At 64.0% G+C, this 113,996-nt stretch carries 110 protein-coding genes and 1 pseudogene (2 of these 111 cut by a window edge); 57 read left to right on the plus strand and 54 right to left on the minus strand.

The genetic code is table 11. The annotated features are described in order from the left end of the window. The 6 genes in view from pobA to pcaD are tightly spaced (at most 8 nt apart) and all read right to left on the minus strand, a layout consistent with a single transcriptional unit that may run on beyond the window. Positions 1–847, minus strand: partial view of a 4-hydroxybenzoate 3-monooxygenase gene (gene pobA / locus D3242_RS02220; protein WP_064983301.1) — the 5' portion only. Its footprint begins 329 nt before the window's first position; only the first 847 of its 1,176 coding nucleotides appear in the window; the start codon lies at positions 845–847; its stop codon lies beyond the left edge, outside the window. Then, entirely contained in the window at positions 847–1,899 is a 1,053-nt protein-coding gene (locus D3242_RS02225) for a 3-carboxy-cis,cis-muconate cycloisomerase (RefSeq protein WP_019856763.1), read from the minus strand. The genes pobA and D3242_RS02225 overlap by 1 nt, the downstream gene beginning before the upstream one ends. 8 nt (positions 1,900–1,907) lie before the next feature. Continuing rightward, positions 1,908–2,522 carry a protocatechuate 3,4-dioxygenase subunit alpha gene (gene pcaG, locus D3242_RS02230; RefSeq protein WP_019856762.1) on the minus strand — a complete coding sequence of 205 codons (615 nt, stop codon included), beginning with the start codon at positions 2,520–2,522 and terminating at the stop codon, positions 1,908–1,910. Further along, positions 2,522–3,277 (minus strand): protocatechuate 3,4-dioxygenase subunit beta, encoded by a 756-nt coding sequence (gene pcaH / locus D3242_RS02235; protein ID WP_019856761.1) that lies wholly within the window; start codon positions 3,275–3,277, stop codon positions 2,522–2,524. The genes pcaG and pcaH overlap by 1 nt, the downstream gene beginning before the upstream one ends. Further along, the gene (pcaC, locus tag D3242_RS02240) at positions 3,267–3,674 is read right to left on the minus strand and encodes a 4-carboxymuconolactone decarboxylase (RefSeq protein WP_064983303.1); all 408 of its coding nucleotides are present in this window, start codon (positions 3,672–3,674) and stop codon (positions 3,267–3,269) included. The genes pcaH and pcaC overlap by 11 nt, the downstream gene beginning before the upstream one ends. Next, positions 3,667–4,476 carry a 3-oxoadipate enol-lactonase gene (gene pcaD / locus D3242_RS02245; protein WP_064983305.1) on the minus strand — a complete coding sequence of 270 codons (810 nt, stop codon included), beginning with the start codon at positions 4,474–4,476 and terminating at the stop codon, positions 3,667–3,669. The genes pcaC and pcaD overlap by 8 nt, the downstream gene beginning before the upstream one ends. A 94-nt stretch (positions 4,477–4,570) precedes the next feature. Here pcaD and pcaQ point away from each other — a divergent pair, with 94 nt between their 5' ends. The 8 genes from pcaQ (at position 4,571) to D3242_RS02285 (ending at position 12,651) form a co-directional block, all read left to right on the plus strand. Further along, positions 4,571–5,488, plus strand: coding sequence for a pca operon transcription factor PcaQ (pcaQ, locus tag D3242_RS02250; RefSeq protein WP_010914665.1), 918 nt, complete (start codon positions 4,571–4,573; stop codon positions 5,486–5,488). Between the two features lie 141 nt (positions 5,489–5,629). Next, on the plus strand, positions 5,630–6,946 hold the full coding sequence (locus D3242_RS02255; RefSeq protein WP_064983307.1) for an ABC transporter substrate-binding protein: 1,317 nt from the start codon (positions 5,630–5,632) through the stop codon (positions 6,944–6,946). A gap of 21 nt (positions 6,947–6,967) precedes the next feature. Then, on the plus strand, positions 6,968–7,711 hold the full coding sequence (locus D3242_RS02260; RefSeq protein WP_064983308.1) for an ABC transporter ATP-binding protein: 744 nt from the start codon (positions 6,968–6,970) through the stop codon (positions 7,709–7,711). Next, the gene (locus D3242_RS02265) at positions 7,708–8,436 is read left to right on the plus strand and encodes an ABC transporter ATP-binding protein (RefSeq protein WP_019856756.1); all 729 of its coding nucleotides are present in this window, start codon (positions 7,708–7,710) and stop codon (positions 8,434–8,436) included. The genes D3242_RS02260 and D3242_RS02265 overlap by 4 nt, the downstream gene beginning before the upstream one ends. Further along, on the plus strand, positions 8,433–9,329 hold the full coding sequence (locus D3242_RS02270; protein ID WP_019856755.1) for a branched-chain amino acid ABC transporter permease: 897 nt from the start codon (positions 8,433–8,435) through the stop codon (positions 9,327–9,329). The genes D3242_RS02265 and D3242_RS02270 overlap by 4 nt, the downstream gene beginning before the upstream one ends. Beyond that, positions 9,326–10,384, plus strand: coding sequence for a branched-chain amino acid ABC transporter permease (locus tag D3242_RS02275; RefSeq protein WP_064983310.1), 1,059 nt, complete (start codon positions 9,326–9,328; stop codon positions 10,382–10,384). Before D3242_RS02270 ends, D3242_RS02275 begins: the two co-directional genes overlap by 4 nt. Before the next feature lie 2 nt (positions 10,385–10,386). Next, entirely contained in the window at positions 10,387–11,172 is a 786-nt protein-coding gene (locus D3242_RS02280) for a coniferyl-alcohol dehydrogenase (protein ID WP_064983585.1), read from the plus strand. 33 nt (positions 11,173–11,205) lie between these two features. Beyond that, positions 11,206–12,651 carry an aldehyde dehydrogenase gene (locus D3242_RS02285; protein ID WP_064983312.1) on the plus strand — a complete coding sequence of 482 codons (1,446 nt, stop codon included), beginning with the start codon at positions 11,206–11,208 and terminating at the stop codon, positions 12,649–12,651. A gap of 30 nt (positions 12,652–12,681) precedes the next feature. Here D3242_RS02285 and D3242_RS02290 read toward each other — a convergent pair whose 3' ends face one another. Then, complete coding sequence (locus D3242_RS02290) at positions 12,682–13,608, minus strand: aldose 1-epimerase (protein ID WP_064983314.1); 927 nt, start codon at positions 13,606–13,608, stop codon at positions 12,682–12,684. A 109-nt stretch (positions 13,609–13,717) separates the two neighbouring features. Between D3242_RS02290 and D3242_RS02295 the strand changes: the two genes are divergently transcribed. The 8 genes from D3242_RS02295 (at position 13,718) to D3242_RS02330 (ending at position 21,928) form a co-directional block, all read left to right on the plus strand. Beyond that, the gene (locus D3242_RS02295) at positions 13,718–14,461 is read left to right on the plus strand and encodes a FadR/GntR family transcriptional regulator (protein WP_081296033.1); all 744 of its coding nucleotides are present in this window, start codon (positions 13,718–13,720) and stop codon (positions 14,459–14,461) included. Further along, positions 14,458–16,185 (plus strand): IlvD/Edd family dehydratase, encoded by a 1,728-nt coding sequence (locus tag D3242_RS02300; RefSeq protein WP_064983318.1) that lies wholly within the window; start codon positions 14,458–14,460, stop codon positions 16,183–16,185. The genes D3242_RS02295 and D3242_RS02300 overlap by 4 nt, the downstream gene beginning before the upstream one ends. An 11-nt stretch (positions 16,186–16,196) precedes the next feature. Continuing rightward, on the plus strand, positions 16,197–16,973 hold the full coding sequence (locus D3242_RS02305) for an SDR family NAD(P)-dependent oxidoreductase (protein ID WP_064983320.1): 777 nt from the start codon (positions 16,197–16,199) through the stop codon (positions 16,971–16,973). A gap of 32 nt (positions 16,974–17,005) precedes the next feature. Beyond that, positions 17,006–18,004: an AraD1 family protein gene (gene araD1, locus D3242_RS02310; protein WP_064983321.1), complete on the plus strand. Its 999-nt coding sequence runs from the start codon at positions 17,006–17,008 to the stop codon at positions 18,002–18,004. Positions 18,005–18,055: 51 nt separating this feature from the next. Next, on the plus strand, positions 18,056–19,081 hold the full coding sequence (locus D3242_RS02315) for an ABC transporter substrate-binding protein (RefSeq protein ID WP_038645143.1): 1,026 nt from the start codon (positions 18,056–18,058) through the stop codon (positions 19,079–19,081). Positions 19,082–19,158: 77 nt separating this feature from the next. Beyond that, complete coding sequence (locus tag D3242_RS02320) at positions 19,159–20,262, plus strand: ABC transporter ATP-binding protein (protein ID WP_064983323.1); 1,104 nt, start codon at positions 19,159–19,161, stop codon at positions 20,260–20,262. After that, positions 20,259–21,131: an ABC transporter permease gene (locus D3242_RS02325; RefSeq protein ID WP_019856744.1), complete on the plus strand. Its 873-nt coding sequence runs from the start codon at positions 20,259–20,261 to the stop codon at positions 21,129–21,131. The genes D3242_RS02320 and D3242_RS02325 overlap by 4 nt, the downstream gene beginning before the upstream one ends. Then, a complete protein-coding gene (locus D3242_RS02330; RefSeq protein WP_019856743.1) occupies positions 21,128–21,928 on the plus strand; it encodes an ABC transporter permease in 801 nt (266 codons plus the stop codon). The genes D3242_RS02325 and D3242_RS02330 overlap by 4 nt, the downstream gene beginning before the upstream one ends. A gap of 15 nt (positions 21,929–21,943) precedes the next feature. On the opposite strand, the gene D3242_RS02335 is transcribed toward D3242_RS02330, so the two are convergent. The 7 genes from D3242_RS02335 to D3242_RS02365 form a co-directional block, all read right to left on the minus strand. Next, the gene (locus D3242_RS02335) at positions 21,944–23,347 is read right to left on the minus strand and encodes an FAD-binding oxidoreductase (protein WP_064983325.1); all 1,404 of its coding nucleotides are present in this window, start codon (positions 23,345–23,347) and stop codon (positions 21,944–21,946) included. Positions 23,348–23,560: 213 nt separating this feature from the next. Beyond that, the gene (locus tag D3242_RS02340) at positions 23,561–24,820 is read right to left on the minus strand and encodes an ABC transporter substrate-binding protein (protein ID WP_064983327.1); all 1,260 of its coding nucleotides are present in this window, start codon (positions 24,818–24,820) and stop codon (positions 23,561–23,563) included. A 49-nt stretch (positions 24,821–24,869) separates the two neighbouring features. Beyond that, complete coding sequence (locus tag D3242_RS02345; RefSeq protein ID WP_064983328.1) at positions 24,870–25,301, minus strand: hypothetical protein; 432 nt, start codon at positions 25,299–25,301, stop codon at positions 24,870–24,872. Continuing rightward, a complete protein-coding gene (locus D3242_RS02350; RefSeq protein ID WP_064983330.1) occupies positions 25,298–26,353 on the minus strand; it encodes an aldo/keto reductase in 1,056 nt (351 codons plus the stop codon). Before D3242_RS02350 ends, D3242_RS02345 begins: the two co-directional genes overlap by 4 nt. Continuing rightward, positions 26,350–26,703 carry a TIGR04076 family protein gene (locus D3242_RS02355; RefSeq protein ID WP_064983332.1) on the minus strand — a complete coding sequence of 118 codons (354 nt, stop codon included), beginning with the start codon at positions 26,701–26,703 and terminating at the stop codon, positions 26,350–26,352. The genes D3242_RS02350 and D3242_RS02355 overlap by 4 nt, the downstream gene beginning before the upstream one ends. Position 26,704: 1 nt before the next feature. After that, positions 26,705–27,193, minus strand: coding sequence for a DUF3830 family protein (locus tag D3242_RS02360; RefSeq protein WP_064983333.1), 489 nt, complete (start codon positions 27,191–27,193; stop codon positions 26,705–26,707). Beyond that, the gene (locus D3242_RS02365) at positions 27,190–27,924 is read right to left on the minus strand and encodes a GntR family transcriptional regulator (protein ID WP_064983335.1); all 735 of its coding nucleotides are present in this window, start codon (positions 27,922–27,924) and stop codon (positions 27,190–27,192) included. The genes D3242_RS02360 and D3242_RS02365 overlap by 4 nt, the downstream gene beginning before the upstream one ends. A gap of 123 nt (positions 27,925–28,047) precedes the next feature. Between D3242_RS02365 and D3242_RS02370 the strand changes: the two genes are divergently transcribed. From D3242_RS02370 to D3242_RS02390, 5 genes are read left to right on the plus strand one after another with little or no spacing between them, the layout of a single operon-like run. After that, positions 28,048–28,848: an ABC transporter ATP-binding protein gene (locus D3242_RS02370; RefSeq protein ID WP_064983337.1), complete on the plus strand. Its 801-nt coding sequence runs from the start codon at positions 28,048–28,050 to the stop codon at positions 28,846–28,848. After that, positions 28,845–29,594, plus strand: coding sequence for an ABC transporter ATP-binding protein (locus tag D3242_RS02375; protein WP_019856734.1), 750 nt, complete (start codon positions 28,845–28,847; stop codon positions 29,592–29,594). Before D3242_RS02370 ends, D3242_RS02375 begins: the two co-directional genes overlap by 4 nt. Continuing rightward, positions 29,591–30,499: a branched-chain amino acid ABC transporter permease gene (locus D3242_RS02380; RefSeq protein WP_064983339.1), complete on the plus strand. Its 909-nt coding sequence runs from the start codon at positions 29,591–29,593 to the stop codon at positions 30,497–30,499. Before D3242_RS02375 ends, D3242_RS02380 begins: the two co-directional genes overlap by 4 nt. Then, complete coding sequence (locus tag D3242_RS02385; RefSeq protein ID WP_064983341.1) at positions 30,496–31,479, plus strand: branched-chain amino acid ABC transporter permease; 984 nt, start codon at positions 30,496–30,498, stop codon at positions 31,477–31,479. Before D3242_RS02380 ends, D3242_RS02385 begins: the two co-directional genes overlap by 4 nt. Further along, positions 31,476–32,780: an NAD(P)/FAD-dependent oxidoreductase gene (locus D3242_RS02390; protein WP_064983343.1), complete on the plus strand. Its 1,305-nt coding sequence runs from the start codon at positions 31,476–31,478 to the stop codon at positions 32,778–32,780. The genes D3242_RS02385 and D3242_RS02390 overlap by 4 nt, the downstream gene beginning before the upstream one ends. 23 nt (positions 32,781–32,803) lie before the next feature. Here the strand turns inward: D3242_RS02390 and D3242_RS02395 are convergent, their stop codons facing one another. The 4 genes from D3242_RS02395 to D3242_RS02410 are packed head-to-tail and all read right to left on the minus strand — an operon-like array spanning position 32,804 to position 37,137. Further along, positions 32,804–33,460, minus strand: coding sequence for a GntR family transcriptional regulator (locus tag D3242_RS02395; protein ID WP_064983344.1), 657 nt, complete (start codon positions 33,458–33,460; stop codon positions 32,804–32,806). A 9-nt stretch (positions 33,461–33,469) separates the two neighbouring features. Then, the gene (locus D3242_RS02400) at positions 33,470–34,780 is read right to left on the minus strand and encodes an aspartate aminotransferase family protein (protein ID WP_019856729.1); all 1,311 of its coding nucleotides are present in this window, start codon (positions 34,778–34,780) and stop codon (positions 33,470–33,472) included. Then, positions 34,781–35,839, minus strand: coding sequence for a phosphotransferase (locus tag D3242_RS02405; RefSeq protein ID WP_027046575.1), 1,059 nt, complete (start codon positions 35,837–35,839; stop codon positions 34,781–34,783). It lies immediately after the preceding gene. Then, entirely contained in the window at positions 35,836–37,137 is a 1,302-nt protein-coding gene (locus tag D3242_RS02410) for an ArgE/DapE family deacylase (protein ID WP_064983346.1), read from the minus strand. Before D3242_RS02410 ends, D3242_RS02405 begins: the two co-directional genes overlap by 4 nt. Positions 37,138–37,314: 177 nt before the next feature. Here D3242_RS02410 and D3242_RS02415 point away from each other — a divergent pair, with 177 nt between their 5' ends. The 8 genes from D3242_RS02415 to D3242_RS02450 all read left to right on the plus strand — a co-directional run bounded on the left by D3242_RS02415 (position 37,315) and on the right by D3242_RS02450 (position 46,379). Next, positions 37,315–37,962 (plus strand): GNAT family N-acetyltransferase, encoded by a 648-nt coding sequence (locus D3242_RS02415; protein WP_223217772.1) that lies wholly within the window; start codon positions 37,315–37,317, stop codon positions 37,960–37,962. Beyond that, positions 37,959–40,673, plus strand: coding sequence for a winged helix-turn-helix domain-containing protein (locus tag D3242_RS02420; protein WP_064983587.1), 2,715 nt, complete (start codon positions 37,959–37,961; stop codon positions 40,671–40,673). Before D3242_RS02415 ends, D3242_RS02420 begins: the two co-directional genes overlap by 4 nt. An 84-nt stretch (positions 40,674–40,757) precedes the next feature. Then, complete coding sequence (locus D3242_RS02425) at positions 40,758–41,879, plus strand: class II histone deacetylase (RefSeq protein ID WP_064983350.1); 1,122 nt, start codon at positions 40,758–40,760, stop codon at positions 41,877–41,879. Next, positions 41,824–42,741 (plus strand): urea ABC transporter permease subunit UrtB, encoded by a 918-nt coding sequence (gene urtB, locus D3242_RS02430; RefSeq protein WP_019856724.1) that lies wholly within the window; start codon positions 41,824–41,826, stop codon positions 42,739–42,741. The genes D3242_RS02425 and urtB overlap by 56 nt, the downstream gene beginning before the upstream one ends. Further along, positions 42,738–43,724: a branched-chain amino acid ABC transporter permease gene (locus tag D3242_RS02435; protein WP_064983352.1), complete on the plus strand. Its 987-nt coding sequence runs from the start codon at positions 42,738–42,740 to the stop codon at positions 43,722–43,724. Before urtB ends, D3242_RS02435 begins: the two co-directional genes overlap by 4 nt. Then, positions 43,721–44,425 carry an ATP-binding cassette domain-containing protein gene (locus D3242_RS02440; protein ID WP_019856722.1) on the plus strand — a complete coding sequence of 235 codons (705 nt, stop codon included), beginning with the start codon at positions 43,721–43,723 and terminating at the stop codon, positions 44,423–44,425. The genes D3242_RS02435 and D3242_RS02440 overlap by 4 nt, the downstream gene beginning before the upstream one ends. 2 nt (positions 44,426–44,427) lie before the next feature. Continuing rightward, positions 44,428–45,129 (plus strand): ABC transporter ATP-binding protein, encoded by a 702-nt coding sequence (locus tag D3242_RS02445; RefSeq protein ID WP_019856721.1) that lies wholly within the window; start codon positions 44,428–44,430, stop codon positions 45,127–45,129. A gap of 80 nt (positions 45,130–45,209) precedes the next feature. Beyond that, the gene (locus D3242_RS02450; RefSeq protein WP_019856720.1) at positions 45,210–46,379 is read left to right on the plus strand and encodes a substrate-binding protein; all 1,170 of its coding nucleotides are present in this window, start codon (positions 45,210–45,212) and stop codon (positions 46,377–46,379) included. A gap of 44 nt (positions 46,380–46,423) precedes the next feature. Here D3242_RS02450 and D3242_RS02455 read toward each other — a convergent pair whose 3' ends face one another. Both D3242_RS02455 and D3242_RS02460 read right to left on the minus strand, forming a co-directional pair. Then, complete coding sequence (locus D3242_RS02455) at positions 46,424–48,070, minus strand: acetolactate synthase large subunit (protein WP_019856719.1); 1,647 nt, start codon at positions 48,068–48,070, stop codon at positions 46,424–46,426. Positions 48,071–48,157: 87 nt separating this feature from the next. Continuing rightward, positions 48,158–49,060, minus strand: coding sequence for a LysR family transcriptional regulator (locus D3242_RS02460; protein ID WP_038645109.1), 903 nt, complete (start codon positions 49,058–49,060; stop codon positions 48,158–48,160). A 102-nt stretch (positions 49,061–49,162) separates the two neighbouring features. On the opposite strand from D3242_RS02460, the gene D3242_RS02465 reads away from it, so the two are divergent. From D3242_RS02465 to D3242_RS02490, 6 genes are all read left to right on the plus strand, one after another. Beyond that, positions 49,163–50,152 carry a zinc-dependent alcohol dehydrogenase family protein gene (locus D3242_RS02465; RefSeq protein ID WP_038645107.1) on the plus strand — a complete coding sequence of 330 codons (990 nt, stop codon included), beginning with the start codon at positions 49,163–49,165 and terminating at the stop codon, positions 50,150–50,152. Between the two features lie 193 nt (positions 50,153–50,345). Beyond that, positions 50,346–50,639, plus strand: a complete 294-nt coding sequence (locus D3242_RS02470; protein ID WP_019856716.1) for a TFIIB-type zinc ribbon-containing protein — start codon at positions 50,346–50,348, stop codon at positions 50,637–50,639. A 62-nt stretch (positions 50,640–50,701) separates the two neighbouring features. Beyond that, positions 50,702–51,685 (plus strand): Tim44 domain-containing protein, encoded by a 984-nt coding sequence (locus tag D3242_RS02475; RefSeq protein WP_064983354.1) that lies wholly within the window; start codon positions 50,702–50,704, stop codon positions 51,683–51,685. 364 nt (positions 51,686–52,049) lie between these two features. Beyond that, the gene (locus D3242_RS02480; protein ID WP_038645105.1) at positions 52,050–52,601 is read left to right on the plus strand and encodes a MaoC family dehydratase; all 552 of its coding nucleotides are present in this window, start codon (positions 52,050–52,052) and stop codon (positions 52,599–52,601) included. 2 nt (positions 52,602–52,603) lie between these two features. After that, a complete protein-coding gene (locus D3242_RS02485) occupies positions 52,604–53,764 on the plus strand; it encodes a CaiB/BaiF CoA transferase family protein (protein ID WP_064983589.1) in 1,161 nt (386 codons plus the stop codon). 14 nt (positions 53,765–53,778) lie between these two features. Continuing rightward, positions 53,779–54,924: an extracellular solute-binding protein gene (locus D3242_RS02490; protein ID WP_064983591.1), complete on the plus strand. Its 1,146-nt coding sequence runs from the start codon at positions 53,779–53,781 to the stop codon at positions 54,922–54,924. A gap of 63 nt (positions 54,925–54,987) precedes the next feature. Here D3242_RS02490 and D3242_RS02495 read toward each other — a convergent pair whose 3' ends face one another. After that, entirely contained in the window at positions 54,988–55,827 is an 840-nt protein-coding gene (locus tag D3242_RS02495) for an amidohydrolase family protein (RefSeq protein ID WP_064983356.1), read from the minus strand. Positions 55,828–55,892: 65 nt separating this feature from the next. Next, positions 55,893–56,678 carry an IclR family transcriptional regulator gene (locus D3242_RS02500; RefSeq protein WP_019856711.1) on the minus strand — a complete coding sequence of 262 codons (786 nt, stop codon included), beginning with the start codon at positions 56,676–56,678 and terminating at the stop codon, positions 55,893–55,895. A 170-nt stretch (positions 56,679–56,848) separates the two neighbouring features. Here D3242_RS02500 and D3242_RS02505 point away from each other — a divergent pair, with 170 nt between their 5' ends. From D3242_RS02505 to D3242_RS02540, 8 genes are all read left to right on the plus strand, one after another. Continuing rightward, positions 56,849–58,168, plus strand: coding sequence for an ABC transporter substrate-binding protein (locus D3242_RS02505; protein WP_019856710.1), 1,320 nt, complete (start codon positions 56,849–56,851; stop codon positions 58,166–58,168). A gap of 127 nt (positions 58,169–58,295) precedes the next feature. Then, a complete protein-coding gene (locus tag D3242_RS02510) occupies positions 58,296–59,192 on the plus strand; it encodes a carbohydrate ABC transporter permease (RefSeq protein WP_120145483.1) in 897 nt (298 codons plus the stop codon). Then, positions 59,192–60,058 carry a carbohydrate ABC transporter permease gene (locus D3242_RS02515; protein WP_019856708.1) on the plus strand — a complete coding sequence of 289 codons (867 nt, stop codon included), beginning with the start codon at positions 59,192–59,194 and terminating at the stop codon, positions 60,056–60,058. Before D3242_RS02510 ends, D3242_RS02515 begins: the two co-directional genes overlap by 1 nt. A gap of 4 nt (positions 60,059–60,062) precedes the next feature. Further along, positions 60,063–61,160 carry an ABC transporter ATP-binding protein gene (locus tag D3242_RS02520; RefSeq protein ID WP_064983358.1) on the plus strand — a complete coding sequence of 366 codons (1,098 nt, stop codon included), beginning with the start codon at positions 60,063–60,065 and terminating at the stop codon, positions 61,158–61,160. Between the two features lie 3 nt (positions 61,161–61,163). After that, on the plus strand, positions 61,164–62,276 hold the full coding sequence (locus D3242_RS02525) for a mandelate racemase/muconate lactonizing enzyme family protein (protein ID WP_064983359.1): 1,113 nt from the start codon (positions 61,164–61,166) through the stop codon (positions 62,274–62,276). Between the two features lie 9 nt (positions 62,277–62,285). Further along, positions 62,286–62,615: an L-rhamnose mutarotase gene (locus tag D3242_RS02530; RefSeq protein WP_019856705.1), complete on the plus strand. Its 330-nt coding sequence runs from the start codon at positions 62,286–62,288 to the stop codon at positions 62,613–62,615. Beyond that, positions 62,608–63,684 carry a Gfo/Idh/MocA family protein gene (locus tag D3242_RS02535; RefSeq protein WP_064983361.1) on the plus strand — a complete coding sequence of 359 codons (1,077 nt, stop codon included), beginning with the start codon at positions 62,608–62,610 and terminating at the stop codon, positions 63,682–63,684. The genes D3242_RS02530 and D3242_RS02535 overlap by 8 nt, the downstream gene beginning before the upstream one ends. Then, positions 63,681–64,136: a MaoC/PaaZ C-terminal domain-containing protein gene (locus D3242_RS02540; protein WP_027046569.1), complete on the plus strand. Its 456-nt coding sequence runs from the start codon at positions 63,681–63,683 to the stop codon at positions 64,134–64,136. The genes D3242_RS02535 and D3242_RS02540 overlap by 4 nt, the downstream gene beginning before the upstream one ends. Before the next feature lie 71 nt (positions 64,137–64,207). Here D3242_RS02540 and D3242_RS02545 read toward each other — a convergent pair whose 3' ends face one another. The 12 genes from D3242_RS02545 to ehuR form a co-directional block, all read right to left on the minus strand. Then, positions 64,208–64,348, minus strand: coding sequence for a hypothetical protein (locus tag D3242_RS02545; protein ID WP_223217773.1), 141 nt, complete (start codon positions 64,346–64,348; stop codon positions 64,208–64,210). Positions 64,349–64,529: 181 nt separating this feature from the next. Next, positions 64,530–65,651 (minus strand): acyltransferase family protein, encoded by a 1,122-nt coding sequence (locus D3242_RS02550; RefSeq protein ID WP_064983362.1) that lies wholly within the window; start codon positions 65,649–65,651, stop codon positions 64,530–64,532. A gap of 213 nt (positions 65,652–65,864) precedes the next feature. Next, positions 65,865–66,866, minus strand: coding sequence for a N(2)-acetyl-L-2,4-diaminobutanoate deacetylase DoeB (doeB, locus tag D3242_RS02555; RefSeq protein ID WP_027046568.1), 1,002 nt, complete (start codon positions 66,864–66,866; stop codon positions 65,865–65,867). A gap of 5 nt (positions 66,867–66,871) precedes the next feature. Beyond that, the gene (doeA, locus tag D3242_RS02560) at positions 66,872–68,050 is read right to left on the minus strand and encodes an ectoine hydrolase DoeA (RefSeq protein ID WP_064983364.1); all 1,179 of its coding nucleotides are present in this window, start codon (positions 68,048–68,050) and stop codon (positions 66,872–66,874) included. 134 nt (positions 68,051–68,184) lie between these two features. After that, on the minus strand, positions 68,185–69,177 hold the full coding sequence (locus tag D3242_RS02565; RefSeq protein ID WP_064983366.1) for a cyclodeaminase: 993 nt from the start codon (positions 69,175–69,177) through the stop codon (positions 68,185–68,187). Next, the gene (gene eutB, locus D3242_RS02570) at positions 69,174–70,160 is read right to left on the minus strand and encodes a hydroxyectoine utilization dehydratase EutB (protein WP_064983593.1); all 987 of its coding nucleotides are present in this window, start codon (positions 70,158–70,160) and stop codon (positions 69,174–69,176) included. The genes D3242_RS02565 and eutB overlap by 4 nt, the downstream gene beginning before the upstream one ends. Positions 70,161–70,165: 5 nt before the next feature. After that, positions 70,166–70,945, minus strand: a complete 780-nt coding sequence (gene eutA / locus D3242_RS02575) for an ectoine utilization protein EutA (protein ID WP_064983368.1) — start codon at positions 70,943–70,945, stop codon at positions 70,166–70,168. Between the two features lie 3 nt (positions 70,946–70,948). Continuing rightward, positions 70,949–71,608 (minus strand): ectoine/hydroxyectoine ABC transporter permease subunit EhuD, encoded by a 660-nt coding sequence (gene ehuD / locus D3242_RS02580; protein ID WP_038645094.1) that lies wholly within the window; start codon positions 71,606–71,608, stop codon positions 70,949–70,951. After that, a complete protein-coding gene (gene ehuC, locus D3242_RS02585) occupies positions 71,608–72,267 on the minus strand; it encodes an ectoine/hydroxyectoine ABC transporter permease subunit EhuC (protein WP_032929174.1) in 660 nt (219 codons plus the stop codon). The genes ehuD and ehuC overlap by 1 nt, the downstream gene beginning before the upstream one ends. A gap of 220 nt (positions 72,268–72,487) precedes the next feature. Continuing rightward, positions 72,488–73,339, minus strand: coding sequence for an ectoine/hydroxyectoine ABC transporter substrate-binding protein EhuB (gene ehuB / locus D3242_RS02590; protein WP_064983370.1), 852 nt, complete (start codon positions 73,337–73,339; stop codon positions 72,488–72,490). Positions 73,340–73,425: 86 nt separating this feature from the next. After that, complete coding sequence (gene ehuA, locus D3242_RS02595) at positions 73,426–74,211, minus strand: ectoine/hydroxyectoine ABC transporter ATP-binding protein EhuA (protein WP_019856693.1); 786 nt, start codon at positions 74,209–74,211, stop codon at positions 73,426–73,428. A gap of 143 nt (positions 74,212–74,354) precedes the next feature. Further along, positions 74,355–75,740 carry a MocR-like ectoine utilization transcription factor EhuR gene (gene ehuR / locus D3242_RS02600; protein WP_019856692.1) on the minus strand — a complete coding sequence of 462 codons (1,386 nt, stop codon included), beginning with the start codon at positions 75,738–75,740 and terminating at the stop codon, positions 74,355–74,357. Positions 75,741–75,823: 83 nt separating this feature from the next. On the opposite strand from ehuR, the gene D3242_RS02605 reads away from it, so the two are divergent. The 6 genes from D3242_RS02605 (at position 75,824) to D3242_RS02630 (ending at position 83,573) form a co-directional block, all read left to right on the plus strand. Beyond that, the gene (locus tag D3242_RS02605; RefSeq protein ID WP_064983372.1) at positions 75,824–76,315 is read left to right on the plus strand and encodes an Lrp/AsnC family transcriptional regulator; all 492 of its coding nucleotides are present in this window, start codon (positions 75,824–75,826) and stop codon (positions 76,313–76,315) included. Positions 76,316–76,445: 130 nt separating this feature from the next. Next, positions 76,446–77,939 (plus strand): NAD-dependent succinate-semialdehyde dehydrogenase, encoded by a 1,494-nt coding sequence (locus D3242_RS02610; RefSeq protein ID WP_064983374.1) that lies wholly within the window; start codon positions 76,446–76,448, stop codon positions 77,937–77,939. 31 nt (positions 77,940–77,970) lie between these two features. Then, positions 77,971–79,350: an aspartate aminotransferase family protein gene (locus tag D3242_RS02615; protein ID WP_064983376.1), complete on the plus strand. Its 1,380-nt coding sequence runs from the start codon at positions 77,971–77,973 to the stop codon at positions 79,348–79,350. A gap of 8 nt (positions 79,351–79,358) precedes the next feature. Then, positions 79,359–80,462, plus strand: a complete 1,104-nt coding sequence (locus D3242_RS02620) for an alcohol dehydrogenase family protein (protein ID WP_064983378.1) — start codon at positions 79,359–79,361, stop codon at positions 80,460–80,462. Positions 80,463–80,601: 139 nt separating this feature from the next. Further along, complete coding sequence (locus D3242_RS02625) at positions 80,602–82,098, plus strand: HAL/PAL/TAL family ammonia-lyase (RefSeq protein ID WP_019856687.1); 1,497 nt, start codon at positions 80,602–80,604, stop codon at positions 82,096–82,098. Between the two features lie 404 nt (positions 82,099–82,502). Next, entirely contained in the window at positions 82,503–83,573 is a 1,071-nt protein-coding gene (locus D3242_RS02630; RefSeq protein WP_064983380.1) for an alpha/beta hydrolase, read from the plus strand. 70 nt (positions 83,574–83,643) lie between these two features. Here D3242_RS02630 and D3242_RS02635 read toward each other — a convergent pair whose 3' ends face one another. Beyond that, the gene (locus tag D3242_RS02635; RefSeq protein WP_064983381.1) at positions 83,644–85,083 is read right to left on the minus strand and encodes an NAD(P)-dependent oxidoreductase; all 1,440 of its coding nucleotides are present in this window, start codon (positions 85,081–85,083) and stop codon (positions 83,644–83,646) included. A gap of 219 nt (positions 85,084–85,302) precedes the next feature. Further along, entirely contained in the window at positions 85,303–86,649 is a 1,347-nt protein-coding gene (locus D3242_RS02645) for an NAD(P)/FAD-dependent oxidoreductase (protein ID WP_064983383.1), read from the minus strand. A gap of 348 nt (positions 86,650–86,997) precedes the next feature. Here D3242_RS02645 and D3242_RS02650 point away from each other — a divergent pair, with 348 nt between their 5' ends. Together D3242_RS02650 and D3242_RS02655 are read left to right on the plus strand one after the other, a co-directional pair. Then, complete coding sequence (locus D3242_RS02650) at positions 86,998–88,854, plus strand: ABC transporter ATP-binding protein (RefSeq protein WP_064983385.1); 1,857 nt, start codon at positions 86,998–87,000, stop codon at positions 88,852–88,854. Further along, a complete protein-coding gene (locus tag D3242_RS02655; RefSeq protein ID WP_081296035.1) occupies positions 88,854–90,746 on the plus strand; it encodes an ABC transporter ATP-binding protein in 1,893 nt (630 codons plus the stop codon). The genes D3242_RS02650 and D3242_RS02655 overlap by 1 nt, the downstream gene beginning before the upstream one ends. 44 nt (positions 90,747–90,790) lie before the next feature. Here the strand turns inward: D3242_RS02655 and D3242_RS02660 are convergent, their stop codons facing one another. After that, the gene (locus D3242_RS02660) at positions 90,791–92,236 is read right to left on the minus strand and encodes a DHA2 family efflux MFS transporter permease subunit (protein WP_064983389.1); all 1,446 of its coding nucleotides are present in this window, start codon (positions 92,234–92,236) and stop codon (positions 90,791–90,793) included. A gap of 157 nt (positions 92,237–92,393) precedes the next feature. Between D3242_RS02660 and D3242_RS02665 the strand changes: the two genes are divergently transcribed. After that, positions 92,394–92,894, plus strand: coding sequence for a hypothetical protein (locus D3242_RS02665; protein WP_064983390.1), 501 nt, complete (start codon positions 92,394–92,396; stop codon positions 92,892–92,894). 111 nt (positions 92,895–93,005) lie between these two features. Next, positions 93,006–93,323 (plus strand): hypothetical protein, encoded by a 318-nt coding sequence (locus D3242_RS02670; RefSeq protein ID WP_064983392.1) that lies wholly within the window; start codon positions 93,006–93,008, stop codon positions 93,321–93,323. A gap of 37 nt (positions 93,324–93,360) precedes the next feature. On the opposite strand, the gene D3242_RS02675 is transcribed toward D3242_RS02670, so the two are convergent. The 8 genes from D3242_RS02675 to D3242_RS02710 form a co-directional block, all read right to left on the minus strand. After that, positions 93,361–94,143, minus strand: coding sequence for an ABC transporter ATP-binding protein (locus D3242_RS02675; protein ID WP_064983595.1), 783 nt, complete (start codon positions 94,141–94,143; stop codon positions 93,361–93,363). Positions 94,144–94,153: 10 nt separating this feature from the next. Continuing rightward, positions 94,154–95,017 (minus strand): ABC transporter permease, encoded by an 864-nt coding sequence (locus D3242_RS02680; protein WP_019856678.1) that lies wholly within the window; start codon positions 95,015–95,017, stop codon positions 94,154–94,156. A 28-nt stretch (positions 95,018–95,045) separates the two neighbouring features. Further along, on the minus strand, positions 95,046–96,053 hold the full coding sequence (locus tag D3242_RS02685; RefSeq protein ID WP_027046561.1) for an ABC transporter substrate-binding protein: 1,008 nt from the start codon (positions 96,051–96,053) through the stop codon (positions 95,046–95,048). A 215-nt stretch (positions 96,054–96,268) separates the two neighbouring features. After that, a complete protein-coding gene (locus D3242_RS02690) occupies positions 96,269–97,573 on the minus strand; it encodes a hypothetical protein (RefSeq protein WP_064983393.1) in 1,305 nt (434 codons plus the stop codon). 108 nt (positions 97,574–97,681) lie between these two features. After that, on the minus strand, positions 97,682–98,413 hold the full coding sequence (gene hutC / locus D3242_RS02695) for a histidine utilization transcriptional repressor HutC (RefSeq protein WP_019856675.1): 732 nt from the start codon (positions 98,411–98,413) through the stop codon (positions 97,682–97,684). 31 nt (positions 98,414–98,444) lie between these two features. After that, positions 98,445–99,470, minus strand: coding sequence for a zinc-dependent alcohol dehydrogenase (locus tag D3242_RS02700; protein ID WP_064983395.1), 1,026 nt, complete (start codon positions 99,468–99,470; stop codon positions 98,445–98,447). A 15-nt stretch (positions 99,471–99,485) separates the two neighbouring features. Beyond that, entirely contained in the window at positions 99,486–100,808 is a 1,323-nt protein-coding gene (gene hisD / locus D3242_RS02705; RefSeq protein ID WP_064983397.1) for a histidinol dehydrogenase, read from the minus strand. Between the two features lie 80 nt (positions 100,809–100,888). Next, entirely contained in the window at positions 100,889–101,662 is a 774-nt protein-coding gene (locus tag D3242_RS02710; protein WP_064983398.1) for an SDR family NAD(P)-dependent oxidoreductase, read from the minus strand. 195 nt (positions 101,663–101,857) lie between these two features. Between D3242_RS02710 and D3242_RS02715 the strand changes: the two genes are divergently transcribed. Then, positions 101,858–103,000, plus strand: a complete 1,143-nt coding sequence (locus D3242_RS02715) for a histidinol-phosphate transaminase (RefSeq protein ID WP_171880422.1) — start codon at positions 101,858–101,860, stop codon at positions 102,998–103,000. 167 nt (positions 103,001–103,167) lie between these two features. After that, on the plus strand, positions 103,168–104,451 hold the full coding sequence (locus D3242_RS02720; RefSeq protein ID WP_064983399.1) for an NAD(P)/FAD-dependent oxidoreductase: 1,284 nt from the start codon (positions 103,168–103,170) through the stop codon (positions 104,449–104,451). 54 nt (positions 104,452–104,505) lie between these two features. Here D3242_RS02720 and D3242_RS02725 read toward each other — a convergent pair. Next, positions 104,506–104,703 (minus strand): annotated as a pseudogene (locus D3242_RS02725) (SDR family oxidoreductase); the annotation flags it as partial. On the opposite strand from D3242_RS02725, the gene D3242_RS02730 reads away from it, so the two are divergent. After that, on the plus strand, positions 104,689–104,865 hold the full coding sequence (locus D3242_RS02730; protein WP_223217961.1) for a hypothetical protein: 177 nt from the start codon (positions 104,689–104,691) through the stop codon (positions 104,863–104,865). The pseudogene D3242_RS02725 and the gene D3242_RS02730 overlap by 15 nt on opposite strands. 24 nt (positions 104,866–104,889) lie before the next feature. On the opposite strand, the gene fghA is transcribed toward D3242_RS02730, so the two are convergent. The 8 genes from fghA to D3242_RS02765 form a co-directional block, all read right to left on the minus strand. Continuing rightward, positions 104,890–105,762: an S-formylglutathione hydrolase gene (gene fghA, locus D3242_RS02735; protein WP_064983401.1), complete on the minus strand. Its 873-nt coding sequence runs from the start codon at positions 105,760–105,762 to the stop codon at positions 104,890–104,892. A 106-nt stretch (positions 105,763–105,868) separates the two neighbouring features. Next, complete coding sequence (locus D3242_RS34240) at positions 105,869–105,994, minus strand: hypothetical protein (protein ID WP_019856667.1); 126 nt, start codon at positions 105,992–105,994, stop codon at positions 105,869–105,871. A gap of 20 nt (positions 105,995–106,014) precedes the next feature. Continuing rightward, positions 106,015–107,631: a GMC family oxidoreductase gene (locus tag D3242_RS02740; RefSeq protein WP_064983402.1), complete on the minus strand. Its 1,617-nt coding sequence runs from the start codon at positions 107,629–107,631 to the stop codon at positions 106,015–106,017. Between the two features lie 223 nt (positions 107,632–107,854). Further along, positions 107,855–108,934: an ABC transporter ATP-binding protein gene (locus D3242_RS02745; protein ID WP_064983403.1), complete on the minus strand. Its 1,080-nt coding sequence runs from the start codon at positions 108,932–108,934 to the stop codon at positions 107,855–107,857. Between the two features lie 10 nt (positions 108,935–108,944). Beyond that, a complete protein-coding gene (locus tag D3242_RS02750) occupies positions 108,945–109,790 on the minus strand; it encodes a carbohydrate ABC transporter permease (RefSeq protein ID WP_064983405.1) in 846 nt (281 codons plus the stop codon). Further along, entirely contained in the window at positions 109,783–110,685 is a 903-nt protein-coding gene (locus tag D3242_RS02755; RefSeq protein ID WP_223217774.1) for a carbohydrate ABC transporter permease, read from the minus strand. Before D3242_RS02755 ends, D3242_RS02750 begins: the two co-directional genes overlap by 8 nt. A gap of 107 nt (positions 110,686–110,792) precedes the next feature. Continuing rightward, on the minus strand, positions 110,793–112,031 hold the full coding sequence (locus tag D3242_RS02760; protein ID WP_064983407.1) for an ABC transporter substrate-binding protein: 1,239 nt from the start codon (positions 112,029–112,031) through the stop codon (positions 110,793–110,795). 126 nt (positions 112,032–112,157) lie between these two features. Next, positions 112,158–112,793 (minus strand): GntR family transcriptional regulator, encoded by a 636-nt coding sequence (locus D3242_RS02765; protein WP_223217775.1) that lies wholly within the window; start codon positions 112,791–112,793, stop codon positions 112,158–112,160. Between the two features lie 133 nt (positions 112,794–112,926). Between D3242_RS02765 and D3242_RS02770 the strand changes: the two genes are divergently transcribed. After that, positions 112,927–113,996, plus strand: the 5' portion of a protein-coding gene (locus D3242_RS02770) for a mandelate racemase/muconate lactonizing enzyme family protein (RefSeq protein ID WP_027046557.1). The gene runs 73 nt beyond the window's last position; only the first 1,070 of its 1,143 coding nucleotides appear in the window; the start codon lies at positions 112,927–112,929; its stop codon lies beyond the right edge, outside the window.

A 113,996-nucleotide genomic window follows, 5' to 3' on the forward strand; every position in this document is an offset into this window, starting at 1 on the left:
ACAGCCGGCCGAAACGCATCGGCTCGGCAACGAAGGAGCGCAACGGCGCGATCGACTTTTCGAAGGATGGCCCGGTGGTGACGCTTGCCGCCGTCCGTTCCGGCAAGCGGCGGCGCAGCTCGTCCCAGAAGCGGTCGTCGGACCAGGCCTCGACGCGGTCGTCCTGCGGGCACTGCACATAGTAGCGGCTGCGATGCGTCGAACGCATCGAGCACAATGCAAAGCCCCGCTCGTGATTGGCATAGACCAGTTCGTGATCGGCTGGCGGCACTTCGGCCAGCACGCCGAGCCAGCCGAACGGATATTGCCGCTCGAAGGTCTTCAGCGCGCGCTCCGGCACCGATTTGCGGCTGACGCCGTGATAGCCATCGCAGCCGGCGATGAAGTCGCAATCAATCCGGTGAGAGACGCCATCCTTGTCGTCGTAGGTAACGAACGGCGCAGCGCCATCGAAATCATGCAGCGCGACATTAGCGGCCTCATAGACAGTGACGAGGCCAGCCGCCTCGCGCTTGTCCATCAGATCATGCGTCACTTCGGTCTGGCCATAGACGGTGACATGCTTGCCGCCGGTGAGCGCCGCGAGATCAATGCGGTGCAGGCGCCCGTCGAAAGCCAGCGAAATGCCGGAATGCGGCAGGCCTTCGGCATGCAGCCTTGCAGCAACACCGGCCTCTTCCAGCAACTCGACCGTGCCTTGTTCGAGCACCCCTGCCCGCACGCGGCCAACCACATGTTCGCGGCTCGAGCGTTCAAGAATGATGGTCTCGACGCCGATGCCGGCGAGAAGCTGCCCAAGCAGCAGGCCGGAGGGTCCGGAGCCGACAATGGCGACCTGCGTGCGCATCAGTGACCGAGGCTTTCGATCTGTCCGGCCAGTTCGGCGGCAAGGCGCAGCGACGCGGCGGTGGCGACGACCATCTGCGGCAGCAACAGCCATTCCAGCGTCCAGGCCGCACCCGAGCGCTCCTGTTCATGCACCAGTGCCTGATGCATGCCGGAAAGCTGCGTGGCGTTGAAGCGGGCGAGCGCCACCAGCGCCTCGGCCTTCACCGGGTTCTGCTTGTGCGGCATGGCCGACGAGCTGCCGCCGCCGGAAAGCGCGATGTCAGTTCCGCCCTGCGCCATCAGCGCGATGTCCTGGCCGAACTTCCCGAGGCTGCCGGTCAGCAGCGACAGCCAGCCGGCGAAGTCGGCGAGCGTGTCGCGCTGGCTCTGCCATTGGGGCGCATCGGCAAGGCCGAGTTTTGCGGCAAGCGCGGCGCGCACCGGCGGCCCCTTATCGCCGAGCCTTTCCAGCGTGCCGGCAGCGCCGCCGAATTGCACCACCAGCAGGCGCCTCGCCTGGTCCGACAATCTTTCCTGATGCCGCTGCAACGGCCCACGCCACGCCGTGATGCGATCCGTCACTTGGATAGGGATCGCTGGTTGCATGCGGGTCATGCCGGTCAGCGCCCTGCCGCCGAAGCGCTCCTCAAGCGAGGTGAGGCGCAAAACGGTTTCGGTCAGCAGCAGGCCGATATGCTCGACGATCGCTTTCAGCCGAAGCATAAGGCTCGTATCGATGACGTCCTGGCTGGTCGCTCCGAAATGCACCTTGTCACCATGCGGTTCACCGACCGCAGCCCTGATCTGGCGCACCAGTTCCGGCACCATGACGCCGTCCTTGGCGACGCCTGCTCTCAGCAAAGCGGTATCCGGCCGGAATGATGCCAGTGCCGTCACGATCGCTGCCGCGGCATCCCTGGCGATGATCCCGTTTTCAGCCTCCGCTTCGGCCAATGCGCACTCGAACGCTAGCGCCGCCTCGATTTCCGCCTCGACGGAAAAATGCCGCGATGCTTCCTCGTCGCCGAGGAGTGCGGATAGCAACGGATGGTCGAAGGGCGATACGGTCATGAGATCTCCTAGCTGTCGAAGAAGACCGTTTCCTTCTCCCCCTGGAGATGGATGTCGAAGACGTAGGTGCCGCCCTGGCGCTCGGCGATCAAAGTCGGCACGCGGACGCGATGCTCGATGCGCGCCAGGATCGGATCCTCGCCATTGGCCTTTTCCTCGTCGGAAAAATAGAGCCGCGTGTGCAGGCCGAGATTGATGCCGCGCGCGACGATCCATAGCGTGATGTGCGGCGCCATCAGCCTTCCATCCCGGAACGGCACGCGGCCCGGCTTGATCGTCTCGAATGCACAGACGCCTGTGTCCATGTCGGTCGGGCAGCGGCCCCAGCCGAAGAAGTTCGGATCGGCCGCGCCGCGCAATTCGGCCGGCGAATTGTGGAGCCCGTCCGCATCCGCCTGCCAGATCTCGATCAGCGCGTCCTTGAGCGGCGTGCCTGTGCCGTCGAGTACCCTAATTTTGAGACCGATGCGCTCGCCCCTGGTCTTGTCGTTGACCATGGTCGCGCCGAGATCGGTCGCATAGACGCCACCGATGCCGCAGAAGTTCGGCGTCAGCCCGATATGGACGTAGGGTCCCGCGGTCTGCGAGGGGCTTTCCCTGAGGCGGTCGAGCGATTGGCGCATCAATTGCCCTCCAGCCGATTTTCGAACAGCGACGAGCGGCGGCCGCGCAGCACGATGTCGAACTTGTAGGCGAGCGCGTCCATCGGGACCGTCGCCTGCTTGTCGAGGATGGCCGTCAGCGCCTCGATGGCCGCCTTGTCGGCGATGCCGCGCACGATCGGGCATTTCCAGATCAGCGGATCGCCCTCGAAATACATCTGCGTGATCAGCCGCTGCGCGAAGCCGTGGCCGAAAACCGAGAAATGGATGTGCGCCGGGCGCCAGTCATTGGGACCGTTGGGCCACGGGTAAGGCCCGGGCTTGACAGTGCGGAAGGCATAGCCACCATCCTCACCTGTGATGGTGCGGCCGCAGCCACCGAAATTCGGGTCGAGCGGCGCCAGATAGCCGTCCTTCTTGTGGCGGTAGCGGCCGCCGGCATTGGCCTGCCAGAATTCGATGAGCACGCCGGGAACGCCAACACCGCGTTCGTCGAGCACACGCCCATGGACGATGATGCGCTCGCCGATGGCGCTCTCGCCCGGCCTGGCGAAATTATGGATCAGGTCGTTGTCGAGTTCACCGAGCATGGCATGGCCGAAGACTGGTCCGGCTATTTCCGACAGCGTGTTGTCGAAGGACAAAAGCGCCTTTTGCGGCGAGCGCAGCACCGAACTCTTATAGCCCGGCGTCAGCGCCGGCGGATGCCATGTCCGGTCGCGCTGGAAGAAGGCGCCGGACTCAGGTCTCCGGTTCGAGCCGGACTCAGAGGGCATTGTCGGCTCCGTCCATTTCCGAAAACACGTCCTTGGCTATTCTGAAGGCACGGTTGGCGGCCGGCACGCCGGCATAAATGGCGACATGCAGGAACGCCTCGCAGATATCGTCGCGCGTCGCACCGGTGTTGGCGGTGGCGCGCACATGCAGGGCGACCTCCTCATCATGGCCGAGTGCCGCCAGCAGCGCCAGCGTGACGATCGAGCGCTCGCGCTTGCTGAGGCCCGGCCGGGCCCACACAGTCCCCCAGGCTGCCTCGGTGATCAGTTCCTGGAACGGTTGATCGAAATCGGTGGCGGCGACCTCAGCCCGATCGACATGCCGATCGCCGAGCACCGCGCGCCGCACCAAGAGGCCAGTGCGATATCGGGCTGCGTTGCCGGGGACTTCATCCATGGTTTTCTGCTCCAGGGGCAAGCGATGCGACAAAATCGCGGATCAGCGCGGTGAGCGCTTCAGGCTGTTCGACGCAGGGAATATGTCCGGCGTCACGGATGATCTCGAAACGCGAACCGGGGATCAGAGCGGCCAGCGAGCGGACGAGAGCGGGAGGCGTCGAGCCGTCCTGGTCACCGACGACACAGAGTGTCGGCACCTCGATGCGGCGTGCCGCGTCAGTAAAATCGGCGTTGCGGATAGCAACGCAGGTTCCCACGTAGCCGGCAAGTGCTTGCCGGGTCATCATGTTCCAATAGCCATCCAGTTCGGCCACCCGTGAGGTGTGGAAGGCGGGAGTGAACCACACTTTGAGCACGCCATCGGCAATGGCCTGGATGCCCTTGCGTTCGACGACCGCGATGCGGGTGTTCCAGCTCTCATTTGTGCCGATCTTGTGGGCCGTGTCGCACAGGATCATGGCCTCGACGATCCCCGGGCGCCTGGCGTAGAGCCCTTGCGCGATCATGCCGCCGACCGAAAGGCCGCACAGCACGACCTTCTTCAAGCCGAAATGATCGACGAGCCCCGAGAGATCGTCGACATGATCGTCGATCGACTTGATCTCGCCTATGTCGGACAGCCCGTGGCCGCGCTTGTCATAGACCAGCAAGGACATTTCCCCATCGAGCGCCGAGACAATGTCGTCCCAGATGCGGAAGTCGGTGCCCAGCGAATTGATGAATATGATCGCGCGCGCATTGCCGGTCGCCTTGAGGTGGCGATGGTGCAGCGTGATGCCGCCGATGGTGACGAATGACACGATTTCGATCCTCCACCTCCCACATTGCACAAGGCATTTGGTTCGGTAAAATGATATTTTGCGCCATTTCATTAACTCAGGGGTTATTAAATCCATGGCCGAGAGCCGCATCCGCTTCCGTCACCTGCAGGCCTTCCTGGAGGTTGCGCGGCAGGGCAGCGTGGCCCGCGCCGCCGATTTCCTGCATGTCAGCGCGCCGGCGGTGACCAAGACGTTGCGTGAACTGGAAGAGGCGCTCGGTGTCGCCGTTGTCGAGCGTGACGGGCGCGGTATCCGGGTCACAAGGCTTGGTGAGATCTTCCTCAGCCATGCCGGTTCTGCGATCACCGCGTTGAAGCGCGGCGTCGATTCCGTTCGCCAGGACGGCGCAATCAACCGCCATCCGATCCGCATCGGCGCTCTGCCGACCGTGTCGGCAAAGGTCATGCCCAAGGCCATGAGCCTGTTCCTCGGAGAAAACACCGGCGCGGCGATCAAGATCGTCACTGGCGAGAACGCGGTGCTGCTCGAGCAATTGCGTACCGGCGCGCTCGATCTTGTCGTCGGACGGCTGGCAGCGCCCGAAAACATGACCGGCTTCTTCTTCGAGCATCTTTATTCCGAACAGGTGCTGTTCGTGGTGCGCGCCGGGCATCCACTGCTGGAACCGGGAGCGGATATCTTCGCCAGGCTCGACGAATTCCCGGTGCTGATGCCGACCCGGGAATCCGTCATCCGCCCCTTCGTCGATCGCCTGTTCATCACCAACGGCATGACCGCGCCGGCGACCGAGATCGAAACCGTCTCGGATTCGTTTGGCCGCTCCTTCATGCGGCAGAGCAATGCGGTGTGGATCATTTCGGCCGGCGTGGTTGCCAACGAGATCGCCAGCGGCGCCTTCGTCGCCCTGCCGGTCGACACCGAGGAAACCAAGGGACCGGTCGGCCTGACGATGCGCACCGATACGGCGCCATCGCCGGCCTTCACCATCCTGCTGCAGACCATTCGCGAGGCGGCAAGGCCGGGCAAGTGAGGCGTCGGACCGTTCGGACCGATCCCCGCGTTCTTCGGAAATCCCCTAACCCCAGGGTTAATGAAACACCGCAAAATATCATTTTACCGAACCAAAACGCTGGTGCACTGTGCCGATGGAGGAGCACAAAGGGAGGAATGCATGACCTACGCTAACGGTAGCAGATCCAGTATTCGTGGCGTGTCGCGGCGCCGGTTCATTGCCACCTCGATCGCCGGCGGCGCGGCGCTCGCGCTCGGTGGCGGCAAGGCCTTCGCCCAGGCGGCCGGCACGCTCAAGGTCGGCTTCGTCAGCCCGCGCACAGGGCCGCTGGCCGGCTTCGGCCAGACCGACGGTTATGTGCTCGACCTCGCCCGCAAGGCGCTGGCCGGCGGCCTCGATATCGGCGGCAAGAAATACAGCGTCGAAATCCTGGACCAGGACACGCAGTCGGACCCGTCACGCGCGGGCCAGCTCGCCAAGGACCTGATCAACAACCAGGCCATCGACCTGATGCTGGCGGTGTCGACGCCCGAGGTGATCAACCCGGTCGCCGACGCCTGCGAGGCCGCGGGGGTGCCCTGCCTGTCGACCGTCATGCCGTGGGAGGCCTGGTATTTCGGCCGCGGCGCCAAGCCCGGCGCGCCCTCGCCGTTCAAATGGACCTATCATTTCGGCTTCGGCGTCGGCGAGTTCTTCAAGACCTACATCTCGCAATGGAACCTGATCGAGACCAACAAGAAGGTCGGCGTCATGTATCCCAACGACGCCGACGGCAACGCCATCCGCGCCAATCTGGCGCCGCTGCTGGCCAAGCAAGGCTTCACCATCGTCGATCCCGGCGCCTACGAGACCGGCACCACCGACTATTCCTCGCAGATCGCGCTGTTCAAGCAGGAAGGCGTCGAGATCTTCAATTCCTTCCCGATCCCGCCGGACTTTGCCGCCTTCTGGCGCCAGGCGGCACAGCAGGGGCTGATCAAGCAGATCAAGATCGCCCAGGTCGCCAAGACCGGCCTGTTCCCGTCTGACATCGAGGCGCTCGGCGACCTCGGCATGAAGATTTCGAGCGCCGCCTACTGGCACAAGGCTTTCCCCTACAAGTCGCCGCTTACCGGCGTTTCGGGCACCGAGCTCGCCGACGGCTATGAGGCGGCGAGCGGCAAGCAGTGGACGCAGCAGCTCGGCGCCTCGATGTCGCTGCTCGACGCCGGCTTCGAAGCGCTGAAGGCCAGCTCCGACGCCAAGGACAAGGCGGCGGTGGCCAAGGCGCTGAGCACGCTGAAGACCGAGACCATGATCGGCAAGGTCGATTTCACCAGCGGCCCTGTCGCCAATGTCTCGCCCGGTCCGATCATCGGCACGCAGTGGGTGGCTGCCAAGGAAGGCAGCAAATTCCCGCTCGACTATGTCGTGACCGAGAACGCCACCGATCCGAAGGTGCCCGTCGAAGCCAAGCTTCAGCCTTACAACGGCTGATGGACCGCTGACGAGGATCGCCTGGTGACCCATCCGCAACAACAGGCTGTTCTGACCGCTGCCGGCATCCATAAGCGCTTCGGCGCGCTTGTGGTGCTGGATGCGGTCGACTTCGCCATGGCGGCCGACGAGGCGGTGGGTATTGTCGGCCCGAACGGCGCCGGCAAAACGACACTGCTCAGCGTGCTTTCCGGCGCCTTTCCACCGAGTGCGGGCACGGTCAGCTTCAAGGGCGGCGACGTGACGCCGCTGTCGGCGACGCAGCGTTGCCGGCTCGGCCTGGTGCGCACGCACCAGGTGCCCAAACCATTCAGCGGCATGACCACCTTCGAGAATGTCTTCGTCGCGGCCTCGCACGGCGCCGGCCTCGGCCGCGACGAGGCCTATGAGGAAGCCCTCGGTTCGCTGAAACTGTGCGGCATGCTGGGTGTTGCCAACCGTCGCGCCGAGACGCTCGGACTGCTCGACCGCAAGCGGCTGGAACTGGCGCGCGCGCTGGCGGCAAGGCCGACGTTGCTGCTGCTCGACGAGATCGGCGGCGGCCTGACCGACGGCGAAGCCGGTGAGCTCGTCGATACGATCAAGGAATTGCGGCGGCGCAAGATCGGCATCGTCTGGATCGAGCACATCGTCCACATCCTGCTGCAAGTGGCCGAACGGCTGATCTGCATGGATGCGGGAAAAATCATCGCCGACGGTGAGCCGCAAGCCGTCATGGCCGATCCGGAGGTCGTGCGCGCCTATCTCGGCGGAGGCCCGAAATGAGCCTGCTGTCGGTTGAGGATCTCGTTGTCCGCCACGGCCTGCTGCAGGCGGTGCGCGGCGTCAGCTTCAGCATCGAACGCGGCGAGACGCTGGCGTTGGTCGGCGCTAACGGCGCCGGCAAGACGACGCTGCTCAGGGCAATTGCCGGCGCGCACCAGCCGGCGGCCGGCCGCGTGCTGCTGGACGGCGCCGATCTTACCAACGTGCCGTCGCACAGGCGCGTCGGCATGGGCATCGCGCTGGTGCCGGAAGGGCGAAAGCTCTTCGTGCAGATGACGGTCGAGGAGAACCTTCTGCTCGGCAGAACCGCCGGCCGGCCGGGCGAGTGGAGCGTCGACAGAGTGCTCGACATGTTCCCCAATCTGAAGCCCCGCCGCCATGCCAAGACGGGCCATCTCTCAGGCGGCGAGCAGCAGGCGACGGCGATCGGCCGGGCGCTGATGAGCAATCCGGAAGTGCTTTTGCTCGACGAGGTTTCGCTTGGCCTGTCGCCGCTGATTGTCGACCGTGTCTACGCGGCCCTCCAGGGGCTGATCGCTTCCGGCACGACCATCATCCTGGTCGAGCAGGACCTCAACCGCGCGCTCGCTGTCTCCGACAGGGTGATCTGCATGCTCGAAGGGCGTGTGGCGCTGGAAGGGCCGAGCAAGGCGGTTTCGCGCGACCAGGTGACGAAAGCCTATTTCGGCCTGCACCGGAAAAGTCCCGGGAGCGTTCCGGCATGAGCAACCAGATCATTCAGGGCATCCTGCTCGGCGGCTACTACGCGCTAATCGCCTGCGGCCTGTCCTTCATGTTCTCGGTGATGCGCATCATCAACCTCGCCCATGGCAGCCTTGCCGTGTTCGCGGCTTTTGCGCTGTGGTGGCTGGCCTCGCGGTTCCATATCCCGCCGTTTGTCGGCCTGCTGATCGTGCTGCCGCTGATGGCGGCGATCGGCTGGGCGCTGCAGCGTTTCCTGCTCGAACGCAGCGCGCGTGGCGGTGCGCTGCTGCCGATCCTGACCACGTTTGGCCTGGCCATTGTCATCGACAACATGCTGTTCGAGCAGTTCGGCGCCGACACGCGTTCGCTGGCACCCTATATCGGCAGCCTGTCCTATGATTCCTGGGAGTGGCCGGGCAGCATCTATGTCGGCAAGCTGGCCGTGATCATGTTCGCCACCGCCGTGATCCTGCTGGGAGGGCTGCAGCTGTTCCTCACCCGCACAAGGCTTGGCCGCTCGATCCGCGCCACTTCGGAAGACCCTGATACGGCCGGCCTGGTCGGCGTCGATGCGCGTCGCGCCAATGCCATCGCCGCTTCCATCGCCATGGTCACGGTTGGTCTTGCCGGCGCCTTTCTCGGTATGCGCGCCACCTTCGATCCCTATGCCGGCGCGCCACAACTGCTGTTCGCTTTCGAAGCCGCTGTGATCGGCGGTGCCGGTTCGCTGTGGGGAACGCTGGTCGGCGGCATCGTGCTGGCGCTTGCGCAGACACTCGGCGCGCAAGTGCACCCGCAAGGCTTTCTGATCGGCGGCCATGCCGTGTTCCTCGTCGTGCTGTTCGTGCGGCTGTCTACATCCGGCCTCGGCCTGCGCGGCCTGCTGCGCCTGCCTTCCCGGAGCGCATCATGAGTACGGTTTCGTCCTCGCCGGTCATCGAGCGCGGCACGGCGACGTCGCGGATCGCGGCGATTGCGGTCGCCGTCATCATCGCGCTGCTCGCTATTGCGCCGCAGTTCCTCTCGGCGGGCGCGGTCGACCGCATGACGGCATTGTTCATCTATGTGATCCTGGCGGCGATGTGGAACGCTCTGGCCGGCTTCGGCGGCCTGGTTTCGGTCGGCCAGCAGGTGTTCTTCGGGCTCGGCGCCTATTTCGCCATCCGGCTGGCCGATGCCGGCCTCAACCCTTTCGCCTCGCTTTTCGTTTCAGCGATCGTTGTCGGCGTTCTCTCCTGGCCGCTCTCGTTGTTCATGCTGCGGCTGCGGAACGGCGAGTTCGCCATCGGCATGTGGGTGATCGCGGCGCTGACGCATCTCCTGGTCAATCTCGACCGGCTGGTGCAAGGCGAAACCGGCACGTCGCTGATCTCGCTCAACGTCTACGATGCCGGTACAAGGCGGGTGGCGATCTACTGGCTGGCGCTGGCCTCGATGACCGCGCTGCTCGCCACCCTGTTCGGCCTGCTGCGCGGCAGCACGGGTGCGGCAATCCGCGCCATCCGCGACAATGAGGATGCCGCAGCCTCGGTCGGTGTGCGCGTCACCGGCACCAAGCGGCTTTTGTTTGTGCTTGCCGCCTTCGGCATCGGCGTTGCCGGGGCGCTGTGGCTGGCGACCTCCATCACCTTCCAGCCGAAAACCTACTTCAACGTCCAGTGGACCGCCTACATGATCTTCATGGTGCTGGTCGGCGGCATCGGCACGTTCGAGGGCGCCATCCTCGGCGCGCTGGTGTTCTTCCTCATCGAGACCTGGTTCGGCGGCACCGGCGTCTGGTACCTCGTCGGCCTCGGCGCCACGGCCGTGCTGTTCTCGCTGTTCCTGCCGCGCGGCCTGTGGGGAACGATCGAGGAGCGTTTTGGGCTGCGCCTGCTGCCGGTTGGCTACCGCGTCAGGCTTCCGGCAACCGCTGTCGACGGCGACGCGACGCCACAACAATCCACGATATCTCGGGAGAAGGCATGACCATGCTTTTCGGCAAGACGATCCTCATCACCGGCGTCGCCTCCGGCATCGGCGCGCGCACAGCCGAACTTGCCGGCCAGCTTGGCGCGGACGTGATCGGCGTTGATGTGCGCGAGCCGGCGGCAGCGGTGGGCAGTTTCGTCAAGGCCGACATATCATCGAAGACAGGCGTCGACGAACTGGTCGCGCGACTGCCGCAGCGCATCGACGCGCTATGCAATGTCGCCGGCCTCTCCGGCAACACCGGCGCGGCAGCAACCCTGGCCGTCAACTTCTTTGGCCTGCGCGCACTGTCCGAAGCCGTCGCGCCAAAAATTCGCGAAGGCGGCGCCATCGTCAACGTCGCCTCGATCGCCGGCTATGGCTGGCGCGCCAACCTCAACCGCGCCGCTTCGATGGTCAGCATCGAAGGCTTTCCCGATGTCGCCGAGGTGGTCCGCGACCACGCCGTCAGGAACGAGGAAGGCTACCCCGTCTCGAAGGAGTTGCTCCTGCTGTGGACCTTTCGCGCGGCGCATCAGGATCTGTTCAAGAGCCGTGGCATCCGCGTCAATGCGGTGAGTCCCGGACCGGTCGAGACGCCTATCCTGAAACAATTCCGCACCGTACTTGGCGATGCCCGCGTCGACAGCGACATTGCCCGGGTCGGACGGGCCGGCACATCGGGCGATATAGCGCCTGTCGTGCTGTTCCTGTGTTCGGACGGCGCGCGCTGGGTCAACGGCGCCAATGTGCCGGTCGACGGCGGCCTCGAAGCATCGATCAACGCCGAAGTGCTCGGCTTTTAATCGCGAAGCTCCACCGGAGCGAGGGAGACAATCATGGATATCGGACTTCTGATCGACGGCGACAAAAGGGATGCGTCCGGCGCGGCCGCCTACGAGCGCATGGACCCGTTCACCGGCAAGCTGGCGACGCGCGCCGCAGCAGCCAGCGTTGCCGACGCCAACGCGGCTGTGGAAGCCGCGGCCGCTGCCTTTACGACCTGGTCGAAGACCGGGCCTGGCGAGCGCCGCGCCTTGCTGTCCAGGGCGGCCGACGTGATGGCCTCCAAGGTCGGCGAATTCACCCGGCTGATGATGGAAGAGACCGGCGCCACCGGTCCCTGGGCCGGCTTCAATGTCATGCTGGCGGCCAACATGCTGCGCGAGGCGGCGGCGATGACGACGCAGATTTCTGGCGAGATCATTCCTTCCGACAAGCCGGGGACGCTCGCCATGGCGATCCGCCAGCCGGCCGGCGTGTGTCTCGGCATCGCGCCATGGAATGCGCCGGTCATTCTCGGCACCCGCGCCATCGCCATGCCGCTCGCCTGCGGCAACACGGTGGTGCTGAAGGCCTCGGAAATGTGCCCCGGCACACACCGGTTGATCGGTCAGGTTCTGGTCGAGGCCGGCCTGCCCAAGGGCGTCATCAATGTCGTCACCAACGACCCCAGGGATGCCGCTGCAATCGTCGAGGCGCTGGTCGCGCATCCCTCGGTCAAGCGCGTCAACTTCACCGGCTCGACCAAGGTCGGGCGCATCATCGCCGAGCTTGCCGGGCGGCATCTGAAGCCGGCGCTGCTCGAACTCGGCGGCAAGGCACCGCTGCTGGTTCTGGACGACGCCGACATCGACGCAGCGGTCAATGCGGCGACCTTCGGCGCCTTCATGCATCAGGGCCAGATCTGCATGTCGACCGAGCGGCTGATCGTCGACGAGAGGATCGCCGACGAATTCGTTTCCAAGCTCGCCGTCCGCGCGTCGGGCCTGCCGGCCGGCGATCCGCGCGGCCATGTCGTGCTGGGCTCGCTGATCAGCAGCCAGGCGGCCGACAAGATGGAGGAGCTTGTCGCTGACGCCGTCGCCAAGGGCGCCAAGCTTGTCGCCGGTGGCAAGCGCACCGGCACGGTTGTCCAGGCAACGCTGCTCGACCATGTCACCCCGGCGATGCGCGTCTATGCCGAAGAATCCTTCGGGCCGGTCAAGCCGGTCATCCGGGTGAAGGGCGAGGACGAGGCGGTGCGTGTCGCCAACGACACCGAGTATGGCCTGTCGTCAGCCGTGTTCAGCCGCGACATCAAGCGCGCCATGGCGGTCGCCGCGCGCATCGAAGCCGGCATCTGCCACATCAACGGCCCGACCGTCGGTGACGAGGCGCAGATGCCGTTCGGCGGCGTCAAGGGCTCGGGCTATGGCCGCTTCGGCGGCAAGGCCTCGATCGCCGAGTTCACCGATCTGCGCTGGGTGACGATCGAGGATCCCGGCCAGCACTATCCGTTCTAGCCGGCCTTGTCTCGCGTTCGGCAATGAAGATCAGCCGGCCAGGGACGGCGTGAAGCGAACGCTGGCGGATCGTATCAGACCGGGCGCTAGTACGATGCAGCCAGTGTCGATGCGGCCGCCCGTGCGGTTGAAGGCATCGGTGATATTGCTGACCGGCTCCGCGCAAAAGAACGGCTCGCCGGGCGGCGTGTAGAGGACAAGGAAATCGAGCGGCGCCTCGGCCTCGATGTCCAGTCGCCGTCCGTGTTCGGGCCAGGAGATCCGGGCGCGGCGCGCCCATCCTGTGAAAACCGTGTCGAAGTCCACTTCCGATACGTCAAAACCGATGGACGGGTCGGCTCCTACCGGCGGCAGGACATGCCGGACGGGCAGGACCTCCGTGTCCGTCTCCCACATGCCGGACACCGGCGCCTGGACATGCGCCCACGGCGTCGACGGGAAATAGGGATGGAGGCCGAAGCCAGCCGGCATCGGTGCGTCCGACAGGTTGCGTACCTTGATGGTCACGCAAAGCCTGCCGTCAGCCAGCGTTATCTCTTGCTCGGCTTCATAGCTCCATGGCCAGGAATCGGCGGCGTGGCGATAGCGCAGGACGATCGTGCCGGCTTCATGCCTGACGACCACCCAAGGCCGGCGCCAGCCATGGCCATGTTCATGATGAGGATCGTCGGCAGTCGTCGGAAGCCGGATGGTGCGTCCCGCGAACTCGAACCGGCCGCCCCTTATGCGATTGGAATAGGGAACGAGCGGGAAGCAGGCCATGGCGCCGGCATCGCGGCTACTGATCGCGGCCGGATCTGCCGGGCGCAGCCAATCCACCACGGCGCCATCTTGCCACCATCGATACGACGCCAGCGCACCGCCGGCGGCCGGAGCAATGTCAACCGTCGCGATGCCATCGCTGATCGAGACCAGTTCCGTGTGCTGCGCGGCAACCGCAGCGAAATTCTTTGTCATCGGCGCTCCCCCGTCCATTGACTCCGATCGCCATGGCGATAAGACATATCATATGAATAGTATGAAGAATAAGAAATCTTTTAGCACGGCACGGACGTCGCGGGTTGCCGTGGCGGTTTCCAGCGGCTCCACCGCACTGCACGCGACCGTTGTCGAGCAGATCGGCCTGCGCATCGTGCAGGGCGACTTCCTGCCCGGCGAGGCGCTGCCCAATGCCGACGATTCCAGCGAGATGCTGGGGGTCAGCCGCACGGTGCTGCGCGAGGCGATCAAGGTGCTGGCCGGCAAGGGGCTGGTCGAATCGCGGCCGAAGACCGGCACACGGGTGCGCCCACGCTCCGACTGGAATTTCCTTGATCCGGACGTCCTGTCATGGCGCTACGCCGGCGGTGTCAGCGCCGACGATGTGCGGGCGCTGTTCGAGCTGCGCCGTGCCATCGAGCCAATGTCGGCAGCACTTGCGGCCCAGCGCGCCACGCCTGCCCAGATCGCCGAGATCCATGCGGCACTGGCCGAGATGGAAGCGGTGAGCGACGATGGCGACCGCTTCGCCAAGCCCGATCTGGTGTTCCACCAGACCATCCTGCGCATGACCGGCAACGAGCTGATCGGCTCGCTGGCGGCACTCGTCGAAACCGCACTGGTGATGAGCTTTCGCCTCTCCAACGACAATCCGGAAGGCCAGCGCCATTCCTTGCCGCTGCATCGCGAGGTGGCCGAGAAGATCGCCGCCGGTGACGCCGCCGGCGCGCAAACGGCACTGCTGGTGCTCATCGACAATGCCGAGGATGACGTGCGCCGCAGCGTCGAGAACCGCAACAGACGCCGCAAGGATCGAGGCCAGCAATCGTGACCGACACCAAACGCAAACTGCGGTCCGAAGCCTGGTTCGGCGGTGAAGGCAAGAACGCCTTCATGCACCGCAGCTGGATGAAGAACCAGGGCATCCCGGCCGATGCTTTCGACGGCCGCCCGGTGATCGGCATCTGCAACACCTGGTCGGAGCTGACGCCGTGCAATGCGCATCTGCGGGCGCTGGCCGATCACGTCAAGCGCGGCGTCTACGAGGCCGGCGGCCTGCCGCTCGAATTCCCTGTCATGTCGCTCGGCGAGAGCAACATGCGCCCCACTGCCATGCTGTTTCGCAATCTGGTCAGCATGGATGTCGAGGAATCCATCCGTGGTAACCCCATCGACGGCGTCATCCTGCTGGTGGGCTGCGACAAGACAACGCCAGCGCTCTTGATGGGGGCCGCCTCTTGCAATTTGCCGACCATCACCGTTTCCGGCGGGCCAATGCTCAACGGCAAGTTTCGTGGGCAGGATATCGGCTCGGGTACGCATGTCTGGAAATTCGCCGAGGAAGTGAAGGCCGGCCGCATGCCGGTCGCCGACTTCCTCGCCGCGGAACAGGGTCAGAGCCGGTCGGCCGGCAGTTGCATGACCATGGGCACGGCCTCGACCATGGCCAGCATGGTGGAAGCGCTCGGCATCGGCATGCCGGACAACGCAGCGATCCCGGCCGTGGATTCGCGCCGTGGCGTGCTCGCCCAGATGGCTGGGCGCCAGATCGTCGACCTAGTCCGCAGGGACGTGAAAATTTCGGACATTCTTACAAGGCAAGCGTTCGAGAACGCCATTCGCGTCAATGGCGCGATCGGCGGCTCGACCAATGCGGTGCTGCATCTGATCGCCATCGCCAACCGGGTCGGTGTCGATCTCAGCCTCGAAGACTGGGACCGCCTTGGCCGCGACGTTCCAACCATTGTCGACCTGATGCCGTCGGGCCGGTTCCTGATGGAAGATTTCTACTATGCCGGGGGGCTGGCTGCGGTCATGGCGTCGCTTGATGAAGTGGGGCTTCTTCATCGCGACGTCATGACCGTCAGCGACAAGACGATCGGCGAGTTGATCGACGGCGCGCCCAACTACAACCGCGAGGTCATCAGGCCGCTGAGCGAACCGTTGACCGACCAAGGCGGCATCTCGATCCTGCGCGGCAATCTGGCGCCCAATGGCGCGGTCATCAAGCCGTCGGCGGCAACGCCCGAACTAATGCAGCATCGCGGCAAGGCGGTCGTCTTCGAGAACATCGAGCATTACTACGCCCGCATCGACGATCCGGAGCTGGATATCGACGCCTCCTCGGTGATGGTGTTGAAGAATTGCGGGCCGCGCGGCTACCCCGGCATGGCCGAGGTCGGCAACATGCCGCTGCCGGCGAAGCTGCTCAAGCAGGGCGTCTCCGACATGGTGCGCATCTCGGATGCACGCATGAGCGGCACGGCCTATGGCACGGTGGTGCTGCATGTCGCGCCGGAGGCCGCGGCCGGTGGCGCGCTGGCCTTGGTACGCGACGGCGATCTCATCGAGATCGATGTCGCCGGCCGCCGGTTGGAACTGCTGGTATCGGACGAGGAGCTGGCGATCCGCCGCCGCGACTGGAAGCCGCCGGCGCCGCCTGAAGGCGGCTATCAGAGCCTCTATGTCGAACGCGTGCTGCAGGCCGACAAGGGCTGCGATTTCGACTTTCTCGTCGGCCGGCGCGATGCCGGCATCCCCCGGCATTCCCATTAGAGAGGCGCGCGATGACGGATGAAATCGGCTACGCCATCTACCCGAGCCTCAAGGGCCGCAGTGTCTTCATAACCGGCGGCGGCAGCGGCATCGGCGAAAGCCTGGTGCGCCATTTCTGCGCGCAAGGCAGCCGCGTCGCCTTCGTCGATCTGGCGGAAGAGCCTTCCAGGCACCTGGTCGAGGCGATCGCGGCCGAAGGACACCCAGCGCCGCTGTTTATTCCGTGCGATCTGCGCGATGTCGAGCAGCTGCAAGCGGCAACCGCGCAGGCAATGCAGCACAATGGCCCGATCCAGGTGCTGTGCAACAATGCCGGCAACGATGACCGCCATCAGACCAAGGACGTGACGGTCGCCTACTGGGACGACCGCATGGCGGTCAATCTGCGCCACCAGTTCTTCGCCGCGCAGGCGGTGCGACCGCAGATGAGCGCGCAGGGTGGTGGCTCGATCATCAATTTCGGCTCCATCACCTGGATGGTCGGCGATCCCGACTGTCCGGCCTATGTCACCGCGAAAGCCGCTGTCTACGGAATGACGCGGGCGCTGGCCCGCGAACTCGGCCCCGAGCGCATCCGCGTCAACTGCATGGTGCCGGGCTGGGTGATGACCGAGCGCCAGATGCGCCTGTGGCTCAATCCGGCTGGTGAACGCCAGATCGCGGAAAGGCAGTGCCTGCCCGACCGGCTGCAGCCCGCCGACATCGCGCGCATGGCGCTGTTCCTCGCCGCCGACGACAGCCGCATGTGCACGAGCCAGCAGTTCATCGTCGATGCGGGCTGGGTGTGACCGATACGGCCCCAAGGGAAGAAGGGTATTTCATGCGTCTTGTTCAGTACAGAATGCCGGATGGCAGCAGGCGGGTCGGCCGCGTCTCCGAAGACGGCAGTCGCTTGCACCCGCTCGACAAGACTGGCAGCGTTCTGGAACTCGCCGAAGCGGCGATCGCCGAGGACATGTCCATCGCGTCGCTGGTCGAGAAGCGCACGGGCACCACGACGGTCGACTACAACGAGCTGTTGCGCGATGGCCGCGTGCTGGCTCCCGTCGATCATCCGGAACCGGCGCGCTTCCTGGTTACCGGAACCGGCCTGACCCATACCGGAAGTGCCGCCGCGCGCAACCAGATGCATGTTCTGACCCATGGCGACGGTGCCGAGGAATCCGATTCCTTGAAAATCTTCCGTATGGGGCTGGAGGGCGGCAAGCCTGGCGCTGGCAAGATCGGCATCCAGCCCGAGTGGTTCTTCAAAGGCGTCGGCACCTGCGTTGTGTCGCCAGGTGCTGAGCTGCCGATGCCGGCATTCGCGAAAGCCGGGGCAGAGGAAGCCGAGATCGTCGGGCTTTATCTCAACGGCCCGGACGGCCATCCCTATCGCATCGGCTATGCGCTCGGAAACGAATATTCCGACCATGTGACGGAGGGCGAGAACTACCTCTACCTCGCCCATTCCAAGCTGCGCTCCTGTTCGATCGGACCCGAGCTGCTGATCGGCGACCTGCCCGAAGAAGTTCGGGGCCATTCCCGCATCCTGCGCGACGGCACTGTCATCTGGGAGCAGGAGTTCCTGTCGGGCGAAGCGCACATGTCACACTCGATCGCCAATCTCGAACATTTCCATTTCCGCTACCCGATGCACCGACGGGCGGGCGATCTGCACGCCTATTTCTTCGGCGCGGCGGTGATGAGCTACGCCTCCGGCATCAAGACGGCTTCCGGCGACGAGTATGAAATCCAGGCACAGGCATTCGGCAAGCCACTGCGCAACCGGATGGTGTCGGTGCCGGACGAGGGACTGGTCACCGTCACCCAGCTGTGACGGCAGAGGTCCGAAATCACGGTCCACCAGAACGACAATGGGAGATTAAAAATGGGACTGAAGAAAGCGTTTCTAAAACTAGCGACAATCGGGCTCGGCATCGGCCTGATGACATCGGCGGCCTTGGCCGCGAACCTTCGAGTACTGGCCTGGGACGGCTATGCCGACCCGGATTGGGTGAAGGATTTCACCGCGGCAACCGGCATCGGCGTCGATGTCGTCTTCATCGGCAGCGATGACGAGATCTGGGCCAAGATCAAGGGCAGCGAAGGCCAGGATTTCGATGTCTTCGCCGTCAACACCGCCCAGCTGCAGCGCTACATCAAGGCCGATCTGGTGTCGCCGATCGACATCACCAAGCTGTCGAACCAGAAGGAGGTGCTGCCGCGCTTCCGCGATCTATCGCAGGTCAGCGGCGACACCAAGGACGGCAAGGTCTACGGCATTCCGTTCTGCTTCGATTCCATCGGGCTGATCTACGACACGGACAAGGTCAAGCCGGCGCCGACCTCGATGTCGGTGCTGTGGGATCCGGCCTACAAGGGCAAGGTCCTGGCCTACGACAATGGCGAGCACAATTTCTCGTTCACCGCTCTGACGCTTGGCTACAAGGATCCGTTCAATCTCGACGCGGAGCAGATGGCGGCGGTCAAGGCCAAGCTGGTTGAGCTCAAGCGCAATGTGCTGAGTTTCTACACCACCGCCGACGAGGCGCAGCAGATCTACCAGAACAATGACGTTGCCCTGATCTGGGCCAATTATGGCCAGCAGCAGGTCAAGGCGCTGCAGAAGATCGGCGCCCATGTCGCCTACGTCAATCCGAGTGAAGGCGCTCTGGCCTGGCTCGACAATTGGGTGATCTCCAAGGGCGTGCGCGACAATGCGGCGGCCGAGCAATGGATCGACTTCATGCTGACGAAGAAGGTCAGCGGCGAGCTTTCCGAGCGCACCGGCTTCGGCAACACCGTGGTCGAGTCGAGCAGTGCCGGCAGCAACGACAAGCTGGTCTGGCTGAACAATGTCGAGGACCCGCTGAAGCGGTCGGACATGTGGAACGAGATCAAGGCGACGCCCTGATCCTTTCCGCAGCCCGACCTAGAAGGACCCGGCGGTCCGGACGTTCCGGACCGCCGCAGCGTATGCGAGAATAGTCTATGAGCCAGAACACCGACCTGCTGACGCTGCGGTCCGTCTCGAAATCCTACGGCACGGTTCCCGTGCTGCACGACATCGACCTGTCTGTCCGGGACGGTGAGTTCCTGACCGTTCTTGGACCGTCGGGCTCGGGCAAAACCACGGTCTTGCGGCTGATCGGCGGGCTGGAGCCACTGACCGCGGGCGAGATCCGCCTCGACGGCCAGGACATCAGCCGCATGCCGATCAACAAGCGGCCGTTCAACACCGTGTTCCAGGACTATGCGTTGTTCCCGCATATGACCGTTTCCGGCAATGTGGGCTATGGTCTCTCGGTGCGCCATGTCCAGCGCAAGGAGATTGCGCGCCGTGTCGCGGAAGCCCTGGAGCTGGTGCAACTCGGGCGCTTCGCCGACCGCTTTCCGGCACAGCTTTCCGGCGGCCAGCGCCAGCGCGTCGCGCTCGCCCGAGCGCTGATCTGCCAGCCGCGCCTGATCCTGCTTGACGAGCCGCTCGCCGCGCTCGACCTCGAACTGCGCCGGCAGATGCAGGAGTTCCTGAAATCCATCCAGCGCGAGATCAAGACCACCTTCCTTTTCGTCACCCATGACCAGGAAGAAGCGATCGGCATGGCCGACCGGATCTGCGTCATGCAGGCTGGCCATATCCGCCAGCTCGGCACGCCGCACGAGCTTTACTACAAGCCGAATTGCGAGTTCGTGGCGCGCTTCTTCGGCGAGAACAATCTGGTGGCCGGAAAGCTCGGCCCCGTCCAGGGCGAGCAGCGGCCGATCGAGACCGCACTTGGGCGACTGATCTGTTCGATCAGCGGCCAGCCGCATTTGAAGGCCGCGCCAGACGGCGCGAGCGCCTTCGCGGCGTTCCGGCCCGAGGCCTTGCATCTCGCGGACTCCACAGACGGCGACAACCGCTTTTCCGGCACCATCGCCGATCTGGCCTTTGCCGGCTCGTCGACCGTCGCCACGATCACGGCGGGTGCGGACACTGCCGCGCAGCGGCTGCGGCTGCGAACCCCAAGCCGGATCGACGGCAGCGCGCTGAGATCCGGCGAGACGGTTTCGCTTTCGTTTGCGCCGCATGAAGGCCATCTGGTGCTGGCATGAGCGCGGGCGTCACGACACAGCCCGCGGAAAGGCGTTTGTCGCTGCTGGTGACCGTGCTGGCTTTCGCCCTGCCGGTGATCTTCGTCCTGGTGCCGCTGGCGATCTTCCTGGTCTACAGTTTCTTCAGCGTCGACCAGGGCACGATCGTCTACGCGCCGACGCTCGGCAACTATGTCCGGTTCTTCACCGATCCGATCTTCCTGCCGGTGTTTTGGAACACCATCGTGCTGTGCGTGTCGGTCGCCGTCATCTGCATCCTGCTTGCCTATCCCGCTGCCTATTTCCTGACGACGCTGAGAGGGCGGTGGCGCTATGCCTTGCTGATGCTGCTTCTGGTGCCGCTGCTGATGAGCTACGTCATCAAGATCTACGCGATCCGCAGCATCCTCGGCCTCAACGGCTTCCTCAACAAGGCGCTGGTGGCAATTGGCATCCTGCAGCAGCCGTCGACGCTTTTCGTGTTCAACATGAACGCCATCCTGTTGACGCTGAGCCTGCTTTTGATCCCCTTCGCGATCCTGCCGATCTTCCTGTCGCTGGAGCGGATACCGCAGACCTTGCTGCGTGCCTCCGACGATCTTGGCGCGAGCGGCTTGCAGACGTTCCTGCGTATCACCTTGCCGCTCAGCCTGCCCGGCGTCGCCTCGGCGGCGAGCTTCGTCTTCGTGCTGGCGATCGGCGATTTCCTGACGCCGCAGATGGTCGGCGGGATCAGCGGCTTCACCTTCGGCCGCATCCTCTACAGCCAGTTCGGCACGGCCTATAATTGGCCATTCGGCGCGGCACTGTCGGTGGCGCTGGCGATCGTGGTGATCTGCGCCATCCTCATCGGCGAACGGTTCGGGCGCAGCCGGGGGACGTCGGTATGAACGCCCTGCCCCGACCCTCCACCATCTTCCTGGCCGTGATCACAACGCTGGTCGCGGTGCTGCTCTACAGCCCACTGTTCGTGCCGATCGTGTCGTCGTTCTTCACCATCTCGCACGGCGATGTCGACTGGTCGTCACCAACCCTCTCGACCTACCGAGCCCTGGCCGAAAACCACGACATCCTGGCAGCCTTGCGCACCACGCTGATCGTCGGCCTGTGCACCGTCGTGCTCTCGGTGGTCAGCGGCACGCTGCTGGCGCTCTATTATCACGGGCGCCGCTCGGGGCGCTCGATCCTGCAGTTCATCATCTTCCTGCCGTTCCTGATGCCGCCGATCATCAGCGGCCTCGCGCTGCTGATCTTCTTCCGCGAGATCGGCCTCGAACGTTCTCTGCTGACGGTCGTCATCGGCCATACGGTCTTCGTGCTGGCGATCGTCTATCGCACCGTGCTGATGCGGCTGCAGTCGATGAGCCGTACACTGGTCGAAGCGTCCTACGATCTCGGCGCCACCGGCTGGCAGACCTTCTGGCGCATCATCCTGCCGAATCTGTCGAGCGCCATGGTCGGCGGCGCAATCCTGGCCTTCGCGCTGTCGTTCGACGAGACGATGATCACCATCCTGGTCACCGGCACGCAAAGCACCCTGCCGGTCAGGCTGTGGGCGATGATGCGGCTTGGCTTCTCGCCCGACATCAATGCGCTGGTCGCCTTGATCCTGATGTTCACCGTGCTGCTCTGCGTGCTCGCCGCCCGTTTCCTGATCCCCAGGCAGATGGCGACGGAGCGGAGCTGAATTATCGAACACCCGTCATCGTGCGAAGGCAGCTGGATCGAGGTCGAAGACACGCCCCCGATTGAGGATGTGCTTCGGGTCGAGCGCCGTCTTCAGCCGCCGCATCGTGGCGATCTCGGCGTCGCTGCGCACCAGATGCAACCACTGCTTCTTGTCGAGACCGATGCCATGCTCGGCCGAAACGCCGCCGCCCGCCACCGCCACGCCGCTATAGACGATGCCGTAGGCCGCCGCCGGATCCACAGTGCGCACCTGGTAGTGCAGATTGCCATCGCCGAGATGGCCGAAGACATAGATGTCGGCGTCGGGGTCAAAGGCGCGGATCGCGGTCTCCGCTTCTTGCAGGAACGCCCCCATCCGTGCCAGCGGAATGCTGATGTCGACGCCGATCAGGCCTTTCATCGAAAACAGGACGCGATTGGCGTCTTCCCGCACATCCCAGAGCGCGCGGAATTCACGCGGCGATTGCGAGACGACGACATCGTCGACCACGCCGTCCTCGACCGCCTGCATCAGGACTTCGGCGAAGCGCTCGCTGTCGCGCTCAGGCTCGCTGCCCTGGATTTCGGCCAGCACATAGACGGGCGAGCCCGCCGGCAATGGCGCCGGCATGGCCATGCTGGCAGCCATTACGTCATAGAGCGGCGCGAAGTTGACCTCATAGGCGGATAACAATGGCCCGAGCTTTTGCCGAAGCAGCCCGAGCAGGGCGATCGCCGCATCGAGCGAAGCGAGCGCGCAGAAGGCGTTCACCTCGGAGGCCGGCTTCGGATGCAGCCGGAGCGCGGCGCGGGTGACGACGCCGAGCGTCCCTTCCGCGCCGATGAAGAGCTGGCCGAGGTCGTAGCCGGAATTGTCCTTCGGCAGGCCCTTCATCGAGGACAGCACGCTGCCATCGGCCAGCACGGCCTCCAGCCCCAGCACCTGCGCCCGGTACATGCCATAACGCAGCACGCGGATACCGCCGGCGTTGGTGGCGATGTTGCCGCCGACCGTGGCCGAGCCGCGCGCGCCGATATCGACACCGAACATCAGCCCGGCACCGTCGGCCGCCTCCTGCACCGCTTGCAGCGTCGCGCCGGCTTCGGCGACGATACTGGAGGCTTGAGTGTCCGGCGCGGCGAGGCCGCTCATGCGCTCCAGCGACAGCACGATCTCCCCGGGCTGGACGCGCGTGCCACCGGCCAGCCCGGTGCGTCCGCCCTGGACGACGACCGGCTGGCCAAGAGCGTTGCAGCCAGCGAGCGCCGCCGCGACACCGATAGTATCGCGCGGACGCAGCACCACTTCGGGCAGCACGCCAAGCTTGCCGTCGGGATCGTCGCGATAGCGCTGGTCGACATCGGAGCCTGCAAGCACGCCGCCCACGCCCAGCCGATCGCCAAGGGCGGAGAGAAGCCGTTGCGTTTCAGGCGACATCGGACTCAGACGCCGGCGTGGCGAAGCGCGTCGTCTGCGTCCCGCGACCGCATGGGCCGATGAGTATTTCGTCCGCCACGCTCGCCATCCTTCAATTGCAGCCGGCCGATCCTATTCGGGATCGCCTGTCGTGCAAGCGATATCGGCTGCCCTGAGCGACACCGGCATCAATCACGGTAAGACGCGATTGATGCCGGCGGCCATTGTGTCTGCTTACTGAAGCTTGGCCTGTAGCGCGTTGACGTCATCGGTGGTCATTTCGCCATCGGTGGTCACCTTGCCATCGATGATCTTCCACAGCCGGAACGGGCCGGTGATGTCGCCGAATTTATCGAAGGCCACCGGACCGATGACGCCTTCGTAGCGGATCGGCTTGCCGTCCTTAATCAGGCCGAGCGCCTTGGCGAACTCCTCCTTACCGGCGAAGATCGGCGTGCCTGCCGGATCGACTGCCTTGTACATGGCATCCCTGATCTTGGCCGGATCCTCGGAGCCGGCAATGGCGATGGCCAGCCCGACGATGGCGCCGGCATCATAGGAACGATCGGCCGCCGGGTTGGAGGGTTCGATGCCGGAGAATGCCTTGTAGTTCTTGGTGAAATACTCGGTCGATGCGGTCGGGCTGGTTCCCGACGACGTGCCATAGGCGTCCTTCAGATAGTCGGCACCGACGGACTCGATGAAGTCAGGGCTGTTCATGCCGTCATTGAGCAGGAATTTCTGCACGCCGCCTTGCGAAATCCAGGTGCGGGCAACGGTCGCGCCGTCGACCGGCGTGCTGACCAGATAGAGGCCGTCCGGCTCGCCGGCCATCGCCGCCGTGACTTCCGAGGCATAGCTCGACTGCTTCTCGTTGTAGGGCGTGTCCGAAACGATGGTGCCCCCGAGCGCTTTGTAGGCACGCGAGAATTCGGCCACCATGTTGACCCCGAAATCGTTGTTGACGTGGATGATCGACAGCTTCTTGAAGCCCTTGTCTATGGCGTATTTGGCGGCGGCCACACCTTGCAGCGCATCGGACGTGATGGTGCGGAAGAAGATGCCGTTGGTCTTGCCGTCGCGGCCGAGCGCGGTCAGCGTCGGCGAGGAGGACGCCGGCGAGACCTGGACGATCTTGGCAGGTGCCGTGACAGAGGTCAGGATCGGAATCGACACCGACGAGATGATGCCGCCGATGATGACCGGCACCTTCTTGACCTGCACCAGCTGGGTCGCGGCGTCGACGGCGATGTTGCCCTGGCTCTGGCTGTCGCGCGTGTCGGTCACCAGCTCGCAGCCGCGCACGCCGCCGGCTTCGTTGATGTCGCGAAAAGCCATTTCGACCGACTTGGCGCCGGCCTGGCCGTATTCGCCGGCCGGACCGGTCAGTTCCATGACGAGGCCGACGGTGATCTTGCAGTCGGCGGCCTGCGCGGCGCCCGCCAGCGTGACGAGAGCAAGCGCGGTGGTGAGGTGGAGTATCGTCTTTCTCATTGTTGTTCCCCTTTCGTTACTCGACACTAATTTGATCTCTGGAGCCTGTTCAGCGTTCCGGCACCTGCAGCCAGGTTTCATGCAGGTGTCGCCATTCGACGCCGTTGGGCGCCGATGAACTGATGGTGAAGACAGCGCTCGACTGACGGCGACTGTGCTTGCCGCCGCGCAACTGCGCCTCGACGTAAAGGACGACGATGGAGTCCTCGGTTTGCCAACCGGGCCTGATATCCTCGATCGAAATGGCAAACCCGTCGTCGCATGTGGCGCGGCTTGAGCGGACATGATCAATCACAGCGTCACGGCCGAGGATCTGGCCGCTCGGTGCGATCATGGTCAAGCCTTCGCCCATGACGCCTTCGAAGCGCGTGAAGTCCACCGTGTCGGCTCGCGCGGCGACGAACCAGTCGACGAAGAAGCGATGCAGGCCGATAACCTCGGCGCTGGCCTGCGAAAACAGCGTCGGGTTGCTGGCGCTCATGTGCGGCCTGCGTTCAAATTGTAGTGCATGATCGAGCCGTGGCGGCCGTGACGGTCGCGCTCCAGCGTGTAGACGTCGCCGAGGGGACCTTGGCTTTGCGCGATAACAGTCGCTATTTTCGCCCGGTCATCGGCGTCGAGCGCGACATCCATAATGCCAGCATTGGCGAGCGCATGCGCCTGGTTACGGGCGCCGACGATGACGGCGGCGACTCGCGGCTGTTCCAGCACCCAGGCGCTGGCGATGGTGGCGATGTCGACGCAGTGGCGGTCGCCGACAGCCTTCAGTGCCTGGAGCAGCTGCTGGAACAGGTCCCAGCCGCCGAAATCATCGATGATCAGCTTGTATTTGACCAGTGAGCGGTTTTCGAGCGGCGTGGCGGGTTCGGACACGCCGAGCCATTTGTCGCTGAGGAAGCCGCCGGCTACCGAACCATAGCAGAGGAAGCTGACACCGTTTTTCGCGGCAAGCTCGGCGAGGCTGTGTGTCGGCCGCTGATCGAGCACCGAATATTGCAACTGCTGGCTGACCAGCGGAATGCCGGCGGCGAGGATTTCGGCCAGCCGCGGCGTGTCGAAATTGGTGGTGCCGAGATTGCGCACCTTGCCCTCGCGCCGAAGCTCGTCCAGCCAGCTCATCGCCTCGACATAGCGAGGCTGGTCATAGTCCCACCAGTGGAACTGCACGAGATCGAGCCGCTCGGTCTTCAGCCTGCGCAGCGACTGCTCGACGATGCCCCTGATATAGTCGCGGCTGATCGTGGCCAGCCGTTCCAGGTCGGGCACCAGCTTGGTGTGCACCTTCATTCTTGCGGCAACGTCGAGGCCGCGCTCGCTGGCCAGCCGCAGGCGCGCGGCGCCGATCAGTTCCTCGACGCCGGTGTAGATGTCGGCGCAATCATAGGTCCAGATGCCGGCATCAAAAGTTGCGATCAGGTCGCTCACCGCTTGATTGCGGTCGATGGCGCCATGGCCGCCGGCAAGCTGCCAGCCGCCGCGAATGACGCGCGAGATGGTGTAGCCGGGGCCGAGTTCGAAAGTCTTGGCGGTCATCCCTTGTCATTCTCCTTCGGCAGCGGCACGGCCGTGGCCTGCGCATGGCTGAACCGCCGTTTGCCGGTCCTGACGATCCGGAGCCGGCTGGCGCAATTGGGATCGGGACAGGCGATCTCGGCGTCCGAGGTCATCCAGTCATTGGCGTCGGTCGGGCGCTGCTTTGCCGCCAGCAGCGGCAACACGGCGGCGAGCGAATAGATCGAAAAGCCCTGCCCCGCCGGCAGGGACAGCATCTCGCCCTTGAGTTCGAAATAATCGCCCGCCTTGGCGCCGCAATAGATCGGCTTGCCCTCGGGGATGACCGCCTCGACGCGAAGGTCGAAGAGCTCGAAACTGTCGTCGGCCATGTCAGCCCTCCACCAGGCTGAAGGTGACGTCGCAGGCGCCGTTGCGGCGGATGACGCCACATGAGGCGGCGAATTGGTCGCGCTCTTCAGCGCGTACCTGCGCCACGACGCTGCCGGCCAGCCAGCCGATCGGGAACAGAAGCCGTGCGCCCTGCCCGTAGTAGAGGCCGATGTCGAAAATGGCATTGGGATTGCCGCCCCACATGCGCGGCGGCACATAGGACAGCACAATATCGCCGGGCTGCGGCGTCAGCGTTGCGTTCTCCGCCGGCAAGGGCCTGGCATAGGCCTGGCCATCGAGATCAGCTGATGGAATCGGGCAGGAGATTTCCGGTCCCGTCCACATCGCATGGATGCCGGGGACGACACGTGGCATGGCGAGGTACGCCTGGAGAAAGGCAGCGTTTTCCGGCGCCTTTTCGGGCAGCAGCAGCGCCGTCACGGAAAGCTTCGAGCGCGGTTCGGTGATCTTGAAGGCCGGCTTGTTCATGTCTGGTCTTTCGCGGCGGCGGATTGAAGCTTGTCGCGCAAGAAGGCAAAAGGCCGGCTGATATCGGCCACCAGCGCCTCGCGCGCCGCTTGCGCATCCTGCTTGGCGAGCGCCGCGACGATGCGGCGGTGATAGTGCGCGGTGTCGACCTCGCCGGCGTCGGAAAAGGCATAGATGGCGACGCGGATGCAGGGGCCCGATTGCAGCCAAAGGCTTTCGATCATCGGGATCAGCACGGCCGAGCCGCAGCAGCGGTAGATCTCGAAATGGAAGCTCTGGTTGAGCGTCGCTTCGCGGTCGATATCCTTCTTGTGCTTCAGCGCCCGCATCTCATCCCACTCGCCGAGCATGGCTTCAATCGAAGCGATCTGGCGCGGGCTCATGCGCGTGGCGGCAAGCGCGATCGCTTCGCCTTCGATGAGTGAGCGGGCACGCAAAAGATCGTCGATACGTTCCAGCGTGATCGGCGGCACGCGCACCGAGCGGTTGGGCAGCGCCTCCAGCGCCTTTTCCGTGATCAGCCGGCCGAGCGCTTCGCGCACCGGCATGGTCGAGGTGACCAGCGCATCGGCAAGGCCGCGGATGGTCAGCACCTGGTTCGGTTCGAAAAGGCCGCCGATCAAGGCGCGGCGCAATTCGGAATAGACGCGATCCTGCACGGTCTCGCGGCCGACCGGCGTAAGCTGGGCTGCGATTGTTTCGTTATTTCGCTCGATGGCAGCCTTCTGCATTCCGGCTTTTGCCCCGTTTTCGGCTTGCGGATGAAATTAAAGCCGAATAGCGTGATCAAAGCAAGTGTGATCACAAATCAATAATCAGGAGATGGCGATGACCGTCTTCGGCCAGAGGGTTTGATGAGCGAGGCAACCGAACGGCAGGGGAAGGAGACCCGTGCGCTGGCTCTGACGGCGAGGCATATCGTCAGGCGGTTCGGCGGCCTTGTCGCCGTCAACGATGTCTCGTTTGACGTCAAAGCCGGCGAAATCCTTGGCCTGATCGGACCGAATGGCGCCGGCAAGACGACCATGTTCGACCTGCTGGCCGGCAGTATTCTGCCTTCCAGCGGCGATATCCTGCTCAACGGTGCGCGCGTCTCCGGCGAAGCCGCGCATCTGCGTATCGGCCGTGGCCTTGGCCGTACCTTCCAGATCCCCCGCCCGCTGCCCAATCTGACGCTGATCGAAAACATCATGCTGGCGGCACAGGGCCAGGCCGGCGAAAAGCTGCTGGCCAACTTCGTCACGCCATGGCGGGTGGCGGCACAGGAAAAAGCGGCCAGGGCAAAGGCGCTCGACCTTTTGGAACTGGTGACCCTCGCGCATCTGGCGCATGAGCCGGCGCGCGTGCTGTCCGGCGGCCAGCGCAAATTGCTCGAACTCGCCCGTGTCATGATGGCCGACCCGGCAATCATCCTGCTCGACGAGCCGGCGGCCGGCGTCAACGCGACGCTGCTGGAAGTCATCATCGACCGCATCCGCGACATCAATGCGCGCGGCATCACCTTCCTGCTGATCGAGCACAATATCGACATGGTGACGCAGCTCTGTCACCGCGTGCTGGTCATGGCGAGCGGGCAACTGCTCAGCGAAGGCACGGCGGAAGAGGTCGCCCGCGACCCGCGCGTCATCGAGGCCTATCTCGGGGGCACCGCATGAGCGAAGCCGTCCTCGATGTCCGCGATCTCGAAGCCGGCTACGAGCCTGGCGTGCCGATCGTGCGCGGCGCCTCGATCACTGTCAGAAAAGGCGAGATCGTCGTCGTCCTCGGCCCCAACGGCGCCGGCAAATCGAGCTTCATCAAGGCGATCTCCGGCCTCGTCCCGATCACCGGCGGCACGGTGTTCTTGGACGGCAAGGACATCACCGCAGCACCGGCCCATACCATGGTGCGGCTTGGCCTGGCCTTCGTGCCGCAGACAGAGAATATCTTTCCCCTGATGTCGGTCGAGGACAATCTCAGAGTCGCCTGCGGCATCCTCGAGCGGCGTGAAATCCCAGCGCGTATGGACGAGATGTACGCGGCCTTCCCGGATCTCGTGCGCCAGCGCCGCACCGCCGCCGGCAATCTGTCGGGCGGACAACGACAAATGCTTGCGGTCGCCCGCGCCCTGATCGTGCATCCCAAGGTGCTGGTCCTCGACGAACCGTCGGCCGGCCTGTCGCCGAAATTCGTGTCGATGGTGTTCGAGATGCTGGCCGGCATCCGCAAGTCCGGCGTCACCATCCTCCTGGTCGAACAAAATGCCAAGGCAGCACTGGCGATCGGCGACCGCGCCTATGTGCTGGTCGAGGGCAAGGATCGGCACGAGGGCGTCGCTTCCGAACTGTGGAACGATCCTGTCGTCGCCGAACTCTATCTCGGTCAGCGCCCCTCTCGCGCCAGCAAGGGAGGCGCGGCATGAGCCTGCAATTTGTCGTCGATGGATTGCTGACGGGTTCGATGATCGGCCTTGGCGCCATCGGCGTGACGCTGACCTATTCGATCCTGCGCTTCTCCAATTTTGCTCATGGCGACTTCATGGCCTGGGGCACCTATGCGACCTTGGCCGTCGTCAGTGCCATTGGCGCCACCTTCGGCAAGGTAGCACCCATCGCGCCGCTGTCCTTCGGCTGGCCGCTCCTGGTTGCGCTGGTCGTCGGCATGGCCTTCACCGCCTTGCTGGCGCTGCTACTCGACAGAGTGCTGTTCTCGCGGCTGCGCTCGCAGGGCCAGGCGATCATCGTGGTGATGGCGAGCTTCGGCGCCTCGATGGCGCTGAGGAGCCTGCTCGAATTCACCTTCAGCTCACGTCCGACCTATTTCAGCAGGGCGATCCAGATCGCCATGCCGGTCGGCTTCGGCATCCGCATCACGCCCGATCAGATCGCACTTCTGCTGCTGACCGCGGTGCTGGTGCTCGGCGTGCATCTTTTGATGACGCGCACGCAGACCGGCCGCGCCATGCAGGCGCTCAGCCAGAATGCGGCGCTTGCCCGCATCGTCGGCATCGACGTCGCCAGCGTCGTGCGCGTCACCTGGATCATCGGCGGCGCGCTTGCCTGCGTCGCCGGCGTGATGATCGGCATCCTGGTGCAGATCCGACCGTTCATGGGTTTCGACATGCTGCTGCCGATGTTCGCCGCCGCCATTCTCGGCGGCATCGGCAGCATTCCGGGCGCGGTGCTCGGCGGCCTGATCATCGGGCTCGCCGAAGCCGGCGCGGTGCAGCTGATCGGCGCCGAATGGCGCGCCGCCGTCTCCTTCATCATCCTGATGGCGGTGCTGTTCGTGCGGCCGATCGGCCTTTTCGGAGTTCGGGAAAGATGATCGATCTTATCGGCTACGGCGCCTTCTTCCTGACCACCGCGCTGATCTTTTCGCTGGTCACGCTCGGGCTCAATCTGCAGTGGGGGCTGACCGGCCTGTTCAATGTCGGCCTCGCCGGTTTCGTCGCCATTGGTGCCTACACTTCGGCCTTGCTGACCACGCCGGACGATGCTGCGCGACTTGGTGGCTTCGGCCTGCCGATCCTTGTCGGCTGGGCGGGTGCCATGGTCGTCGGCGGCATTGCCGCTGCACTGACCGGCATGGCGACACTGCGGCTGAGATCCGACTATCTGGCGATCACCACATTCGGCGTCGCCGTCGTCGTGCAACTGGTCGCGCTCAATGCGCAGAAGCTGACCGGCGGGCCGTTTGGCATCGGCTTCATTCCGCGTCCCTTCGGCAGCCTTGCGGAGACGCCGCTGCTGTTCAACCTGTCCAACCTCGCCGTCGTCGGCGCGGTCACGCTGATCGCCTATCTCGCTCTGGAGCATCTGTCGCGCAGCCCCTGGGGACGCGTGCTGAAGGCCTTGCGCGAGGATGAGCGGGCGGCGATCTCGCTGGGCAAGAGCGCGCGCTTCTACCGCGTCCAGGCCTTTGCCGTCGGCGGCGCGATCATGGCGCTGGCCGGCGCGTTGCAGGCGCATTTCACCGGCTTCATCGCACCGGACAATTATTTGCCGATCCTGACCTTCCAGGTCTGGGTGATGCTGATCGTCGGCGGCTCGGGCAGCAATCTCGGCGCCGTCATCGGCAGCATCCTTGTCTGGGGGATATGGGCGGGGTCGGGCACATTGACCAGCGTTCTGTTCGCGCCCGAGCAGCAGGCGCGTGCGGCCTCGCTGCAGATCGTCGCCATCGGCGTCATGCTCTGCGTCATCCTGCTGATCCGGCCGAACGGTCTGTTCGGCGACAGGCCGCGTCGCCCACGCTTCGGCAAGCGAGAAAAAGCGGCGGCGATCAAGAGCAGTTCCGGATCATGACCGCTGCGATCGGGCAGGAAGCGCGTGGCGCTTCGCTCTGGCATGCCGTCAGCGGCAACCGCCGGGAACGGCCGGCGCTGCAAGGCGGGCTGGATGTCGATCTGGCCATCGTCGGCGGTGGATTTGCCGGCCTGTCGACCGCGCTGCACGCCGCTGAAAAAGGCATCTCGGTCGCTGTTCTCGAAGCCGAAATCATCGCCTGGGGCGCGACCGGGAGGAATGCCGGTTTCGTCGTGCCGAACTTCGCCAAGATGGACCCTGACAGCATCGTCGCGCATCTCGGCCCGGAGCGCGGCGAGCGCCTGATCGACTTTGCCGCCGGCAGTGCCGACCTGGTCTTCGGCCTGATCAAACGGCACGGCATCGACTGCGACGCCGTGCAGAACGGATGGATCCAACCTGCACATTCGCCTGCCGCCCTCGAGAAGGTCAAATCGCGCGCCGGGCAATGGGCGTGGCGTGACCGACCGGCTGTCACGTTGGATCGGCAAGACGTCGAGGCGCTGACGGGCGCACGCGGCTATGTCGGCGGCTGGATGGACCGTTCGGGCGGCGTGCTCAATCCGGTCGCCTACGCGAATGGACTGGCCGGTGCGGCGCAGAAGGCTGGCGCCAAGATCTTCGAGCGCACGCCGGTTACCTCGGTCGATCGCGTGGTCGATGGCTGGTCGCTGAAAACGCCATCGGGTTCGGCGCGTGCCGGCAAGGTGCTGATCGCCACCAACGCCTATGGCGGATCGCTCAATCCGCTGCTGCAACGAAGCTATTTTCCGCTGAAGATTTTCCAGATCGCGACAGAGCCTTTGCCGCGCGACGTGCGGACGCGTTTGCTTCCCGGCGGGCAGGGCGTGGGCGACACCAGGCGCAATCTCTTCACCTTCCGCTTCGATGCCGACAATCGGCTGATCAGCGGCGGCATGCATATTCTGAGCGCCGGCGCCGACACACGCGTGCCGCACACGATCTGGCGGCGGCTGGCCAGCCATCTCGACCTGCCGGACCTGCCACCGCTTGCCTATGGCTGGTCAGGAATGGCCGCGGTCGAGCCGGATTTCCTGCCGCACCTCCTGGATCTGGGGCCAGGGCTGATCGCCGGCCGCGCCTGCAACGGGCGCGGCATCGCCATGACGACGGCGATGGGCAAAGTGCTGGCCGACTGGGCCGCCGGAACCGAGGTGCGTGATTTGCCGCTGCCGTTCGCACCGCCGGCGCCGATCCCCTTCCACGCGCTGCTGCGGCACGCGCCCAACATGCTGCTTGGCTGGAGCATGCTGCGCGACCGGCTGGACGACACCGCATAGGCCCCGACCCAGCCTGCCGTCGATCAGGCCGTCATGCGAAGATTTTCGGAGAGAACCGCGGCCGCCACGGCGATGTCCTGCTCGAGGGAGACCCGGACAGCAGGGCCATCGCGCTGCTCCAGCGCGGCAACAATCCTGCGATGCGCGTCGTTCGACTGCGGAATATAGCGATCGGCCTGCATCAGCAGCTTCAGATAGGGCCCGACGCGGCCCCAGAGATCGCGGATCATGTTCAACAGGATCGGCGCGCCGGCATGCTGGTAGATGGCGAAGTGAAACGCCTCGTTCAGCGCGAGATAGCCTCTGGCGTCGCCGGCCTCGATCGCGCGCTGCATGCCGGCGAGCGTCGCCTGTATCTCGACCAGCCCGCTTTCGCTCATCCGCGTGGCGGCCATCTCACCCGCCAGCCCTTCGACGGCAATGCGGATATGGGTCAATTCCTCGAAGGCCGGGGCCGACAGCAAGGGCACGATAACAGAGCGGTTGTTCTGCATCTCGAGCAGCCGCTCGGCGACCAGCCTTTGCAGCGCCTCACGGATCGGCGTCGTCGAGATGCCGAAGGTCTCGGCAAGCTTGCGGATGACCAGCGTCTGGCCTGGGCTGAAACCGCCTGAAATCAATTCCTGCTTGAGCGCGCCATAGGCGCGGTCGTTGAGGGTTTGATGTTCGAGCTTCAGCATGCGTTCCGATCACCAGTTTGACAAAGCGCGATCGAGCGTCTCGGCCAGTTGCTCGGCATTGTCCCTGGCAAAGGGCAGCGGCGGCCTGATCTTCAGCACATTGCCGCGCGGACCGCAGGACGAGATCAGCACGCCATTCTCGCGCATGGCTTCGACGACAGAAGACGTCTTGCTGGCGGCCAGCGCTTCGTCGCCATCCGCTGTCAACTCGACGCCGAAATAGAGGCCGTTGTGCCTGACGTCACCGACCATGCCGTGCCGGCCCTGCAGCGCCCGCAGCAGATCAGCCGTATAGGCGCCGACATTGCGCGCGTTCTCGATCAGCCCCTCGCCTTCGATCACGTCCAGAACCGCGATGCCGACGGCGGCCGCGACCGGATTGCCGCCGAAGGTGTTGAAATAACCGGTGTTGGAGCCGAAGGACGAGACAAGCCGCGGGCGCACCAGCACCGCACCCATCGGATGCCCGTCGCCGATCGGCTTGCCCATGGTGACGATGTCGGGCTCGATGCCATAATTGGCAAAACCCCACATGCCCTGGCCAAGGCGGCCGAAGCCGGACTGGACCTCATCTGATATGACGATGCCGCCGGCCTTCCTGACGTGATCCGCCGCCTCGCGCAGGACAGCCGCGTCGGGAAAGAAAATGCCGTCGCTGGAAAAGGCGGAGTCAAGCAGCAGCGCCGCCGGACGAATATTCTGCGCACGCATGTCCTCGATGGCGGCGGCGACATTTCTGGCGAAGTCCTTCGCGGCGCGGCCGTGGTCGCGGAACGTGTCCGGCGCGGCCACGGTCCGATGGTGCGCGGGCACGCCCTTCGCGCCGACCGCCGCAGGCGACAGCTGCGCGGTAGCGATCGTGGCGCCGTGATAAGCGAAATCGGTGATGATGACGCCGGTGCCGCCGCTCGAATGCTGGGCGATGCGGATGGCGAGGTCGTTGGCCTCGCTGCCGGTGCAGGTGAACATGGCATGGCCGAGATGGGAGGGAACCGTGCCGAGCAGTTTTTCCGCATAATCGAGGATGATCTCGCTCAAGTAGCGGGTATGGGTGTTGAGCGTTGCGGCCTGTCCCGACAGCGCCTCGACGACGCGCGGATGGCAGTGCCCGACCGAGGCGACGTTGTTGTAGGCGTCGAGGAATTTGCGACCTGTCGCATCGTAGAGCCAGACGCCGCTGCCGCGCACCAGATGGATCGGGTTGCGGTAGAAGGCGCGATAGGTCGGCCCAAGCAGCCTGGCGCGGCGTTCGAGCAGGGCCTGCTCGGATGCTGTCGAGTCCGTATTTGCGGGATATGGCGAAGACTGGGACACGGGCATCTACTCCGGATTGGAATGGTCGAGAAAATAACGGCGGGCCTCATCGGACGACAGCCCGTCCAGTCGCTCGAGCGACGCCCAGACCTCGGTGATGAGGCGCAGCACATAGTCGCGCTTGGCCGGGAACCGTTCCGCCTGCCAGCTGGCGATGTTGGCGATGAGCGCGAGGCGAGCACGGATCAGATCGAAAAGGATGCCGATCTCTTCGGCCTCCAATGCCTGCACCGACTGGTAGCCGGCGACGAAGCGCGCGGCCGGCGCCAGCGGATGGCCTTCAGCCGGCCAGCGGTAGACGGCGCCGATGGCGAGATCGCAGATCAGCGGCGAATGGATCATGTCGCCGAAATCGAGGATGCCGCTGACCATTTCCGGCCGCGAGGCATCCATCACCACATTGTAGGAGTTCATGTCGTTGTGGACGATCTGGGCGCGCAGGCTCGGAATGACCGGCGCCGCACGCGCCTCGAAGGCATCGATGACGCGCTCGACCATGGCGCGGTGGCCGGCATCGGCGATAAACGCCAGCATCGGCCGCGTCTTGGCGACCTTGCGGATGTCCCAGAGCAGGTCGCTGCCGGCGGCCGGATGGAAGAAGCCGCGCAGAGCCCGGCCAAGCCGGGCGAGGAAAATGCCGAGATTGCGATCCTGCGCCGCCGACGTGGGGCAGCGCGACAGCAACTGGCCGGGCAGATAGGTGACCAGCCGAATGATGCGCGGCGCCGATCCGCCGACGCTGACCGTGAACTGCGCTTCGCCCTCGAGGCTCTTGCGCACCGAAGGAACCGGCAAGGTCGGGTCGACCGCCAGGATGTGGTCGAGAGCCTTGTTCTGGAAATCGGTGAAGCCGGCTTCCTCCGCCGGATGGGAAATCTTGAGGACGAACTCGCCCTCGCCGTCGGTATGGATGTGGAAATTGTGGTCACGTTCGCCCGGCAACGGCCGCGCGCTGCCGGTGAGGCCGTAGTGCCGGCGCAAGATGGCAAGCGCATCGGCGATCGAAACGTCGGGCGCATCCTGCGCCAGCGTTTCGCCAAAAGCGTCAGGCACAGCCGCATTCATGAGCTCATCTCCGGATCGATCGGCTCGAGGCCGCACCAGTCGGCGATGAACAGCGCGATGGTCTGGGTGACCTTGCGCACCGAGTCGAGATCGACGGCCTCGTCATAGCCATGCGGCATGCGGCAGATCGGGCCGTAGACGATCGCCGGCGTGTCGGCATAGAGGCCGAAGAAGCGCGCATCCGTGGTCGCCGAGGTGACGTGTTCCGTCAGCGCCTCGCCCCACACGGTGGTATGGCTGCGGCGCAGCACGGCTTCCATCTCGTCGGCGCCCTCCAAAACATACCCCTCGGCCATGAAGCCGTTGTAGGTCATCTTGGGCGGGCGATTGGCCAGGAAGGGATCGGCACGGGCCGCATCTGCGATGCAGGCTTCGAGCTCGGCCCTGGCATCCTCGAGCTTCTGCCCGGGATAGGTCGCGACCCGCATCTCGAAGACGCAGCGTGCCGGAACGCTCGATGTCCATTCGCCGCCCTCGATCTTGCCGAGGTTGAAGCGGATCGGGTGCGGGTGATCGCAGAAATGCTTGTCATCGACCTTGCGCGCGTTCCACACGATTTCGAGCTGCTTCAGCGCCTGGATGATGAGAAAGGCCTTTTCGATGGCATTGGCGCCGGCCGAGAAAGCGCCCGACGCATGCTGCGGATCGCCGTCGACCTCGACCCTGAACCAGATCGGCCCCACCTGCGCCCGCATTAAGCGCGGTTCCAGGGGCTCGGGAATGAAGGCGGCGTCGGCGCGATAGCCGCGTTGCAGGCAGGCGAGCGCGCCATTGCCGGTGCACTCTTCCTCGACCACCGACTGGAGGTAAACATTCGCGGCCGGCTGATAGCCGAGGCTGCGCAAGGCGGCGAGCGCATAGAGGCAGGCCGACAGGCCGGCCTTCATGTCGCCGGCGCCGCGGCCATGCATCCAGCCGTCTTCGATGGCCGGATCGTAGGGGTCGCGCACCCAGCGGTCGAGCGGCCCCGTCGGCACCACATCGATATGGCCGTTGAGGATCAGCGAGCAGCCGGTGGCGTTTCTCGGCGTGTGGGTAGCGACGACATTGAAAGCATCGTCGTAGGAGACCGCAACCGGTGAAAACCCAGGCAGGTTACGGATCGCGTCGACATCGACGCGCCACATATCGACCGCGTAGCCATCGGCCTCATAAGCGGCCGCCATGAAGGATTGCGCGGCGTGTTCCTCGCCGCGCTGGGAAGGAAAGCGCACGAGGTCCGCCAGGAACGCGACTTGCCGCGCGAAGCCGTTATCGACCGCGCGCAAAATGGCTTCGTCGGCAATCCGCTCAGGCATAATATTTCGCTTTCCCGTGAATGGTGTATCATATCTCATATGCCATATCGTGGAAAGGCAAGGAGACAGGTCGGGCCAAAACTATGGCCCAACCCGGGAAGCTCTTGGCAGGCGGGCGCAGAGTTGGCATCAGCTTACTGCATGCTGGCGAAACCGCTTGGCAGAGTTCGAGGACAGATGCTGGTCACCGAAGGCGCATTGCCGGATGAAATCACCGATCTCACGTCAGGCTACCGGCGCGTGCCGGCCGGCAAGATCGTCAATGCGGTGACGTGGATGGAGGCGCGCGCCCCGGTGCCGGGTTTCGCCCAGCCCCTGGCGATGACCCGGATCGCCAAACCCGACAGCGCCGCCTACCGCGCGATCTTCCTCAAGATCGGTGCTCCCTGGCTGTGGGACCGCGCCGCCGAAATGTCGGATGCCGAAATATCAGCGCATTTCGCCGATCCGTGCCAGCATCTCTATTATGGCCGTGATGAGAGTGGCGGCCATGTCGGCATGGTCGAGTTCCGCATGGCCGACGACAACGAGATCGAGATCACCTATTTCGGCCTGTTCCCCGGCTTGACCGGTCGTGGCCTCGGCAAACGGCTGATGGCTGGCGCGCTCGATCAGGCATGGCGCCTCGCCCCGGGCCGCATCTGGCTGCACACCAGCAGCATCGACCATCACAGCGTCATCGGTTTCTACCGGGCCTGCGGGTTTGAGCCCTATGCGACGGGTTTCGAAATCACCGACGATCCCCGGATCAAGGGAACCCTGCCGCGCGATGCCGCTCCGCAAATCCCGTTGATCGAAACGGAATGGGTGCCCGGCGCCAGATGAGACCATCTTCGCAACCCGCCGGACTGTCATCGTCTCACCATCGCCGGTGGGTGCGGCGCGAAAGCATCCTGTCGAGGCTGGAGCGGCATGTCGACACGCGCATCGTGCTGTTCGCGGCGCCCGCCGGCTTCGGCAAGTCGACGACGATGGCGCAATGGGCGGCTGAGGTCGCGCGCCACGGCCGTTTGACGGCATGGCTGTCCTGCGAGGCGACGGATAATGACGAAGGCGCCTTCCTGTCGCATCTGGTGGGCGCGCTGCGCCACCTGGTCCAGAACCCGGCCGAACTCGACCTCGCCTTCCAGTCGAGCCCTATCCCCCAGCTCGACGTGGTGCTCGCGGCACTGGTGATGGGTTTTGCGGCGCGCGACGCCGAAATCACCCTGTTCTTCGACGACTACCACGTCATCGAGGCGGCGGCGGTGAAGCGCTTCATGGAACGCCTGACGCGGCAGGCGCCCGCCAACATCGCCTTCGTCATCGGCTCGCGCAACCTGCCCGACCTGCAGCTCGGCAAGCTCAGAGTGCTTGGCGACGTTTTCGAAATCGGCCCGGACGATCTGCGCTTCGCCTCGTCCGAAGCCGAAGCCTTCTTCAATGACAAATTGGGCCTCAGCGTCAGCAGCGGTACCGTCGAGGCCTTGTGCTCGCGGACCGAGGGCTGGGCCGCCGGCCTGCAACTCGCCTCGCTGTCGCTCAGCGCCGCGCATGCACCGGAAACCGTTATCGGCAATTTCACCGGCGCCAACCGCAACGTCGCCGATTTCCTGATGGGCGAAGTCTTCCTGGGGCTGCCGCCGGCCCTGGCGAAGTTCCTGCTCCACAGTTCGGTCTTCGAGCGCTTCAGCGCCGAAGCGTGCCGGGCGGTCCTGCGGGCGGCGGATGCCGAGGCCGATATCACCGAGATCGAGACCCGCAATCTTTTCCTCGTGCCGCTCGATGAGGAGCGGCGCTGGTTCCGCTATCATCATCTGTTCCATGACTTCCTCAGCCGCGAAATGGAGCGGCGCGAGCCGGAGATGATCGCACCGCTGCACCTGGCCGCCGCCGAATGGTTCGGCGAACGCAAGATGCTGACCGAGGCGATCGGGCATGCGCTCGCCGCCGGCGACCAGGCCCGCGCTGCGGTGTTCGTCGAGAACAACGCGCTCGAGCTCATCGCCCAGTGCCAGCTGCTTTATGTGCGCCAATTGCTGGCGCTGTTGCCGAGGAAACTGGTCGACCAGCGCATCCGGCTGCAGCTCATCGTGCTATGGCTGGCGGTGCACAGCAGCCAGCCCGAGATCGCCCAGCAGACGCTCGCCAATGCGCGCAAGCTGGTCGAAACCGGGCCGGCCGACGGCAAGGATCCCGGCACGCTGACCGGCACCACGATCGAGGCCGAAATCGCCGTCCTCGATGCCGCCGTGCACAGCACGCTGGAGCGGTTCGAGGACGCGCGCGACACCGCACTGTCCGCCCTGCGCATCATCGCGCCCGATGCCTGGTTCATGGAAGGGGCGACCGCCAATGTCATCGGCTACAATCTCTATGCGCTGGGCGACCTCGAGGGGGCGCGGGCGGCGGCGGACGCGGCACGCAAGGCGCATGAGCGAAGCGGCAGCCTGCTCGGCGTCACCATCGCCAATTGCTACATGGCCGTCATCGAGCGCTCGGCCGGCCGCCTGCCCGCCGCCGAAAAGCTGCTGCGCAACACGATCATCGAGGCGAGGACGCGGATCGGCGCAAATTCCTATGCCGAGGCGCTGGCCGGAACCCTGCTGGCCGAACTCGCCTACGAGACCAACGCATCCGGGGAGGCGCTGACGCTGGTCGAGAATCTCGGGCCGCTGATCGAGGGCGCCGCGGTCATCGTCTATCCGCTGGCCAGCGTGCCGACCTATGCCCGCGTCCTGCAGTTGACCGGTCGCGGCGACGCGGCGCTCGACATGCTGGAGCGTGTCTACCAGCGCGTGCGCGGCTCCGTCTACCGCCGCCTCGCTTCGGTGCTGGTGCATGATCGCATCCGGCTGCTCATCGACCAGAACCGTGTCGCCGAGGCACGCGCCCTACTCGACGAGCATCGCCGCGAAAGCGCTGAAACCGCGCCGACTGTCGCCAACGAATTCGAGTTCTTCGCCGAGGGCCGGCTGCTGACGGCGGAAAAATCCCACGCGGCCGCCGCGGCACTTCTCGACGTGCTGCTGGAGCGGACGAAAAGCAGCGGCCGCATGCGCCGCCACATACTGGCGCTGATCCTGCGCGCCAAGAGCGCCGGCCATGACCAGCGCGAGGCCGACCGTCATCTCCTCGAAGCGCTACGCCTTGCCCAGCCTTCCGGCTTCATCCGTTCCTTCGTCGACGAGGGCAGGCCCGTGGTCGAAGCGTTGATGCGATTGCGCGCGGCGCAGGCAAAGACCGACCCGTTCCTGTCGGCCTATGCGACGCGTATCATCGATGCCGCGCAGACGATGCCCATGGCGACGCGCAAATTGGCCGCCCCTGCAGCCGAGAAGGAACATCTCACCCAGCGCGAGTCCGAGCTGCTGCGTTGCTTGTCGGAAGGCATGTCCAACCGCGATATCGCGGTCGCGCTTTCGGTCAGCGAAACGACGGTGAAATGGCATTTGAAGAACATTTTCGGCAAGCTCTCGGTCTCGAACCGCGTCCAGGCCGTGCGTGCCGCGCAGGCGGCCGCAAACCTCCGCCCCCCTCCGAAAGGAGGGGCATAGACATCCCGCGTGCCCCCCTCTTTCGGGTCGGGCCATGGCATCGTTAGCCTGCTAGCGTCGTCCAGATTTTAGAGGACGCTGCTTATGGCGACAGGTTACGTTTTTCACGAACAGCTGATGTGGCATGACACCGGCCCCAGCGCCGACATGATGCCTCCCGGCCGTTTCGTGGAACCGGGACGGCACCTGGAATCGCCGGGGTCGAAGCGCCGGCTGAACAACCTTATCCAGGTCAGTGGCCTGGCGCGCCATCTGGTGCCGATCCTTGCCGAGGCGGTGACGGTCGAGGACCTGCTGCGCGTCCACACGCAGCGCCATGTCGACGACATCCGCATGCTCAGCGAACGCGGCTGCGGCTTCGCCGGCCCCCAGGCACCGATCGGCCTCAACAGTTTCGACATCGCCCTCCTCTCGGCCGGCACCACCTATGCCGCGATGCGCGCGGTGCTGACCGGCCGTGTCGACAACGCCTATGCGCTGGCGCGGCCACCGGGGCATCATGCCGAGCCCGACCAAGCAATGGGCAACTGCCTGTTCTCCAACATCGGCATTGCCGTGCGCCGGCTGCAGCATGAAGGCCTGCTTGGCCGCGCGGCGATAGTCGACTGGGACGTGCATCATGGCAACGGCACCGAGACGGTGTTTTATTCCGATCCGTCGGTGCTGACCATTTCCCTGCACCAGGACAATCTCTATCCGACCGGGCGCGGCGCGATGGCCGACAATGGCAAGGGCGAAGGCGAAGGCTACAACATCAACATACCGCTGCCGGCCGGCAGCGGCACCGGCGCCTATGAAGCCACCTTCGACCGCATCGTCGCCCCCGCGCTGCGCGCCTACAAACCGGATCTCGTCATTGTTGCCTCCGGCTTCGACGCGTCGGGCTTCGATCCGCTCGGCCGCATGATGCTTAACAGCGAATGCTTCCGGCGCCTTGCCGCGCGCATGGTGGCGCTGGCAGCCGAGACATCGAAGGGCCGGCTGATGATGACCCATGAAGGCGGCTATTCCGAAGGCTATGTGCCGTTCTGCGGCCATGCCGTCATCGAAACACTCGCCAATCACCGCACCGAAGTGATCGATCCGCTGTCGGACCATATCGACGAATGGGCCGGGCAGGACTTGCAGCCGCATCAGGCTGCGGTGATCGATGCGGCCGAAGGCCTGCTCGCAGGCCTGCGCCAACGCCTCGCAAGTGCTGCCTGACACGATGGATTTTGTCGTCACCACGCTCCTCAACGCGCTGACGCTGATCAGCATCCTGATGCTGGTCGGGCTCGGGCTGGCGATCAGCTTCGGCCTGATGAACGTGACCAATCTGGCGCATGGCGAATTCGTCACTGTCGGCGCCTTCGCGGTCTATTTCGTCCAGAGCGTGGGCGGCTCGTTCTGGCTGGGGCTGGCCGCCGCACCCATCGCCGGCGCGGTGGTCGGCTGCATCCTGGAGTTCGCCATCATCCGCCATCTCTATTCGCGGCCGGTCTCGACCGTGCTTGCCACCTGGGGCGTCAGCCTGATCCTGCAGCAGGGGCTGGAACTGACCTTTGGCCTCGGCGCCAAGCCGGTGACGCCGCCGATCGAGGGCACGTTCGACCTGTTCTTCACCGTCTATCCCGCCTATCGGCTGATCCTGATCGCCATCGCCATGCTGACCTTGCTCGGTGTCGTGCTGCTGATCAGCCGGACGTCGTTCGGCCTCGACATCCGCACCGTCATCCAGAACCGCGAAATGGCCGAAGGCGTCGGCATCAACACGCGGCGCACCTACGCCATCGCCTTCACCTTTGGCGCGGCGATCGCCGGGCTCGCCGGCGGCCTGGTCGCACCGCTGGCGATCGTGCTGCCGCAGATGGGGGTGAACTACCTCGCCAATGCCTTCTTCGTCGTGATTGTCGGCGGCGTCGGCTCGATCGGCGGTCTCGTCGCCGGCAGTGTCTTCGTCGGCGGGCTGACCAGTGTGCTCAACTACCAGATCTCGCCATCGCTGGCGCAGGCGATCGTGCTGCTGGCGGCCATCGTCGCCGTGCGGCTGCGGCCCAACGGCCTGTTCAACGGAGCGTCGCGATGATCGCCCGCGACCGCAACTGGCTGCTGATCTTCGCCGTCTGCGCGGCGCTCGCCGTCGTCTATCCGTTCATCGCCGACGGCTACCAGCTGACGGTGATCCGCGACGCGCTGATCTTCGGCCTGTTCGCGGCGAGCCTCGACTTCTTCTGGGGCCGCACCGGCATCCTGTGTTTCGGCCACGCCGCCTTCTTCGGCATTGGTGGCTACATCATGGCGCTGGTCACGCTCAACGACGCCATCCCCTTGGGCAGCCTGCTCGGCATCCTGGGCGCGATTGCTGGTGCTGCCTTCGTCGCCGCCATCATCGGCTACTTCCTGTTCTTCGGCGGCATCCGCGGCAGCTACTTCACCATCGTGACGCTTGCCATGGGCGTCATCTGCCAGCAGGCTGCCGTCTCCTGGAGCTCGGTCACCGGTGGCGACAGCGGCCTGATCGGCATTCCGCCGATCGCCTTCGATCTTGGCGAAATACATGTCGATCTCAGCCAGGATCTGCCGAGTTACATCTTCGTCGCGTCCATCGTTGCGGTGGTCGTGCTGGTGCTGTGGTCGCTCAGCAGAGGTCGCTGGGGCGCCGTGCTGACCGCCATCCAGGACAATGAAGTCCGGGCGGCCGCCCTTGGCCACAATGCGCCGCTGAGGCTACTCGTCACCTTCGTCCTGTCCGCGGCGATCGCCGGGCTCGCCGGCGCGCTCTACGTCTGCATGGCCGGGTTGGTGGCACCCGACCTGTCCGGGCTGCTGCTGTCGACGGAAGTCATCGTCTGGGTAGCGGTTGGCGGGCGCGGCACGCTGCTTGGTCCGGTGCTGGGCGCCATCGCCATACAGCGCGCACAGCAGACGATCAGCAGCTTCAACCCGAGCCTGTGGCCGCTTTTGCTCGGCTGCGTCTTCGTCGTCATCGTCTTCGTGCTGCCGGACGGCATCCTGTCGATCTATGCGCGGCTGAAGAGCCTGTTCAAGGGCCGGAGGCAAGCGCAATGAGCGACGTGCTGCTTCAGGCCGAGAATGTCGGCATACGCTTTGGCGGGCTGCAAGCGCTGGAAGGGTTGAACCTGACGGTGCGCGACAGGGAGCTCTGCTGCATCATCGGGCCGAACGGCGCCGGCAAGAGCACCTTCCTCAACCTTTTGACCGGCACACTTCGCCCGACCAGCGGCAGCGTGCGCTTCCTCGGCCACGACATTGCCGGCCTGCCGCTGCACCGCATCGCCCGGCTCGGCATCGCCCGAAAATTCCAGATCCCGTCGGTCTTTCCGAGCCTCTCGGTCGAGGACAATCTCAAGGTCGCACGGTGGGGCACCTCGTCGCCGGTGCGTCCGGTCGGTGAGCTGCTGGACCTGGTCGCGCTTGGCAGCCGCGCGGCCACGCTGGCCGGCGAACTGGCGCACGGCCAGAAGCAATGGCTGGAGATCGGCATGGCATTGGCGATCGAGCCAAGGCTGCTGCTGCTCGACGAGCCGACCGCCGGCATGACGCCGCAGGAAACGCTGGCGACCGCGCAGATGCTGTTGCGGCTCAAGGGCGAGTTCTCGATCGTCGCTGTCGAGCACGACATCCGCTTCGTGCGGGCGCTGAACTGCGAGACGCTGGTGCTGCACCAGGGACGCCGGCTGCGCAGCGGTCCTTTCCACGACATCGAGGCCGACGAAATGGTCCGCGATGTCTATCTGGGGAGGCGCTGACCATGCTGCGGACACTCGCGGTCTCGGCCGGCTACGGCCTGCTCCCTGTGCTGAACGGCATCGATCTCAGCGTGGCACCGGGTGAAGTCGTCGGCCTGCTTGGCCGCAATGGCGCCGGCAAGACGACGCTGCTGCGCGTCATCGCCGGTGGCCTGAAGGCGAGCGGCGGCGCGGTTGTTCTCGGCGATCAGGACCTTACCGACGCGGCGGCCTTCCGCCGGGCGCGGGCGGGCATAGCGCATGTTCCGCAGGGCCGCGGCATCTTCAACCAGCTGACCGTGCGGCAGAATTTGGAGGTCGGCACGCGCGCAGCCATGGACCGTGGCGACGGCGGCATTCCTGACGACATCTTCGGCTATTTTCCGATCCTGCGCGAACGCGAGGCGCAAATCGCCGGCACGCTATCGGGCGGCCAGCAGCAGATGCTGGCGATCGGCCGCGCGCTATGCGGCCTGCCGTCGGTGCTGCTGCTCGACGAACCCTCGGAAGGCATCCAGCCGAACATCGTGCAGTCGATCGCCGAGCTGGTGCCGCGCATCGCCCGCGAGCGCGGCATCGCGATCGTTCTGGTCGAGCAGAATCTCGATCTCGTTCTGAAGGCGGCCGACCGCTGCCTGGTGATGGAAAAGGGCAGGATCGTGCACGAGGGCACGCCGGAGGCGTTCGCCGACGAGAGCCTGCTGAAGGACCTGTTGGCCCTATGAGGCGCGCCTGAAGCGCATCTGGACCTGCTGACTTTGTAAGGCGTGCATGGGGCGCGCCTGGACTGGAAGGGAACATAACAATGATAAGCAGAAGAACGATACTGAAATCCGGCGGCGCAGCCGCCGCCTTCGCCATGGTCGGCGCGCCGTCGATCCTGCGCGCCGCCGATACCGTCAAGGTCGGCCTGTCGATCCCGATCACCGGACTGCAGGCGATCCTCGGTGAGACGCTGCTCAATTGCTACAAGCTCGCCGCCGCCGAGCTCAATGCCGCCAACGGCATTGGCGGTCGCCAGGTCGAACTGTTCATCGAGGACAACCAGACGACGACCAAGGGCTCGATCGACAAGGCGCGCAAGCTCATCAACGAAGACAAGGTCGACGTGGTCATGGGCACGATCATTTCGCCCGAGCGCAGCGCGACGCTGTCGGTGACCTCGAAAGCCAAGAAGCTGTTCTTCTACCCGACCAATTTCGAGGGCGGCGAATGCAACCGCTACTTCGTCGCCACCGGGCCGATCCCGATGCAGCAGGTCGACCCGATGATGCCGTGGGTGGCCGAGAATCTCGGTAAGACGATCTATGTCATGGCCTCGGACTACGCCTGGCCGCAGAAGATGACCGAGGCGATCACGGCGGCCTATGAGAAGGCCGGCGGCAAGATCATCGGCGCCGACTACTATCCGTTCGGCACCACGGATTTCGGCCCGGCTTTCCAGAAGATCAAATCGCTGAAGCCCGATGTCGTCTGGTCGATGGTGGTCGGCAACGATGCCGTCACGCAGCTCAAGCAATATCGCTCTTTCGACATCAAGCAGCCGCTGATCGCGCCGCTCGACGAGGTTTTCAACAAGGACGCGCTGCCGCCCGGCGTCGCCGCCGGCACCTATGCGCCGCAGCCTTACTGGATGGCGCTCGACAATCCGGTCAACAAGAAGTTCATCGCAAGCTTCCGCGAAAAGTTCGGCCAGGAGAAGATGGTCAACGGCATCGGTGAGGCCGGCTACAACGGCCTGCATCTCTATGCGCTGGCCGCCGAGAAGGCCGGGTCACTCAGGGATGACGATGTGCTCAAGGCATTGCCCACCATCGAGTTCGACGCGCCGCAAGGCAAGATCCGCGTCGATGCCTCCAACAACCACACGCTCTGCCATTCCTATGTCGGCAAGGCGGCGGCGGACGGCATCAGCTACGAGATCGCTAAGGATTTCGGCGCCATCACGCCGGTCACGCCTTACTGCAAGGTGTAGGATCTTACACCCGAGAGGTCCTGACGGCGGCTTTTCGGCCGCCGTCACGGCGTCCGCGGCGCCGGCAGCCGCTCGCGTAATTCGTCGACAAGCACCCTGGTGTTTTCGGAATAGTCGATGGGCACGACGACGAGATGCACGCCGCCGCCGGTGAATGCCCGCTCCAGCGCCGGCCGCAAATCGGCGATCTCCATAACCCTGGTTCCCTTGGCGCCATAGGCCTCGGCGTATTTGACGAAATCGGGATTGCCGAAGGTCATGCCGAAATCCGGGAATTCGTCGACCGCCTGCTTCCAGCGGATCATGCCATAGGCATGGTCTTCGAGCAGCAGGATGACGAGGTTGAGCTTCAGCCTGACGGCGGTCTCCAGTTCCTGGCTGTTCATCATGAAGCCACCATCGCCGCAAATGGCCATGACACGGCGCGTGGGATAGAGCAGTGACGCCATCATCGCCGACGGCAGGCCGGCGCCCATCGTGGCCAGCGCATTGTCGAGCAGCAGCGTGTTTGCCATGCGCGTGCGGTAGTTGCGCGCGAACCAGATCTTGTACATGCCGTTGTCGAGGGCGAGGATTCCGTCCGCCGGCATTACGGCACGCACATCATGCACGATGCGCTGCGGCGTGAAGCGGTCTTCGGTGGCGCGCGCCGCGATCCGGCTCAAAATGCCTTCCCTGAGTGGCAGCAGCGCCTGTGCGTTGGGGATCTTGCCCTCGATGCGGTCCGCCAGCAGCGCCAGCGACGGGCCAAGGTCGCCGACGATCTCGGCCTGCGGGAAATAGACCTGCTCGACATCGGCCGAGTGGTAGCCGACATGGATGACCTTCGGCCCGTTGGCGCCCATGATGAAGGGCGGCTTCTCAACCGTGTCGTGGCCGATGGTGATGATCAGATCGGCCTGTTCGATGGCCTCGTGCACATAGTCGCGCTCCGACAGTGCCGCCGTTCCCATATAGAGTTCGGTGCCGCCGGGCACCGTGCCCTTGCCCATCTGCGTGGTGAAATAGGGTATTTGCGTGCGCAGCACGAACTGGGCGACATCGGGTGTCACACGCGGCCTCGACGCCGCCGCGCCGAACATCAGCAGCGGACGCTTGGCCTCCATGATCATGCGGGCGGCGCGATCGAGCGCGTCCGCGCTGGCCAGCGGCAGCTCGACCGGATGCGTCGGCACCAGCGCCACCGGCTCGCACTCGGCCGCCGCGATGTCTTCCGGCAGTTCCAGATGCACCGGGCCGGGCCGCTCTTCCTGGGCAACGCGGAAGGCCTCGCGCACCAGCGAGGGGATCATCTTGGGCGAGACGATCTGGCGCGACAGCTTGGTCAGCGGCTTCATCGCCGCGACGATGTCGACGATCTGGAAGCGCGCCTGCCGTGATGACAATATGCCTTTCTGGCCGGTGATCATGATCATCGGCATCGCGCCGAGCAGCGCATAGGCCGCCCCGGTCGTCAGATTGAGCGCCCCGGGGCCAAGCGTGGTGATGCACACGCCCGCCTTGCCGGTGAGCCTGCCATAAGTGGCAGCCATGAAAGCAGCGGCCTGCTCATGTCGGGTCAAGATCAGCTGGATCGACGAGCGGCGGATCGATTCGACGATGTCGAGATTCTCCTCGCCGGGAATGCCGAAAATCCGGTCGACCCCTTCATTCTCGAGGGCCGCCACGAACAGATCCGAACCTTTGGTCATGAACCGCCTCTCCTGCAATGCGCACGTTCCGCCTTCATATGGCATTGGTAAGCGGCGCCTCAAAGAGCGCAAGCCTGCTCTCGGCGATCAGCCCATCAGTTTCGGCAGGGCGGCTGCCAGCGCATCGATGGCGAGCCTAACCTTGAGCGGCAGATGCGGCGTCTGCAGCCAGAGCGCATGGCAGTCGTAGAGATAGTGCGGCTGGTCCGGCAACAGCGCGACCAACGCACCGGCCTCTATGCGCTCGCGGACCAGCCACCACGGTAGCCACGCCAGCCCCATGCCTTCGGCCGCTGCATCGGCGATGGCGTCGAGATCGTCGAGCCGCAGCCGACCGCTGGGGATGATCTCCTGTACGGATTGCCCTTCACGCGCAAACAGCCAGGGCTGAACGACCTGGCCGAGCCGGCGATAGACGATTGCCTGATGGTCGGCGAGATCTTCGATCCGCCGCGGTTCGCCATGGATTCCGAGATAGGCAGGCGCGGCACAGACAACCATGCCCTGGCGTGCAACGCGGCGCGCGATCACGCCGGCCTTGTCCTCAAGATCGCCGGTGCGGATGGCAAGGTCAAAGCCGTCCTCCGCGAGATCGGCGAAGCGGTCGCTGAGCGACAGATCGAGTTCCAGCATCGGATAGTGCCGCGCCAGCTTCAGCAACACGGGGGTGACGCAGTGGCGGCCGAAATGCGCCGGCATGGTCACGCGCAGTCTGCCTCTCGGTTCCGAAAACTGGTCGGCGGCCAGCGCATCGGCGGCTTTCGCCTCGGCCAGCACGATGCGGCAGCGTTCGTAATAGGCGCGGCCGAAATCAGTCAGGCTCTGGCGGCGCGTGGTGCGGTTGATGAGGCGTACGCCGAGCCGCTCTTCGAGAGAGCGGACATGCTTGCCCACCATCGGCCCGGACAGGTCGAGCGCCACCGCCGCAGCCGCGAACGAGCCAAGGTCGACCGCCTTGACGAACACGGCCATGCTCTCGAGCCTATCCATATTCGAAACCTCTGGTTTCTACTGCTTTATCCCTACGCCCATTTATCCATGAAGCCTCTGCCTGCATAGCTCATTCGGTTCAGATAATTAGGAGTAACCCGAATGGCTCGTATTGTCCGCTTCCACCAGCATGGCGGTCCCGAAGTTCTGCGCATCGAGGATATCGACCTCACTCCACCGCGTCCGGGTGAGGTTCAAATCCGCGTCAAGGCGCTCGGACTCAACCGTGCCGAGGCGCTGCTGCGCGCGGGCAGCTATATCGAGACTCCGCCCCTGCCCTCCGGGCTCGGGCTGGAAGCGGCAGGCATTGTCGAAACGGTAGGCGAAGGCGTGAAGGATTTCGCCCCGGGCGACGCTGTCAGCGTCATCCCGCCGCAATCGATGGTGCGCTGGCCCGCTTACGGCGAGCTGGTCACCTATCCCGCCAGGCTCATCGTCAAGCACCCATCGTCGCTCGACTGGCAGACGGCGGCGGCGATCTGGATGCAATATCTCACCGCCTATGGCGCCCTGATCGATATCGCCAAACTGAGCAGCGGAGACGCTGTCGTCATCACCGCGGCCTCAAGCAGCGTCGGGCTTGCCGCGCTCCAGATTGCCAACAAGGTTGGCGCGACAGCGATCGCGGTGACGCGAACATCGGTAAAGAAACAGGCCCTGCTCGATGCCGGAGCGGCGCAGGTTGTCGTCCTGGCCGAGGAGGATCTCGCCGCACGGCTGAGCGAGATCGCGGGGCCGCAAGGCGTGCGCGTCGTGCTCGATGCAATCGGTGGTCCGATCTTCGAGCCGCTGACGGCGGCAATGTCAAAGGGCGGCATTCTCATCGAATATGGCGGGTTGAGCCCCGAGCCGACGCCGTTCCCTCTGGCTGCCGTGTTGGGCAAGACGCTGACGTTGCGTGGCTATCTCGTGCACGAAATCACCGGCACCCCGGAGAAGCTGGAGGTCGCCAAGGCGTTCATCCTCGAAGGCCTGGAGACGGGTACGCTGAGGCCGATCATCGACCGGAGCTTCGCGTTCAACCAGATCGTCGAGGCGCACCGCTACCTCGAATCGAACGAGCAATTCGGCAAGATCATCGTAACGGTTTGAGCGACGGCAGCGGCGAACAAATCATTCCGGCAATATCGCCCTTGAAGGCCTGGCTCGGCATTCCTAACTGTGTGGTGCGGGCCGGGCCCCTCTGACGATCGCTTCTGGTGATTGTGATGTCGGACCGCTTTAACGGGCCCGTTTCCACCTTTTTCGGTCAAGCGGGCTCAATCCTTTCGGTTTGGAGCCCCGTATGACATCTTCCCTCCTTGGTTTGGTTTGCCCCTCCTGCCGCGTCGCGCTCGTGATGAGCGAACGCCAGGGTATCGAGATCGACTATTGTCCGCAGTGCCGTGGCGTCTGGCTTGATCGAGGCGAACTCGACAAGATCATCGAGCGTTCCGGCAGGGAAGCGTCGCCTGCGGCGCAGCCACAGCCGGCAGCCTTCTCCCAGCCGCAACACGGCCGCGATGACGATTATTCGCGCTCGCAGGGCCACCGCTACCCCAAGCGGAAGAAATCCTTCTTCGAAGAATTGTTCGATTGACCGCATGGCGCCCGGCACCTGCTTAAAATTTCCAAAACCATACCGATAAAGGTTCATCTCCGATGATGTCTCGCACCAGCCGATTTGCAGCCCTGTTCGCCGGACTGTTCCTCGCATTCTCCATGGTCGCGATCGATCATGCCGAGGCTCGGCGTGGCGGCAGTTTCGGCAGTCGCGGCACGCGCACGTTCCAGTCGGCACCGCCAACGAGGACGGCGCCGGCGCCGACCGCTCCGGTCGAGCGTTCGATGACACCCAACACCGGTGTGAACTCTGCCGCCCGGCAGCCGCAGGCCGGCCTGCAGAGGCCCGGCTTCATGAGCGGCTTCGGTGGAACGATGATGCGCGGCCTGCTGATCGGCGGCCTGATCGGCCTGCTCCTGGGCCAAGGCTTCGGTGGTCTGGCCGGCATGTTCGGCTTCCTGCTCCAAGCCCTGCTCATCGGTGGCACGATCATGCTGGCCATCCGCTTCTTCCGCTCGCAGTCGGCGCAGGGCCCTGCCCCGGCGCTGGCCGGTGCCGGCAATGCGCAGGCGTCGCGATTTGAGAACCGTGCTGCGGCGCAGCAGCAGGCAAGCTCGTTCGCAATTCCCGGCTTTGGCGGTGGTTCGGGCGGAGGCTCACCGGCTGACGTCTCGGAGGAGATCACACTGGCTCAGAGCGACCTCGACGCATTCCAGAAGCTGTTGACCGACGTCCAGGAAGCATTCGGGCGCGAAGACCATGCCGCCCTGCGCCGGGCGACGACGCCCGAAATGGTGTCCTATCTCTCGGAAGAGCTGGCCGACAATGCCCAGAAAGGTCTCAGGAACGAGGTCTCCGATATCACCTTGCTGCAGGCCGACATCGCGGAAAGCTGGCGCGAGGATGACCGCGACTACGCCACGGCCGCGTTGCGCTACGAGTCTCGCGACGTGATGCGCGAGCGGGCCAGCGGCAAGGTTGTCGAGGGCGACGAGAACCATCCGACAGAGACGACCGAGCTGTGGACATTTACGCGTCAGAATGGCTCGAACTGGAAGCTCTCGGCAATCCAACAGGCCTGAGCCCGACCATCGTACGGGTGCGTCGGTAGCGCCTCAGCGCACGATCCTGACGCACATCGGCGTGCCGATCTCGATGGTGCGTCCGATGTCCGTCAGCACGCCTGCGCGCTGAAATAAGGCGCCTCCCGGTTCAGGCGGCCGACAAAGACCAGGCAATCCTTTTTCATGATTTCCCCCCGCCTGCCCGCGCGTGAGCGCGCGGGATTGGGAAAAATTCGCCCCGCCCTCGCTTGCAACGTAATCCCATATGTGAAAATACTATTTACAAAAGAAGATTGGCGGGAGGAGACGTCATGCAGTCCGGCGCTTTGAGGCGTGTTCAAATGGCTGACCTAAGCCTCCTGCGAGACTGCCGGAGCCAGCCATGAACGACTTCGCGCCCACCGTCGGCATCGCATCGACCTACCCCAAAAACATGCCTGAGGCGCACGCGGCACTGCCAGTGTGGAACGCCGAGAACTGGTTCTACGAGGACTGGCCGGTCGGCCAGAAAATTCGGTCGTTGCGGCGCACGATGGCGGAAGGCGACAGCCATCTCTTCAACACGCTGGTGCTCGACATCCACCCCTATGTGCAGGACCAGATGTTCGCCGAAAGCGAAGGCATTTTCGGCAAGCGGCTGATCGCCGGTGCTTTCGTCTTTTCGGCGGGGCTGGGGCTGGTCGCCACCAACTGCGTCAACGCCTTTTCCTATGGCTATGACAAGCTCCGTTTCATAAAGCCCGTCTTCATTGGCGACACGATCTATTCGATCCGCTCCAACCTCGACAAGACGCCGCGCTACAAGGAGATGGGGCTGATCCGTGCCAGCTACGAAGTGTTCAAGGGCGAAGGCGAGCTGGTCCTCTATTGCGAGCATCTGCAGACGGTGAAGTATCGCAACCCGGCCGATTTCGTCGGCAAGACGGAGAAATGAAAATGCCGGCAGCCGCCGAATTGCCGCTTGCCGGTCTCACCGTCGTCGACATGAGCCAGTTCCTGTCCGGCCCCTATTGCTCGCTGCGCCTGCTCGATCTCGGTGCCCGTGTCATCAAGATCGAGCGTCCGGATGGCGGCGACCTGTCGCGCCGGCTCTATCTCAGCGACACCGAGATCGGCGGCGATTCCACGATCTTCCACGCCATCAACCGCGCCAAGGAAAGTTTTGCCATCGACCTGAAGAACGAGGCCGATCTCGAGGCGCTGCGCGGGCTTCTGGCCAAGGCCGATGTGCTTATCCAGAATTTCCGGCCCGGCGTCATCGAGCGGCTCGGCCTCGACAACGAAGCCGTCCGCAAGATCAACCCGCGGCTCGTCTACGCGTCGATCAGCGGCTATGGCGAGGACGGCCCATGGGTCAAGCGGCCCGGCCAGGATCTCCTGGCCCAATCGCGCTCCGGCGTGATGTGGCTGAACGGCGACGAGGACCAGGGGCCGGTGCCCTTCGGCCTTGCGATCGGTGACATGCTGGCGGGTGCGGCCTGCGCGCAAGGCATTCTGGCGGCGCTGGTGCGGCGCGGCATCACCGGCCAGGGCAGCCATATCGAAACCAGCCTCCTGGAAGCGTTGGTCGACTTCCAGTTCGAGGTGCTGACCACGCATCTCAATGACGGCCGCCGTCTGCCACGCCGCTCCAGCTTCCGCAGCGCGCATGCCTATCTCTCGGCGCCTTATGGTGTCTACCAGGCCAATGACGGCTACCTCGCCATCGCCATGACGCCGATCCCGAAACTCGCCGACCTGCTGTCGCTCGATGAGCTGGCGCCCTATCGCGACAGACCGGCTTCGTGGTTCACCGCGCGCGACGACATCAAGGCGATCATCGCGCAGCGGATCGCCAGCAAAACCATCGACGAATGGCTCGCCATTCTCGAGCCGGCCGACATCTGGTGCGCCAAGGTGCTGACCTGGCCGGAGATGCTGGCCAGCGAAGGTTTCCAGTCGCTCGACATGCTGCAGACGGTGACGCGCGAGGACGATGTCTCGATCCTCACCACCAGTTCGCCGCTCAGGGTCGACGGTGTCAGGGCCAAGGTCGATCGCGCCGCACCGCGCATCGGCGAGCACAGTGCCGCGATCCGCGAGGAGTTCGGCCTGTGACCACGCTCAAGGGCATGACCTGGAGCCATCCGCGCGGCTACGATCCGATGGTCGCCTGCTCGTCGCTCTGGCAGCAGAAGACCGGCGTCGCCATCGACTGGGACAAGCGCTCGCTGCAGGATTTCGAATCCTTCCCGGTCGAGGAACTGGCGCGCGCCTATGATCTGATCGTCATCGACCATCCGCATGTCGGCCAGATCACCGCGGAACGCTGCCTCGCGCCGCTGGATGTCGCCGGCCGCGAGGTCGAGCGCGCAGCCCTTGCATCGGGAAGCGTCGGCCAGTCCTATCCAAGCTACGCCTGGCAAGGGCGGCAATGGGCCTTTCCGATCGATGCGGCCAGCCAGGTCCAGGCATGGCGGCCGGACGCGCTCGATGCGCCGCCGGCGCGCTGGAGCGAGGTGCTCGACCTCGCCCGGCAAGGACACGTGCTTTTGCCGCTGCGCCCGCCGCATGTGCTGATGGTGTTCTACACGCTTGCCGGCAATCTCGGGCACGCTTGCGTGACCGATCCGTCCCGCGATCTCATCGATAGCGAGGCCGGCAGCCAAGTCTTCGAAATGATGCGAGAGATCGCCGGCCTGGTCGAACCGGCCTGTTTGGAGATGGATCCGATCGCGGTTTCCGAACGCATGGCGGAAGCCGATTCCCAGATCGTCTGCGCGCCGCTGATCTATGGCTACGCTTCCTATGCGCTATCAGGGTTTCGCGCGCGCCGGCTGGCCTTCACCGACATCCCGGTCATTGGCGCCAACGGCCCTGTCGGCTCGGCGCTCGGCGGCACCGGCATAGCGGTGTCAGCCTTTTCCAAGGCGAAGGAGGCTGCGACCGACTTTGCCTATTGGGTCGCCAGCGGCGACGTGCAGCGCGGCGCCTATGCCGCTGCCGGTGGCCAACCAGGCCATGCTGCCGCCTGGGAAGACCACACCGTCAATGCCGCGACCGGCAATTTCTATCGCGACACGCGCGCGACGCTGGGAGGCGCATGGGTGCGGCCGCGTCATGACGGCTACATGGCGTTCCAGCAGGCAGCGTCCGACCGCATCCTGTCCGGCATGACTTCCGGACACAGGGCCGCCGAGGTGGTTGCCGATCTCGTCAGCCTGTTCCGGGAGAGTGCCCCCGCGCAGGTGTCCGGCGCTGCCGGTAGAGGAGCCTGAACGAAACCGAACGGAGTAGAACGTCCGGGCTACGCCCCGGCGAGATGCCGAGGCAAATCCAACTTATTCCAGCCGCCAGAGCTTGCGGGCATTGCCCGACAGCAACCTGTCGCGCTCCGCGATGCTGCAGCCGGAAAGCAGCGCGTGGGTCGCCGCGACCCAGGTCGACAGGCCGCCACCGAGCGTGCAGACCGGCCAGTCGCTGCCCCAGACGACACGGTCCCAGCCGAACGCAGCGATGGTGTGCTCGACATAGGGCCGCAGCGTCCCGACCGTCCAGCTGCCGGGATCGGCATAGGCGACGACGCCGGAGATCTTGGCCATGACGTTCGGACGCAGCGCGATCTCGCTCATATGCTCGCGCCAGGGATGCTCGGCGCCGCCCTTGATGTCGGGAACGCCGCAATGGTCGAGAACGAACTGGACGTCGGGTGCGAGGTCGGCCAGCGCTATTGCTTTCGGAATCTGGTGCGGCAGCACGACGAGATCGAAGGTCAGGCCGGCACCGCCAAGCCGCTTGATGTTGTCGCGAAACACCGCGCCCTCCGACAGATCGTCGGGCACGACATGGAGCACACGGCGGAAACCCCTGACGAAAGGATTTGCCCGCTGCCTTTCGAGATAGACCGGGAAGTCAGCATCTTCCGGCCGGCAGGACGCGATCGCCCCGACCAGCATGCTGCCGGCCTGTCGCGACAGACCTTCCACCCGTGCGGTCTCGGCTTCAATGTCAGCGGGATCGACATCGACCTCCATGTGCAGCACGCGCTCGACGCCGACACGCAGCGCCTCGGTGGCATATTCCTCGTAGGAGAAATCGCGGTTGAGCGGCGGCACCCCGGCAAGCCAGGGATAGCGCAAGGCCGAGCGATCGATGAGATGCAGATGGGTATCGATGATCACTGGAGCTCCTCCAAATTGGCTTTGTCAAATTATCTCACGGAGGAATTCTTCATTCAAATAAGAATTTATGCGGCCGACCCTACAGCCGAGCCAGCCAGATGCGACAGCTTCTCGCACGTCGCCAGCAGCAGTTCGATTGTCCTGGTGATATCTGGCGCGGACGGCGCATTGACCACGGTGATGTAAGGGATCGACAGGGCGGCGATGGCCTTGCCGTCGGAACTGCGTACTGGAGCCGAGAGGTTGAAGACGCCGGCGGTCTGCATCGAGGCCATCATCTCGTAGCCACGGTCACGGATCTGGTCGAGCCGGGTGAAGAACTCGGCCGATTGCGCCGTCTTGTCGGTGCTGCGGACGTGTTCGGAGATCATCATCTGCCGCTCTTCCTGCGAGCGGAAGGCAAGCAGCACATGGCCCGAACCGGTGTCGAACAGGCTGATATGGGAGCCGACGCGGATCGAGATGCCCCAGTAGTTCGGTGCCTCCTGCTGGGCGATGACGACGGCGGAACCGCGATCAAAAACAACGAGTTGGTTGGCCTGCTGCGAGGTCTCGGCCAGTTCGCGCATTAGTGGTGTGGCGTAGGACACCAGCCGCCGCACCGGAGCGTGCAGCTGCGCCAGGCCGAACAGTTTCAGCGTCAGTGAATAGCGGTCGCCATCCAGCCTTGTGACATAGCCGCGCCGCACCAGCCGGTCGAGCATGCGGTAGAATTCGTTGGGGCTGCGGTCAAGTTTCTTGGCGATTTCGGCCTGGGTAAGGCCGCCGTCCACGCCGGCCAGCAGCTCAAGAATGTCGAGCCCCTTGTCGAGCGCCGGCGCGCGGTAGCGCTCGTCTTCGCTGTCATCCATGAGGCATTTCTCCAGTGAAATCGATTCTTCATATACGCAGGAATGCGCCCGGCGGAAACAAATTTCGCCCTTGACGTACGTATGAATGTTTTGTTTGTATATGAATGTAGCATTTCTTGTCACGCGGACAAGTTGCGGTCGCCGCTAAGGCGCACCCAGGGAGGAAACCAATGAACAGACTGCTTTCCGGCGTCTCCGCCGGCGCATTGGTGCTTGCATTTGGTGCAGGCACGGCCCTTGCCGGCGACCTGCCCGGCAAGTTCGAAGGCGTCACCGTCGACGTGAAACTGATCGGCGGCCAGCAATATGAAAAGCTCTATGAGCGCATTCCCGAATGGGAAAAGGCCACCGGCGCCAAGGTCAACATCCTGACCAAGAAGAATGGCTTCGACATCGACAAGGAGTTGAAGTCCGACATCGCCTCTGGCAGCACCAACTGGTGCGTCGGCTGGAACCATTCGTCCTTCGCGCCGCAATATACCGGCCTCTACACAGACCTCAGTAAATTGCTGCCCAAGGAAGAGATCGACGCCTTCGTGCCGTCGACGATCAAGGCGGCAACCATTGACGGCAAGCTGGAGATGCTGCCGCGCGCGCAGTTCGACGTCTCGGCGCTCTACTACCAGAAGAGCCTCTACGAGAACGCAGACAACAAGACCAAGTTCAAGGCCAAATACGGCTATGACCTGGTGCCGCCGGACAGCTGGAAGGAAGTCACCGACCAGGCCGAGTTCTTCGCCAACCCGCCCAATTTCTACGGCACGCAGTTCGCCGGCAAGGAAGAGGCGATCAATGGCCGCTTCTACGAGATGGTGGTCGCCGAGGGCGGCGAGTATCTCGACAAGGACGGCAAGCCGGTCTTCAACTCGGAGGCGGGCATCCGGGCGCTCGACTGGTTCGTCAATCTGTACAAGGCCAAGGCCGTGCCGGCCGGAACGACCAACTATCTCTGGGACGATCTCGGCCAGGGCTTTGCCTCGGGCACCGTCGCCATCAATCTGGACTGGCCGGGCTGGGCCGGCTTCTTCAACGATCCGAAATCGTCCAAGGTGGCGGGCAATGTCGGCGTGAAGGTCGCGCCGAAGGGTTCTTCCGGCAAGCGCACCGGCTGGTCCGGTTTCCACGGTTTCTCGGTGACCGAGAACTGCCCGAACAAGGCCGCCGCCGCTTCGCTCGTTTGGTGGCTGACCAATGAGGACAGCCAGAAACTGGAAGCCGCCGCAGGCCCGCTGCCGACACGCACGGCCGTGTGGGATTGGGACCTGAAGCAGGCCGCAAACGATCCTTACAAGAAGGAGGTTCTCTCCGCCTTCCAGGAAGAAGCCAAGCACGCCTTCGCCGTGCCGCAGACGCCTGAGTGGATCGAGATTTCGAACGCCGTCTATCCCGAACTTCAGGCGGCGATCCTGGGCGACAAGACCCCCAAGCAGGCATTGGACGAAGCCGCCGCCAAGGCGACGCAAATCCTGCAGGATGCCGGCAAGCTCTAGAACCGTCTCCCAAGGCCGCCTCCCCCATAATGAATGGGGGAGGCGATCGCGTCTCGCCGGAGGCCCCGCGATGCACACCGCCTTTCGGCGCCTCGCCCACGCAATGCAAAAACGCAACAGGATTCTGATGAAGGGCTTCAAGCCATCGGCGCCATTCCTGCTGCTGCTTCCAGCCTTCATCGTGCTGGCCGCGGTCGTCGTCGTGCCGCTGCTTCTGTCGCTCTATTCCAGCTTCACACCGTTCCGCCTGACCAAGCCCGAAACATTCTTCGTCTTCGTCGGCTTCCGGAACTATCTCTCGATCCTGGCCAACACCGATTTCTGGTGGGCGTTCGGGCGCACGGTGCTGCTGCTGACGATCGCGCTCAATCTCGAAATGCTGCTCGGCCTCGGCCTCGCCATGCTGGTCGAGAAGGCGACGCGCGGCCAGCGCATCCTGCGCACGCTGATGATGTTTCCGATGATGTTCTCGCCGATCCTCGTCGGCTTCCAGTTCAAGTTCATGTTCAACGACAATATCGGCCTGGTGAACAACGCCCTGCAGTCGCTCGGCATCACGCAGGACGCCATTCCGTGGCTGATCGAGGGCCATCTCGCCTTCATCGCCATCTCGATCGCCGAGATCTGGTCGTCGACCGCGATCTTCGCCATCCTGATCCTCACCGGCCTGCTCGCCATGCCCAAGGAGCCGATCGAGGCCGCGCGGGTCGATGGCTGCACGCCCTGGCAGACCTTCCGCTATGTGACGTGGCCGTTCGTCATGCCTTTCGCCTATATCGCCATGACCATCCGTTCGCTCGACGTCGCGCGCGCCTATGACATCGTCAAGATCATGACCGATGGCGGACCGGCGGGCCGCACCGAGCTGTTGTGGACGCTGGTGGCACGCACCGCCTACAGCGACGGCCGCATGGGGATGGCCAACGCCATGGCCTATTTCTCGATCCTGCTGTCGATTGCCTTCACCGTCTATTTCTTCAACAAGCTCGCCGCGGCGCGCACGCAGATCGGCGCGGAGTGGTGATGGACGAGAATTCTTCCGCCCGCCTGAAGCGACGGCTGCTAGGTGTCGTCCATCGCATCGGCCTGTTCCTGGCGATGCTGACCATCTGCCTGCCCGGCCTCTGGATCGTGCTTTCGTCGCTGCGGCCAACCGTCGAGATCATGGCCAAGCCGCCGGTGTGGATCCCGCAGGAGATCTCGTTCGACGCTTACATCGCAATGTTCTCGGGCATCGGCAAAGGCGGCATCCCGGTCATCGAATATTTCCGCAACTCGCTGATCATCTCGGTGACCTCGACGATCATTGCGGTGGCCATCGGCATGGCCGGCGGCTATGCCTTCGCGCGCTACCGCTTCCGCGGCAAATCCAGCGTCTTCCTTGGCCTGATGCTGACGCGCACGGTGCCCGGCATCGCACTGTCGCTGCCGCTGTTCTTCCTCTATGTGCGGCTCGGCATCATCGACACGCATTTCGGGCTGATCCTCGCCTATGTCGCGCTCAACGTGCCGTTCACCATCTGGCTGATCGACGGCTTCTTCCGCCAGGTGCCGAAAGACCTCGCGGAGGCAGCACAAATCGATGGCTGCACGCGCTGGCAGGCCTTCTGGCAGGTCGAGTTCCCGCTCGCCGGGCCGGGCATTGCGTCTGCCGCCATCTTTGCCTTCCTGACCTGCTGGAACGAGTTCGCGCTGGCCTCGCAACTGACCCGCTCGGTGAGCGCCAAGACGCTGCCGGTCGGCCTGCTCGACTACACGGCCGAATTCACCATCGACTGGCGCGGCATGTGCGCGCTGGCCGTGGTGATGATCATTCCCGCACTCACCCTCACCTATATCGTCCAGAAACACCTTGTCGGCGGCCTGACCTCCGGCGCGGTGAAAGGCTGATCCCATGGCAACAGTTTCCCTGAAAAAACTGACCAAGCGCTACGGCAATATCGGGATCGTGCATGGCATCGATCTCGATATTGCCGACCGCGAATTCATCGCGCTGGTCGGCCCGTCAGGCTGCGGCAAGTCGACGACTTTGCGCATGATCGCCGGACTGGAAGAGATCAGCGCCGGCTCGATCGAGATCGGCGGGCGGATCGTCAACGATCTGCCGCCGCGCTCGCGCAACATCTCGATGGTGTTCCAGTCCTATGCGCTCTATCCGCATATGACCGTGCGCGAAAACCTTGGCTTCTCCTTGAAGATCGCCGGTGCGGCCAAGGAGGACATGGAGCGCCGCGTCGCCGAGGCCTCGGCCATCCTGGGCCTCGACACGCTGCTCGACCGCCGCCCGTCGCAACTGTCGGGCGGCCAGCGCCAGCGTGTCGCCATGGGCCGCGCTATCGTGCGCGACCCTGACGTCTTCCTGTTCGACGAGCCGCTTTCCAACCTCGACGCCAAGCTCAGGACGCAGATGCGCACCGAGATCAAGAAGCTGCATGCCAAGGTGCAGTCGACAGTGATCTACGTCACCCACGACCAGGTCGAGGCAATGACGCTGGCCGACCGCATCGTCATCATGCGCGACGGCCATATCGAACAGGTCGGCACGCCAGACGAGGTCTTCCGCCGCCCGGCGACACGCTTCGTCGCCGGCTTCATCGGTTCGCCGCCGATGAATTTGCACGAGGCGACGGTCGATGACGGCCAACTGGTTTTCGCCAGCGGCGAAAAGCTGCCGCTACCCGCCCAATTCAAGGCCAATGTCGCGACCGGCGACAAGGTCGTGTTCGGCCTGCGGCCAGACGACATCTATCCGACCGGCCATGGCATCAGCTCCGGCGGTGCGGCCGACGTCCATCAGATCGACCTGCCGATCACCGTCACCGAACCGCTCGGCAACGAGACGCTGGTGTTCGTCGAGTTCAACGGCACCGACTGGGTTTCGCGCATGCTGAACCCGCGCCCGTTGCGCTCCGGCGAGCGGGTGGCGATGAGCCTCGACCTGTCGCAGGCGCATCTGTTTGCCGCCGAGACCGGAAAGACATTGCGGAGCTGACCGATGGCTAGAATCGAGAAAATCGAACTGCGGATGGTGGACCTTGTGCCCAAGGTCAAGCGCACGGACGCCATCCAGAGTTTCGTCAGCCAGGAAACACCGATCGTCACCATCACCGATTCCGACGGCGCGGTCGGCACCGGCTACAGCTACACGATCGGCACCGGCGGTTCGTCGGTGATGCGGCTCTTGTCCGACCATCTGGCGCCACGCGTGATCGGCCGCGACCCCGACATGATCGAGGCGATCTGGCACGATCTCGAATTCGCCACCCATGCGACGACCATCGGTGCGATCACCTCCATCGCCATTGCGGCGATCGATACGGCGCTCTGGGATCTGAGGGCGAAGAAGCAGAACCTGCCGTTGTGGAAACTGGCCGGCGGTGCCAAGGATCGCTGCCCGCTCTACACCACCGAGGGCGGCTGGCTGCACATCGAGACGGCAGCACTTGTCGACGACGCGCTGGCCGCCAAGGCCAAGGGATTTCGCGGCTCGAAAGTGAAGATCGGCAGGCCGCACGGATCGGAGGATCTCGCCCGCCTGTCGGCGGTGCGCAAGGCGGTGGGCGACGGCTACGAGATCATGACCGATGCCAATCAGGGGTTTTCGGTCGACGAGGCGATCCGGCGCGCGGCGCGGCTGCGCGAGCTCGACCTCGCCTGGATCGAGGAACCGCTGCCGGCCGACGACATTGACGGCCATATCAGGTTGTCCAACTCGACGCCGACGCCAATTGCCATTGGCGAATCGCTCTATTCGATCCGCCATTTTCGCGAATACATGCAGAAAGGCGCCTGCTCGATCGTGCAGGTCGATGTCGGCCGCATCGGCGGCATCACGCCATGGCTCAAGATCGCCCATGCGGCGGAGGCCTTCGACATTCCGGTCTGCCCGCATTTCCTGATGGAGCTGCATGTCAGCTTGACCTGCGCGGTTCAGAACGGCAGGTATGTCGAGTACATTCCGCAACTCGACCAGTTGACCGGCAAGCATATGCGCATCGAGGATGGGCATGCGCTGGCGCCCGACGAACCCGGCATCGGCATCGACTGGGATTGGGACGCGGTCAAGGCCATGAGCATCGCCGAATTCACTACGGCGATCACGAAGTAGGAGTCGGATATGCAGCGAATGGGCATGGTGCTGGGGTTGAAGCCCGAAAAGGTCGAGGAGTATGTCCGCCTGCATGCCGCCGTCTGGCCCGACGTGCTGACCATGATCTCGGCCTGCAACATCAAGAATTATTCGATCTATCTGAAGCGGCCGGAGAATCTGCTGTTCTCCTATTTCGAATATCACGGCACCGATTATGCGGCCGACATGGCCAAGATGGCCGCCGACCCGAAGACGCAGGAATGGTGGTCGGTCTGCATACCATGCCAGGAGCCGCTCACGACCCGCAAGGAGGGCGAATGGTGGGCCAGCACGGACGAGGTCTTCCACTATGACTGAGGGCGGTTTCGACCCTGCCTTACTCGTCCAGTCCTGGCCAACACCCTCGAAGCCTCGCCCGATCGTCACTTTCGGTGCCGGATCGATCGTCGGGGACGCGCATTTTCCCGCCTATCGCAAAGCCGGCTTTCCGATTGCCGGCCTCTATGATCCCGACCAGGCCAAGGCGAAAACCCTGGCCGACAAATGGGGCATGACGGCGTTCCGTTCGGTCGACGAAGCCGCATCCGTCCCGGATGCGATCTTCGATCTGGCGACCCCGCCGGGACGGCACGCCGAGATCCTGAAAGCCCTGCCCGACGCTGCGGTCGCATTGATCCAGAAGCCGATGGGCAACTATCTCGGCGAGGCAACTGAAATCCTCGAAATCTGCCGTGCCAAGAACCTCAAGGCGGCCGTGAACTTTCAGCTGCGCTTCGCGCCGATGATGCTGGCGCTCAAGGACGCTATCGCCAGGGGCTGGCTCGGCGAAGTCGTCGACTTCGATGCCTGGCTGGCGCTGGCGACACCGTGGGAGTTGTGGGAGTTCCTGCTCAAGGCGCCGCGCGTCGAGATCGCCATGCACTCGATCCACTATCTCGATCTCATCCGGCAATTGCTCGGCGATCCCAAAGGCGTCCACGCCAAGACGCTCGGCCATCCCAACCACAAGGTGGCGCAGACGCGCACCAGCGCCATTCTCGACTATGGCGACACCATGCGCTGCGCGCTGTCGATCAACCACGACCACAAGTTCGGCCGCCGCCACCAGGCCTGCGAATTCCGCATCTGCGGCACCGAGGGGGCGGCCTATCTCAAGCTCGGCCTGAACCTCGACTATCCCCGGGGCGAACCGGACATTCTGGAAATCCATCCGAAGGGCGCAACGGACTGGATCGCGGTACCGCTTGCCGGCGAGTGGTTCCCCGACGCCTTCGTCGGGCGCATGGCCAATGTCCAGCGCTTCGCATCAGGAGAAGACGACGAACTGGTCAGCTCGGTCGAGGACGCCTGGAGCACCATGGCGCTGGTGGAAGCCGCCTATAGATCGAGCGCGGCGCCGGCGACGCCGATCGCGGAAAGACCCTGATGGAACAGATCCAATATTTCGAAGATTATGAAATCGGCTCTTCGCGGCTGACCAGCGGCCGCACCATCACCGAGACCGACTTCATCGTCCATGCCGGCCACACCGGCGATTTCTTCCCGCACCACATGGACGCCGAGTACATGAAGACGACGCCGTTCGGCCAGCGCATCGCGCATGGTACGCTGGTGTTCTCGGTCGGCATCGGGCTGACGGCAAGCATCGTCAACCCCGTCGCCTTCTCCTATGGCTATGACCGGCTGCGCTTCATCAAGCCGGTGTTCATCGGCGACACGATCCGCACGCGCACCACCATTACGGCCAAGGAAGACGATCCCAAGCGGCCGGGCTCGGGACGCGTGATCGAACGCTGCGAGGTGATCAACCAGCGCGGCGAGGTCGTGCTGGCGGCCGATCATATCTACATCGTCGAACGCAAGCCGGCGCAGAGCTGAAGAACAGCGTGGTTCTTACGAACCGGTCGCGCGGTGATGCGCTTGAGCCCCGAGCAGCAGGACCATCCCGACTAGGATTTTCGCGACAGGCCGCCGCGTAACGCGGTGCCGGCCTTCAGCGTTCCGCTGGCAATGGCTTCGCGCAGGACGTTGGCGACCTGCTCCGCCACTGTCTGCGGCCTCTCGATCAGGCTTTCCACAAATCCACGCAATCGATGCTCCCTGACACGCGGACTCCAGAGTAGTGGAAAACCAGCGAACTGGATATGAGTATCCTCGTGTACGGTACGGCACACGCCGCTGAAGACTGGACAGCGCTGATAGCGAGATGCGCCGAGCCGATGGTCTCTGTCGAATATTCGTGCAGGGCGCTGCCCGGCGCAGGCAGCTCGCCTATGCTGCCGTGGCCGGCCGATCCTTGAACAGGACCGGATCGGCAACAGCCGGCTCCGCATACCGTATGCGCAGGCGCAAAAATGGCGCTTCGATGCAGGTGTAGCTGAGATAGCCGATCGGGATCGTCGCCAGAAAGCACAGCAAGGACCAGAGGCAGGCAATGTAGAAATTGCTTATGCCCATGATGTTCGCGTTGATGAACGCCGCCAACTGCATGACGAAGAACAGGTGCAGGAGATAGATCGAATAGCTGAAGGCCCCAGCCTTCTCCAGGATCTTGAACGGCAAGCCTGTTCGCTGCCTTGGAAAGCTGGTGTCGTAATAGGCGATCCCAAACGAATAGGCCGCCGCCTCCACCGTCGGCAGGATGATCCATATCCAATGCGGCGAGGGATACCGCTCAAGCTGGTAAAACCCTCCCGCGGCATCGAACCACCAGAAGAACCCCGAAAAGGCCAGCAGAACGGCTAGCGCGAGCCAGTGCCGGTCCTTCGCATGGGCGCGGAGATGGAACGCAAGGATGCCGGCGAGGAACTGATCGGCATGGCCAATGATGGTCCAGGCCGCCGCCGACTGTACCTCGCCGAGGTGCACGTAAAGTGCCCACCTCAGAAAAATGGCCGCCGCGATGAACAGCAATGGGGCGAACAGGAAGCGTCGGGACGCCATCAGCAGGAACGGCAGCAGGATGTAGAAGTGGGCTTCCACTGTTATCGACCAGCCGCCGTTCGGGAGGGTTGGAAAGATCACCCCCTTCCCGACGTCGGTGAAATAGCCGCCCAGGGACTGGCCCGCCATAGATACGCGGCAAGCCTCGATGGCTATCACGGCCAGCAGGAGCGGAAGCAGCCTCAGCGCCCGGTTGGCGAAGAAGGGCAGATAGCTGACCTGTTTCCCATCAAGAAGCTTGGCGAACAGGTAGCCGGAGAGCGTCATGAACAATGAAACGCCGGTGACCCCCTCATCCAGCAGGCTGAAAATGGGCACGGCAGGTACAAAACCATAGGGCACCGGCCCCTCTGGAGACTGGTGGAGGAAATGCCAGGTGAAGACCAGGAAAGCCGCTAGGCCACGAACATGGTCCAGCGCCGGATAGTGTTCTCCAGTCGAAGATCTCATGTTTCAGACCAGGCGCCCGGGCGTTCAACGATCATCGCCATGTCGCGCGGTCCAATGCCCGCAACGATGGCAGCAGAGCGAGGGCCCGCTTGCCAATGCCTAGTTTGCCCGCCTCTCGTTAATTTACACTTCCATCCGATGGAGAAAATCCGGCGCGGCCAGCCGCAATCGCCGGAAGCCGCGCGGCATGTGCCGGGACGCAGCCGCCTTCGATCAATCGACCTCCACGGCGACCACCGCCGCGCAGTCACCGGCCTTGACCAGGCCGGGAAAATGCCGCGCCGCCAGCATACCCGACATTTTTGCCCGGATCTCCTGCGGGGCAATGCCCGTGCGGCCAACCGAATGGATCCGTGCCAGCACCGCGCCCTCTTCGACGGGCTCGCCGAGATCGACCATGGTTTCGATCATGCCGTCCTCCTCGGCGAAGGAGAAGCAATCGCCAGACGGCATATCCAGCCATTGAGTTCTGCCCTTCTCGACCGCCCCAGCAACAATGCCCGCATGACGCAGCACATTGAGAATGCCACGCCGTGCAATCCGCACCGTTTGAGCGCGCGAGGTGCCACCGCCGCCAAGCTCGGTGCTGACGAAGACCTTGCCCATCTCCTCGGCCGCCGTGTCGTACATGCCGACCGAGTCGATCTCGATCATGCGCATCGAGAAGGGCGCCGAAAATGCCGCCACCGCATCGAAGGCTTTCTGCTCCAGTGCCTTGTCGGGCAGAGTGTGGGCCGCGCAGAACGGCACGAAATCCAGCGTCTTTCCCCCGGAGTGGAAGTCGAAGACGATGTCGGCGCGGGGCAGCAACTCGCGCTGGAAATAGTCGGCGATCTTCTCGGTCACCGTGCCGTCCGGCCGGCCGGGGAAGCTGCGGTTCATGTTGCCCTTGTCGATTGGCGAGGTCCGCGTGCCGGCGCGGAAGGCCGGATAGTTCATCGCCGGCACGATGATCACCGTGCCGCTGACTTGCTTCGGGTCGAGCGTGCGGGCGAGATCGTAGAGCGCCAACGGCCCTTCATACTCGTCGCCATGATTGCCGCCGGACAGCAGCGCCGTCGGTCCCTTGCCGTTGCGGACGACGCACATCGGAATCATCACCGAGCCCCAAGCCGAGTCGTCGCGGCTGTATGGCAGGCGCAGGAAACCGTGCTGGACGCCGTCACGACCGAAATCGACGGTCGGTGTGATCGGTGACGGGCGGAGGCTGGACATCTGGCTCAATTCTTCACCACCAGTTTGCGCGGAACATTGGCCAGGCACTCTACACCGGTTTCGGTAATCAAGATGGACTCGGTGATCTCCAGCCCCATCGTTTCCAGCCACAGGCCGGTCATGAAATGGAAGGTCATGCCGGGCTTGAGTTCGGTGCGGTCGCCGGGGCGCAGGCTCATGGTGCGTTCGCCCCAGTCCGGCGGATAGGACAGACCTATCGAGTAGCCGGTGCGGTTGTCCTTGACGATGCCATACCTTTTCAGCACGGCGAAGAAGGCATTGGCGATGTCCTCGCAGGCGTTGCCGGGCTTTGCGGCGGCAAGGCCCGCCTCCATGCCTTCCAGCGTCGCCTTCTCGGCATCGAGGAATTCCTGCGTCGGCTTGCCGAGGAAGACGGTGCGCGACAGCGGACAATGGTAGCGGTTGTAGCAGCCGGCGATCTCGAAGAAGGTGCCCTCGCCCCGCTTCATCGGCTGGTCGTCCCAAGTCAGATGCGGCGCCGAGGCGTCCACGCCGGACGGCAGCAGCGGCACGATCGCCGGATAGTCGCCGCCAATACCGTCAACGCCGCGCGTGCCGGCATCATAGATCTCTGCGACGAGATCGCATTTGCGCATGCCGATCTCTATTCTGTCGAAAATGCGCTGGTGCATGGCTTCGACGATGCGGGCGGCCTTGCGCATGTACTCGATCTCGGTCGGGCTCTTCACCGCGCGCTGCCAGTTGACCAGCGCGGTGGCGTCGACGAAGCGGGCATTGGGCAGATGTTTCTGCAACGAGGCGAAGGCGGCGGCCGAGAACCAGTAATTGTCCATCTCGACGCCGATGGTGAGCTTGCCCCAGCCGCGATCGACGAGCACGCTGGACAAGAAGTCCATCGGATGGCGCTCGGTCGACTGCACATAGTGGTCGGCGTAGCCGACGATGTTGTCCTGCGCGAGATAGGCGGTGCGCCTGGCACCGTTGGCGTCCTGGCCGCGGCCGTACCAGACGGGCTCGCCCGACGGCGGCACGATGACCGCCTGGTGCACGTAGAAGGACCAGCCGTCATAACCGGTCAGCCAAGCCATGTTGGAAGGGTCGCTGACGATGAGGAGCTCGACGCCCTTGGCCTCCATGGCTCGCCGCGTCTTGGCGAGGCGATCCGCAAATTCGCCGCGCGAGAATTTCAGATTCGGTTGCATTGTTCTTGGTCCTCGTTTGTTAGGCCCTGGAGCCCGTTTCAACTTCGGTGAACCCGGCTCCAGGAATTTTGCTTGAGCATGATCTGATCGGAAAACCGGTTCCCACTTTTCCGGATCATGCTTTGCGGCCAGCATCAGCTTTCAAAAATGGTTCCGGCATTAGCCGCCCGCGCGCGGTCGCGGGCGAGCGTGGCGATCGCGGTGTCCTGCACGCCGGTGCCGGTCAGATCGGCGATGGTGATATCGCTGGCCGAACGTCTTCCGTGTCGTTCGCCGGCGATGATCTGGCCGAGTTCGGTCACTTCTTCATCGGCGGCCATCACCCCTGCCGCGATGGCATGATGCAGTTCGCCCAGACGCCGCGTCTGGCGCGCGCTGTCGGCGACGTAGAGATCGGCCATGCGCAGGATGGCCGGCGCGACCTCGTTCTTGTGTTCGGCGTCCGAGCCCATGGCGGTGATGTGCTGGCCGGCCGAAATGAAGCCTGCCTTGATCAGCGGCTCCGTCGACGGCGTGGTGGTGACGATGATGTCGGCGCCGGCAACGGCATTTGCTGCATCGGGCTCGGCGCGCACGACAATGCCCAGTCTTTCGCGCAAGCGGGCAGCGGTGACTTCGGCCTTGGCGGCGTCGCGCGCCCAGATGCGGGCTTCGGCGATCGGCCTGACAAGGCGCAGTGCTTCCAGTTGCAGACCTGCCTGCAAACCGGCGCCGAAGATTGCTGCCACGGTGGCGTCTTCGCGCGACAGATGCTTCGCCGCGGCCGCGCCTGCTGCAGCGGTGCGGACATCGGTCAGGTAGCCATTGTCGAGCAGCAGCGCCTCGACCACACCGGTCTTTGCCGAAAGCAGCACCATCATGCCGCCACCGCTCGGCAGGCCGAGCTTTGGATTGTCGAAGAAGCCGGAGCTGATCTTCACGGCGAAGCCGTCGATACCGGGCACATAAGCGGACTTCACGTCGACCTCGCCGCGATGCTCGGGAATGTCGAGCCGCAGGATCGGCGGCATCGCCACGGGCAGAGTGGCGAGCGCGCGAAAAGCGTTCTCGACGCAGGCGACGGCGTCGAGATCGAGCGTTACGATCTTGCGCAGTTCTGCTTCGGTCAGAATCGTCATACGGCTCATGCGGCGCGCTCCCCGATCGCCTCGCCGCAGACGATCCGGCGATGCGCGTTCATGTCGATGTTGCGGCCCGAGAGAAGTACGACCACCGGCCCTTCCGCCTTGACCTTGCCTGCTAGAAGCGCGGCGATGCCGACCGCGCCGGCGCCCTCGACGATCTCGCGCTCTTGCGCATAGGCATGGCGGATGCCGGCGGCGATCTCGTCCTCGCCGAGCAGGATGATTTCGTCGAGCAGGTGGCGGCACATGGGGAAGGTCAGCCTATTGTCGAGGCCGATACCACCACCAAGCGAATCCGCCAGCGTCGGCAGTTCCTCCACCAGGACAGGCCGGCCGGCATCGAGGCTCGCCTTCATCGCAGCACCCCGCGCCATCGAAACGCCGATGACTTTTGTGCCGGGGCTGACACCCTTGACCGCTGCGGCAACGCCGGAGGCCAAGCCGCCGCCGGAAAGCTGCACCAGCACGAGACCGGCCTCCGGGACCTGCTCGATCATCTCCAGCCCGAGCGTGCCTTGCCCGGCGATGATGGCGGGATGGTCGAAGGGCGGCAGCATCACCAGCCCCTCCTCCGCCACCAGCCGCTCGACCTCCTGCTGGGCGTCGTCCTGGCTGTTGCCGACAATGCGCACCTCGGCGCCGAGCCGACGGATTTCGTCCAGCTTGTTCTGCGGCACCAGCCGCGACATGCAGATCACCGCGCGCATGCCTTCGAGCTTCGCCGCATGCGCCAGCGCGCGACCGTGATTGCCGGTCGAGGCCGCGACAACACCGCGCGCCTTTTCGTCAGCACGGAGCGAAGCGATGGCATTCGAAGCGCCGCGCAATTTGAAGCTGCCGGTGGTCTGCCGGTGTTCGAGCTTGAGGTGAACCTGTGCGCCCAGCTGTTCGGAAAGACTCGAAGAAAGCACGGTCGGCGTACGCTCGACCTTGCCGGCAATACGCTCACGCGCGGCTCGAATATGCTCAAGCGTAACCTGTCTCATGATCATCAATCGCGCGGCAACGGCAGCGTCATCAGACGGCCGAATTCAGGATGGGCTGTCTCGTCGCCGCAAAGGCGCAAGCAGTTCCAGGCGGTCGCCTGATTGCTGGTAACAACGGGACGGCCGATGGCCTGTTCCATGCCGGTGACCGCGAGCGCAGCGCGCAACGCCGTGCAAGACACGAACAGCGCGTCGGCACTCGCATGCGTAGCCTGGCGCGCGAGATCGACAAGGGCTGTCGGCGGGATGCGCGCCATCTCGCGATCGTCCTCGAAGCCGAGACAGGTGAAGCTGGCGATCTCGAAACCACGCGCGGCGAAATAGGCGGCCATCGGCCTGGAGGTTTCGACCGTGTAGGGGGTCAGAATGCTGATCCGGCGCACGCCGAAGGCATTCAGCCCGCGCATGCCGGCCATTGGCGGGGTGACCACGGGAACGCCAGGCTTGGCCGCCTGGATCGCCGTCTCGATCTCGGCATCGCCGATCACCACCGAGGCCGACGTACAGGAGTAGCAGATGGCCTCGAGCTTCTCGTCGGGCAGGATCAGGGCAGCACCCGCCGTCAGCGCCGGCTGCATCTTGCGCAGATTTTCCGGCGTCGTCGGATTGGCATAGGGAATGCGCGCGACATAGACGCCGATGCGTTCGCTCGCCACCATGCGGCGAAAATCCGGTTCGCTGGTGTGATCCGTGGCCAGGATGATCAGGCCGACGCGCTTGTCGAGCGGACGCTCATCGAGTGATGGCCGACTGGGATAGACCTTGATCTCGGGCAAGGGTTTCATCGGCTACCTCTCGATCTTGCCGTAACGGCGTTCCAGCCAGCGCAGCAGCACGACCGAACAAAGGCTGATGGCGAGGAAGAATGCGCCGACCAGCGTGATCGGCTCGATGTAACGATAATAGGTGTTGGCGACGCTTTTGGCCTGGTTCATCAGCTCCAGCACGGTGATCGCCGAGAGCAACGGCGTCTCCTTGAACATGGCAATGAAATAATTGGCCAGTGCCGGGATCATCGGCGGGATGGCCTGAGGGATGATGATGTGCGTCCAGGTTTGCCGGGCGCTGAGATTGCAGGCCTTGGCGGCCTCCCACTGGCCACGCGGTACATTGTCGATGCCGGCGCGGTAGACCTCCGCCGTGTAGGTTCCGTAGTGCAGCCCGAGCCCGATGACACCAGCGACCAGCGGCGGCAGCAGGATGCCGATGTCGGGCAGCACGTAGAAGATGAAATAGAGCTGCACCAGAAGCGGTGTGCCGCGGATGAACTCGGCCGCCCAGCCGACAGTACGCGACAACGCCTTGTTGGGCGAGCGGCGCGCAAGCGCGATCCCCAGCCCGACGATCGCCGCCAGCACCGAGCCGAGCAGCGTCGCCAGGATGGTGATCTTCACCCCCTGGATCAGCGTCGGCATGATCTGCCATACGAAATCCCAGTCCCACTCCATCAGACGCGCACCCCATCGAGGCCGCGCGCCATGCGGCGTTCCAGCGAGCGCACGCCCCAAGAAATGAGCAGTGCAAGGACGAAGTAGATGACCAGGATGGTGGCGAAAGGCACCATCGTGTTGCCGGTCTGGGCGCGCACCACCTGCGCCTGGAAGGTCAGGTCGGCGAGCGAGATCAGCGAGACCACGGAGGTGGCCTTGAGCAGTTCGATGGCGTTGTTTCCGAAGGTCGGCAGCATCACTAGAAAGGCCTGCGGCAGGATGACATGGCGCAGGCCTTGCCAGCGGCCGAGATTGAGCGCGATGCAGGCCTCATGCTGTTCGCGGCCGATCGACTGAACGGCGCCGCGCACCACTTCGGCGGCATAGGCGCCGACGTTCAGGCCCAGCGCCAGCACGCCGGCCTGCAGCGGGGTCAGTTCGAGACCAATCAGCGGCAGCACGAAATAGGCGAAGAACAGCTGCACGAAGATCGAGGTGCCGCGGAAGAATTCGATATAAGCGGTGGCGAGCGCCCTCAGTGCGAAGAAGCGCGACAGCCGTCCCATGCCGGCCAGAAAGGCCATGATCAGGGCAAGCACCGACCCCATCAGCGTCAGCTCGATGGTGACAAGCGCTCCCTGCAATATCAGGCCGAGATAGCCGGACCACTGGGTCATCTAGGTTCCAACGTTCCATTTTAGCCCCTTCTCCCCGTTCACGGCGAGTTGAGGAGCGGTCTGCGTAGCGGGCGAAAAGCCAATTGCTTGGCTTTTCGAGCGACGAAAGCCGGCAGGCAGATGAGGGGCGGCTCCAGCTTCTCCAAACTTGGCGCCGCCCCTCATCCGTCACTTCGTGACACCTTCTCCCCGTGAAACGGGAAGAAGGAAGAAGAGGCGCCTACTTCGCCGAGCAGAGCTTGTCGCGCGTCGTCGACATCGCGGCGGCGGCCGAGAAACCGTAGGGCTCGATGATCTTGGCGAATTCGCCCGACTTCTTCATCTTGGCGAGCTCGATGTCATAGGCATCGCGCAGCGCCTCGTCGCCCTTCTTGAAGGCGGCGCCGTCGCAATAGACCGGGGCACCCTGGACCGGGGCGATGACTTCGAGGTTCGGGTCGTTGGCCTTCTTCATCAGATCGTTGATCGACAGAACCGGCAGCGAATAGGCGTCGATGCGGCCGTCCTGCACCATCTTCAGGCCGCTCTGGCCGTCCGGCACGACGATGACGCGTTCGCGCGGCACGCCGGCGTTAAGCGCCAGCTTCTCCTCGGTGCCACCGCCGGGCGCGCCGATCGTGGCCGATGTGTCCTTGGCGACGTCCTCGTAGCTCTTGAAGGCTTTCGGATTGCCCTTCTTCACCAGCATCGCCTCGGCGTCGCACAGCACCGGTTCGGAATAGGCGACCGCGGCGCAACGCTCCGGCTTCATGAACAGGCCGGCGGTGACGACGTCGAAGCGGCCGGCCTTCAGGCCGGGGATCATGGCGCCATATTCCGAGATCGAGGCGACGATGTCGCCAACGCCGAGGCGTTTGAAGATCTCGCGCGCCACGTCGGGCGCCGCGCCAGAAACCTTGCCGTCGGCCGCGACCGCCGTGTAGGGCGGCTCATTAGCGATGGCGACACGGGCAAAGCCCTGTGACTTCAACTGCTCGAGCTTGCTGTCGTCGGCCGAACCCGGGATCGAGGCGGCCAGCACCGCCGTCAGTGCAAGGCCGGCGACGCCGGCCAGAATGCCAAGTTTCTTCATTGTTCCCAACTCCTGTTTCTTGTCTTGGTTTGTTTGGGGCGGCTTTCCGTCCCTTGAGGACGGCGTTGTCGCCTCGGGCATGACGGTCAGACGCGATGTCCGGCCGCGATGATCTTCTTCAGGAAGCCTTGCGTGCGCTCCTGTTTGGGATGGCGGAAAATCTCGTCGGGTTTGCCTTCCTCGACGATCTTGCCGCGATCGAAGAACAGCACCCGGTCGGCGAAGTCATGGGCAAACCCCATCTCGTGGGTGACCAGCAGCATGGTCATGTCGGTCTCGGCGCAGAGCCGCCACAGAACGTTGAGCACCTCCTCTACCAGTTCCGGGTCGAGCGCCGACGTCACCTCGTCGAACAGCATGATCTTCGGCTGCAGAGCGAGCGCCCGGGCGATCGCCACGCGCTGCTTCTGGCCGCCCGACAGTTGCGCCGGCATCGCCTTGGCCTTGTCGGCCATGCCGACCATGTCGAGCAGTTCCATCGCCCGCTTTTCGGCGGCGGCGCGGGGCGTTCCCTTGGTCAGCATCGGCGCCAGCGTCACATTGTCGATGACGCTCTTGTGCGGAAACAGGTTGAACAGCTGGAACACCATGCCGATCTTCTGGCGCATCCGCGCCAGATGCCGCTCGTCGGCCGGCAGCAGCTGGCCGTTGCGCTCCATGTGGTAGAGCTGCTCGCCCTCGATCTGGATGTGGCCGCCATCGATGCGCTCCAGCGTCATCAGGATGCGCAGGATCGTCGTCTTGCCAGAGCCGGACGGACCGATCAGCGCCAGCTTCTCGCGCGGCATGACCTGCATCGACAAGCCGTCCAGCACCTTGAAGGCACCGAAGCTCTTCGAAATGGCATCGACCTTGATGATGGGTGCGGACAAATGAATTTCCCCGTGCTGGAGAAGCCTGTGCCCTTAACGATGCGGAACGCGCCAAATCATGTCAATTGGGAAAATAATATCATGACAATATTTCCCATTCCGCACAATTGTTGAGCAATCGGTGCCGAAGAGCGGCGCACTCGCTAGATTGCCAACAGCAGATGCTCCGGATCGCCAAGCAAGAGCTTGGTGACAACGCCGAGGCCGGCGCGCAGTTCCCCTTCGGTGGTCGAGCCCAGCGAGATGCGCACCGCCGGATGCCAGGGCGCGTCGGAAATGCGGAAGGATGTTCCCGGCGCGATCGCCACGCCCTGCAGCCGGGCCTGGGCGACAAAGCCCTCTTCGGCACGGTCGTCGGGCAGCTGCAGCCAGATATGCAGCCCGTCGCGCCGGGCGCGATAGTCGATCCCGGCAAGCACCTCGGCGGCGATATCCTGGCGCCGCCGTAACGCGGCGCGCTGCCAGCGCACCAGTTCCATCGCCGTGCCGTCGGTCACCCATTTGGTGGCGATCTCGGCCACCAGCGGCGTCGCCATCCAGTTCGACACCAGATGCCGGTTGGCGACGGCGGCGACATAACGGTCAGGCGCGGCGAGATAGCCGATGCGCAGGCCGGGCACGGTGATCTTGGTGAAAGAGGTGACGTAGAGCGTGCGCTCCGGCGCGTAAGCGGCGACCGGCGGCGGCCGGTCCTCGACCAACGGCCCCAGCACGTCATTCTCGATGATGGCGATGTCATGCTTGCGCGCGACCGCGGCGATTTCTTCACGCCGCCGCGCATCCATCAGCGTCGCCGTCGGGTTGATCACCGAAGGCTGCACGAACACCGCGCGGATGTCGGAAAGACGGCAGGCCTCGTCCAGCGCCTCCGGGATCAGGCCGCTATCGTCGATCGGCAGGCCTTCGAGGTTGAAACCGAGATAGCGCGCCAGCGGCACCAGCGTGTGGTGGCCGATCGCCTCGGTGGCGACGGTCGATCCCGGCGGCGCCACGCTCATCAGCGCCACCGTCATGCCGGCGGTGGCGCCATTGGTCAGGCTGATGTTCTGGGCGGAAATGTCGAGCCCGCACAGTTTCAGCCATTCGACCGCCACCGCACGATGGCGCGGAAACACCATGTTGGGCCGGAAGGACAGCGCCGAACTCGACGGCAGGTTTTCGGCGAGCCAACCCAGCGCCTGCTTCAATCGCTCCAGATGCATCGGCTCGCAGACCGGCTTCAGGATGGAGAGGTCGATGACCTCGCCGAGACGCTCAGGCAGATAGGGCGGCTCCGGCTCGCGACGCTGCGTCTGGACGAAGCTGCCGCGGCCGATCTCGCCGGAAATCAGGCCGCGCCGGATCAATTCCTCATAGGCGCGGCTGACCGTCTGCACCGACAGCTTGAGATCGTCGGCCAGCCGTCGATGTGTCGGCAGCCGCGCGCCATTGGCAAGACGTCCGTCATGGATGGCGCGCGCGAACTGGTCGGCAAGCGATTGATAGGCTGGCCGCCTTATGAGCGCGGGATCGGGTTGCCACAATGTCATGACTTATTAGAGATCGAAATCAGTGCAATTGACAATCGAAATAATGCGCCATCATGGTACAGTGGACGAAAAAGTGGGCGCTGATGACTGCTGCGAAACTCGACGCGATCGACCTCAAAATCCTCGACGCCATCCAGCGCGACGGGCGCATCACCAAGCTGGCGCTGGCCGAGCAGGTGGGGCTGTCGCCGACGCCGTGCTGGATGCGGCTGCGCAAGCTGGAAAAGGCCGGCATCGTCTCGGGCTATCACGCAAGGATCGCCATGCGCGTCGTGGCGCCGGTGGCCACCGTGCTGATGGAAGTGACGTTGGCCAGCCACCGCCAGGCCGATTTCGACCGCTTCGAGCGCGTCATCCGCGATATCCCCGAAATCGTCGCCTGCTGGTCGGTGGGCGGCGGCGTCGACTATGTGCTGAAGGTGATGGCTCGCGACATCGACGCCTATCAGCGGCTTGTCGACGGCTTGCTCGACCGCGAGATCGGCATCGACCGCTACTTCACCTACATCGTCACCAAGACGGTGAAGGAAGAGATCGCACTTCCCATCACCGAGTTGCTGCCGGTGTTGCCGTAGTACCGGAGAAATCGTCTGCAGAGGCTTCACAATAGAGAGAATCTCTCTACTTCAGGACACCCAAACAGCCTCTCTGTCTGCCCACGACCGATAGTCTCCCAGGATCAGACCGAACCGGGAGGCTTCGACCATGTCCGCGCATTTCGCCCGCTCGCATCGCCATGAGGCGCTCGACCGCCTCGCCGACCGCCGTCTGCTGCGCGAACTCGCCTATGTCGACGGCCACTGGACGGCGAGCGAGCCCGCCGAAAGCTTTGAGGTCACGGATCCGGCGACGGGAAGCACGGTCGCTTTCGTCGCGGCGCTGGATGCACGGCAAACGACAAAAGCAATCGATGCCGCCGCGCGCGCTTTTCCGGCCTGGCGGTCGCTGCTGCCGCAGGAGCGGTCAAGAACCCTGCGAAAATGGTTCGAGCTGATCATTGCCGCGAAAGACGACCTGGCATTGCTGATGACCCTGGAACAGGGCAAGCCCTTGCAGGAATCGCTCGGCGAAATCGACTATGCCGCCACTTTCGTCGAGTGGTATGCGGAGGAAGCCAAGCGCCTCAACGCCGAGAGCGTCACCAGCCATCTGGCGAACGCGGAAATGATGGTGCGGCGCGAGCCGCTCGGCGTCGTCGGCGTCGTCACGCCGTGGAATTTCCCCTCGGCCATGCTGACCCGCAAGGCGGCCGCCGCCCTTGCCGCCGGGTGCACCATTGTGGCGCATCCGTCCTCGGAAACGCCGCTGTCGGCGCTGGCGCTGGCCGAGCTTGGCGAGCGCGCGGGACTGCCGGCCGGCGTCTTCAACATCGTCACCGGCAAGGCCGCGACGATCGTCGGGCGGATGTGCGAAGACGCACGCGTCCGCGCCATGAGTTTTACGGGCTCGACCGAGATCGGCAGGCTGATTGCCGCGCAGAGCGCGCCGACGATGAAGCGGCTGGTGATGGAGCTTGGCGGCCACGCTCCGCTCATCGTGTTTGCCGATGCGGATCTCGACAAGGCGGTGAGCATCGCCATCGACGCTAAATTCGCCACATCGGGCCAGGATTGCCTCGCCGCCAACCGCATCTACGTCCAGCGGCCGATCCACGATCGCTTCTACGCTGCCTTCGCCAAGCGGATCGAGGCGCTGCGGACCGGCAATGGCCTTGACGACAAGACCGACATCGGGCCGCTGATGCATGAGCGCGCCGTCCAGAAAGTCGAGGAGCAGGTCGCCGATGCGCTCGCCCATGGCGCGCGTTGCCTTGCCGGCGGCAAGCGACATCAGGCCGGGCCGCTGTTCTACCAGCCGACGCTGCTGGCCGACGTTTCCGACGCGGCGCTGATCATGCGCGAAGAGACTTTTGGGCCGGTCGCCGCGGTGACGCCTTTCGACAGCGAGGATGAAGTGATCGCGCGCGCCAATGCCACGGAATATGGCCTGGTCGCCTATGTCGTGACCGAGAATGGCGCGCGCCAGCAACGCATAGGCCGCGCGCTCGACTACGGCATGGTCGCCATCAACCGGGTGAAGATCACCGGCGCTCCGATCCCGTTCGGCGGTGTCAAGCAGTCCGGCATCGGCCGCGAGGGCTCGCGCCACGGGCTCGAAGCGTTCACCGATCTCAAATATCTCTGCCTGGACGTCGCATAAGTCCGCCCGGCCACATCTCAAGGAGACCAAAATGCTCGACCAGTCCAACGAACTCAACGCCTGGGATCGCGACCACTTCTTCCATCCCTCGACGCATATGGGCACGCACGCACGCGGTGAGAGCCCGACCCGCATCATGGCCGGTGGTGAAGGCGTCACTGTCTGGGATAACAATGGCAGGAAGAGCATCGACGCCTTCGCTGGCCTCTATTGCGTCAATGTCGGCTATGGCCGCCAGAAGATCGCCGATGCAATCGCCACACAGGCGAAGAACCTCGCCTACTATCATGCCTATGTCGGACACGGCACCGAGGCCTCGATCACGTTGGCCAAGATGATCATCGACCGCGCGCCGAAGGGGATGTCGAGGGTCTATTTCGGTCTCTCCGGCTCGGACGCCAACGAAACCAACATCAAGCTGATCTGGTACTACAACAATGTGCTGGGCCGGCCGGAGAAGAAGAAGATCATCTCGCGTTGGCGCGGCTATCACGGCTCGGGCGTGATGACCGGATCGCTGACCGGGCTCGACCTGTTCCATAACGCCTTCGACCTCCCGCGCGCGCCGGTGCTGCACACCGAGGCGCCGTACTATTTCCGCCGCACCGACCGCTCGATGAGCGAGGAACAGTTCTCGCAGCACTGCGCCGACAAGCTCGAGGAGATGATCCTGGCCGAAGGTCCCGAAACCATCGCCGCCTTCATCGGCGAGCCGATTCTCGGCACCGGTGGCATCGTGCCGCCGCCTGCCGGTTACTGGGAAAATATCCAGGCGGTGCTGAGGAAGTATGATGTGCTGCTGGTTGCCGACGAGGTGGTGACGGGCTTCGGCCGACTGGGCACCATGTTCGGCTCCGATCATTACGGCATCAAGCCGGACTTGATCACCATCGCCAAGGGCCTGACCTCGGCCTATGCGCCGCTGTCGGGCGTCATCGTCGCCGACAAGATGTGGCAGGTGCTGGTCGACGGTTCCGACAAGCTCGGTTCGCTCGGCCATGGCTGGACCTATTCGGCGCATCCGATCTGCGTTGCCGCCGGTGTCGCCAATCTCGAACTGATCGAGGAGATGGATCTGGTGACGAATGCCCGCGAGACCGGCGCCTATTTCCGTGCGGAACTCGCCAAGGCCGTCGGCGGCCATAAAAATGTCGGCGAGGTGCGCGGCGACGGCATGCTGGCGGCGGTCGAGTTCGTCGCCGACAAGGACGACCGGGTGTTCTTCGACGCTTCGCAGAAGATCGGGCCGCAAGTGGCGACAGCGCTTGCCGCAAGCGGCGTCATTGGCCGCGCCATGCCGCAGGGCGACATTCTCGGCTTCGCGCCACCGCTCTGCCTGACCCGCGAGGAGGCCGACATCGTCGTCTCGAAGACGGCGGACGCGGTGAAAAGCGTGTTTGCCAATCTTTGAGATCGACGATGAATGCCATGACCGGAACCGTCCCCGCCACCATGGCCGCCGTGCTGCTCACCGGGCATGGCGGACCGGAAAAACTCGTCTACCGCACCGATGTGAAGGTGCCCGCGCCTATCCCGGGTGAGGTGCTGGTGAAAGTCGGCGCTTGCGGGATGAACAACACCGACGTCTGGGTGCGCCAGGGTGCCTATGGTACCGAAGAGGATGCCGCCGCCGTGTCGACCTGGCGGCGCCAGGGCAACACGCTTGTTTTCCCGCGCATCCAGGGCACCGACACGGTTGGCACCATCGTTGCCGTTGGCGACGGCGTTTCGCCGGACCGCATCGGTGAGCGGGTGATGGTCGATTTCTCCATCTACAACCGCGACGACGATTCACTGGCCGACATAGACTATATGGGCCATGGCCGCGACGGCGGTTACGCCGAGTATCAGACCGTGCCTGCTGAGAATGCGCATGTCGTCCACACGGATATGAGCGACGTCGAACTCGCCACTTTCTGCTGCGCCTACCTGACCGGCGAACAGATGCTGGAACGCGCTGGTTTAAAAGCCGGCGAGCGCGTGCTGGTCACCGGTGCCTCGGGCGGCGTTGGCTCCGGCATCGTGCAATTGGCGCGGGCGCGCGGCGCCATTCCCTACGCCGTCGTCGGCAAGGGCAAAGAACAGGCGGTGCTCGACATTGGCGCCGAGGCCGTCATCACCCGTGGCGTCGCTGACTTGCCACGGGCCGTGGCTGAAGTGACCGGCGGCGGGCCGATCGACGTGGTCGCCGATCTTGTCGGCGGCGCGATCTTCAACGACTTGCTGCGTATTCTGCGGCCCGAAGGCCGCTACACCACGGCCGGCGCGATCGCCGGGCCGGTCGTGCAGCTCGATCTCAGGACCATGTATCTCAAGCAATTGCAGCTGCATGGCTCGAGCCAGGGCACGCGCGCAGATTTCCGCCGGATCGTCAGCTACATCGAAGCGAAAAAGATCCGGCCACTGGTCGGCGGCGTCTACAGGCTCACCGATTTTCACCGTGCACAGGCCGACTTCGTCGCCAAGGATTTCGTCGGCAAGCTGGTGGTGGTACCTGATGCCGTGGCGGAACGGCCGGCGTAGTTTCCTGGCCCCTCGCTCTAGCCACCTTCTGCCGCTGTCCCAATGGGAATGGCTTGCAGTCGTGTCTGCGAGCCGTCACAAACGGCGACGCCCGTAGTCATACTGGTCCGGGCATCTGGTCGCGGGATACAGGCGAAACATGACAGGCCGAATGATATTGCTCGATGCCAGGCCGCTCGGCGTGGCCGACGTCGCCGAGATCGCACGCCGCAACGCCCGGCTGATGCTGGGCGAAGAGGCGATGCGCCGCATCCGGGCGAGCCGCGCGCTGATCGAGCATCTGACCGGGCTTGGCAAGCCGATGTACGGCGTCACCACGGGCCTGGGCGCCTGTGTCGATACGCCGCTCGCACAGGCGGACCTGATCGCCTTCCAGCACAGCGTGCCGCTCAGCCACAGCATGGGCATCGGGCCGGCCTTGCCGACCGAAGCGGTGCGAGCGATGATGACCGCGCGCATCTCGGGCATGGCCGCCGGCGGCACCGGAACCTCCGAACGCGTGGTCACGGGCCTTGTCGCGGCGCTCAACGCCGGCGTCCATCCGGTGATCCCGACCTGGGGCTCGATCGGCGCGGCCGACCTTGCCCATCTCGGCCATATGGCAAGGTCGCTGCGCGGCGATGGCGAGGCGGAATTCCAGGGCAGGATCATGCCCTCCGCCGAGGCGCTTGCCTTGGCCGGGCTCGATCCGCTGGACCTGCGCGAGAAGGACGGCCACGCCATCATCGTCGCCAACAGCCTGTCGACCGGAACGGCGTGCCTGTGCCTCGAAGACGTCGCCCATCTCATCGACTGGGCGCTGGCCGCCGTGGCGCTCAACTACGAGGCGTTTCGCTCCTCCCTCACCGCGATCGACGAGCAAGCGCTGGCCGCACGGCCGGCCTTCGGCCAGCGCGAGATCGGCGCGCGGTTGCGCGCGGAGCTGGCGGGAAGCGGCTTGTGGAAGGACAAGGCGGCACGGCGCTTGCAGGATCCGCTCAGCTATCGCTGCGTGCCACAGGTCTGGGGCGGCCTGCTCAATGCGTTCGAACAGGCGCGGCTGGCTACCGAGATCGAACTGACCCATTCGGGCGACAACCCGGTGATCCTGGCCGACGGCGAACGGGTGATTTCCAACGGCAATTTCGACCTGACGGCAATGACGCTCGCCTGGGAACAGCTCGGCCAGGCACTCGCGCATTGCGCGGTTGGCACCGCCAACCGCTGCATGAAGCTGATGTCGCCGACAACAGCCGAACTGCCGCGTTTCCTATCGGCGAGAGGCGGCAGTCGTCAGGGCTATGCGGAACTGCAGAAGCCCTTGTCCGCGCTGGAAGCCGAAATCCGGCACCTGGCCAACCCGATGTCACTCAGCCCGCTCGCCGTTTCCGACGGCATCGAGGATCAGTCGTCGATGGCGCCCAGGGTGGTGGCCAAGACCGCCGAGATCATCGAGCGCATGCGCTATCTCGTGGCGATGGAGCTGATCTTCGCTGCGACGGGTGTGGAGTTGCGCGGTGTCGTCGACAGCATGGGCGAAGGGCCGCGGCGCACCTTCGCCGCCGTGCGCGCGCTCGTCAGCCCGCTCGATGACGACCGCGAGATGAGCACCGACATGACGCGGATGGCGCGGATGGTGGCCGGTCCCCGGTACTGAGCCGACGGCCGGTCCGCCACGATCGGTATCCCGATCTTCCGGCGCGAATCCTAGGCGTCAAGCAACCAACGCGCGCGGTCCGCCCACCAGGGCTATCGGTGTGGTCGGTCGTTGCAAAACTCATCTTCGGCGTCACAAGTGGCGCATGCAATGCATCAAGACATTAAAGAAGAGATGTCGCGAAATTGCTTGCCGATATGGCATGATCATATTAGAAATAACAAATACGTTCTTCCATGAGGTAAAATAACGGAACCTGCGCTTGGCTAGCGCAAGCACTGCGAAAGTATCCGAGGAGAGCCAAGACCCGGGTATGCGGTTCGCAGACAAGAATGTGCCGCCCTGGAGTGAATTGCCGAACGTTTGCCTGACCTGACGCCCCTGATCCTGTCTGGGAGGAGCCCATGGCCAACACCTACAAGGTCCATTTCGTCAGCAATCGGAACCCCATCGTGAACAGCCAAGGGCGGATCACCGGCTTCGGCCCCAATCTCAGCCAAGCTCAAGGCGTCGATATTCGCTACGGAGAGGTCCAGGTCACAGTCACCGGAGCTCCCAAACAGGGCAAGATCGTGCCTGGCACCCTGCGTGTGTATGACGAGAAGATACTCGTCGAGAAGGGCAAGGCTCAAATTCGTGGAAGCGACCAGATGTTTTCCGCGCTTCATCCGGCGTTCGTTTCGGCAAAGACGATCATCTTATTCGCGCACGGCTTCTTCAACACCTTTTCCGACAGCGTCGAACGCGCGGCGACGATCCTCAGCTTCTACGGAATACATGCCGAGATCATCGTCTTTAGTTGGCCCTCTGCCGGCACATTGATCGGCTACCAGCATGACCGGGCAACATCACGACAGAGCGGTCCGGCCTTTGCCCGGGTTATCCGCAGGCTAGCGACGGAGCTTGCCGGGCTTTCCTCGACCGCGCCGCGTCCGACTGTTCACCTGCTCTGTCACAGTATGGGAAACTATGTGCTGCGTTTTGGCGTTCAGGCATTGCTGGCGCAACCGCAAGATACAAAACCCGGCGAGACCCAACCGGCCGTACCGGCGACGCATCTTCCGACCATCTTCAATCAGATCATTCTCGCCGCAGCCGACGAGGATTCCGACGCGTTCGACCGGCAGGACAAACTGAAGGCGCTGCCCGACCTCGGGCGTGGGGTTACCGTCTACTACACCCACGAGGACTGGGTGCTGACCTTCTTGAGTGCTGGAATTGAATTCAACGGCCCCCGGCTTGGCGCCGGAGGCCCTGACAACATGGCAACCATCAGCGACAAGGTGAGTGCGGTGGACGTGAGCGACGTTGTTCCGGCCGAGCTCAACATGAATAGCCATCAATATTATCGGCTCTACACGCCGGTGCGCGACGATGAAGTCGCAGTACTGGCAGGTCAAGCGCCCGACAAGATCCACAACCGGGCCGCGACAGGCGTTCCACACCGATATCGGATCGAGCCTGCTGTGGGTTGAATATTGAAGATTGCGGCGGAATGTCTCGTTCAGACCTGCTGCCGTGATAATCCGCGGCGGCAGCGCGATGTTATTGATAAGGGCCTCTGAGGTTGAGTTTCTCGGCCAGAAGGCAGAAGCGGTCGATCAGCCGGACAAGTTCTTCGCCTCGTTCGCCGACAACCGCCCCACGCTTGGTGAGCGGCGCATCCAACAGAGCCTTCCATAGCCGGCTTTGCCGATCGCAGAGGGCCGCCAGTTCTGAGCAATCGCTGGCAGTCAATTTCAAAAAATGATCCGCCGTCACCGGTCCGATGCCTGGGGGCGTTGTCGCCCCAAGCGAGAGATAACCCGGCGGCACGGTGCCTTTGGCATTGGTCACCGATTTGCGGCAGATGACATCGAACAGCTGGTCGACAGCCTGTTTGGCGCCGGCAACGCGCGACGGATGGTCCGTATCGGCTGCCGCATGCGGCAGAAGTTCAAGTTTTTCGCCGTGCCTTTCGACGAGGTCGAGATAAGGCAGCATCGGGCCGGAAAGACGTCCAGTCGAGTCATCCCTGAACAGATCGGCATCGATGGCGGCGTGGCGCACCCGCCCTGCGTCCAGCGCCTCGCCGAGCGCTGCGACGTCGACGAGCTCGCCGCGATCGTAGTTGACCAGCACCGCACCCTTGTTCATGCGGGACAGTACCTCAGCGCCAATGAGCCCGGCATTGGCGTAGCGGCCCGTCTGCGCGTCCTGCTTGCCCAGGCCGACATGGACGCTGAGCACATCTGCACCTTCAGCCGCGTCGGCAAGATCCGCCGCGAAGGCAAAGCCCTCGGCTTCTACCCAGTCGCGGTGCCGTGGCCTTGCATGGATCACCACGCGCATGCCGAAGGCACGGGCGAGCTTGGCCACCTCGCGGCCGATATTGCCGTAGCCGATGATCGCGATCGTCTTGCCTTCGAGCTTTTCGGTCGGGAAATCACGCAACTCCCTGCCAGTGGTGAAATCGCCGCGTGCCACCCGGTCGTGAAGCAAGCCGACAGGTAGATCCGGCAGCACTTTCAGGATCGCCTTCATCACCATCTGTGCGGTGGCGCGGCTGTTGATGCCGGGCGTGTTCATCAGCACCGCGCTGCCGCCCTCGCCGCTGCCGCCACCCCAGGAGCGCGAACCCATATTGCCGGTGCCGGCGCCGATCCGCACACCGGCCAGCGCAAAGACGGTCTCTGCGGGCAGGAAGGTCGCTGCGGCGATGACGGCGTCGTAGCGTCCGTCGCCGGCGGCCTCGACCAGCTCCTCGCGGGTGCTGAGATCCGGCTGGTAGAAGAAATGCACCCGGCCCCGCTCGAGGCCCGATTTGTCGCCAAGCGCGGACAAATGGAAGCGGCCGCCCTTGGCTTCGATATGGGCGCGCACTTCGCTGGGATCAGGCTTGCCGTCAGGTCCGAAGCGCAGGCCGACCAGATCACAGATCAGCACGGTGTAGATCCCCTGCGGATCGATCGGCTCTACGGCCTGGGTATTGGTGTTTGCGGTCACGTCGTTTCCCCATGCAAGAACGGAAAGGTCTGCCGGTACGGCAGCACGCTCTGAAATCAGAACCTATCCGCCCGGAAGGGCGTCAGATCGATCGCCGGCGGCAAACCGGCGGCGAGTTGCGACACGATCTTGCCGGTGACGGCGCCGCCGATGAGGCCTTGATGGCCATGGCCGAAGGCATAGATGACGTTCTTGGCCCGCGACGCCAGACAGCCCTATCTAGAGACTGGGTCCTAGCTTGATCGGGCTGCCGTCGCTGAACCGCGATTGACGGAACCTGTGAAGATCATGCCCGATCTCGTTTCCCTGGACGAGGTCGGACACGACGCGGCCCATGCCAGGTCCGATGCCGAAGCCATGACCGCTCATCCCGGTGGCGATGACGAGACCCGGAATTTCGGCGGCACGATCAACGACCGGCACCACATCCGGCATCGCATCGATCATGCCCGCCCAGCTCGCCTTGATCGGCACCGTCTTGAACTGCGTGAAAAGTGCCGCGAATTCGCGCTCGATATCGCGCAATGCCGAGGCTTTGGGGGCGGGATTGAGGATGCGTATCCGTTCGAACGGGCTTTCCTCGTCCGCGTTCCATCGGCGTGGCGTTGACCAGCTGTCCGGATAGCCTCGCGGCGCCGCCGGCAGGTAGGAAGTGCCAAAAGGATTCGCCATCAGGGCGGGAACAAATTTGGTCGCGTGACGAAAGGCGTCAGGCCCGACATACAGCTGACTGGTGCCTCCCGATGCCAGCGTGTAGCCGCCATCCTGCCTGCGCCGGAATGCGATATGTTCGTCGGCCACGGCGCCCGAATGGATTTCGGGCATGGGTCCGGTCGCGGCGACGGTCGCCCTGACGCTGAGCTGCGGGATGGAGACGCCGTGGGCGCGCAGGAAGAGCGACGTCCACGCACCGCTCGCGACGACCGCGCTCGAGGTGGCGATACGGCCCTGCTCGGTCCAGACCCCGCTAACGCGTCCAGCCGATATGTCGAGCATGCGCGCCGCACAATTCTCGATGATGGTGACGCCCTCCCGGGCGGCCAGGCGGGCAAGCGCTGAAACCGCGACCCAGGGCTCGGCGCGCATGTCGGATGGGGTGGTCATAGCGCCCTTGAAAGAGCGCGACATGGCCGGGATCAGCCTGGCCGTCTCACCCTGGTCGAGGAGACGCGTGTCGACGCCGTGTATCTCTGCGATCTTCAGGAACTTGGCGAAGCCGGCCATCTCCTTGTCGGTTCGCGCGAGATAGGTGACGCCCGCCTGCCTCAGCCCGATGTCCTCGCCGCATTCCTCGGCCAGTTGACGCCAGAGGCGTTGCGCTTCGATGACAACAGGCAGTTCATCGGCATCGCGGCCCTGCTGCCGGATCCAGCCCCAGTTCCGCGACGACTGCTCGCCGGCGATTCGGCCCTTTTCCAGCAATGTCACCGAAATGTTGCGCCGCCCCAGGAACAAAGCCGTGGTCACGCCGATGACGCCGCCGCCGATGACCACAACCTCCGAAGCCTTCGGCAACGGTGCTTGAAACTGGATCGGCAAGGCTTCGGTGAAGGGAAAACTTGTCAAGGAAGACTGCCCTCTTGCTTTTCACGGCGGCGTCGGCCCTGGCTGCTTCCGTGTCGGCGACGCGTGACAGAACTGATAGTCCGTCAAGGCTGGGTCGAGCTGGAGAATCTGCGCGTCAATGCAATGAATTGTTTATGCCAGCGAATGTCGCCTCGACACCCTCACACGAACTTTGGCGGCAGGCGCAAGCGCCCGGCGACGACCGATGGCGGCACCGCCTGTCAGGCACAGTGCGATGCCGCCATTGGCCCCTTGAAGGGTCAAGTCCGACACGCGTAACATTGCGTCATCAGAACTGAGTCTGCTTCATGCGTCCGGGCTAATGTCCGGATTGGACTGGATATTTCCTTGCCGACGGATGCAACCAGCGGCGCGGCGAAGCGCGGCAAATCGTTTGCCCATGTGGCGGAAGCCTCCTGGGGCAAGGGCCTCAGCACCTTGCTGCGCATCGTGCGCATGACGCTGCGCCATCCCTGGCAGGTCGCCATCACGCTGGTCTCGACCTTCATCGCCGCGACGCTGCAGCTTTTCATCCCACGCCTGCTGGGGCGCGCCATCGACCAGGCGCAAGGCGTGATCGCCGCGGGCGCCGGCACCGCGGCAGAACAGGCACTGTGGCACACGGCGCTGACCCTGCTGGTCGTCAGCATCCTGCGCGGCCTCTTCACCATGGCGCAGAACTATTTTGGCGAGGCCGTCGGCCATCAGACCGGCTATGAATTGCGGCTCGCCTTCTACGAGAAGATCCAGCGGCTGAGCTTCTCCTTCCACGACAAGGTCCATACCGGCGACCTGATCACGCTCGGGCTGCTCGACCTCGACGGCGTGCGCATGTTCTTTTCCACAGGCATCCTGCGCGTGGTGCTGCTCGGCGTGCTGATCGGCGTCGGCGCCTATCTCTTGATAAGCACCGATCTCGTGCTCGGCCTGCTCAGCCTCAGCTTCGTGCCGTTCGTCGCCTGGCGTTCCTCGGTGACACAGCTCAGATTGCGCAGCACCTGGCTGACGCTGCAGGAGCGGCTGTCGGTGCTGAGCCGGGTGATGGACGAGAATCTTGGCGGCATCCGTGTCGTGCGTGCCTTCGCGGCGCAGCGCCATGAGCTCAAGAAATTCGACCGCGCCAAGCAGGACGCGCTGGAGCTGGCCAATCAGCGCGTCGACATCCGCGTCGCCAACACCAGCGCCATGAACTTTTCCTTCCTGGCCGCCATGGGGCTGGTGCTGTGGTTTGGCGGCCAGAAGGTGATCGCGGGCCAGATCAGCGTCGGTACGCTGGCGCAGTTCCTCACCTTCATGACCATCCTGCAAATGCCGGTGCGCCAGCTTGGCCTGATGGTCAATTCCTTCGCGCGCGCCTCGACCTGCGGCACGCGGCTGTTCGAACTGCTCGACACCGAACTCGACATCGAGGATGCGCCCGACGCCAGGGAGCTCGTCATCACCGATGGCGTGCTGCGCTTCGATGATGTCGGCTTCCGCTATGAGGGCGCGGGCGGCCGTCCGACCCTGTCCGGCATATCCTTCGAGGCGAAGCCCGGCGAGACGGTCGGCATTGTCGGCCCGCCGGGCAGCGGCAAGTCGACCATCGCGCATTTGATCCCGCGCTTCTACGACGTCACCTCCGGCGCGATCACCATCGACGGCCAGGATATAAGCAAGGTCACGCTGCAATCGCTGCGCAAGGTGGTCGGCGTGGTGCAGCAGGATGCGTTCCTGTTCACCACCTCGATCGAGAACAACATCGCCTATGGCAACCCCTGGGCGCGCGAGACCCGCATCGGACAGGCCGCCGAATATGCGCAGTTGCACAACTATATTATCGGGCTTCCGGCCGGCTACACCACGGTCGTCGGCGAGCGCGGCGCCTCGCTTTCCGGCGGCCAACGGCAGCGCCTGACCATTGCGCGCAGCCTGATGCTGCGGCCATCGGTTCTGGTCTTCGACGATTCCACCGCGGCAATCGATGCCGGCACCGAGCAGCGTATCCGCGCGGCGATGAAGCGCTTCGCCAAGGATCGCGTGACGCTGATCATCTCGCACCGGTTGAGTTCGCTGATGCATGCCGACCAGATCCTGTTCGTCGAGGGCGGCCGCATCGTCGAGCGCGGCACGCATGAGGAACTGCTGGCGCTGGGCGGACGCTACCGCGCGCTTTACGACCTGCAGCTGCGGCCGGACGACGACCGGCTCGAGGGAGCCGCATGATGTCGACGCAGGACGACGACGAGAAGGACGACAAAAGCGGGCGGCCGACCAAGGCCGTCGTCGGCTCGCATCGCGACGAGGAAGAGGTTTTCGGCAAGGCCTATGATCCGCGCATCGTCAGACGCATCTGGAGCTTCGTCAGACCCTATCAGGGCCGGATCTTCATCTCGGTGGCGGCGGTGCTGGTGTTCACGCTGACGCAGCTGGCGATCCCGCTGGTCATCCGTTACGCCATCGACCACGGCATGGCTCCGGGCCGGCTCGACCGCTCGGTGATGATCTCCGCGATCGTCACCTTCACCGTGATCATCCTGATCAACTATGCCGCCAGTTATGTGCAGGAAAGCGTCGTCGGCAAGGTGGCGGAGAACGTGCTTTCCGACCTGCGCCGCGCCATGTTCAGCCATCTGCAGCTCGTGTCGCTCAGCTTCATGGACAAGACCGAGGTCGGCCGGCTGATGTCGCGCCTGCAGGGCGACGTCAATTCGATGCAGGAATTCCTCGAGACATCGGTGATGTCGGTGGGCGACATCGTGCTGCTGTTCGGTATCGTCACCGTTCTGCTGTGGCTCGATTTCCGGCTCGGACTGCTGACGCTGTCGACCATGCCGATGCTGTTCATCGTGCGGCTGTTCTGGCTGCCGCGCGCCAAGGTCGCCTTCATGGCGGCGCACGAAACCAATTCCATCGCCAACGGGGCACTCGCCGAAGGCATCCATGGCGTGCGCACCGTGCAGAGCCTGGAACGCCAGCACGTCAATTTCGACCTCTATGACGAAAAGGTGCTGGCCAACCTCAACGCCCATCTGCGGTCGGCTCGATACGCGCAGGTGATGGTGCCGATCGTCGACACGCTGACTGGCATCGCCATGGCGACGGTCATTGTCGTCGGCGGTTCTATGGTGCTGTCGCACAGCCTTGATGTCGGCGTCATGGTGGCGTTCCTGTTCTACATCCAGCGCTTCTTCGACCCGATCCGCTCGCTCACCATGCAGTACAGCGTCATGCAGCGCGCCATGGCTTCGGGCCAGCGCATCTCCGAAGTGCTCGACGTGCCGGTGGATGTCAGCGACAAGGACAATGCGGTGGCCTTGTCGCGCGATACGGACGGCTCGGTCGAGTTCAGGAACGTCACCTTCGGCTATCGGCCGAACCAGCCGGTGCTGAAGAACATCTTCTTCCGCGTCAATCCTGGCGAGACCGTCGCGCTTGTCGGCCCGACGGGATCGGGCAAGTCGAGTTCGATGGCGCTGGTGCACCGCTTCTACGATGTCTGGTCGGGGCAAGTCCTTGTCGGCGGTCACGATGTGCGTGACCTGACGCAGGATTCACTCGGCGACCAAGTAGCCATGGTGCTGCAGGAGCCGTTCCTGTTCTCCGGCACCGTGCTGGAGAACATCCGCTACCACAAGACATCAGCCAGCCGCGAAGAAGTGGTTCGCGCGGCACAGGCCGTCGGCGCGCACGACTTCATCGAGCAACTACCCGGCGGCTACGATACCGAGCTCGAACAGCGCGGCGGCAACCTCTCGCTCGGCCAGCGACAGCTCATCAGTTTCGCGCGCGCGCTGGTCGCCGACGCCAAGATCCTGGTGCTCGACGAGGCCACGGCCAGCATCGATTCCTACACCGAGATGCTGATCCAGAGGGCGCTGATTACCCTGCTGGAGGGCCGCACCGGGCTGGTCATCGCCCATCGACTCGCCACCATCCGCGGCGCCGACCGCATCATCGTGCTGCAGAATGGCGAGATCGTCGAAAGCGGCAACCACGAACAGCTGATGCTGAGGAAGGGCCTCTACGCCCGGCTCTACAACATGAACTACGCTTCGTTCGACGACATTTCCGAAGAAGAAATGGGAATGGACGCGGCGCTCGGCAAAGCGACGTGAGCGGTGCGGGCGGGTTCGAACCTCCGCTGCCCTCCTGAAAGAACCTATCTGCGAGATCCCCTGATGTGACCGCTGACCTGCACGCCATCCTCGGCGCGCAGATACAGAAAGCCGGGAATGGAGATCAACGGGATGATCGCGGTCAGCAGGAACACCTGGTGAAAGCGCTCCGGCGTAAGCACATGGGTCTCCCCCGCGATCAGGCCCAGCAGCATGGCGGCGATCGAGACACCAAGCGAAACGCTGAGCTGCTGCAGCACGCCACCAAGGCTGGTGGCGCGGCTGAGCTTGTCCGCCGGCAGATCGGCGTAGGACAAGGTGTTGGAGGTCATGAACTGCGCCGAGCGGACGATGCCGAACAGGAAGACGTAGACGCCGATCGTCCAATGCGGCGTATCAGGCCCCATCAGGGCGAACCCCGCCACGGTGGCGGAGCCGACGACCGCGCTGCCGATCAGCACGGCGCTGAAGCCGAACCGCCGCAGCAGCGGCGACAGCAGCGGCCGCATGAGCAAGGCGCCGAAGCTGCCCACGAATGTCAGCGAGCCCGAAGTGACCGGGCTCATGCCGAAGCCGAGCTGCAGCATCAGCGGCAGGAGGAACGGCACGCCGTTGAGGCCGACGCGGCACAGGCCGCCGGCCAGCGTGCCGACCCAGAAGGAGCGAAACCGAAACAGCGTCAGGTCAACGGCCGGCGCCGCGACGCGGCGCGCATAGCGCCCGAAGGCGAGCAGCAGCAGGACGGAAGCGGCCAGCACCAGCACTGTGGCTGAAACGGGAATGATCGGCCGGCCGATGTTTTCCAGCCCGAATTGCAGCAGTGCCACACCGCATCCCACCATCAGGAACCCTGCGAAGTCGAAGCGCTGCACCGCCTCCTCGTGAAAATCGTCGACAAAGCGCAGCGCGGCCAGAATGCCGAGGCAGCCGAACGGCACGTTGACATAGAATATCCAGCGCCACGAGGCGTAGGTGGTCAGCAGGCCGCCGAGCAGCGGCCCGATGACCGGCCCCATGATGGCGGGCAAGGTCATGTAGGTCATGGCGGTGATCAGCCCGCTGCGCGGAAAGCTGCGCAGCAGGATCAACCGGCCGACCGGCGTCATCATGGCCCCGCCCAACCCTTGCAGCGCACGCATGGCCAGCAGCATGCCGAAACTGTTGGCCACACCGCACAGTGCCGAGCCAAGGGTGAAGGTGAACAGCGCCAGCGCGAACACTTTTCGCGCGCCGAACCTGTCGGCGAACCAGCCGCTGACGGGAATGAACACAACGAGCGTCAGAATGTAGGTGGTGATCGCAAGGTTCAGCCGGACCGGCGTCGTGTCGAGGCTGTGCGCGATGGCCGGAATCGCGGTGGTGATGATGGTGGAATCGAGCTGCTCCATCAGGAAGGCGATGGCGACAATGATCGGAATGATCAGCCTCAGCCTTGGATCACGCTCGGTGGCGAATTGAGGCTGTTCCAATGCTGCAGCAAATTCCGTCATGCGAGCGGCTTATATTCTGTAGCCAAAGCAGCGCATCCAGTTCAAAGGCAAGATTGCCCTACGTGCCAGCCAGCCGGAGTCTGGTCGCACGGCCGTCTTATGGTCCGACAAATAGGTCAGGGGTAGCGATTTCCACCTTGCCGGAAGTCAACAAATCTTGACCGGCGCCGTGAGTGGGCCGGACGTCGGCAAGGAGGCGATGGTGTCGCGAGATCGCCTGAAGACACTGCACGGTCCCGCAAGCATCCGTCCCGATTTCGTGAAGGAACGTGTCCGGCGAGAGACGGCTTTCTTCCCCATATCCTTGGAACGGAAAGGAGACATTTACATGAAAAGGCGACTCGTATCCATCAGTTCCATGCTGCTGACCTTGGCCACGAGCACGATAGCGTTTGCCACCGTCGCCGACGCCGCCGTCGTCAGGCACCACTTTGTCCACCTCACCGTTGCGCACGGCGGCCATGCGCACGCCGCACATGGCCGACACGCTGGCCACGGCGGCTGGGTTGGCCGCGATTGGACTGGCGACAATTGGGGCAGCAACTATGGCCGGATGGACAGCGACTACAATGGCTACGGCAGTTATCACGGCTACGCCGGTGACTTCTGCGGGACCATCGCGTGGACACTCGACCTATGCGGTCCCCACGGCCCCTGATTGCTGACCATGCAGAGCGACTCTCCGTCCCGATTTCGTGAAGGAACGTGTGCAGTGAGGCGGCCGTTTTTCTCCCATGCGCAATATCGCAACAAAACAGGAGTAACGCTCATGAAAAAGCAATTGGTGTTCGCAAGCTCCGTTGCGCTGGCATTGGCGGCAGGTACGACTTCATTTGCAACCATGGCCGACGCCGCGGTCGTCAGGCACCATGGCGGCGGTCATGCCATGGGGCCTTTCCGCGGCCGCCATTTCGGTGGCGGGCATAGATACGCCTTTCACCGCGGACACGGCCGCCATTGGGCTGGCGGCGGCTGGCGAGGCGGCTATTATGGCGGCTACTACGATTATTGCGGACCGGTCCAGCTGGCGCTCGGCCTATGTGTCCCATACCGCCCCTACTATTATGGCCCCTTCGGAATGCTCTGACCTTTGTCGGGCCATGGTAGCCGCGAGGGCTCGAGGGCTACGCCATTTCAGGACGTCTTGACGCCTCGCGGATCGCCTTGTGCACGCCGCGTTGCAGATCCATGAAGGCCGGGGTCTCCATCACCTCTTCCCGGCGCGGCCGCTCGATGTCGACGTTGAAGGTCTGCATGATGCGTCCCGGCCCGATCCCCATGACGACGATGCGGTCCGACAGATAGACCGCCTCCTCCACATCATGCGTGACGAAGAGAACGGTCAGCTTGTGTTCCTCCCAAATCTGGGTCAGCAGTTCCTGCATCTGGTGCCGGGTCAAGGCATCGAGCGCGCCGAACGGTTCATCCATCAGCAGCATCTTCGGCCGATAGGACAGCGCGCGCGCAATGGCGACGCGCTGCTTCATGCCGCCCGACAGTTCGGACGGAAAGCGGTCGGCGCTTTGCGACAGCTTGACGAGGTCGAGATGCTCAAGCGCAATCTCGCGGCAGGCCGTGCGATCGTAGCCGGCGGCCTTGAGGGCGAACTCGATGTTCTGCCGCGCCGTCAGCCAGGGCAGCAGCGTGTAGGACTGGAAGACGACGCCGCGGTCGAGACCCGGCTGCAGGATCGGCGCGCCATCGATGCTGAGATCGCCGGCGTCGAAGTCCTGCAGTCCGGCAACGATCGACAGCAGCGTGCTCTTGCCGCACCCCGACGTGCCGACGAGCGAGACGAACTCATTGTCGGCGAGATCGAGATTGATGTCGCGCAGCACTTCAGTGCGCCGCTCGCCCGTGCCGAAGCTCTTGTCGAGGCCGGCGATGCGCAATTTGGGAACAGTCATCGGCGGTTCCTCATTGCGAATGGCCATCCTGGCGAAACAGAACCTTTTCCAGCGCCTTCATGACCTGGTCGGTGATGAGACCAAGCACGCCGAGGAGCAGGATGTAACCAATGATGGTGTTGGTCTGGAAATAGCGCTGCGACACGGTAATGCGATAGCCGAGGCCAGATGTCGCCGCGACAAGTTCGGCCAGCACCAGCCAGGTCCATGCCCAGCCGAGGCTGATGCGCAGCGTATCCCAGATACCCGGCAGGGCGCTGGGCACGACGATGCGCGTCAGGATCTTGCGGTCCGGCAGGCCGAGCGTGCGGCCAAGGCCGATGAAATCGGCGGGAACCCGTTTCACATTGTCCATGACCATCAGCACCTGCTGGAAGAAAGTGCCGATGAAGATGATCAGGAATTTCTGCGTATCGCCGGTACCTGCCCACAATATGGAGAGCGGCACGAAAGCGACAACCGGCATGTAGCGGATGAAATCCACCAGCGGCTCGATACCAGCCTCCCAGGAGCGGAAGCTGCCGATCAGCACGCCGATCGGGATCGACAGTGCCGAGGCGATGAGGAAACCGATGGAAATGCGATACGCCGAGGCGGTGAGGTCCAGCCACAGCGTGCCGTCAGCGGCGAGCTTGGCGATCTGGGTCGCAACACTGCCGGGCGACGGCAGGAAGATGGGCTTTACCCATTCCAGCCCGGTCGCCGCCCACCAGGCGAGGCCAAGCCCGACAAAGACGGCCACCGCGATCATCAGGAAACGCGACCTGGCGATGGGCGCGCCGATCCCGGAGGAGCGGCGGCGCCTCGCCTGTTTCGTGGCCGCCTTTGGCGCGGAGCGCGCCGGGCCGGTTTTCGCGGGGGGATCCGCTGACATCTGCGCTACCACCGCGATCCGGCCTCTATCATTGCGCCGCCTTGACGAAGGACGGGTCGATCATCTGCTCGGGCGTCACGTCGGCCTGGAGCAGCTTGGCGTTCTTGGCGGCAGCTTCGACGTCGGCGAATGTCTTGGTGGTGAAATCGCCGGTCAGCGCCGTCTTGTTTTCGGCAAGCGAATAGTAGCGCACGCCGTCGAAAGCGGTGTTGAGGTCCTTGACGTCGGAACCGACCGCCTTGGCGATGATGGCGCGGCCGCCGGGTGTGTCTGCATTGTAATCCTTGAGTGCGGCGTCCCAGCTCTTGATCATGGCCAGCACCTGGCCGGGCCGCGACTTGATGACCTCGTCGCGCACCACCAGCACGTCGCTGATCAGGCCGGGGTCCTCGCCGGCGGAAAACAGCAGCTTGACGTCCTTGTTCTGCGCCATGGCGACGGTGAGGTAGGGCTCGTAGGTGACAGCGACCGGCACGCGGCCGGCGATCAAGGCGCCGCCGGCGTCGGAGGCAGGCATCGGAACCGGCTGAACGTCGGCGATCGACATGCCATTCTTGGCGAGCGCGTATTTGAGCAGGATGTCGCTGGTCGTGCCTTCTTCGAAAGCAACCTGCTTGCCCTTGAGGTCGGCGATGGAGGTGACGTCCTTGCCGGCGATGATGGCGTCGGCCGTCATCGAGACATCGAGCAGCAGCACGATCTTCACCGGCAGGCCGGCGGCCACCATGCCCATCGCCGTGTGGGTCGCGATATTGGCGGCGTCGAGCTGGCCGCTGGCCAAAGCGGCGTTGATATCCTTGTCCTCGGCGAAGTTGACGATCTGGACGTCCGACAAGCCATTCGTCTTGAACAGGCCCTTGGCGTCGGCGACGTGCCACTGGCCATAGCCGAGCCAGGGCTCGATGCCTATCTTGAACGGTCCTGCCTCTGGCGTCGTGGGAATGGCCGCATCGGCGGCGTGGGCCACTGGCGCGGCGGCGAGCCCGATGGCGGCGGCCATCATGAGCGCGCGAAATTGTCCTGCTAGGTTACGCATCATCTCAAGTTCCCCTTGATGATCAGACCGCTTTTTTCCCAGGCATCCGGTCTGGTGAGACTGCGGGTTTCTGCTCTTGCGGCACTGTGCCTCGGCGTCTTGCCCACCACTTCGTGGTGAAGTGCAGGGATATTTCAGCGTCAGCGGGAGCGGATGTCAAGGCTAAAATACATACATGCATATACAAGTTGGCACGGCTCAATTTCCCTCGTGGATCAGGCGCATCCGCTCGCGCTTTCAGGATCGATCAAGTCGAGGAAATCGGTCACCCGATCGGCCCCGGCATCGGGCTCGCTGCCGACCATGGCCGCGACTGAAAAGGCGATGAGAGAAGACACCGGCGTGTGGCTGCGCGCGCCGGCGCGCAGGTTCATGACCAGGGTCGGCGACAGGAAAAGCCCTGAGCGCAGGACCGCCCGCCAATCCGCCGGCAGCATGCCGCGCCGCTTGAGCTCGAGCAGCAAGGGTCGCCACAAAGCGGTGGCCTTGACCTCCAGCAGGTCGCGGCGAACCGGGCTCAAATCCCAGTCCGTGTCGACAAGGAGCAGATTTCCTTCCAGCCGCGCCCGTGCGCGAAAAGTCTCCGTCGCGATGGCCGGATCGTAGAGCCAGAACGGATGGGCGAAGATGTTGTGGAAGGTGGCCTTCACCTCGGCCAGCAGCGTCGGGATATGCGAGCCGGCAAAAGCAGGATCGAAGAAGGACAGCTCCGCCCTCCCCGCTTCTTCCGTGTACCAGACATTGGCATTGTGGGCGTCGCCATGCGCGACCACGCCGCCGGCATCGGCTAGCCGGTCCGGCCGCAAGCGCGCCGCAGCAGCGTCGAAAAGTTCGCCGATGCTGCTGGTGTAAAGCTGGCCGTTGATGACGAATTTCAGCCGGGAGAACCGATCCCAGCCAAGTTCCATGCCCGGAAAGACAAACGGCTTGCCAACGTAGAAATCCGCCAGCCGGCCGCCCGGCGACGACCGCGTATCGGCGTCGACCAGCCGCTCATAAAACAGCCGGTGGATCGGCTCCGCCGAGACCTCCGCGACAGTCACCGGATGCAGCTTCTCGAGATAGACCTCGAGCAGCCTGGCGGACAGGTCGCGCTCGGCGAGAACCGCCTCGCGCCGCTTGCCGGCATCGTCCTCAACATCCAGCGCGAACAGGACATCCGAGAATCTCGGATCCGTGCGGCGCCGATAGACAAGGATCTGCTCGCCGGGCTGAGCGGACATATGGACAGGCTGGTCGACCGGCAGGCCGGCACGCGACAGGATCTCGGCCCGGTAGTATTCGCCGGTCATGCCCTCTTCGCGTTCCTCCTGGTGAAACTTGAAGAAATAGGCCTGGCCCTCGCTGTCGAAGAAGCCGTTCAACGAATTGAGGCTGTATTTGTCGACATTGATGCGGACATTGCTTGGGGTCATCCCGAACAGGTCGCCCAGCAGCGCCGCCAGCGCGCGTTGCGCCTCGCCGACATCATGCTGCGCGAGCGTGCGGATCCGCGCCGTACGGCTCGGTGTCTGTGTCATCGATCGTCGCCTCGGGTCAGGCCGTCAGCCGAGAGTGAAATCGTGCTCATCAATACATGTACATACATCTATGGAAAACCTCTGCGAACTGCGGTAGCCCTGCTGCCGTCAGTTGGTCTTGGAAGGGGAATAGCGGCTGCCGAGCGAATAGCGGCTGCCGGCATAGGTCAGCTTGCTGATGGTGGCGACGATCGCGCCCGTCCATGTGCGACGGTGCAAAAACAGACAGCAGCTGCCGACATCGATATTGAGATGCCGCGCCGTCTCGGCGTCGGCCGGGATCGCCGAGATGATATGCTCGACCTCGGTCACCGGGGTTTTCTGCATGAGGTAGTCGTAGGTCGCCGTCTTCGAAAAATCCTGCTTGTCGTAGTCGGGGATCAGGCTCGGATTGACGAAGCGCTCTTCCAACTGCACCGGCAAGTCGTTCTCGAAATTGACGACGACCGAGTGATAGATCGCGACGCGCTTTGGGAACTCGAAGGACAAAGCGAGCTCCTTGGTCGGCATGATGGTTTCCAGCACGAGGACTTCGGAGCGATGCCTGTTGCCACGCTCGACGATCTCGGCCGCGATGTTGTTGATCTCGATCAGCGTCGATTGCGGCCGGGGCGGCGCGATGAAGGTGCCGACGCCTTGCAGCCGGATCAGGAACCCCGCCGCGGTCAGTTCCCGCAAGGCCCGGTGGACCGTCATGCGCGAGACACCAAGCGAAACCACCAGCTCATTCTCGGACGGCAGCTTGCGATCCTTGCCCCACCGGCCCGTTCCGATGTTGGTCAGGATGTAGTCCTTCACCTTCTCGTAAAGGGGGCTCGCCGTATCGGGCAAATCGATCATTTCAAAATCCTTTCCGGCAATTTATCGGAAATCACGCCGGCTCAACAGGTTGCCGCATGCGGATGATTGTTTTCAAGCCGTCGCTTTGCCCCGCCAACAGCCGCTCATAAGTGGCCGGAATATCGTCGAGACCGATCTCGCGATCGATCAGGGCGAGCAACGGTTCGCTCAATTCACCCAGCATCCGCACGGCGTCGGGCAGTTCGTCGGCGAAGGCATGGCACCCCAGCAGCGCGATCTCGCGTTCGACCAGAACGTTGGGGTCGATGTCGAGACGGCCGTGGAAGATGCCGACCATCGCCACCGCGCTGCCGGAATCGAGAACGCCGAGCAACTGAGTGAATGCGGCGATGCTGCCGGTCGCCTCCACGGCCGCCAGGAGCGGAGCATTGGCGGTGGCGGCGGCAATGGCATCGCGGTCGAGGTCGACGATTGTTGCGCCGGTCACCCGCGCCACGCGGGCGCAGCGGGCCTGGTTGCGGTCGGCAACAAGCACCGTGCCGGCGAAGCTTCGAGACAGCAGCAGCGCGGCGAGACCGCCGATCGGCCCGCAGCCGACGACAAGCACCGAACCTGCCGTCTTGGGCAGACGCCGTACTGCGTGCAGCGCCACCGCGAGCGGCTCGGCCATCGCGGCAACCCGTTCGTCAAGTGCTGCATCGACAACATGCAGCAAGCGTGCGGGCAACACCGCCTGTTCGGCGAAGCCGCCGTCGCAGACTTCGCCGACGAAGCCCAGCGAAGCGCAGAGATGGCGCCTGCCGGCGCGGCATTGCGCGCATTCCCCGCACCAGAAGCGGGAATCGGCAACCACCCTGTCGCCGACGGCGACGGTGTCGACGCCCTCGCCGAGCGCTGTCACCGTGCCGGTCAGCTCGTGGCCGGCCGTCGAAGGCGAGCGGCTTATCCATTGGCCGGTGCGGAAATTGTGCAGGTCCGAACCGCAGATGCCGGCGGCATCGACCCTGAGCTTCACCCAGCCGGCATCCGGAATGCCTGGCGGGGCAATGTGCTCCACGCGCAGATCGCCGGGTCCATAAAGCCGTGCTGCCTTCATCGCGATCGTCTCCGTTCAGCCGGCGAGGTAGCGGTCGCGGATTTCCGAGACGGCGTTTTCGTGCGAGCTGAAGCCCTCGTAGCGGGCGAGCCTGCGGGCGTGCTTCGCCAATTCCGGATAGGCGGCCGAGGTGACATAGCCGACCGACGAGCGCTTGACGAAATCCGTCACCGAAAGCGGCCCATAGGTCCGCGCCCAGCGGCTGGTCGGCAGCACGGCATTCGGCCCAAGGACGAAGTTGGCAAGCGTCACCGGCGTGTGCGGACCCATGAGGATCTCGGCCGCCTCGGTGATGTGCCCGAGATGCGCGAACGGCTCCTTCGACAGGATTTCCAGATGTTCGGGCGCATAGTCGTTGATGAAGCGGTAACTGTCTTCCAGCGACGCTGTCAGTACGATGCCACCGCGCTTGCCGGTCAGCACCGCGCGCGAGAATTCCACACGCTGTTCGGTCATCCGCGACCAGTGTTGCGGGAGCGCAGCGAGCGCTACCTCGGCGACCTTGCGGCTGTGCGTCACCAGATAGGCCGAGGAATCCGGTCCGTGCTCGGCCTCGATCAGCAGATCGAGCGCGGCAAGGCCGCCGTCGATACTGTCATCGGCAAAGATGATGGCTTCCGACGGTCCGGCCGGAAGCCCTGTGTTAATGACCGAGGACAGTACGCTCTTCGCCGCCACCACCCATGGGCTGCCGGGGCCGACGATCTTGAGCGCCGGCTTCACCGTCTCGGTGCCGTAGGCGACGGCGGCGACGGCATGGGCGCCGCCGCATTTGTAGACGGTTTGCACGCCGGCGAGACGAGCCGCGACCAGGGTCGCCGCATCCACCGAACCATCCGATGTCGCTGGCGTCACGATGGCGATCTGCGGCACACCGGCAATGACCGCCGGAACTGATGTCATCATCGTCACCGACGGGAAGGCGCCCTTGCCGCGCGGCACATAGAGCGCGACTGAGGCGATCGGCGTATAGCGGTCGCCGGCATAGGCGCCCGGCCGAACTTCCTTGAGCCACATCGTTTCCGGCTTCTGCTCCTCATGGAAACGCCTGATGTTGTCTATGCCGAAGCCGATGCTTTCCACGACATCCTTCTCGACCTTGTCGAAGGCCGCATCGAACTCGGCTTCCGACACCTGCAGTCCGCCTTCGGCGACATTGGCCTTGTCGAGCTCCCTGGCGAAGCGGATCAGCGCGGCGTCACCCTCGTCCTTGACGGCCTGGATGATCGGGCGGACCTTTTCGACGAAGACCGACAGATCGGCCTCGGCGCGCTTCAGCAGGCTGGACCGCTGGGTGGCGTCGAGCGATGACAGATCGTGGAAGCTGACGTCGGACATGGATATTCCTCTTTGTTGGAACGCAACGCGCCGGCCGGTTACGTTGCGCAAGACGTTGATTTCGAACCTTTAGCGCTGCCTCAAATCGATGCCAGGAAGCCGCCATCCACCGGAATGGACTGGCCGGTTATGTAGGCCGCCGCATCCGAGGCAAGGAAGACGGCAACGCCGTGCAGGTCGCCGAGATCGCCGAAACGGTGCTGCGGGATCTTGGCGAGCATGGACTGCTGCCATGCCTCGTTGCTGTAGAACACATCGGTCATCGCCGTCCGGAAGTAACCCGGGGCGATGGCGTTGACCCTGATGCCGAGACCCGCCCACTCCGCCGCCAGCGCCCTGGTCATGCCGAGCAGGCCCGACTTCGACGAACCATAGGGCACCGCGGTGGGAATGCCGACTTCTGATGTCAGTGAGCAGAGATTGATGATGGCGCCGCCATGCCCGGCATCCCGCATCTGCAGCGCGGCCGCCTGGGCGCAGAAGAACGCCCCCTTGAGATTGGTGTCGATGATCCGGTCCCACAGCGCTTCGTCGACGTCGAGAGAGGGCCTGACCTCTTCCATTCCGGCATTGTTGACGAGGATGTCGAGACCGCCAAGCAGGCCCGCAGCCTCGGCGGTGGCCGTCCGGCAGCGGTTGACATCGGTGACGTCGAGAGCGACGGCATGCGCAACCCCGCCGGCCGCGCGGAGCGCCGCCGTGACCTCATCGAGGGACGCCAGGCTGCGCGCGGTGACCGCGACGTCGGCGCCGGCAGCGCTCAACGCTTCGGCGATGCTGCGGCCGATTCCGCGGCTGGCGCCGGTGACAAGCGCTTTCCTGCCGGCGAGATCGAACAGAGAAGCATTGCGCATGTGATCCTCCTTGCCGGTGTCGCGCTTCCGTTCCGATAGCGAGACTACCAGATCAAGTTACATATACAAGCATATACAAACAATTTCGGCTGCGCTACTTCTAGCAAAAATTCGCTGCACCAGTGCGCCTGTCAATGACCTGACTCACCCCGGGAACGATGCGGCGAAACCCAGTGTTTGCGAACCCGGTCGATGATGGGGTCCGTCGGCCGACCGCAGAGGAGCCCGCTCGTGTCGAGAGCATCAGACATGGTCCGAACCGAAGTCACGCGCTTGTCGCCTTACAATTCCGGACTGACCATCGCCGAAGTCATGCAACGATATGCTCCGGCCAGGATCGCCAAGCTGGGGTCGAATGAAAACCCCCTCGGCCCGAGCCCGACGCTGGCCACGATGGTGCAGGCCGGCGCCGAGATGTTCCGGCTCTATCCGGATCCGGCCGGGCGCGAACTGCGCCAGGCGATCGCCGCCAGATATGGATTCGGCGAGGACCAGATCATCCTCGGCAATGGCTCGGAGGACCTTCTGTCCGTCATCAGCCGTGCCGTGCTGAGGCCCGGCGATACCGTCGTCACGCTCTATCCATCGTTCCCGCTGCACGAGGACTATGCGACGCTGATGGGCGCGAGCGTCAAACGAGTGACCGTCAACAACGACCTCACCATCAATGTCGATGCCCTGATCGAGGCGGTGCGCGAGCGGCCCCGCATGCTACTGTTCTCCAACCCGATGAACCCGGTCGGCAGCTGGCTGTCCGCCGGCGACCTGTCGAAGGTTCTGGATGCGGCCGGCGACGAGACGCTGATCGTCGTCGACGAAGCCTATGCCGAATATGCGGAAGGCGACGACTATGCCTCGTCGCTGCCTTACCTCCGCAAACGCGACCGACCCTGGATCGTGCTGCGGACATTTTCCAAGGCGTTCGGGCTCGCCGGATTGCGGATCGGCTTCGGCATCGCCGGCGACCCGGAATTGCGCGCCCTGCTCGACAGGGTACGCACACCATTCAACGCCAATGGCATGGCACAAGCCGCCGCGCTGGCGGCGTTGGCGGACGAGGAACACCTTGCAAGGGTCGTCGCGCTTGCCAAGGCGGAAAGAACGCGGGTCGAGAGTTTCCTCCGGAACATGGGCCTCGACGTCGCCCCTTCCCGCGGCAATTTCCTGTTCTTCAACTGCCGGCAAAATGCCTCCGCCTTCGCCGAGGGCCTGCTGCGCGAAGGCGTCATCGTCAAACCCTGGAAGCAACAAGATTTCGACAGCTATGTGCGTGTCAGCATCGGCTCGCCAGCGGAGAACGACCACTTCATGGCGGCGCTGTCGCCGCTGTTGTTGTGATTTCCCGAAAGCCATGCTGAATTGCCTGGCGCGCACCGGGCACGATATTGGACGGTCTGCCGTTCCCAATATGGAGTTTTCGCAAGTGGCGCATCGCTTTCGGCCAACGGCTTCCATCCAGCCTCTCGGGCCCGTGTTCCTCTCCAGCCACCTTGACGATACCCAGCATGCTTGAGAGCAACCCACCGAAAAGCCTCTACCGCGAAACGGCCGGAGGGACCGGCAATTACCCTGCCCTTGCCGGGGCGCAGCGGGCAAGGGTCGCCATTGTCGGCGGCGGCTTCACCGGCCTTTCCACCGCCTTGCATTTGGCGGAAGCGGGCGACGACGTTGCCGTGCTGGAAGCGGCCCAGCCGGGCTGGGGCGCTTCGGGCAGGAATGGCGGCCAGGTCAATCCCGGCCTCAAATACGATCCCGACACGATCGAGGCGATGTTCGGCCCCGACCTTGGGCCGCGGATGATCGATTTCTCCTACGGCGCGCCGGATTTCACCTTCGGCCTCATCCGGCGCCTGTCGATCGCCTGCGAGGCCCGGCAGAATGGCACGATCCGCGCGGCCATCCGGCCGAAGCCGGAAGCCGCGGTGCGAACCACGGCCGCGCAATGCGAGCGGCGGGGCATGCCGGTCAGCATGCTGGATGCACAGGCGATGGCGACACGAACCGGTACCGGCAGATACATAGCCGGCATGTTCGACGCCCGCGGCGGCGACCTCCATCCCCTGAAATACACGATCGGCCTGGCAGCCGCCGCGCGGAACGCTGGCGCGCGGATTTTCGGTGGCAGCGAAGTGCTTTCGCTGAAGCGAGAGGCTGGACGATGGGTCTTCAAAACCGCCAACGGCTCGGTCAGCGCCGAGAAGGTGCTTGTGGCAACCAACGGCTATACCGGAGCCCTGTGGCCGGGCCTGGAGCAGTCGGTTGTTCCGGTGTTCAGCGCGATCGCGGCGACCGAACCGCTTGCGCCGGCAGCCGCGGCCGCAATTCTCCCTGAAAGGCCGGTCGTCTACGAAGCCGGCAATATCACCGTGTACTACCGCATCGACGCGCAGAACCGTCTTCTCATGGGCGGCCGGGGACCGATGAAGCCGATCGGCGATGCTGCCGCCATCCGCTACCTCACCGACTATGCGCTGCGGCTGTGGCCGGCGCTCTCCGGAGCACGCTGGACGCATGGCTGGAACGGCCGGGTCGCGATCACCAAGGACCATCTGCTGCACATTCACGAGCCGGAGGACGGCGTGCTGATATGCCTTGGCTACAACGGTCGCGGCGTCGCCATGGCCTCGGCGATGGGCGCTGCCCTGGCGCAACGGCTGCAAGGCCGCGAGACGTCGCCGTTTCCCATGCCGATATCGGCGCTCGAGCCAATCCGGTTCCACCGCCTCTGGCCGCTCGGGGTGAAGGCCGCGATCCTGTCGGGGCGGCTGAAGGACCGGTTCGGCCTCTGACGCGAAGCGTTCGACCGACCTGACGGCTCGTGAGGTTGGAAAAGCTGCTCCTAACTAGCGATACTTCGGAAACGCGTCGCCGGCCGGCGCGTTGGCCCAGCTCTGCAATGTCTGGCCGCCGTCGATCAGCCAGTCGACGCCGGTGACGTGCCTTGCCTCGTCCGAGGCGAGGAAGGCCACGGCGGCCGCGACATCGTCCGGCTGGCCAATGCGGCGCAGCGGGATGCGGTCGGCGAAATGCTGGACGCTGCTCTTGAAATCGCCATCGGCGTCGATCTGTCCGGCACCTATGCTTTCGGCGCGACGGTTGCCGATTTCTGGGGCGAGCGCGGCGAGAAGGACAATGCGCGCATCGCTCACGAAGTCGATGCCGACCGCTTCTTCAAGCTGATGTTCGACCTGTTGCGGGATTAGCCCGCGCGGGGATATGCCGTTGCTTCAGCGTGACCCGGTGCCACGAACCGGGTCAGCCAGTCTTTCGGCGTGCCATCTCAGATGGTCGTCCATGAATGTCGAAATGAAGAAATACGAATGGTCGTAGCCGTCCTGCATGCGCAAGGTCAGCGCAATGCCGGCCTTGGCGCAGGCCGCTTCCAGCAGCCACGGCCTCAGCCCGTCCTTGAGAAAGCCGTCCGACGTCCCCTGATCGACGAAAAGCTCGGGGAAACGGTGGCCATCCTCGATGAGCAAGGTGGCATCGTAGCCCCGCCATGAAGCCTCGTCGGCGCCGAGGTATTTTTCGAGGGCGGGCCGCGACCAGCCGGCGGTGCTTGGCTGCACGATTGGCGCGAAGGCCGAGCAGCTTCTGAAGCGCTCGGGATTTTTGAGCGCGATCGTCAGCGCGCCATGCCCGCCCATCGAATGGCCGAAGATCGCCTGGCGCGTCATATCGGCCGGAAACTCCTGCGCGATCAACGCCGGCAATTCCTCGGTGACATAGGAATACATGCGGTAGTTTGTGGCGTAGGGCGCCTGCGTGGCGTCGAGGTAGAAGCCGGCGCCGCTGCCGAACTGCCAATTGTCCTTCTCGTCGGGAATATCGGCGCCGCGCGGGCTGGTATCGGGACAGACGACGATCAGGCCAAGCTCCGCGGCCTTGCGCCGGTATTCCCCCTTGTCCATCACATTGGCATGGGTGCAGGTGAGGCCGGAGAGGTACCAGACGACGGGGCAAGGTTTTTCACGCGCCTGCGGCGGCACGAAGACGGCGAAAATCATGTCGCAAGAGCAGGCGTCCGAAGCATGGGAATAGACGCCCTGCACGCCGCCATGCGACTTGGCCGAGGAGAGGGTCTTCATCCGGTCCGACATCTTGTTTCTTCTCCGCCAACGTCCTTCACGGCGGCCTGTCTACGGCATGGGCCGGGACCGCGGCAACCCTGATGGATTGGACCATGGTCGCGAGAGCAGCTCCGGCCTATTCCGCCGCCAGAGCCGTCATTTCCCGCCGGAACGGCAGCGCATCGCCGATATCATGTTCGTCCAGCTCCCGCGCCAAGCGGTGGCCGCCATGGGTCGCGGCGGCTTCGGCATCCGAGGACAACGCACATCGCCACGACATTATTAGCGCGGATCCAGCAGGATCATCTCCGCTGCCTTCTCGGCGATCATGACGACCGGAGAGTTGGTGTTGCCCGAGACGATTGTCGGCATGATCGAGGCATCGACCACGCGCAGTCCGGCAAGCCCGTGAACGCGTAGCCGGTCGTCGACCACCGCCATCGAGTCCGAACCCATCTTGCAGGTGCCGACCGGGTGGAAAATCGTCGTGCCGATATCGCCGGCCTTGCGGATAAGGTCTTCGTCGCTGTCATATTGCGTACCGGGCAGCATCTCTTCGGGCGCAAAGCGTGCCACGGCCCGTGCCTTCATCAGGCTGCGCACATGGCGCAGCGATGCGACCGCGACGCCGCGGTCTCCCGTGGTGGAGAGATAGTTCGGCCGGATCTTCGTCGCCTCGCGCGGATCGGACGATGCCATATGCACGGCACCCCGGCTTTCCGGGCGCAGATTGCAGACCGACACGGTGACCGCGGGAAAGCGATGCAGCGGCTCGCCCAGACGGTCTGTGCTGAGCGGTTGCACATGATATTCCAGATCAGGTGTTGCGAGGCGCGGATCGCTCCTGGCAAAAATGCCGAGCTGGCTCGGCGCCATCGACAACGGCCCGCTGCGTTTGAGCGCATATTCCACACCCATCGCCGCGCGGCTGATCAGATTGTGATAGCGCTGGTTGAGCGTCGCGGCATTGGCGACCTTGAAAACCGTGCGTATCTGCAGATGGTCCTGCAGATTTTCGCCAACACCCGGCAAGGCGTGTCGAACATCCACGCCAATGCTCGAAAGCAGGTCAGGGCGCCCCACCCCCGACAGTTCGAGGATCTTCGGCGAGTTGATGGCACCGGCAGCAAGGATCGTCTGTCCGGCGCTGACCTTGTGCAGGCGGTCGCCTTGGCGGAAGAGCAGTCCGGTGACGCGTCGGCCGTCGAATTCGAGCCGTTCCGTCTCAGCCCCCGTCACCACGCGCAGATTCTGACGCGCCGCAATGCCGCGCAAAAATGCCTTCGATGTGTTCCAGCGCACCCCTTGCCGCTGGTTGACCTCGAAATAGCCCGAGCCTTCATTGGTGCCGGTGTTGAAATCTTCGGTGCGGGGAATGCCGAGTTCCTCGGCGGCTTCCCGGAACGCGTCGAGGATCGGCCAGGACAGACGCTGCCGTTCGACCCGCCACTCGCCGCCGCTGCCGTGCATGGCGCTCTTGCCGCCGTGATAGTCTTCCGACTTGCGGAAATACGGCAGCACATCGTCCCAACCCCAGCCGACATTGCCGGCCTGTCGCCAGCCGTCATAGTCGGCTGCCTGGCCACGCATGTAGATCATGCCGTTGATCGACGAACAGCCACCAAGCACCTTGCCGCGCGGATAGTTGAGGCTGCGTCCGTTGAGACCGGCTTCCGGTTCGGTCTTCATCATCCAGTCGGTGCGCGGATTGCCCATGCAGAAGAGGTAGCCGATCGGGATATCGACCCAGTGATAGCGGTCGCTGCCGCCGGCTTCGAGCAGCAGCACCCGGTTGCGCGGATCGGCCGAGAGCCGGTTGGCGAGCACGCAGCCGGCGGAGCCGGCGCCGACGATGACGTAGTCGTAATCGCCGAAAGGGGATGGTGAAGTTTCGCTCACGTGCGTGCCTGCCGTGCGGCGATGCGCTCCCACATCGGAATCATCGCCTGGTTGATCTCGCCATAAAGGCGATACCCTCCCGCGTAGGCCTCGGCAACCGCCACCCATGGCCGCTGCAGCCGATGGCGACGATCTCGCCGGCACCGATGCCGGCTTCGGCTATGCTTTGGCCGATGACCGAAACCGCGTTGCGCCAGAAGCGCCGTGGTGTCGGTCCCCTAGTCTAGATATCGATGCGCTGCTCGCTGCCGGGGTCGAACAGGTTGGCGCTGGCCGGATCGACGGCAAGGAATATCGGCTCGTTTCGCCGGCCTGCAAACCTCGGCGGCAGGCGGGCGATGATCGACTGGTCGCCAACCTGCACCGTCACCATGGTTTCAGGCCCTGTAGGCTCCACGACATCGATCACCCCGGTGACCGAAGCTTCATCGCGCCCGGCCACCTTCAGTTCTTCAGGCCTTATGCCCAGGATCACAGGGCGCTCTGAATCAACCGGCCGCTTGCCGGCCTGCAATGCGACCGACACGCCGCTCGCCGCGAAACGCACGCCATTCGCGTCCGAGACCAGACGCCCGGGCAGGAAGTTCATCGCCGGCGATCCGATGAAACTTGCGACGAACACGTTGGCGGGCCGTTCATAGATGGTGCGAGGATCGGCAAACTGCTGGATATGGCCGCCCTTCATCACCGCCACCTTGGTGGCCAGCGTCATCGCCTCGATCTGATCATGTGTCACATAGACGATGCTCGTGCCGAGACGCTCGTGCAGGCGCTTGATCTCCGTGCGCATTTCCACACGAAGCTTTGCATCGAGATTGGAAAGCGGCTCGTCAAAAAGGAACAGCTCCGGGTCGCGCACGATCGCCCGCCCCATTGCAACGCGCTGCCGCTGTCCTCCCGAAAGATTGGCAGGGCGTCGGTCGAGCAGATGCGAAATCTGCAGCAGCCGCGCGGCGTCGTCGACGGCGCGCTTGCGCTGATCGGCGTCCACGCCACGCATTTCCAATCCGAAGCCGATATTTCGCTCCACCGACATGGTCGGGTAAAGTGCATAGGACTGGAACACCATCGCGATATTGCGGTCCTTGGGCGCGAGATCCACGACCGAGCGTCCGCCGATCAGGATGTCGCCGCCGGACGTGTCGTCGAGGCCCGCAATCATGTTGAGCAGGGTCGACTTGCCGCATCCCGACGGCCCGAGCAGAACCAGAAAGCCTCCGTCCTCGAGCTCGATATCGACCCCGTGAAGGACCTGCACGGAGCCATAGGACTTGCGCACGTCCTTGATGGAAAGTGTCGCCATGCGAATGCTCCTAACCTTTGATGGCGCCCGCGGTCAGCCCCTGAACCATGGTTCGCTGGACGATGGCGAAGAGGACGATGACAGGCAGGATGCTGAGAATGCCGCCTGCCGCCAGGACACCCCATGGAAGCTGGAATTCGCCGACCATCAACTGCAGGCCCACGGGCCAGGTGCGTGATCCCTGCCCTGTCGTCAGCATCAGGGCGAACAAGAACTCGTTCCAGGCAGCGATGGCAATGAACACCGAACTTGCCACCAGACCGTTGCGCGCAAGCGGCATGACGATGCGGACCATGGCGCCAAGCCTTGTCGAGCCGTCGATGCGCGCCGCGCTCTCGAGTTCCTTGGGTGCGGAGTCAAAGAAACCTTTGAGCATCCACACGAACAGCGGCAAAAGGAAACTCGTATAGGCAAGCGCAAGTCCGAAACGGCTGTCGACGAGGCCGACGCCACGCATGACAACATAAAGGGGAATGATCATCATCACGGCGGGGAACATGCGCACGACGAGATAGCCGAGCATGAGCTGCGTTCGGCCGCGAAATGCGAAGCGTGAAAATGCATAGGCGGCAAGCGTGCCCGTGGCGACGCAGATCGTCACTGTCAGGAAGGTGACGACCAGGCTGTTGGCTATCAGCCGCGGGAAGCCGGACTGCGTCCAGATCGCCACATAATGGTCGAAGGTGACGCGCCTCGGTATGTACTGCATGGTCTGGGTGACGATGTCGGCCTCGTATTTTAGCGATGTCAGAAACATCCAGATCATCGGACCGATGCAGAACATCGACAGGGTCGCGAGGACCAAGTAGGTGGCGATGTTGGCGATCACCCGCCGGCGGCGCTTGCTTTCAATCATCGCCGTCTCCCTTGGTGATCCTGGACAGGCGGATATATGCCGTCGCGAAGATCATCAGGATTACGAACATCACCACCGACAGGGCGGATGCGTAGCCGAAATTGAATTCCTTGTACGCGGTCTGGAAGGCGTATAGCGACAGGACCTGCGTGGCATCTCCCGGTCCGCCACCGGTGAGAATGAGGAGCAGATCGGGCGAATTGACCAGCCCGATGACGCGCAGGATCACCGCCGCCGCAATCACGGTCTTGAGCATCGGCAAGGTGATCAGCCTGAGCTGCGCCGGGACGCCCGCGCCGTCCACCGCGGCTGCCTTGTAGAGATCTTCGGGAATGCTCTTCAGGCCCGCGAGCAACAGCAGCGCGAAGAATGGAAATCCGTGCCACGCCTCGACAAGGACGGTCGCCGCAAGCGCGGTATTGGGATCCGCGAACCATGCCTTGTAGGTGTGCAGGACGCCCGCGCGGACGAGAAGATCGTTGATGACCCCAAGCCTCGGATCGAGCAGCAGGGCCCACATATGACCCGCCACGACGTTGGGCAGGAAATAGGGAAGCAGGATCAGCACGGCGAAGATCTTCGTGCCCGGCAAATCCCTGTTGAGGGCGGTCGCGGCGAGAAGGCCGAGCGCCAATTCCAGCACGACGGCCGCGGTGACCCAGACGACCGTGTTCTTCAGGGCGATCCAGAAGACAGGATCGGACCACATTGCCGCATAATGTTTGAAGCCGACCCAGCCACCCAGACCGGGACGCGTCAGACGCATCTCGCGAAAACTGATGGCCATGCCGTAAAGCGTCGGATAGGCGATCACCAGCAGGATCATGACGAGGCTGGGAAGGAGCAGCAAATACATCCAGTAGCGGGTCTCGGACAATTCGCCGAGAGCCCGCAATGGCCGATATCCGCTTGAGCTTGATGTCATGGATCCGCGATGCGAATGCATCGTCCCGTTGCGTTCAACGCATGGCCGCACGCCGGAGCCGGCCGTGCAGGGATGTATCAGCGAAGGGCGGCCTCGAGGCCCTGGATCATACGGTCCACAGCCTGCTCCGGTGTCGACTGGCCCGTGAGCACCGATTGGAAAGCGGGATTGACGACATTTTCGGACCAGCCCGCCGCGCCCACGAAATTGTTCGGCAGACGTCCGAACTCGAGCGTTTCGACCGCCGCGTGATAGATTGAATTGCCGGTGATCCGCGGATCTTGCAGGGCAGCGGCAGAGGCCGGGAAATAACCCGTGCCTTCGAGCAAGGCCAGGGCAGCATCGGTCTCGCCCCAGAAACTCACCCAGCGCCAGGCGGCCTCTATATTGTCTTCCTTCATGATGCCGTTGCCGGCGTAGGCAACGCGAGCGACATGCGCCTTCGGACCCGCCGGCATGGGTGCGGTCGAGAATTGTTTGCCCTGCTTCATCGCGGCCGAGATTTCATTCAGCGAACCGGTGTGGTGCCACACCATTGCCGTCTGCCCGGTGCGGAATCCCTCCATGATCTGGCGGTAGCTGTCGTTGGGCGCGCTCGGCGGCACGACCTTTTCCTTCAGGAAGAGATCGGAATAGAACGTTATCGCCTCGATCGCCGCTGCCTTGTCGATGGCTGGCTGCCCATCCCTGACGATCGGCGAGCCGAACGCCTCCATGACATCGATAACATATTTGAAACCGCCGGCGCCGGCGCGCATGCCAAAGGCATATCTACCCTTCGACGGGTCGGTCAGCTTGCGGCAAGCGCTCAGGAATTCGTCGAAATTCCGGGGCGGCCCGGCCAACCCGGCTTCCTCGAAATAGTCGGCACGGTAGTACATCCAATCGACGAAGGCGAAGGCGGGAACCGCATAGATGGCGCCGTTGCTGGAAAGCCCGGTCCAGCGATTTTCGGGGAAATTGGCCTTGCCCTTCCAGCCGTTCACGCGCTCGGTAAGATCAATCAACCCCTCCATCGCGGTGAGATCGGCGAAACGCTCGGCGATCACCATGGCGGTATCCGGACGGCCACCGGCCAGCACGGCCGAAGAGACCTTTGCCATATATTCAGAGTTCGGGATGTTCTCCTGCGTCACCGCCACATCGGCATTGGCCGCCTGAAACAATGCGATGATCTTCAGCAGGCTGGCCATTTCCGACTGGCTGGTGAAATGGTGCCAGTAACTGATGGCACTCGCGGCACGGGCGCCGCCGATATGCCCTGCCATCGCCAGGGCCGCCGTACCCATGAGAAACTGCCTCTTGTTCAACTGCATCCTATCTCCTCCAAGATATCAGATCATCAATCTGATCGATCAGTTGAAGTTTGGGTAGCATCCTTTCCCGCGCCATGCAACCGCCCGGCGCGCAACTGGACTAAGCGACGGATCACGATTGACCTGTCAGACGAGACCCAGGCTTCGCTGCATCGCCGCCTGGAAATGCGCCTGCAGTTTTGCCTCGGCGGCGTCGGCATTCCTTGTGCCGCAAGCCTCTAGGATATCGAGGTGCTCCTTGAGCGTTCGGACCATGATGGGTGTCGTGATCTTCCTGTCGAGCCGCAGCAGACGCAGATAATTGTGCATGCGCCGGTAGGTGCTGTCGATCAGGGGATTGCGCAGCGCGGCGATGACCGCGCCGTGCAACTCTCCCTCCAGCGCGTCCATCTCCTCCAGCTGTTCCGTTCCGAGACCATCGCGCTCGACGCGCCGAAGCAGCCTGGAATGCCGGATTTCCAAGGCATTCATGACGGCCTCATCGCCTTGTTCCGCAAAGACACGGATCGCGGCGCGCTCGACGATGGAGCGGAACTGGTAGGTGGCACGCGTAAGCTCCAGGCCGGGCCTGACGAACTGGATGCCGGAGCGCGGGTGGATGGTCAGGATCCCTTCCGCCTCAAGAACACGCAGGGCGTCGCGAAGCGGGGCAACAGGCACGTCGACGATCGCGGACAATTCGTTTTGCGAGATGAATGCCCCGGCCGGCACGCGCCGGTCGAACAAGCCCTCAAGGATTCTTTCATAGGCGACATCGCTCATGCGGGCGGCCGCCACGAGGGGAGAAGAGTCCGTTTTTGCCTTGCCCGCCACTTGCGGCCCCTCCATTGGTCCGGTACTAAGATACCATCTGATAGATCAGTTGGATATCGTAACCGATCAGAAAGCCCTTGTGATGAGCCTTTCGCATTTTCGTATAACCCGATTTCAGTTCGCCCGCGACCGGGTAATCGGGGACAGCCAGGTTCGGGCCGACGATGTCAACGTCGCCGCACTGGAGCTCGTTTCCGAGAGTGGCGAGGTGGGGCTGGGATTCATCCAGACGCTCTTCAATCCACTTCCTGATCAGCAAGAGATCGAGAGCGTTTTCGAACATGAGGTTTGGCCGAGCCTGAAGGGAAACAGGGCGATCGCCCTGGTCCACCGTGTGCACCGCCCGCGCGGCGGCAATCAGCGGGCTTACTCCCTGCCCTTTCACGAAGCGATTCAGGTGGCGCTTTGGGATCTTGCGGCCAAAGAAGCTGGCCTGCCCCTTCATGTCTTGCTTGGCAGTCGCCGCAACCGGGTGAAAGCCTATGCCAGCGGTCTCGATTTTCACCTCGACGATGAGGCCTTCGTCTCGCTGTTCTCCCACGCGGCTTCGATTGGCTACTCGGCTTTCAAGATCAAGGTCGGCCACCAGGATTTCGACCGCGACCTGAGGCGCCTGGAACTGTTGAAGGCCTGTGTCCCGGCCGGGTCCAAAATCATGATCGATCCGAACGAGGCCTGGACCTCTAAGGAGGCGCTCACGAAGTTGGTGGCGATCCGCGAGGCCGGCCACGAACTTCTGTGGGTCGAGGATCCAATCCTGCGTCACGACCATGAAGGGTTGAGAACACTCAGGCATGCCGTCACATGGACCCAGATCAACAGCGGCGAGTATCTGGATCTCCAGGGCAAACGGCTGCTCCTGGAAGCCCATGCGGCCGATATCCTGAATGTCCACGGCCAGGTGACGGATGTCATGCGCATCGGCTGGCTGGCAGCCGAACTCGGGATACCGATCAGCATCGGCAACACGTTCCTGGAGGTCGGCGTGCATATGGCGGCCGCGCTTCCCGAGGTCGAATGGCTGGAATATTCATTTCAGAACTTCGATCATCTGGTGGAACAGCCTATCGAAATCCGGGACGGCTACGCCTACGCGCCCGATCGGCCAGGCCATGGATTGGTCCTATCGGAAAAGGCGCGCGGCGAGTGGAT

The sequence above is a fragment of the Mesorhizobium jarvisii genome (assembly GCF_003601985.1).
Lineage (GTDB): Bacteria > Pseudomonadota > Alphaproteobacteria > Rhizobiales > Rhizobiaceae > Mesorhizobium > Mesorhizobium jarvisii.

Bases quoted from the DNA above. Each gene is read 5' to 3' on its own strand.
- D3242_RS02225 (WP_019856763.1), bottom strand. From the start codon at position 1,899: ATGACCGTATCGCCCTTCGACCATCCGTTGCTATCCGCACTCCTCGGC.
- pcaG (WP_019856762.1), bottom strand. From the start codon at position 2,522: ATGCGCCAATCGCTCGACCGCCTCAGGGAAAGCCCCTCGCAGACCGCG.
- pcaH (WP_019856761.1), bottom strand. From the start codon at position 3,277: ATGCCCTCTGAGTCCGGCTCGAACCGGAGACCTGAGTCCGGCGCCTTC.
- pcaC (WP_064983303.1), bottom strand. From the start codon at position 3,674: ATGGATGAAGTCCCCGGCAACGCAGCCCGATATCGCACTGGCCTCTTG.
- pcaQ (WP_010914665.1), top strand. From the start codon at position 4,571: ATGGCCGAGAGCCGCATCCGCTTCCGTCACCTGCAGGCCTTCCTGGAG.
- D3242_RS02255 (WP_064983307.1), top strand. From the start codon at position 5,630: ATGACCTACGCTAACGGTAGCAGATCCAGTATTCGTGGCGTGTCGCGG.
- D3242_RS02265 (WP_019856756.1), top strand. From the start codon at position 7,708: ATGAGCCTGCTGTCGGTTGAGGATCTCGTTGTCCGCCACGGCCTGCTG.
- D3242_RS02270 (WP_019856755.1), top strand. From the start codon at position 8,433: ATGAGCAACCAGATCATTCAGGGCATCCTGCTCGGCGGCTACTACGCG.
- D3242_RS02275 (WP_064983310.1), top strand. From the start codon at position 9,326: ATGAGTACGGTTTCGTCCTCGCCGGTCATCGAGCGCGGCACGGCGACG.
- D3242_RS02280 (WP_064983585.1), top strand. From the start codon at position 10,387: ATGCTTTTCGGCAAGACGATCCTCATCACCGGCGTCGCCTCCGGCATC.
- D3242_RS02285 (WP_064983312.1), top strand. From the start codon at position 11,206: ATGGATATCGGACTTCTGATCGACGGCGACAAAAGGGATGCGTCCGGC.
- D3242_RS02290 (WP_064983314.1), bottom strand. From the start codon at position 13,608: ATGACAAAGAATTTCGCTGCGGTTGCCGCGCAGCACACGGAACTGGTC.
- D3242_RS02305 (WP_064983320.1), top strand. From the start codon at position 16,197: ATGACGGATGAAATCGGCTACGCCATCTACCCGAGCCTCAAGGGCCGC.
- araD1 (WP_064983321.1), top strand. From the start codon at position 17,006: ATGCGTCTTGTTCAGTACAGAATGCCGGATGGCAGCAGGCGGGTCGGC.
- D3242_RS02315 (WP_038645143.1), top strand. From the start codon at position 18,056: ATGGGACTGAAGAAAGCGTTTCTAAAACTAGCGACAATCGGGCTCGGC.
- D3242_RS02320 (WP_064983323.1), top strand. From the start codon at position 19,159: ATGAGCCAGAACACCGACCTGCTGACGCTGCGGTCCGTCTCGAAATCC.
- D3242_RS02325 (WP_019856744.1), top strand. From the start codon at position 20,259: ATGAGCGCGGGCGTCACGACACAGCCCGCGGAAAGGCGTTTGTCGCTG.
- D3242_RS02330 (WP_019856743.1), top strand. From the start codon at position 21,128: ATGAACGCCCTGCCCCGACCCTCCACCATCTTCCTGGCCGTGATCACA.
- D3242_RS02335 (WP_064983325.1), bottom strand. From the start codon at position 23,347: ATGTCGCCTGAAACGCAACGGCTTCTCTCCGCCCTTGGCGATCGGCTG.
- D3242_RS02340 (WP_064983327.1), bottom strand. From the start codon at position 24,820: ATGAGAAAGACGATACTCCACCTCACCACCGCGCTTGCTCTCGTCACG.
- D3242_RS02345 (WP_064983328.1), bottom strand. From the start codon at position 25,301: ATGAGCGCCAGCAACCCGACGCTGTTTTCGCAGGCCAGCGCCGAGGTT.
- D3242_RS02350 (WP_064983330.1), bottom strand. From the start codon at position 26,353: ATGACCGCCAAGACTTTCGAACTCGGCCCCGGCTACACCATCTCGCGC.
- D3242_RS02355 (WP_064983332.1), bottom strand. From the start codon at position 26,703: ATGGCCGACGACAGTTTCGAGCTCTTCGACCTTCGCGTCGAGGCGGTC.
- D3242_RS02360 (WP_064983333.1), bottom strand. From the start codon at position 27,193: ATGAACAAGCCGGCCTTCAAGATCACCGAACCGCGCTCGAAGCTTTCC.
- D3242_RS02365 (WP_064983335.1), bottom strand. From the start codon at position 27,924: ATGCAGAAGGCTGCCATCGAGCGAAATAACGAAACAATCGCAGCCCAG.
- D3242_RS02370 (WP_064983337.1), top strand. From the start codon at position 28,048: ATGAGCGAGGCAACCGAACGGCAGGGGAAGGAGACCCGTGCGCTGGCT.
- D3242_RS02375 (WP_019856734.1), top strand. From the start codon at position 28,845: ATGAGCGAAGCCGTCCTCGATGTCCGCGATCTCGAAGCCGGCTACGAG.
- D3242_RS02380 (WP_064983339.1), top strand. From the start codon at position 29,591: ATGAGCCTGCAATTTGTCGTCGATGGATTGCTGACGGGTTCGATGATC.
- D3242_RS02385 (WP_064983341.1), top strand. From the start codon at position 30,496: ATGATCGATCTTATCGGCTACGGCGCCTTCTTCCTGACCACCGCGCTG.
- D3242_RS02390 (WP_064983343.1), top strand. From the start codon at position 31,476: ATGACCGCTGCGATCGGGCAGGAAGCGCGTGGCGCTTCGCTCTGGCAT.
- D3242_RS02395 (WP_064983344.1), bottom strand. From the start codon at position 33,460: ATGCTGAAGCTCGAACATCAAACCCTCAACGACCGCGCCTATGGCGCG.
- D3242_RS02400 (WP_019856729.1), bottom strand. From the start codon at position 34,780: ATGCCCGTGTCCCAGTCTTCGCCATATCCCGCAAATACGGACTCGACA.
- D3242_RS02405 (WP_027046575.1), bottom strand. From the start codon at position 35,839: ATGAATGCGGCTGTGCCTGACGCTTTTGGCGAAACGCTGGCGCAGGAT.
- D3242_RS02410 (WP_064983346.1), bottom strand. From the start codon at position 37,137: ATGCCTGAGCGGATTGCCGACGAAGCCATTTTGCGCGCGGTCGATAAC.
- D3242_RS02415 (WP_223217772.1), top strand. From the start codon at position 37,315: ATGCTGGTCACCGAAGGCGCATTGCCGGATGAAATCACCGATCTCACG.
- D3242_RS02420 (WP_064983587.1), top strand. From the start codon at position 37,959: ATGAGACCATCTTCGCAACCCGCCGGACTGTCATCGTCTCACCATCGC.
- D3242_RS02425 (WP_064983350.1), top strand. From the start codon at position 40,758: ATGGCGACAGGTTACGTTTTTCACGAACAGCTGATGTGGCATGACACC.
- urtB (WP_019856724.1), top strand. From the start codon at position 41,824: ATGCGGCCGAAGGCCTGCTCGCAGGCCTGCGCCAACGCCTCGCAAGTG.
- D3242_RS02435 (WP_064983352.1), top strand. From the start codon at position 42,738: ATGATCGCCCGCGACCGCAACTGGCTGCTGATCTTCGCCGTCTGCGCG.
- D3242_RS02440 (WP_019856722.1), top strand. From the start codon at position 43,721: ATGAGCGACGTGCTGCTTCAGGCCGAGAATGTCGGCATACGCTTTGGC.
- D3242_RS02445 (WP_019856721.1), top strand. From the start codon at position 44,428: ATGCTGCGGACACTCGCGGTCTCGGCCGGCTACGGCCTGCTCCCTGTG.
- D3242_RS02450 (WP_019856720.1), top strand. From the start codon at position 45,210: ATGATAAGCAGAAGAACGATACTGAAATCCGGCGGCGCAGCCGCCGCC.
- D3242_RS02455 (WP_019856719.1), bottom strand. From the start codon at position 48,070: ATGACCAAAGGTTCGGATCTGTTCGTGGCGGCCCTCGAGAATGAAGGG.
- D3242_RS02460 (WP_038645109.1), bottom strand. From the start codon at position 49,060: ATGGATAGGCTCGAGAGCATGGCCGTGTTCGTCAAGGCGGTCGACCTT.
- D3242_RS02465 (WP_038645107.1), top strand. From the start codon at position 49,163: ATGGCTCGTATTGTCCGCTTCCACCAGCATGGCGGTCCCGAAGTTCTG.
- D3242_RS02470 (WP_019856716.1), top strand. From the start codon at position 50,346: ATGACATCTTCCCTCCTTGGTTTGGTTTGCCCCTCCTGCCGCGTCGCG.
- D3242_RS02475 (WP_064983354.1), top strand. From the start codon at position 50,702: ATGATGTCTCGCACCAGCCGATTTGCAGCCCTGTTCGCCGGACTGTTC.
- D3242_RS02480 (WP_038645105.1), top strand. From the start codon at position 52,050: ATGAACGACTTCGCGCCCACCGTCGGCATCGCATCGACCTACCCCAAA.
- D3242_RS02485 (WP_064983589.1), top strand. From the start codon at position 52,604: ATGCCGGCAGCCGCCGAATTGCCGCTTGCCGGTCTCACCGTCGTCGAC.
- D3242_RS02490 (WP_064983591.1), top strand. From the start codon at position 53,779: ATGACCTGGAGCCATCCGCGCGGCTACGATCCGATGGTCGCCTGCTCG.
- D3242_RS02500 (WP_019856711.1), bottom strand. From the start codon at position 56,678: ATGGATGACAGCGAAGACGAGCGCTACCGCGCGCCGGCGCTCGACAAG.
- D3242_RS02505 (WP_019856710.1), top strand. From the start codon at position 56,849: ATGAACAGACTGCTTTCCGGCGTCTCCGCCGGCGCATTGGTGCTTGCA.
- D3242_RS02510 (WP_120145483.1), top strand. From the start codon at position 58,296: ATGAAGGGCTTCAAGCCATCGGCGCCATTCCTGCTGCTGCTTCCAGCC.
- D3242_RS02515 (WP_019856708.1), top strand. From the start codon at position 59,192: ATGGACGAGAATTCTTCCGCCCGCCTGAAGCGACGGCTGCTAGGTGTC.
- D3242_RS02520 (WP_064983358.1), top strand. From the start codon at position 60,063: ATGGCAACAGTTTCCCTGAAAAAACTGACCAAGCGCTACGGCAATATC.
- D3242_RS02525 (WP_064983359.1), top strand. From the start codon at position 61,164: ATGGCTAGAATCGAGAAAATCGAACTGCGGATGGTGGACCTTGTGCCC.
- D3242_RS02530 (WP_019856705.1), top strand. From the start codon at position 62,286: ATGCAGCGAATGGGCATGGTGCTGGGGTTGAAGCCCGAAAAGGTCGAG.
- D3242_RS02535 (WP_064983361.1), top strand. From the start codon at position 62,608: ATGACTGAGGGCGGTTTCGACCCTGCCTTACTCGTCCAGTCCTGGCCA.
- D3242_RS02550 (WP_064983362.1), bottom strand. From the start codon at position 65,651: ATGAGATCTTCGACTGGAGAACACTATCCGGCGCTGGACCATGTTCGT.
- doeB (WP_027046568.1), bottom strand. From the start codon at position 66,866: ATGTCCAGCCTCCGCCCGTCACCGATCACACCGACCGTCGATTTCGGT.
- doeA (WP_064983364.1), bottom strand. From the start codon at position 68,050: ATGCAACCGAATCTGAAATTCTCGCGCGGCGAATTTGCGGATCGCCTC.
- D3242_RS02565 (WP_064983366.1), bottom strand. From the start codon at position 69,177: ATGAGCCGTATGACGATTCTGACCGAAGCAGAACTGCGCAAGATCGTA.
- eutB (WP_064983593.1), bottom strand. From the start codon at position 70,160: ATGAGACAGGTTACGCTTGAGCATATTCGAGCCGCGCGTGAGCGTATT.
- eutA (WP_064983368.1), bottom strand. From the start codon at position 70,945: ATGAAACCCTTGCCCGAGATCAAGGTCTATCCCAGTCGGCCATCACTC.
- ehuD (WP_038645094.1), bottom strand. From the start codon at position 71,608: ATGGAGTGGGACTGGGATTTCGTATGGCAGATCATGCCGACGCTGATC.
- ehuC (WP_032929174.1), bottom strand. From the start codon at position 72,267: ATGACCCAGTGGTCCGGCTATCTCGGCCTGATATTGCAGGGAGCGCTT.
- ehuB (WP_064983370.1), bottom strand. From the start codon at position 73,339: ATGAAGAAACTTGGCATTCTGGCCGGCGTCGCCGGCCTTGCACTGACG.
- ehuR (WP_019856692.1), bottom strand. From the start codon at position 75,740: ATGACATTGTGGCAACCCGATCCCGCGCTCATAAGGCGGCCAGCCTAT.
- D3242_RS02605 (WP_064983372.1), top strand. From the start codon at position 75,824: ATGACTGCTGCGAAACTCGACGCGATCGACCTCAAAATCCTCGACGCC.
- D3242_RS02610 (WP_064983374.1), top strand. From the start codon at position 76,446: ATGTCCGCGCATTTCGCCCGCTCGCATCGCCATGAGGCGCTCGACCGC.
- D3242_RS02615 (WP_064983376.1), top strand. From the start codon at position 77,971: ATGCTCGACCAGTCCAACGAACTCAACGCCTGGGATCGCGACCACTTC.
- D3242_RS02620 (WP_064983378.1), top strand. From the start codon at position 79,359: ATGAATGCCATGACCGGAACCGTCCCCGCCACCATGGCCGCCGTGCTG.
- D3242_RS02625 (WP_019856687.1), top strand. From the start codon at position 80,602: ATGACAGGCCGAATGATATTGCTCGATGCCAGGCCGCTCGGCGTGGCC.
- D3242_RS02630 (WP_064983380.1), top strand. From the start codon at position 82,503: ATGGCCAACACCTACAAGGTCCATTTCGTCAGCAATCGGAACCCCATC.
- D3242_RS02655 (WP_081296035.1), top strand. From the start codon at position 88,854: ATGTCGACGCAGGACGACGACGAGAAGGACGACAAAAGCGGGCGGCCG.
- D3242_RS02660 (WP_064983389.1), bottom strand. From the start codon at position 92,236: ATGACGGAATTTGCTGCAGCATTGGAACAGCCTCAATTCGCCACCGAG.
- D3242_RS02670 (WP_064983392.1), top strand. From the start codon at position 93,006: ATGAAAAAGCAATTGGTGTTCGCAAGCTCCGTTGCGCTGGCATTGGCG.
- D3242_RS02675 (WP_064983595.1), bottom strand. From the start codon at position 94,143: ATGACTGTTCCCAAATTGCGCATCGCCGGCCTCGACAAGAGCTTCGGC.
- D3242_RS02680 (WP_019856678.1), bottom strand. From the start codon at position 95,017: ATGTCAGCGGATCCCCCCGCGAAAACCGGCCCGGCGCGCTCCGCGCCA.
- D3242_RS02685 (WP_027046561.1), bottom strand. From the start codon at position 96,053: ATGCGTAACCTAGCAGGACAATTTCGCGCGCTCATGATGGCCGCCGCC.
- D3242_RS02690 (WP_064983393.1), bottom strand. From the start codon at position 97,573: ATGACACAGACACCGAGCCGTACGGCGCGGATCCGCACGCTCGCGCAG.
- hutC (WP_019856675.1), bottom strand. From the start codon at position 98,413: ATGATCGATTTGCCCGATACGGCGAGCCCCCTTTACGAGAAGGTGAAG.
- D3242_RS02700 (WP_064983395.1), bottom strand. From the start codon at position 99,470: ATGAAGGCAGCACGGCTTTATGGACCCGGCGATCTGCGCGTGGAGCAC.
- hisD (WP_064983397.1), bottom strand. From the start codon at position 100,808: ATGTCCGACGTCAGCTTCCACGATCTGTCATCGCTCGACGCCACCCAG.
- D3242_RS02710 (WP_064983398.1), bottom strand. From the start codon at position 101,662: ATGCGCAATGCTTCTCTGTTCGATCTCGCCGGCAGGAAAGCGCTTGTC.
- D3242_RS02715 (WP_171880422.1), top strand. From the start codon at position 101,858: ATGGGGTCCGTCGGCCGACCGCAGAGGAGCCCGCTCGTGTCGAGAGCA.
- D3242_RS02720 (WP_064983399.1), top strand. From the start codon at position 103,168: ATGCTTGAGAGCAACCCACCGAAAAGCCTCTACCGCGAAACGGCCGGA.
- D3242_RS02730 (WP_223217961.1), top strand. From the start codon at position 104,689: ATGCTGGACGCTGCTCTTGAAATCGCCATCGGCGTCGATCTGTCCGGC.
- fghA (WP_064983401.1), bottom strand. From the start codon at position 105,762: ATGTCGGACCGGATGAAGACCCTCTCCTCGGCCAAGTCGCATGGCGGC.
- D3242_RS02745 (WP_064983403.1), bottom strand. From the start codon at position 108,934: ATGGCGACACTTTCCATCAAGGACGTGCGCAAGTCCTATGGCTCCGTG.
- D3242_RS02750 (WP_064983405.1), bottom strand. From the start codon at position 109,790: ATGATTGAAAGCAAGCGCCGCCGGCGGGTGATCGCCAACATCGCCACC.
- D3242_RS02760 (WP_064983407.1), bottom strand. From the start codon at position 112,031: ATGCAGTTGAACAAGAGGCAGTTTCTCATGGGTACGGCGGCCCTGGCG.
- D3242_RS02765 (WP_223217775.1), bottom strand. From the start codon at position 112,793: ATGAGCGATGTCGCCTATGAAAGAATCCTTGAGGGCTTGTTCGACCGG.